This is a genomic window from Promicromonospora sukumoe 327MFSha3.1 (genome assembly GCF_000385135.1).
In the GTDB taxonomy this organism is placed as follows: domain Bacteria; phylum Actinomycetota; class Actinomycetes; order Actinomycetales; family Cellulomonadaceae; genus Promicromonospora; species Promicromonospora sukumoe_B.
Window position 1 is genome coordinate 173,014 of record NZ_ARQM01000013.1, and the last position, 112,277, is coordinate 285,290.

A 112,277-nucleotide genomic window follows, 5' to 3' on the forward strand; every position below is an offset into this window, starting at 1 on the left:
GTTCCGGGCAGAGCCTGCTGCGCTGCGGCGTGACGCGCTCCGGTGGCTTCAGGCTGCTGAGACACCGGGCCAGCATAGAGCGTGGGACAGTGTGGTTCATGACCGACTCGTCCCCGGCTCCTGGGCCCGCGCCCGAGGCCGGCACCCTCGTCCTGGCCGCCACCCCGATCGGCAACCCGGAGGACGCCTCACCCCGGCTGGTCCGCCTGCTGGCCGACGCCGACGTCGTGGCCGCCGAGGACACCCGCCGCCTGCACGCGCTCGCCGGGCGGCTCGGCGTCGAGGTGCGCGGCAAGGTGACGAGCTACCACGAGCACAACGAGACGGCCCGGGCGGACGAGCTGCTCGACGTCGTCGCCGACGGCGGCACCGTGGTCGTGGTGACCGACGCGGGCATGCCGTCCGTCTCCGACCCGGGGTACCGGGTGGTCGAGCGCGCCATCGAGCGCGACCTGCGGGTCACCGCCGCCCCCGGGCCGAGTGCCGTCCTGACGGCCCTGGCGCTGTCCGGGCTGCCGACCGACCGGTTCACGTTCGAGGGGTTCCTGCCGCGCAAGGCCGGCGACCGGTCCCGCACGCTCGCCGCCGTGTCCGCCGAGCCGCGGACCATGGTGTTCTTCGAGGCGCCGCACCGGATCGCGGAGACGCTGGGCGCCATGGCGGTCGCGTTCGGCGACACCCGCCCGGCCGCCGTCGCGCGCGAGCTCACCAAGACCTACGAGGAGGTGCTGCGCGGACCGCTCGCCGAGCTGGCCGAGCGTGCCACCGCCGAGCAGCTCCGCGGCGAGATCTGCGTGGTGGTCGGCGGGGCGCCCGCCGTCCAGGCCAGCGTGGACGACGTCGTGGGCGAGGTCCTGGAGCGGGTCGCCGCGGGCGAGCGGCTCAAGGCCGCGGTCGCCGAGGTGGCCGACGCCGCGGGCGTGGCCAAGCGCGACCTGTACGCGGCGGCGCTGGCGGCGCGCCCGGCGAGGTAAAGAGGTCTCGACAGGCTCGACCCGCGGGGCTTCCGCAGGTCGAGCCTGTCGAGACCCAGGCCTGTCGAGACTGCCGACTACCAGTCGATCTGCGGCGTCGGGTGGTACGAGGCGCCGTCGCGGCGCCAGGCGCCCGCCTCGACCGCGATGCGACCCCGGAACGACTCCCAGTCCTTGGCGCCCGGCTGCGACCAGGCGGCCTCGGCCACCGCGGCGAGCCGCGGCAGCAGCATCGAGAACAGGTGGTCCCGGTTGAGCAGGGTCTCGGTCCAGACGGCGGCCGACACGCCCTCGATCGCCGACTCGGGCAGCCCCTCGATGAGCGTCGCCGGGTCCCAGTCGTAGGAGTCGTGCAGCTCGACGAACGCGGCCCACTGCTGGCCCAGCGGGTGCTCGGGCGTGTACTTCATGTCCAGGTAGGCCTTGTCGGCCGGGGACATCACGAACCGCGCGCCGGCCTGGGCGGCGCGCAGGAACGGCTCCGGGTCGGGCCGCGTGTCCCAGTACTGCAGCACCGTGCCGGCCTCGACCAGGGCGGGCGCCTCGCCGGCGCCGTGCCCGGCATCGGCCCCGGTGGCCGCGCCGGCCTCGGCCTCGGCCCCGCCCGCCGGGGCGCCGCCGTCGGCCGCCAGCGCGGCCACGGCCGCCTGGTCGCCGTGCGCGGAGCCCGCGGCCTCCTGCCAGGCCACCGGCGTCTTGCCCGCGCCCGTGATGATCTCCTGGCACAGCACCACGAACCGGCCGAACTCCTCGGGCTGCATCACCAGCACCTCGTCGCCGCCGAAGTGCACCCACGGCCCCAGCGTCATCCGCGCGACGTCGGTGAACACGTCGCGCAGGAACGGCTCCGTGGTCGGCAGGTCGAAGTGCAGCTTGGAGAAGCCCACCTCGATCCCGTCGTACGCGTCGGTGGCCTCGCCCGACGGCATGAGCTCGCCATAGGCGTGCGTCGCCGCGTTGACGTGCCCGGGGACGTCGATCTCCGGGACGATCACGATCTCGCGCTCGGCCGCGTACTCCTGCAGCTCGCGGTACTCGTCGGCGGTGAGGAACCCGCCGGTCGCACCCGACACGGCGCCCTGCGACGACTTCTCGGTCAGCGCCGGCCGGGACGGGATCTCCAGCCGCCAGCCCTGGTCGTCGGACAGGTGCAGGTGCAGCCGGTTCATCTTGTAGGAGCCCACGAGGTCCACGACCGCCCGCAGGTCGGCCGGTCCGAACCAGTGCCGCACCACGTCGAACGACAGGCCCCGCCACGAGTACCGCGGCTCGTCGCGCACCGCGACGGCGCGCACCTCGAGCGGGGCCCCCGACCCTGCGTCCTGCGCGGACCGGCCCGCGTTGGCGAGCTGGCGCAGGGTGCGCACGCCGTGCAGCAGACCGGAGCGCTCGGGGGCCGCGACGGACACGCCCTCGGCGGTCACCGTGAGCGTGTAGCGCTCGGGGTTCGCGGAGCCCGCGGGGCCCGCGGCGGGGTCGGACGTGAGGGTGACGGGCACCCCGCCGTCCGGCGCGACGGCGGCGCCGGCGCTCGTGAGCAGCTCACCCGCGAGCCGCGCGGTCACGGCGTCGGGCGCGCCGATCGTAACGGTCCGGAGGTCCAGCACCCCCTCGCCCGGCTGGAGCTCGACAGGTACGGGGATGATGGCGTCGGCGACGACGGCCGCGCCGCTGCTCACGGTGGTCACGATTGTTAGGGCCCCTTCGCTCCGATGGATGCCCGCAGTTTGGCAGGTTCAGCTGGCGGAGACCAGGCCCAGGAGCGGTTCCGTGGGCAGGATGCTCGTCGCGTCGGCGGGCACCTCGCTCGGCGCGGACCAGCCGAGGATCGCGTGGGCGGGCAGCCCGGCGGCCACATCGGCCCAGACGCCGTCGGCCGTGGCCTGGCCCGCCGCGGGGCCCGCGGCGGTGAAGACCACCGCGACCTGCGACGGGATCCGCAGCTCGGCCCGGTCGACCACGGACGCCGCCGTCGACTGGTGCACCTCCAGCATGATCTGCGGCAGGCCCTTGTCGGTGGCCAGCGTCGCCAGCCGGTCCACGACCTCCTGCAGCTCCGCCACGGGGACGGTCCCGGCGGTCGCGCCGTTCCCGGCGAGCCGGAACTCCGGGTGCACCGAGAGGCCGACGCCCGGCTTGGCCAGCAGCGGCTCGAGGGCGTCGATCTGCGCGGCCAGGGGCTGGTCGCCCGGCGCGACGTCGAGCAGCACGACCTGCCCGGCCTTCCGGATGGTCTCGACCGCCGGGGTGAGCGCCTCCAGCGGCTGCTCGTCCACGTGGTCGCCGTCCTCGCCCGGCGCGCCGGACCGCACGCTCGCGGTCACGAGGACCAGCGGCGACCCGCCCAGCGTCGTACCGTTCGTGGCGGCGGCCTCCGTGGCGCGCAGCGCGTCCGCGGCCGGGTCGGCCACGCCGGCCGGCACCGTGTACGACGTCGACACGTAGCGCCCCGGGAAGAGCTGCAGCTCGCCGCCCGGCAGCGTCACGCCCGACGTCACCACCGACACCTGCCAGCCGAGCTCCTCGGCCCGGCCGAACTTCCCGCCGATCCCGACGACGCCGAGCGGGTTGAGCGCGCGGATGGTGTCGACGGTCCCGGCATCCCCCGCCACGTCGCCGCCCGGCACCTCGACCGGGACGGCGCCGGCGGCCAGTGCCGTACCGATGGCCGCCTCCTGCCCCGGCTCGGGGGCGACGACGACCATGGTCTCCTGCAGCAGCTCGGGATCGGTGACGTCGGGGATGTCCGCGCGCAGGTTGCTCAGCTCGGCCGCGGGCAGCCGCTCGGCGGTCGGCAGCTCGACCTTGGCCGCCCGCTTGCCGTCGCCCTTGTCCTCGGCGTCGGCGTCCGCGTCGCCGCTCTTACCGGCCGAGGCCGCGGCCTCGGCCGCCGCGTTCAGGGCACCCGGGTCGAAGCGGACCACCTCGGACTCCCCCGCGGCGGGGCCGACGGCGGCGACGGCCTGCTCGTCGCCGATGACCACGACGGTGTCCGCCCCGAGCCGCTCGAGCTCGGCCACGACGTTGGTGTCGGAGACACCGCCGTCGGTGAGCAGCACCGGCGCGGCGACGGCGACGCCGGTGGCCGCGGCGGTCGCGCGCGCGGCGGCGTCGTCGGCCGAGGCGATCACGGCGACCGGGCTCGCGTGGAAGAAGGCCTGGCTCGCGGTGAGCGCGAGCTCGGCGGGGTCTGTCGAGTCGAGTACCAGGGCGGGCCCGGAGGGCTCCCTGACCTGGAACTTCTCCCCGGTCTTGCCGTCGTCGCCCTCGGCCGTCGGCACCGTGCAGCCGGTGAGGACGAGGGCGGCGGCCGCGAGCAGTGCCGCGGCGGAGGCAGATCGGTGGTGTGGGACGAATCGGGCGTTCCGGATAACCACGGATGCCATTCTCCCCCACCGGGCGGCGATGTGGAAACCCCGGGCAGGTAGACGAACCCGTCAGTACACCACGAGTAGACTCATCTCTTTCAGATCCACGAACGAGTACGGAGGCAGGTGCGCACATGGGCACCACGACGGCCCCTTCCACCCGGGACCGCATCCTCGACGCGGCCACCGAGCTGTTCTACGCGCACGGGATCCGCGCGGTGAGCGCCGACAAGATCATCGACCGCGCCGGCATCACCAAGGTGACGTTCTACCGGCACTTCCGCACCAAGGACACCCTCGTGGTGGCCTACCTGGAGCGGCAGGCGGCCTGGGAACGCGGGGCGCTGGAAAGCCTGCGCGCGTCCGTCGGCGACGCCGAGGCGCTGCACCGGTTCGCGGCGAGCGTCGGCACCGAGGCCTGCAAGCCGGGCTTCCGCGGCTGCTCGTTCATCAACGCGGCCGCCGAGTACGCAGAGCCGGGCAGCCCGGTCCGCGCGGTGGTCGCCGAGCACCGCGCCTGGTACCGGCAGACCTTCGCCGAGATGGCGGAGCAGCTCGGCGTGGCCGACCCCGAGCAGGCGTCCTACGAGCTGATGATGCTGCGCGACGGCGCCATGCTGTCCGGCTACCTCGACGACCCCGCCCGCGTCGGCAGCGCCCTGGACCGCGCGATCTTCGCCGTCGTCGACGCCGGCCAGCCGGCCGGTTCACGGGGGTAGCAGCACCGCCCAGGTTCGCCCGAGCCCGTCGTCACGCACCGTGACGGCGGGCTCTCGCGTTGCCCGGCTTGTGCCCGCGCGTCCCGTGTGGCTAATGTAGACGTACTAGTTCGTCTACATCCGGACCGGTCAAGCACCGGCCTCGAGAAGGAGCGCATCCATGGCTGACAGCATCTACACCGCAGTCGCGACGTCCACCGGTGACGGCCGCGCCGGAGGCCGCACGGTGAGCGACGACGGCCTGCTGGACCTCAAGCTGGCGATCCCCACCGACATGGGCGGTCCGGGCGGCGCCACCAACCCCGAGCAGCTCTTCGCGGCGGGCTGGGCCTCGTGCTTCCACAGCGCGCTCAAGGCCGTCGCCGCGGCGAAGAAGGTCGCGGTCAGCGACTCCGCCGTGGTCGCCGAGGTGAGCATCCACCCGGCCGACGGCGGCGCGTTCACCCTGAGCGCGGCGCTGCACGTCGAGCTCTCCGGCGTGGACCAGGCCACCGCGGACGAGCTGGTCGAGGCCGCCCACGCGGTCTGCCCCTACTCCAACGCGACCCGCGGCAACATCGAGGTCACGGTCGACGCGACCGTCGCCTGAGCCGGAGGCGCAGCGGAGGGTGGGGGCCGAGGTACGAGGCACCTGCCCGGAGCGGAGCCGCAGGCTCAGGCGACAGAAAACGGAGCCTGAGTCGGTAACCCGCAGGAGCGTCAGAGGCTCAGGTCACCATGGTGACCTGAGCCTCTGACATCTGCCGGAAGAGAAGGAACCACATGCCGTTCGCCGACGAGCTCATCAGTGACCGCACCGCGCAGGCCCTGGCCCGCGCGATCGGTGCGGCGGCGCCCGACGCCGTGCCGCACGCGCTGCCCGCGGCCGCGGGCCGGCTCGGCGACCTGTCGCTGCGCGAGCGGGCGGACCTGCTGCGCGACGCCCTGCTCACCGACCTGCCCGGCGACTACGCGCGCCTCGCCCGGGTGGTGCGCGCCGCGCGTGACGGCGCGGAGCCGTTCGGGGGCTGGCTCGTCTGGCCGGTCACGAGCGCCGTTGCGACCCGCGCCGTCGAGGAGGGCACGGACGCGGCCTTCGACGACGCGATGGCACTGCTGGCCGAGCTGACCGGCCGGCTCACCGCGGAGTTCGCCGTCCGCACCCTGCTGCGGCACGACCTGGACCGCGCGCTCGCCACGGCGGCGACCTGGGCCGCGTCGGACGACGTCGACGTGCGCCGCCTGGCCAGCGAGGGCACCCGCCCGTACCTGCCCTGGTCGGTCCGGGTGCCGGAGATCCTGGCCCGCCCCGGGGTGACGGTGCCGGTGCTCGACGCCCTGTACCGGGACGAGAGCGAGTACGTGCGCCGGTCGGTGGCCAACCACCTCAACGACCTCAGCCGGGACCACCCGGAGCTGGTGGTCGCGACGGCGGCGCGCTGGCTCGCAGACCCCGCGCCGACGACGCCGGGCCTGGTCCGGCACGCCCTGCGCACGCTGATCAAGCGCGGTGACCCGGGCGCGCTCGCGCTGCTCGGGTTCGGCCCGGCGACCCTGGAGATCGACGGGCCGCTGCTCGACGTCGCCCGGGTTCCGTTCGGCGGGACGGTCCGGTTCACGGCCGCGGTGCGCAACGTCGGCGCCGACGAGGCGCGGCTGTCGATCGACTACGTGGTGCACCACCAGAAGGCCAACGGCTCGCAGACCACCAAGACCTTCAAGCTGACCACCCGGACGCTGGCCCCCGGCGAGCAGGTGGAGCTCAGCCGGGAGCACTCGTTCCGGCCCATCACCACGCGCCGCTACTACCCCGGGCCGCACGCCGTGACGTTGCAGGTCAACGGCGTCGTCACCGATCCGGCCGTCTTCGAGCTGGACGCGCCCTCGGTCGACTGAACCCGCTGGTCGAGCTCGTCGGGGCCTGGTTTCGACAAGCTCAACCAGCGGCGGCGGCTCAGCGCAGCGGCGGCGGCTCAGCGCAGCGACGTGCGGACGATCCCGGCGACCACGTCCGCGAGGTCACCGGGGATCGGCCGGCCGCCGCTCAGGTACCGCCGCACCGCGGCGTAGGGCAGGTCGACCACGACCAGCAGGAGCTCGGTCATCGACACGGACGTCTCGGCCCGGACCCGGCGCGTCAGCCCGCGGATCGCCTCGTTCCAACGCGCCCCCTCGGTCGCCTCGGCGTCCCGGGCGGCCTCCGGCCAGGCGTCGGGCTCGAACCGCGCGCGCCCGGCGAGCAGCGCGTGCGCGTGCGCGGGCTCCGCCTCGCACCACCGCACGGTGTACGCGGCGAGCGCCGCCGCGGCCTCGACCGGGTCCCCGTCGAACAGCGGGTACGCGTCGCGGTGGTAGCTCTCGATCGCGCGGTTCCACAGCGCGGCCAGCAGGGCGGGGCGGTCGGGGAACCGGTAGTAGAGGGAGCCGCTCGGCACGCCGGCCTCGCGGATGACGGCCGCCATCGTGACCTGCGCCGGCCCGCCGTCGCCGAGGATCCGGCCCGCGGCGTCGAGGATCGTCGAGGTGTCGTGGGTCGGGCGCGGCATGCGTTGACGGTACTCCAGCGCATCGTTAGAGTCCCGCCTCTAGAGAGAGATCTCTACAACTCGCGACCGAGAGGAACCATCCCATGACACTGACCGCCGACGACGTCTACGCGGCTGCACCGTTCGTCAGGACGCTCGGTGTCGAGCTCGACCGGATCGAGCCGGAGGCCGTCGTCGCGCGCCTGCCGTACTCGCAGCCGCTGTCGACGGTCGGCGGCGGCCTGCACGGCGGGGCGCTGATGGGGCTGGCGGACGGCACCGCCGCAGTCTGCGCCGCCGCGAACGGCGGGCCCGGCGCGCTGCCGGCGACGGTGGACTCGACCACCCATTTCCTGCGTCCCGTCGTGGGCCAGGCCACCGCCACGGCCGTGCCGCTCCGGGCGAGCAGCCGCCAGGTGCTCGTCGAGGTCCGCGTGACCGACGAGTCCGGCGAGCTGTGCGTGCACGTGCTCCAGACGGTGCGCCTGGTCCACCCGGCATGACAGCACCGGACCGGGCGAGCCCCCTGCGCTCTCCCGGTCCGGCAAGTCGGTCACGACGGCCCGGTCAGCCGAACGTCATCGTGAACACCTGCACGCCGGCCGGGACCTGGAGGCCGACGAGTCCCTCGGTCGGCTCGTCGCCCTCCAGGACCGGGTAGAGCCGGGGGTTCCCCGAGACGTCGATGCTCCGCGTCTCCTCCCGGCCGTCGATGCTGACCGTCGCCTCGACGGTTCCCTCACCCCCGAGCACCACGAAGACGTCGGTCGACCGGTAGGCGAGGCGCACGCGGGCGTCGTCGGACACCGCCTCCGCACCCTGGAAGTCGACCTCCCACGTGCCGCCCAGCGAGAACGTGTCCTGCTGCTGGTCGTCCGCGAGCGTGAACTCCTTGCGGCCCGCCGCGTACCGGGGCTCGCCGGCATAGTTGATGACGCGCTTGATGGAGAAGTACGTCTCGGGCGTGATCTCGTCGAGCGGCGTCGCGTCCTTGACGGTCGTGGCGCCGGGCAGGTCGACGCCGGGGTTGGCGTCGGCCAGCAGCTCGCGGATCAGGTTCTCGGTGTCCTGGTACCCGCCCTCGCCGAGCCGGATGTGTCGCACGGTGCCGTCCGCGTCGATCAGGTACTGCGCGGGCCAGTAGCGGTTCCGGTACGCCGTCCAGGTCGCGTACGAGTTGTCCTGGGCGATCGGGTACGTCACGCCGAGGTCCTTCGCGCCCTCGATCACGTTGCGCGTCTCGCGCTCGAACGCGAACTCCGGCGTGTGCACGCCGATCACCTCGAAGCCCTTGCCGACGTCGGCGTACCTGTCGTACCAGGCGCTGATGTGCGGGATGGACCGCTGGCAGTTGATGCAGGAGTACGTCCAGAAGTCGACGAGCACGACCTCGCCGCGCATCGCCTCGAGCTGGAGCGCCTTGCCGTCCGGCGTGTTCAGCCACTTGTCGACACCGCGGATCTCCGGCGCCGTTCCGCAGTCCTCCAGCACCGGGGCGCCGTTCGAGCAGTTGGACAGCTCGCGGTTCTCGTCGGTCACGAGACCGCCGAGGTCGAGTGCCTCGCGCACCGTCTCCGAGGAGTCGATGCGTTGCTGGAGCGCGCCGGTGTAGTCCGGGAGCAGCCGCTGGATGGCCGCGGGCACGTTGAACGCCAGCGCGACCGCCAGCAGGATGACGACGATGCCGCCACCGGTGCGGATCGCCTTGGTGTGCCGCTGGAACGCCTGCACGCGCTCCGCGATCCGGCGTCCGGCCAGGGCGAACAGGAGCAGCGGCAGCGCGGCGCCGACGGCGAACGACACGGTCAGCGCCACCGTCCCGACGCCGATGTTGCCCGTCGCGCCGGCGACGGTGATGGCCGCGAGCACCGGCCCGGCGCACGGCACGTACAGCACGCCCAGGCCGAGCCCGAGGATGAACGCGCCCCGGTCCTGCCGCGCCGCCCCACGCTTGGCCCCGAACGCGGCGATCCGCTGGAAGGGCCGCTCCAGGATCATCTCGAACCGGGGCACGATCATGCCGATGCCCAGGAGCACGAGCAGGGTGATCCCCGCCCAGCGCAGCAGGTCCTGCGGCAGCCCCAGCGCGGACAGGATCAGGGAGCCCAGCAGCGTGAAGAAGCTGAAGCTGAGCACCAGCCCGGCGATCACGATGTAGGGCCGCAGCGAGGTGCGCGTGCGGACGGCGGCGTCCGGCCTCGCGGTCGCGACCCCACCCCCGCCCGGTCCGCCGGACGTCGGCCGGGAGCCCGCGGTGCCGCGGTCGCGCGCCCCCTGGACGCCGCCGGCGAAGAAGATCGCCGGGAGCATCGGGAGGATGCACGGCGATATTCCGGTGATCAGGCCGCCGAGCAGGCCGATGACGACGAGGGTTCCCATGTGGCGGGTTCGGCGCCCCGGCCGATCCGGATGGGTGCAGGAGCCGTCGCCGCCCCGGTTTCCGGCGGCCGGGAGAACTGGATCACATCCACCCCCATCCGGGGAGCCGACGGCTCCGAACCCCGGTCAAGACGCCCCGTGAGACGCGGGGTGACGCCACACCGAGGAGAGACCGATGAACGCTCGAACCCGCACGTCCTACGCCGTCGCCGGTATCGCCACGCTGGCCATGCTCGGCCTCTCGGCCTGCAGCATGGACTCGTCGGGCGGAGACACCGGGTCCGAAGACACCGCGGCTTCCGAAGAGACCACCGAGCCCATGGACGAGGAGACGGCCACGGACGACGCCATGGCCGACCCGGCCGCGAACCTCGTGGGCCCGGGCTGTGCCGACTACGCCGAGCAGGTGCCGGACGGCCCCGGCTCGGTCACCGGCATGTCCACCGACCCGGTGGCCGTGGCGGCCTCCAACAACCCGCTGCTGAAGACGCTGGTGTCGGCCGTCAGTGGTGAGGTCAACCCCGACGTGAACCTCGTGGACACGCTGAACGGTGACGAGTTCACCGTGTTCGCCCCGGTGGACGACGCCTTCAAGGCGATCGACTCCAAGACCATGGACACCCTGTCCACGGACAGCGACCTGCTGACCTCGATCCTCACGTACCACGTGGTGCCCGGCCAGCTCACGCCCGACCAGGTGGTCGGCGAGCAGACCACCGTCGAGGGCGACACCATCGAGGTGTCCGGTAGCGGCGACGAGCTCAAGGTGAACGACGCGAACGTGATCTGCGGTGGCGTGATGACGCAGAACGCGACCGTCTACCTGATCGACTCGGTGCTCATGCCGCCGATGTGATCCACCAGCGGTAACGAGAGAGGGCGCCCGTCCAGCCGGACGGGCGCCCTCTCTCGTTCGTGCTCGTTGTACTTTGCTCGTCGTCCCGGCCGGGCCGGGTCAGGCGCCCAGCACCACGATCGGCGCGGTCGTGGGCTCCTCGGAACCCGACTCCGGCTCGACCGACACGGCCATGCCCACGCCGTGCTCCCCCTGGACGAGCGCGGTCGCCTGGTCACCCCGCAGCGCGAGCAGGCCAGCGGAAGAGACGCTGCCGTCGCCCTCCACCACCCAGAGCTGGTAGGCCTTGTCCGGATCGAGCTCCGGGAGCCCCTCGGCGTGGAAGAACATGTCGTCGCCCGAGACCAGCACCGACGCCTCGCCGCCGCCCTCGACGGAGGCCCGCAGCACCGCGCTGTCCGGGTCGGCCAGCATCTCGGAGACCACCTGCGCCTGCTCCTGCAGGCGGTCGCGCTCGGCGGTCACCTGCACGGCGATCGTCGACGGCACCGCGATGGCGGCCACCGCGGCGACCGCGGCCACGGCCGTGCCCCAGCGCCGACGACGCCGCCTGCGGGCGTCGAGGTCGACGACGTCGGCACCCGACGCCCGACCGGGCGCCGCCACCGACGACGCCGGACCGCTCGTCGCCGCCGTCGACCCACCGGCCGACGGCGAGCCGCCGCCGGGTGCGGATTCCGGGACCGGCGTGCCCGCCGTCCGGTCGTGGACTTGCGGCGTGCCCTGCACCTGGGCGAGCACGCTCGACCGCAGCGCGGCGGGCGGCTCGGCCTCGACCACGAACGCCGCGAGCACGTCGCGGTACTCGTCCAGCGCCCGGCGCGCGTCGGCGTCGGACGCCAGGAGCCGCTCGACCGCCTGACGCTCGACGTGGTCGAGCGCGTCCATGGCGTACCCGGGCAGCAGGTCCCACACGTCGTCGGGCACGCCGCCCGGGCCGGTCGCAGTTGTCTGGTCAGCCATGACGCACCCCCAGGCAGTCGCGGAGCCGGTTGAGGCCGTCGCGGATCCGACTCTTGACGGTGGGCAGGGCCTTGTCGAGCTGCTCGGCGACCTCGCGGTAGGTCAGGCCGCCGTAGTACGCGACCACAACCGCCTCACGCTGGGTCGGGGTCAGCCCCTCGATGCACCGGCGCACGGCCGAGCCCTCCAGGCGCCGCTCGACGTCCTCGACCACCACGTCCCGCGCGGACTCGTTGGTCCGCAGGTCGGTGTCGCGCTGGTCCCGGTCGCGGTGCGCCTGCTCCGAGCGGACGCGGTCCACCGCGCGCCGGCGCGCGAGCGTCGCAACCCAGGTGCGGGCGGAGCCGCGCGCGGCGTCGAACCGCGACGCCGTCTGCCACACCTCCACCATCACCTCCTGGGTCACCTCGGCCGCATGATCGGGGTCACGCAGGATCCCGAGCGATGCGCCGTAGGCTACCGGGCCCAGCGCGTCGTAGACGGGCGCGAAGGACGCGGGATCGCCGTCGGCGCACGCCACGAGGAGTGCGTCGACGGCATCGTGCGACGAGGTCCGGACAGGTGGTGAGGCCACCTTCTCAGTCTGCCCCACGAACACCCTTCGTCTGGTCGGCGACATGGCATTCGGCACGAATGGTTGGTTCAGCACGATGGTCATCCGGTCCTCACCACCCTCCGGAGCTCCGCACGCATGGTCCTGCGCAGCACCGGACGGCCCTGCTCAGGGGGTTCGGCGCCGAGCCGGTCCTGGATGGGGCGAGGCCGGGGTGACCCGCGTCACCAGTCGTGCACGGACCCGTCCTGCAGGCGGTTGACCGGCAGGTAGCCGGGCTCGTACGGGTGCGCGGCCGCCAGCTCCTCGTCCAGCTCGACCCCGATGCCCGGGGCCTCGCCCGGGTGCAGGTGGCCGTCCTCGAACGTGTACGCGTGCCGGAAGACCTCGTTGGTGAGGTCGGTGTGGCCCGAGTACTCCTGGATGCCGAAGTTGTGGATCGCCAGGTCGAGGTGGATCGCCGCGGCCATGCCCACCGGCGAGATGTCCTCCGGACCGTGGATCGCGCTCTTGATCCCGCGCTGCCCTGCGTAGTCGAACAGCTTCTTCATGGGGCTCACGCCGCCGAAGTGCGTGACGGCGGAGCGCACGTAGTCGATCAGTCGGTCGTCGATCAGGGTCTGGTAGTCGAACACGGTGTTGAACACCTCACCGATCGCCAGCGGGGTGGTCGTGTGCTGCCGCACCAGGCGCAGGGCCTCCTGGTCCTCGGCGGGCGTGCAGTCCTCCAGCCAGAACAGGTCGTAGGGCTCCAGGTCCTTGCCGAGCCGGGCCGCCTCGATCGGGGACAGCCGGTGGTGCGCGTCGTGCAGCAGCGGCAGGTCCGGGCCGAACTCGTTGCGCACGGCCTCGAAGACCTTCGGGATGTAGCGCAGGTAGGCGGCGGTGTCCCAGTCCTCGACGGCCGGCCGGGCCAGCACGTCGGGCGCCGAGCCGTCGTCCGACGTCGTGGTGTGCACGCCGTAGACCGACTTGAGGCCCGGCACGCCGCTCTGGATGCGGATGCTCTGGTAGCCGCGCTCCTGGAGCGCCCGCACCGAGTCGAAGATCTCGGGCAGGCTGGAGCCGTTCGCGTGCCCGTAGGCGCGGACCCGGTCGCGGCTCGCGCCGCCCAGGAGCTGGTACAGCGGCAGGCCGGCGACCTTGGCCTTGATGTCCCACAGCGCGACGTCGACGGCGGCGATCGCGGCCATCGTCACCGGGCCACGGCGCCAGTAGGCGCCCCGGTACAGGTACTGCCAGGTGTCCTCGATGCGGTGCGGGTCGCGCCCGATCAGGAGCGGCGCCACGTGGTCGCGCAGGTAGCTGACCACGGCCAGCTCGCGGCCGTTCAGGGTGGCGTCGCCCAGCCCGGTCACCCCGTCGTCGGTGGTGATCTGGAGCGTGACGAAGTTACGGCCGGGCGAGGTGACGACGACCTTCGCGTCGACGATCTTCATGCGGAAACCTTCTTGTCGGTGGTGCGGGGAAGAGTGGTGCGGGCGTCTGCCCTCGGCAGTGTCAGCCCTTGGTGGCGCCGGCGGTGAGACCCGCCACGAGGAAACGCTGCCCGAAGATCGCGGCCAGCAGCACCGGCACGGTCATCAGGGTCGCGGCGGCCATGAGCCCGCCCCAGTCGGTGCTGGCGTAGGACATGAAGTTGAACAGCAGCACGGGCATCGTCATGGTGCGCTCGTCCGCGAGGATCAGCGCGAAGATGAAGTTGTTCCAGCTGAAGATGAACGCCAGCACCGCGGCCGACGCCGTGCCGGGCGCCGCGAGCGGCAGCGCGATCCGCAGGAACGCCCCGAAGGCGGAGAGGCCGTCGGTCCGGGCGGCGTCCTCGAGCTCGACCGGCAGGCTCTCGAAGAAGCCGATCATGATCCACAGGATCAGCGGCACCGAGACGAACATGTGGCTCAGGATCAGCACGAGGTGGCTGCCCACCAGGCCGAGCTGCGCGAACATGTAGTACCAGGGCACGAGCAGCGAGATGGCCGGGATGATGCGGGCCACGAGCACGATCGAGCCGGTGCGCCGCATCCGGAACCGCCCGACCGCCCAGGCGGCCGGCACGGCGACAACCACGCTGAGCGCCGTCGAGACGACGCCGACCAGCATGGAGTTGCCGAACGAGTGCACGAGGGCGCCGTCGGCCAGGACGTTGCGGAAGTTGTCCCAGGTGGGCGAGAAGACCAGGCCGACCGTCGGGTCGGTGACCTGCACGTTCGTCTTGAAGGCGGCGGCGATCATCCAGATGATCGGCAGCGAGATCACGGCGCACACGACAGTGATCAGCACACCGCGCAGGACCTTGAAGCTGGTGGTGGCGCTCACGAGGCGCTCCTCTCGGTGCGGCGCCGCAGCACGACCACGATCGCGACGATGAACAGCGTGAACAGGACCAGCACCGCGGAGGCCAGGCCGTACTCCTGGTAGTCGAAGGTGAGGCCGTAGGCGTAGACGTTCAGCGTCTCGGCCTCGAAGTCCGATCCGCCGCCCGGCCCCTTGGTCGCGTAGATCAGGTCGAACGTCTTCAGGGCGTCGACGCCGCGGAGCACGAGCGCCGTCAGGATGGTGGTGCGGAGCATCGGCAGGATGATGTGCACGAACCGCTGCCAGGCGTTGGCGCCGTCGACGCGGGCAGCCTCCTCCGGCTCCTCGGGCAGGGTGGTCAGGCCCGCGAGCAGCAGCACCGTCATCATCGGGGTCCACTGCCACACGTCGATGAGCATGAGGGTGGGCAGCGACTGCGACACCGAGCCAAGAAACTCCTGCGGCGGGATGCCCACGAACCCGAGCAGGTGGTTGGCGATGCCGTTGGTCGGGTCGAGGATGAGCATCCACAGGATGCCGATGGCGACCGGGGTGGCCAGCAGCGGCACCATCAGGATGGTGCGGACGATCTCCATGCCGCGGAACGCCTTGCGCATGAGCATCGCCAGGGCCAGGCCGAGCACGGTCTCCAGCACGACGGCGCCGAGCGTGAACGTCACGGTGCGGCCGACCGCGGGCCAGAACCGGCGCGTGTCCGTCAGGGCGTCGGTGAAGTTCTGCAGGCCCACGTAGGAGCTGCCCGCGTTCACGGCGCCGAACGCGTCGGTGAGGCTGAGGTTGATCGTGAACACCAGCGGGAACGCGATCATCAGGCCCACGAAGCCGAGGGCCGGCGCGAGCAGGGCCCACTTGAGGCGGCGGTTGGCCTGCTCGAAGGTCACGAACGGCTTGCCGGACGGCGCCGCAGCGCGCGTGCTCTTCCCGGGGCCGGTGGCGGCGCGGGCGGTGGTCGTCGTCGTCATCAGAACTCCTGCTGACGGTTGTCGCGGACGAGGAAGTCGTTGAACTCGGCGTCGGCGTCCGCGGCCACGGAGGCCACGTCCTCGCCGACGATCCCGGAGACCAGGGGGCGGCCGACGATGTCGCGGGCGCGGCCCACCTGCATCACCTCGGGGCGGTCGTGGCCCACGCCGTTGGCGGCGTTGACGCGCATCGCCTCGGCGAGGTCGGCCGGGAACGACGCGAGGGTCGCCGGGTCGTCCCAGACGGACTGGCGCGCCCCGGGGATGCCCTCGGACTGCAGGCGCGCGACCATCTCCGGGCTGGAGGCCCAGCGGACGAACTCCCAGGAGTCGTCGCGCAGCAGCGAGAACTCGTTGACCGCCAGGCTCCACGACGGGATGTTGTGCGGCACGGAACCCGCCTGACCTGCGGGGAAGGGCGCGAAGCCCACGGTGTCGGTCACCGTGGAGATCGAGTCGTCGAGGAAGTTGCTGTAGATCGCGTCGGCGTCGACGTACATCGCCGCCTTGCCCTGCGCGAAGATCGGCATGGCCTGCTCCAGGCTCATGTTGGTGGCGCCGGGCGGGCCGGCGTCGTGGAGCAGGCGGCCGTAGTACTGGTACGCCGCGACCGCCTCGGGGCTGCCGATGCCCGACCGGCCGTCGACCGTGAAGTCGCCGCCGAACGAGTAGAGGAAGCTGGACCACTGGGTCACGGCACCGCTGCGCTGGCCGCGTCCGACGAACCCGAAGAAACCCTCGGTGCGCCGCTGGAGCTCCAGGGCGATGTCGAGCATGTCGTCCAGGGTCGCCGGCGCCCCGCCGAAGTCCTGGAGCAGGTCCTTGCGGTAGTACAGCGCCGGGCGCTCGGTGACGACGGGGACGCTGACCGCCGCGCCCGCGGTGATCGACCGCTCGCGTGGGGCGTCCTGGAAGTCGGTCCAGCGGTAGTCGGCGTCGTCCTCGACCCGGTCGGTGAGGTCGGCGATCCAGCCGTTGCGGGCGAACATCATCTGGTCCTGCAGCGGCCGGATCGTCATGACGTCGATGTCGGTGGCCGAGGCGTTGAGCTTGACGTTGAAGCTGGAGGTGAGCTGGTCGGCGGTGAGCATCCGCATGGTCACCCTGCGGCCGATGCGCTCCTCGAGCTCGGGCAGGTAGCGGCTGATCGCCTGCGTCCAGACGTGGTTGATCGCGAGCACGCGCAGCGGGGCGTTCGGGCTCGCCGTCTGCGGGCCGCGCGAGCAGGCGGCCAGCACGGACGCCGCGGCGAGCACGCCGAACGACCGCCGGCTCAGCTCGAGGGCGCGCCTGGGCCTGATGGCTTGAGTCATGGGATTCCGTCACACCTCCATGTGTGCACGAGCGAGATTTCGCAAGTGGTCCAACTGGTAGGACCAGTTGGACGCTAGCACGGTGCGCAGGGTGGTTCCAAAGGTGCCGGCCTATCGGGCCGACGCCGCGGCGTGGACCTCGTCGCGCGGCTCACTCATGCGCATCGAGGATCTGATCGACCTCGGCCTCGGTGAGGAATCCCCCGTCGAGCAGCGCCTCGACGTCCTCCTCGGACGACCCGGGCAGGACGCCGTCGACCGGGTCGACGACACGCGGCCGCCAGACGACGGCCGCACCGAGGGCGCGGAACATCTCGTCGGTCGAGATCCTCCCCGCATAGCGCTGCAGCACGACTTCCTCGACCGACCCACCGACCCCCAGCACCTTCGCCCTGGCCACCAGGCGATGCACGCTGGCCTGGGAGAGATGGACGGCGCGCGCGATGTCCCGCTGAGGCATCCCGCCTTCGGCCGCAAGGTAGATACGCCGAGTCCGCTCGATCTCGGCCAGCCGCGCCTCGACGTAGGCCATCCTCAGGTCCGACTCGCGGACGGCGGCAATGTGGTTCGACATGGACGACCTCCCAGGAGGCCACGCTACGGGTTGATTCAGTTTGAATCAACCGTATGCTGGCGCCGTCACCGCCCCAGCAAGGTCTCGATGTGGCGGGACGCCATCAGGTCCAGCCCCACGTCGAGGTCCGGGCCGTAGGTGCGCAGGCCGAGTGCCAGGTGCTCGCGCATACGCTCCCGCGCGCGCGCGACGTCGCGGGCCTGGATCGCCTCGACGATCTCCGGGTGGTGCGGCACACCGGGCTCCCCGATCCGCGGGTCGGAGTTGGAGCGCAGCATCATCTCGAACATCATGCCTCCGATGGACGCCAGCATGGTCCGCAGCACCGGGTTGCCGCAGGCGGCGGCGATCGTGTCGTGGAACCGGAGGTCCTCGCGCGCCTTGTCGACGACGTCGCCGGCCGACTCGACGCGGTCGAGCGCCTGGACTATCGCGTCGATCTGCTCGTCCGTGGCGCGCTCCGTCGCCAGGCCGGCGATCTCGACCTCGAGCGGGATGCGCGCCTCGATGAGCTGCCGGACGGTCGGGCGCTCGGTGCGGTAGAGCGCGTCGTAGCCGCGCGCCTGCGCGGAGGACTGTTCGGCGACGAACGAACCACGGCCCGGCGCCACCTCGATGAGGTCCGTGGCCTCCAGCCGGCGCAGCACCTCGCGGATCACGTTCCGGCTCGCCCCGAACTGCACCGCGAGCTCGCGCTCGGACGGCAGCTTGGCGCCGACGGGCCACTCCCCCGCACGGATCTGCTGCTCGAGCTGGCGGGCGATGTGCTCGGTGAGCAGGCCCTTGCGGCCGGTCGCGCCCGGGTCCCGGGTGTCCGACGGCGGCACGAAGGGGGAAGTCATGCGTCGAGGATAAGCACCGTCGCGGCAGGTCCGGACCCGGACGGCCTCAGCACTGTTCGTACGCGTACGCCTCGTCGTCGGGGCCCACGAGGTCGCGGTCGCGCAGGATGGTCAGCGGCGCTCGGTCGGGGTCGGCGCAGACGGCGTCGAACCCGTCGGGCAGGTTGTCGGTGTACTCGACCTGCAGCACGTGCTCGCCGTAGACGTCGGTGTACTCACCGCACTCGGTGTACGCGCCGCACTCCTCGGTGACGGCGAAGTCGAACCCGAGCTCGTGCCCGTCCGTCGTGGCCTCCGCGGCGTTCTTCTGTCCGATGGCGAGGCCCGCCCCGTGCGCGAGGTCGATGTACGCGCTCGCCAGCGCCAGCGCGGCCTCCTTCTCGATCAGCCCGGTGCCGGCGTCCGTGAACCGCGTCCACGTGTCCAGGTTGTCGATCTCGACGGCTGAGTACCCGGCGTCGGCGCACCCGGTGATCACGGGGCCGAGCAGGTCGAGGATGCGGTCGCGGTTGCCCTCGGTCGCCGGGTCCAGGATGTACTCGTCGGGCCAGTCGGGGTCCACGACGAGCTCGCCTGCGGCGTCGTGCAGCAGCAGGTCCTCGTTGTCGCCGAGCCAGAGGTCCGCCCGGTCGGGCTGGGTCTGGAACCCGTTGACGTAGCAGACGCCGTAGGCGCCGTCCGCGGGCTCCGCGGTGGCGTCCCGCACGACGACGTCGAGGCCGCCGTCCGGCTCGTAGGCCGTGCCGAGCTGGTAGTCGAACGTGCCCGACGTCGGCGGGAGGGTCACCTCGGCGTCCGACCCGGCTCCGGCGTCGGAACCGGCGTCCGGGCCGGGCTCCGGGTCCGCCGTCGCGCCGCCCTGGCAGGCCGAGAGCGTGAGGGCGAGGAGTGCGGCGACGATCAGCTGAGGCATCCGCCGATCGTAACCAGGCCACCCTCGGCGACGGATCGCCGGGAGCCGCCGGACGCCGTCCACCTCTTCTCCTTTGAAGCCTAAGTTTCTTCGCTCTGCGAGGCCGCAAAGCGAAGAAACTTAGGCCTCGAAGGAGAGGTCAGCCCCGCCGGGTCAGCCCGCGACCGCCTCCGCGATCGGCGTGTCGCCGTTGCCGAACTCGATGGTCCGGCCCACGGTGCTGCCGTCCAGCAGGACGGCGGCGATCACGCCCGCCACGTCGGCGCGCGCGACGCGCCCGTCGCCCGGGTCGGCCACCGCGATGAGCCCGGTGGGCTCGTCCATCGTGAGCGGCCCCGGCGCCAGGATCGTGTAGTCGAGCCCGGTGCCGCGCAGGTGCTCGTCGGCCGCCGTCTTGGACTCCGCGTACGCGAAGAACGAGTTGTCCTGGGGCACGCCGTGGCCGGGGCCCGCGCCCAGGTAGGACACCATCACGTAGCGGCGGACGCCGGCGGCCTCCGCGGCGTCCATCGACCGGATCGCGGCGTCCCGGTCGACGGCGTAGGTGCGCGCGGGGTTGCCGCCGCCCGCACCCGCGGACCAGACGACGGCGTCCTGCCCCTTCACGAGGTCGGCCAGGCCGGCCGTGTCGAGCTGCTCGACGTCGGCGACGACCGCCGTCGCACCGGTGGCCGCGACCTCCTGCTGGTGGTCGGGGTTGCGGAAGACGCTGGTGACCTCGTCACCCCGCTCGACGAGCAGGGGCGCGAGGCGCAGCGCGATCTTTCCGTGGCCGCCGATGATCAGAACGCGGGACATGGTGCTTCCTTCCGTCAGGTTCCGCACCAGGCTATGCCGCCGCGGCGGTCACGACAGCGTGTCCACAGGCGCGCACCTACGACAGGTGGGGCCGCACCGCGTCGAGGGCGTAGTCCATGAGTGCCCGACCGAGCCGCGCGTCCCGGGCCTGGGCGCTGGGCTCGACCAGGGCGCCGTCGTCGAAGTAGTCGCCGGGCCGGGCCGGGCCGGTGAGCGCGGCCAGCACGTTGTCCGCCCCGCGCCGGACCGACACCCCGCCGACGCTGAACATCGCGTGCAGCAGCGGGGTGCTGATGACGCCGGGGCTCAGGCTGACCGGCAGGACGCCGCGGTCGGCCCGGCTCGCCAGCCAGCGCGTGTACAGGATGATCGCGAGCTTGGACCTGGCGTAGGCCCGGACGGCGTCGTAGCCGCGCTCCAGCTCGATGTCCGCGAGGTCGAGGTCGGTCATCTCGTGCGTGGCCGACGCGAGATTGACCACCCGCGCGCCGTCCGCGAGCGCCGGCAGCAGCTCCTCGGTGATGAGCACCATCGCCAGGAAGTTCACCTGGAGCGTGCGTTCGTGCTTGTCCGGCGTGACCTGCCGGGTGGTCGTTCCCGGTACGCCGGCGTTGTTGATCAGGGCGTCGACCGGGCCGCCCGCGATCCCGGCCATGGAGCGGGCCGCCGCGGCGACGTCGTCGAGCCGCTCGAAGTCGCACGACACGTAGTCGACCTTGGCGGCACCCTCGGTGAGCAGGTGTAGGACCGGGTGCACCCGGTTGGCCGGCTCGGGCCCCTGGACGATCACGTGCCGTACCCGGCGCACCAGCTCACGGGCGGTCTGGAGCCCGATGCCGCCCGTCGCACCGGTGACGATCACGGTTGATTCGTCGGAGATCATGCCGCTCCTCATGGCTCACGTCCGTCGAGCGTAAGCAGGGCGCGGCCCGGTGGTAACCCCTGTCACATCGGTTTCACCCGGTGTGTCCCCGGTCGGTGGGGGCCGCTTCGGCGACGCCGGATCGGCCTTACGGCTTCCATACGGTGATCTCGAACGACATCGCGTCCGACGAAGCTCCGGTGACGTGGAGGCGAACGGGCCGTCCGGCGTCCGACGTCGCGCAGACGTACTTGTCGAGCAGGGTCTCGACGTCGCGGAGGCTGTCCGAGACCTGTGTCTGCGCCGTGCACGTCTCGACCGCCGGCTCGTCGTCGACCACCGACAGCGCGTCACCCATCAGGTAGTCGGAGTAGCAGAGGTCACCGTCGCTCTCGGACACGCTCCAGTTGCTCTCCTCGCTGTCGAGGTCGAGGCAGGTGTAGTTGTTGATCGTGATCGGCCCCTCGGTCGACCGCAGCACCCCGTGGGCGCCGGCACCGGAGCCGGTCTCCCCGGTGGAGAGCTCGTCGATCTGCTGACGGAGGGTCTCGTTCTCGGCCTCGAGGGTCTGGTTCGCCGTGGTGAGGTCGGCGACCTGCTGCAGCAGCTCCGCCGAGGCGGGCTTGCCGGAGAGCACCGGCACCTCCACCGTGCCGGTGAACAGTCCGATCACGGCGGCCAGCACGACGGCGCCCGCACCGATCCACGCGACCCGGAGGCTTACCGAAGAATCCGATGACACCGAAAGCCCCCAGGTCAGTTCGCACTAATTGTCGCGATCATTCTAGAAGCCACGAGCCGCCGTGGGGACCTCCAGGGCGCGATCCGCTCAGGCCCCCTTCCGCTCCGCCTGCTTCCTGAGCAGCTCCTCGACCGGGGTGGGCAGCGTCGTCTCGAAGTCGATGAGCTTGGCCCAGGTCGGCGTCACCACGATCCGATACATCGCGTCGTAGAGCGACCGCACCCCGGCTTCCCACTCGACCCGCTGCTCCGGGGTCATCTCGTAGGTGCTGTTCGCCTCCAGGTACTCGTCCGGGATGCCGTCGACCAGGTCGAGCTCCACCCGGCCCCTGATCAGCAGGATCGTCGGCGGGTGCACCTCCGTGTCGATCGTCAGGGCGACTGCCGGGTTCGCCCGCAGGGCGGCGAGCTTGGGCGCGTTGGTGGGCGTGCACATCACGATCTCGGTGCCGTTCCAGGAGAACCCGATCGGCACGTTGCGGGGCGTGCCGTCCGTGGACACGTAGGCCAGGCGCGTGATGTCACGGGCGAGCATCTGCTGACTGAGCGGGCGGTCCAGGACCTCGGCGATCTCGTGCGGTTCCATCGGTATCACTCCAAGCATTCGCGCGGCCCGGGTGGCTGCTGGTATCCCTGGGACGGAGCCGCGACCACGTTCTCGACATCGAGGGAAGACGATGACCGACCAGCGCCTGCCAGACGCCGAGACGATCGAGACCGTGCTCGCGTCCCAGGGGGGCGCGTGGGGCCGCGGGGTGCGGGTGCTCTCCGTACGCGACCTCTCCCAGGGGCTGAGCCGGGCGGTGGTCCTGCGGGTCTGCGTCGCGGTGCCGTACACGGAGCCCTCGGTGTGGATCGTCAAGGTTCCCGGCTGGGGCCAGCAGTCCCTGCTGGAGTCGCGCGACGAACAGCTCGACCACCGCGAGGCCCACTTCTTCCGGAGCGGCGTGGCGGGCCTGCTCCCCCGCGGGACGACGACGCCGCCGCACGTCACCGTGGTCGGCCACAACGGCCTCGACTGGATCATCATGCGCGACGTCGACGCCGTGCTGCAGCAGAGCTGGACCCCGGCGAACGCGATCACGGCCGCCGAGCGCGTCGCGCTGCTGCACCTGCCGGCGGACGGCGAGCCCGGCCTGCTCGACGCCCCCTGGCTGGAACGGGCCGGGTACGCCGCGTACGCCCACCACGTGCCGGACGGGCACGAGAACCTGGAGGCGCTGTCCGCCGACCCGCGCCTGCGCACGCTGTTCACGCCCGAGCAGGTCGACGCACTCCACGCCGGGCTGGACGCCGCACCGCACCTCGCGGCACGTGCCGCCGAGATCCCGGCGACGCTGGTCCACGGCGACCTCACGCCCCGCAACGCGGGCCTGGACGCCGACGGCGCGCTCGTGCTCATCGACTGGGAGCACGTCGGCGTGGGGCCTGTCGGCTACGACCTCGGCACGTTCGTCTCGATGTACCGGGCGTTCGGCGGCCACGGCGAGCTCGACGAGCCCGCCGTGCTGGAGGCCTACGCCGAGACCCTCAGCACCCTGGCCGGCACCAACCTGCGGGCCCCCGCGGCGCTCGGCTACGCCGTCGCCCATCTCACGTGGGGACTGCACCTGCGGCTGGGCCCCGGCCTGACCGCCGTCCGGCAGGGGTACAACAGCGACGCCCCGGCCAGGCTCGCCGCGCACCTCGACGACATCCGGACCGGCTGCCTGCGCGCGCTGTCCTGGGCGCCCGTGACCCATGCCGTGACCGCGGGGCGCTGAGCCGGCCTCGGGGCGGCGTGGGGCGACGACCGTGACGTAAGTTGACCGGGGGTTCAAGTTAGGCCTACTGTCCTTGACCATGAAGACGAGTGACACGGTCGCGGAGGCGACCCCGGTGGTCGAGACCCCGGCGAAGGTGACCCCCGGCGTCGTCGACGGCGCCCGCGTCGCCTCCTCCCCGTTCGAGATCCTGCCCGCGGGCGAGGCGTTCGGCGTCTGCTCCGTGGACGGGGTGTGCTCCTGATGGCCGGTGCGTTCGGCCGGGCGGCCGACAAGCTCGTGATCGACGTGTGGAGCGACGTGATGTGCCCGTTCTGCTACATGGGCGACGCACTCCTGGAGCAGGCGCTGGAGCAGTTCCCGCACTCCTCCCAGGTCGAGGTGCGCTACCACAGCTTCCTGCTGATGCCGCAGCTCACCGGCGACGAGCCGATCGACCTCATGGACCTGCTGGCGGCCGAGCGAGGCTTCCCGCGTGAGCAGGCGGCGGCCATGCACGAGCAGATCTCGGAGCGCGGCCGCCAGCTCGGGCTGGACTACCGGTTCGAGCAGGCGAAGGCCGTCGGCACGCGCACCGCGCACCAGCTCAGCCACTTCGCGGCCGGCCACGGCAAGCAGCACGAGCTGGTCCAGCGGCTGTTCAAGGCGTACTTCACCGACGGCCTGAACGTCGCGGACCACCAGGTGCTGGGCGATCTGGCCGCCGAGGTCGGCCTGGACCGCGACGCCGCTCTCGAGGCGCTCGCTTCTCAGGAGTTCGCCGACGCCGTCGAGGCCGACATCCAGCAGGCCCGGCAGTACGGCATCCAGGGCGTGCCGTTCTTCGTGTTCGCCGGCAAGTACGCGGTCTCCGGCGCGCAGCCGGTGGAGTCGTTCCTGCGGACGCTGGAGACGAGCTGGAACGAGACGGTCGGCGCCACCGCCGTCGTCGGGGCCGATCGGTGACCGCTGACCCGCCGCGGCTCCGCGCCGACGCGCAGCGCAACGTCGAGGGCATCCGGCTGGCCGCCCTGGACGTGTTCCGCGCGGGCGGGCTGAACAGCCCGCTCGACGAGGTGGCGCGGGCCGCGGGGGTCAGCAAGGGCACGATCTACCACCGCTTCGGGGGCCGGCAGGGCCTGATCGACGCGGTGGTCGAGGAGCTGTTCGCCGAGCGCATCGCGGGGATCATCAGCGAGGTCGCCGCCATCGAGGACCCCGTCGAGCGGTTCGAGGACTACCTGCGCCGCATCTGGCTGGTCGCGTTCGACGAGCCCGCCGCCAACGACGTGCTGCTGCGCACCCAGCCCGGCTCCGGGGCGCTGACCGCGCTGTGCGAGCGCGCCAGCGAGGTCGCGGGCGGGTTCCTCGCCGACGCCCAGGCGACCGGCGCGATCCGGGCCGACCTGAGCGCGGCCGACGTGTACGTGCTGATCTGGGAGCGCGGCATCATCGCCCGCGCCAGCGAGCCGCAGCACCGCGAGGGGTACATCCGCAGCTTCGAGCACACCCTGCGGGGGCTGCACGCCGACGCGTGAGGGCAGCAGCTGACCCTTTGAGCGGTCGGCCGGCGGCCCGGCGGTCGGCGGCCCGGCGGCTCCAAGGGTTCGGCGGCTCCAAGGGTTCGGCAGTTGGCATCGAGATCGGTCCAGGCCTGAGCCGATCTGGATGCCAACTGCCGATGCCAAGGGCAGCCTGCCGACGTCGGCAACTACGGTGGAGCCCATGCAGCCTGCGGAGATGCGGACAGCCCGGCCGACCGTCGTGTTCGACGTGCTCGGCACCCTCGTGGACCAGGCCGGGAGCCTGCGGCGCCGCGTCGCCGAGGCCACGGGGTCCGACGACGGCGTCGCGGCGGACGTCGTCACCCGCTGGCTCGGCCATCTCGCGGAGCAGGAACGGGCGGTCGTCGAGCAGCGGCGACCCTTCGCGCCCAGCCATGTCCTGGACCGCGAGGCCCTGGACGCGCTGGCCCGGGAGGGTGTGATGACGGCCGACGCCGTGGGCGCGCTGGCCGACGCCGGCGAGCGGCTGGAGCCTTGGCCGGACACGGTGGACGGCCTCGACCGGCTGTCGGCCGACGTCACGGTGATCGGCCTCTCCAACGCGAGCCGCCGCTCCCTCGCCGGTCTCAGCGCGAGCGCCGGGCTGCGGTGGCATCAGGTGCTCTCCGCCGAGGACGCCGGCACCTACAAGCCCGCCCGCGAGCTCTACGAGCTGGCGCTGCGCAGCGTGCCGACGACGTCGGGCCCGACGTTCATGGTCGCCGCGCACGCCTGGGACCTGCGCGGCGCAGCCGCCGCCGGCCTGCGGACGGCCTACGTTCCCCGGCCCGACGGCGACGCACCCGGCCCGGACGACACGTTCGACCTGTACGCCACGGACCTCGAGGACCTGCACGCCCAGCTCCTCGCCCTGCCCGAGGACACCGGCGCCTGACCTGCTCGTTCGGCAGCCGGCACCGACCTCGTCGGTCGAGCTGGTCGAGCTTGTCGAGACCTGGTGCGGGTCTCGACAGGCTCGACCACCGGGTGGCCGATGCCGGCTGCCGAGCTCAGTCCTCCCGCAGCCGCCCGATCGCGGCGCCCAGGTCGGTCTCGACGCCGTCGGGCCGCTGGAGGCCCTGCTCGAACAGTGTGGCGACGAACGGCCGGTGCTCCGGGCGGCCCGCGGTGGCGAAGTACGCCGCCAGCCCCCGGGCGAGCTCGTCGTCGGCGGGCAGGGTCGCCACGTCGACGAGCTGCTTGATGCCCGCCACCGCCACCTTGTCGAACGCCGCGATGCGGCGCGCGAAGGCATCGGTGACCTGCTCCAGGTCGGCGTCGGGCACGAGGCGGTTCACGTAGCCGTACTCGGCGGCCCGCGCGGCAGAGACGTCCTCGCCGCCGAGCAGGATCTCCAGCGCGCGGCCCCGGCCGACCAGCCGCCCGAGCCGCGCCATCGGCCCGCCGCCGGGGACGGCGCCGACGCCGACCTCGAACTGGCCGAGCACCGCCTGCTCGGACGCGAACCGGATGTCGGTGGCGAGGACGAACTCGCTGCCCGCGCCGCGGGTCCGGCCGCGGATCTCCGAGATGGTCGCCACGGGCACGCGGCTGAGCCGCACGAAGTTGTCCAGGTACGGGTGCAGGCCCGTGGGCCCGGGTCTCATCGCCACGACCCGGGCGGTGTCGGACAGGAAGTCCCAGTGCGCCATGAAGTAGCCGGGCGTCTCGCTGCGGAACACGACGACCGTGAGGTCGGCCGCCGTCTCGATCCGGTCGACCAGCGCCCCGAGCTGCTCGACGGTGTCGGGGTCCAGCAGGTTGACGGGCCCGTTGTCGAAGGTCACCCGCCAGTAGGACGGCGAGACCTCCTGGACGTGGAACTGCTCCTCGCTCATGGTCGTGCTCCTCACCGGGCAGGACAGGTCACCAGACGAACTGCTGACCGCCGTCGATGTCGTAGGTCGCGCCGGTCAGCGCGGTGTTGGTCATGAGGTGGACCGCGAGCGCCGCCACGTCCTCCGGGCCGACGACCCGCCCGATCGGCAGGGTGTCCCGCAGCTCGGCGCGGCGCTCGTCCAGCTTGTCGCCGAGCAGCGACGCGGACAGCGGTGTGTCGACGAAGCCCGCGGCGATCAGGTTGACCCGGACCGGCGCCAGCTCGAGCGCGAGGGCCGCCGTGAACGACGGCATGGCGGCGGTGGTCGCCGACGCGATCCCGAGGCCGTGGCCGACGCGCTTCGCCCCGGTGCCGCTCATGAGCAGGAGCGTCCCGCCGGGCCGCAGCCGCCCGGCGAGTTGGCGGGCCACCTCCAGGGCCACGACCATGTGGCCGCTGAGCGCGTCGCGCAGCTCTTCCGCGCCCATCTCCAGCAGGGGTCCGTAGTGGGGGCCGCCGGCCGTGATCAGCACGTGGTCGACCGGGTCGGGCAGCTCCGCGAAGAACCCCCCGAGGGCGGCGGTGTCGGTCGCGTCGAAGGCCGCGGTCTCCCGCGCGCCGACGTCGGCCGCGGCCCGCTCCAGGCGGGCCTGGTCCCGTCCGGTCAGGACGACGTCGGCGCCCTCGGCCCGGGCCCGGCGCGCGGTCTCCAGGCCGATGCCGGCGCTTCCCCCGATCACGACGACGGTCTGCCCGGCCAGCCCGGGTGCGCGCGGGGCGGGCGCGCCGGGGTCGCTCACGGTTCCTCCGCCGCGGACGTCGACGCCGACCCCGCCGCCGTAGCCGCCGTCGGCTGCCGGTCCGAAGCGACCTGGGCGAGCAGGTCCTTCAGGGCCGCGTTGTAGATCTCCGAGAAGGTCGGGAACGGCTGGATGGTGTCCCGCAGCACCCCCAGGGGGATCTTGGCGCGGATCGCGACCGTCGCCTGCTGCAGCCACTCCCCCGCCTCGGGCCCCAGGCCGTAGGCGCCGGTCAGCACCTCGCCGTCGCTGAGCAGCGTGAGGAACCCGTTGGCGTCCGCGTACTCACGCGTGTACGCGGCGGTCTTCGGCACCTCCGAGATCGGGGCCGTGCCGCTGAAGCGCGCCTCGGTCGCGCCGACGGCGGCCGCCTGCGGGTCGGTGAACACGACCCGCGGCACCGCGGTGTAGTCGGCGTCGCGCGGGATGCCGAGGATGTTGTCCGCGACGACGTCGCCCTGGTACTTGCCGACGTGGGTCAGCATCCAGAGGCCCGTCGCGTCGCCGACCACCCAGAGGTTCTCCGCGGCGCGCAGGCGCTCGTCGACCGGGATGCCGCGGGCCTCCGCCCGCACGCCGACCGTCTCCAGCCCGAAGTCCTGCACGCGCGGTCGCCGCCCGGTCGCGACGAGCAGCTTGTCGCCGCGCAGCTCCTGGCCGTCGTCGAGCGTCAGCACGTAGTCCGGGCCGTCCAGCCTGGCCTCGACGGCGCGCGGCCCGAGCACCAGCTCGATGCCGTCCCGGCGCAGCACCTCGCCGAGCGCCTCGCCCAGCGGCGCGGGCTCGCGCGGCAGCACGCGGTCGCCGGACCCGGTCAGGACCACCTCGCCGCCCAGCCGGCGCACGGCCTGGGCCATCTCGATGCCGACGGGTCCGCCGCCGAGCACCACCATGCGCCGCGGCACGGCCTTCATGCCGGTCACCTCGCGGTTGGTCCAGATCCCCGGCAGCTCCCGCAGGCCCGGGACCGGCGGGATCACCGGCGACGCCCCGTTGGCCACCACCACGTGGCGTGCCGTGTACGGGGTGCCGTCCACCTCCACGACACCGGGCCCGGCCAGCCGGCCCGTGCCCCGCAGCAGGTCGATGCCCTGGCTGGCGAGCCAGCGCACCTGCCCGGCGTCGGAGTAGTCCGAGACCATGAAGTCGCGCCAGGCCAGGGCCCGCTCGACGTCGACCTGGGCCGTGCCGGCCGCCTCTCGCACGCCCTGCACCGCCTCGCCCGGGCGGAGCAGCGTCTTGGACGGGATGCACGCGTAGTAGGAACACTCTCCGCCCACCAGCTCCCGCTCGACGAGCGCGACGCGCAGCCCGCCCTCGGCCAGCGCCCCGGCGCAGTGCTCCCCGGGCGACCCGCCGCCGATCACGATGACGTCGTAGGTGCTGCTCATCCGTTCGCTCCTTACGTTCGCGCGGAAGAGGTGCTCGACACTGAGGCGAAAACTCCGCGCTGCCGGGATCCGACGCTACGCCCGCCGACCGCGCACCGCCCCGCGGGAGGGGGTGAGTTCCAGGGGCCGGGACCACCGGTCCCGGCCGCCGGACGCGGGCGGGTCGCGGCCCTGGCCGAGGCGTGGCGGGCCGCGTTGTAATCTTCCGGCATGCCGGACAGCGTGAGCAGCCCAGACAACGGCCGGACCGCCCCCGCGGCCTACGGCGCACCCGTCTCGCCCCAGGGCGTGGACGCCCCGCTGCGCCGGTCCGCCGTCTTCCTCACGCTGGTCGTCGCCGACGGCGACGAGGCGCTGGCCACCGTCCGCGAGGTGCTCGCCGACCTGGGCGGGCTCGTCAAGACGGTCGGTTTCCGCGACCTGGCGAACCCGGTCTCGTGCACCGTCGGCATCGGCAGCCGCATCTGGACGGACCTGACCGGCCGGGCGCGGCCCGCCGAGCTGCACCCGTTCCGCGAGATCGCCGGTGCCACGCACACCGCCGTCTCCACCCCGGGTGACCTGCTGTTCCACATCTGGTCGGACCGCCAGGACCTGTGCTTCGAGCTGGAGCGCCTGCTGCTCGCCGCGCTCGGCACCGCCGTCACGACCGCCGACGAGGTCTCGGGGTTCCGCTACTTCGACACCCGCGACCTGCTCGGCTTCGTGGACGGCACGGCCAACCCGGTCGGCCCGGACCTCCCGGAGTCCACCCTCGTGGGCGACGAGGACCCCGAGTTCGCCGGGGGCAGCTACGTCGTCGTGCAGAAGTATTTGCATTCGCTGGCCGCCTGGCAGGCGCTGACGACCGAGCAGCAGGAGCAGATCATCGGCCGCACCAAGGCCGACGGCGTCGAGCTCGACGACGCGGACGAGGGGCAGAAGGCGCACAAGACGCTCGCCACGATCACCGACGAGGACGGCGAGCACGACATCCTGCGCGACAACATGCCGTTCGGCCGCCCCGGGCACGGCGAGTTCGGCACCTACTTCATCGGCTACTCGCGCCGCCTGTGGGTGATCGAGCGGATGCTGGAGCGCATGTTCGTCGGCGACCCGCCCGGTCTGCACGACCGGATCCTCGACTTCTCGACCCCGGCGACGGGCACCACGTTCTTCGTGCCGCCCACGACGGTCCTGGACGCGCTCGACGCCGGCTGAGACCGCAGGGCAACTCACCTCTTTTGTGGGATGTGGCCCCGTGTCACCGGTCTAGCGTGAGAGGGGCCCGACCTCCCCCGCGACGAAGCGGAGCCCCCATGCGTCCCGACACGCACGCCCGCACGATGCTCCCCATCCCGGACCGGCCGGCGTCGGGCCTGACGACGTACGACGCGAAGGACCCCGCCACCTCGTACCCGCCGATCGAGCCGCTGCTGCCCCCGCCGGGCGCGCCCAACGTGCTGATCGTGCTGCTCGACGACGTCGGCTTCGGCGCGGCCAGCGCGTTCGGCGGCCCCTGCTGGACGCCGACGGCGGAGCGGCTGGCCGCGGGCGGCCTGCGGTTCAACCGGTTCCACACCACCGCGCTGTGCGCGCCGACGCGCCAGGCGCTGCTGACGGGCCGCAACCACCACTCCGTGGGCATGGGCAGCATCACCGAGACGGCGACGTCAGCCCCTGGGAACAGCTCCGTGCGCCCGAACACCAAGGCTCCGCTGGCCGAGACGCTGCGGCTGAACGGGTACTCGACGGCGCAGTTCGGCAAGTGCCACGAGGTGCCGGTGTGGCAGTCGTCGCCCATGGGCCCCTTCGACGCGTGGCCGACCGGCGGCGGGGGTTTCGAGACGTTCTACGGGTTCATCGGCGGCGAGAACAACCAGTGGGCACCCGCCCTGTACAGCGGGACCACGCCGGTCGAGCCCCCGGCGACGGCCGAGGAGGGCTACCACCTCACCGAGGACCTGGTGGACCACGCGTGCTCCTGGGTGCGGCAGCAGAAGGCGCTGATGCCCGACAAGCCGTTCTTCGTCTACCTCGCCCCCGGCGCGACGCACGCCCCGCACCACGTGCCGCGGGAGTGGATCGAGAAGTACCGCGGCAAGTTCGACGACGGGTGGGACGTGCAGCGCGAGCGCACGTTCGCCCGGCAGAAGGAGCTCGGCGTGGTGCCGTCCGAGGCCGACCTGACCGAGCGGCACGACGAGATCCCCGCCTGGGACGAGATGCCCGACGAGCTCAAGCCCGTGCTCGCGCGCCAGATGGAGGCGTACGCGGGCTTCCTGGAGCACACGGACGTGCAGGTCGGGCGGCTGATCGACACCCTGGAGGACCTCGATGTCCTCGACGAGACGATCGTCTACTACATCATCGGCGACAACGGGGCATCGGCCGAGGGCACGCTCAACGGCGCGTTCAACGAGATGGCGAACTTCAACGGCATGGCCGCCCTGGAGACGCCCGAGTTCCTGCGCTCCAAGCTGGACGAGCTCGGCTCCCCCAGCTCGTACAACCACTACGCCGTGGGCTGGGCGTGGGCCATGGACACCCCGTACCAGTGGACCAAGCAGGTCGCCTCGCACTGGGGCGGCACCCGCAACGGCACGATCGTGCACTGGCCGGACCGCATCGCCGAGCACGGCGGCCTCCGCTCGCAGTTCACGCACGTCATCGACGTGGCCCCCACGATCCTGGAGGCCGCCGGGCTGCCCGAGCCGGCCACCGTGAACGGCGTGCTGCAGGCACCCATCGAGGGCACCTCGATGCTCTACACGTTCGACGACGCCTCGATGCCGGAGCGGCACGACCTGCAGTACTTCGAGATGTTCGCCAACCGCGGGATCTACGACCGCGGGTGGAGCGCGGTCACCAAGCACCGCACCCCGTGGGCGCTCACCGGCGCGGAGCCGCCCGCGTTCGACGACGACGTCTGGGAGCTGTACGACGGCCGGACCGACTTCAGCCAGGCGCACGACCTGGCCGCCGAGCGCCCGGAGGTGCTGGCCCGGCTCCAGCGCCTGTGGCTCATCGAGGCCACGAAGTACAACGTGCTGCCCATGGACGACCGCACCGCCGAACGCCTCGTGCCCGAGCTCGCGGGGCGGCCGACCCTCATCCACGGCGGCTCGCAGCTCTTCTTCCCCGGCATGGGACGCCTGTCCGAGAACAGCATCGTCAGCGTGAAGAACCGGTCGTTCTCCGTGACTGCCGAGGTCGACGTCCCGCCGGGCACCGCCTCCGGCGTGCTCATCGCGCAGGGCGGCCGGTTCGGCGGCTGGTGCGTGCACGTCGTCGACGGCCGGCTGACGTTCACGTACAACGTGCTCGGCATCAGGCGGTTCGACGTCGCGGCCGAGGAGCCGGTGCCCGGCGGCAAGCACCAGCTCCGCGCCGAGCTCGCCTACGACGGCGGCGGGCTGGGCAAGGGCGGCACGGTCACCCTCTTCCACGACGGGTCCCCCGTGGGCAGCGGCCGGGTGGAAGCGACCCAGCCGCTGGTGTTCTCCGCCGACGAGACCACCGACATCGGCTACGAGTCCGGGACCAGCGTGTCCGGCGCCTACACCCCGGCCTCCAGCCGGTTCGCCGGCCGGATCAGCTGGGTGCAGCTCGACGTCGGCACCGACGACCACGACCACTACATCAGCCCCGAAGAGCGGCTCCGGGTCGCCATGGCCCGGCAGTAGGCAGGCCCGCCGTGCGCGACGAGGAGCCGCGACCACGCCACGCCGCCGCGGCCCCCGCGCCGGGCGAGCGGGGCGAGTCGCTCAAGGAGCGGGCGTCGTACCTGTACGGGCTGGTCATCACCGGGTCCGTGCTCGCGTCAGCGCCTCCCGAGCTCGGGCTCGTCCGGGTCGCGATCCTGCTGGGCGGCACGCTGCTGGTCTACTGGTGCGCCGAGTCGTACGCCCACCTGATCGCCGCGCGCTCCGTGGCCCGCCGACCCCTGCACCCCGACGAGCGCCGGCACGTGCTCGGCGAGGGCCTGCCGCTCGTCGCGGCGTGCACCGCGCCCGTCGTCGTGCTGCTGATCGAGGCGGTGCTGCGGGTGCCGCCGAACCTCGCCGTCGACATCGCGCTCCTGGTCAACCTCGCGCTGCTGCTGCTCGTGGGCTGGCGCATGAGCACGGACGGCGGGCTGACGGGCACCCGGCGCCTGGGCTCGACCCTGGTCGCGGGCCTGCTGGGCGTCGCGATGATCGGGCTCAAGCTGGCCCTGCACTAGCCGGCGCGGCCGCCCGGCCCGGCGTCGGACGGCGCGGCGTCGCTCCCGCCGTCGTCGGACGGGGTGGCGGACCCGGTGACCGGGCCCGTGTGCAGCACGTCGCGGGCCTGCTCGGCGGCGCGCACGATGGTCTCGCTCATGAAGTCGAGGAACCGGGCGATGTTCTCCAGGCGTGCGGCGGCGGGCGTGCTCGCCCCGAGCACGACGACGCCCTGCCGGGCCGTCTCGGCGAGCTGGTCGTTGGCCCGCGCGCTGGCGATCGTCGACTGGTACCAGACGTCGTTGTCGGCCACGTACCGCTCGCGGCGGCCGCCCTCGTCGCGCTCGCGGCGCACGAGGCCCTGGCCCTCGAGGAAAGTGATCGCCTTGGAGACGGACGCCGGGCTGACCTCGAGGCGCCGGACGAGGTCCGCGGCGGTGACGCTGCCCTCGTCGGTGGTGAACATGCAGGTCAGCACCCGGGCGGTCATCCTGGTCAGGCCCGAGGCGATGAGCACGCCGGTCAGCGCCTCCTCGAACTCGGCCACTGCGGCGGCGTCGCGCCCATGGGCTTGCGGGGCCGGTCGCGCGTCCCGGGGCGCGGCCTGCCGGCTGCGGTGGGCGCGGCGCTCCGTGGCGCGGTGCGCCGTCTCGGCGCGGTAGCCGGTGGGGCCGCCGTTGCGCAGCACCTCACGCGTGACCGTGGAGGTCGGGCGGTCCAGCCGCCGGGCGATCTCGGCGTAGGACAGGTCGTCGGCGAGGCCCAGCGCGATCTGCTGGCGCTCCTGCCTGGTGAGTCGGCCTCCCGGCATGACGGTCTCCTCGGGTGTCGGTGCGGTCCCTGCCTGCCCACCATAGCGTTCACTTCCCACTCATTGCAATGCAACCTGACGTTGCGTTGCTTTACTTTCACGATCGTTGCAACAGTTTTGTGGTTCTGACCTGCACAAACGCGGATACAACGCAACAAGTATGTTGCCTGGTTCTGGAAAGCAACGTAGCGTTTGCGATGTCAGAAACACAGGGAAGCCACCAGCACAGGAGTCGATCACCATGCAGAACTTCGCCACCACCGCCCCGATCTCCGCCGTCGTCGAGATCCCCGCCGGCCGGGTCCAGCTCATCGCCGCCGACCGCGCCGACACCACCGTCGAGGTCCGGCCCACCAACCCCGCCAAGAGCCGCGACGTCCAGACCGCCGAGCAGACCACCGTCACCTTCGCCGACGGCGTGCTGCAGGTCCGGACCGCGGAGCCGCACAACAAGCTCGTCGGCCACGCGGGTTCCGTGGAGGTCACGGTCCAGCTCCCCGCCGGGTCGAGCCTCGAGGGCAAGTCGGACGCCGCCGAGCTGCGCGCCGTCGGCCGCCTCGGTGACGTCGTCTTCGACGGCGCATACCAGCAGATCAAGGTCGACGAGGCGGCGACGCTCCGCCTCACCGCGATCGACGGCGACGTCGAGGTGGGCCGGCTCACCGGTGCCGCGGAGATCACCACCGCCCGTGGTGACATCCGCATCGCCGAGGCCGCGAGCGGCTCGGTCGTGCTCAGCACCCAGTCCGGTGACATCACGGTCGCCGCGAGCGCCGGCGTCTCGGCCACCCTCGACGCCGGTACGACCCTCGGCCGTGTCAGCAACACCCTCAAGAACGACGGCGCCGCCGTGCTCGACATCCGCGCGACGACCACCCACGGCGACATCTCGGCTCGCAGCCTCTGAGCCGACCGGTCCGGGCCGCGAGGCCCGGACCAGGCACCACCCCGCACGACGCACCGACGCGGCGACGCGCCAACGCAGTGACGCACCGCGCACCGACCAGCACCACTTCCCGCACCACGAACCGACAGGTGGAGAACATGACGAACCACAGCGCTTCCTCGACCAGCACCGCGTGGTCCGGCCTGGTGCCGGTCGACGACACGACCCTGGCCGTGACCGACACCGGCGGCCCGGGTCTCCCGGTCGTCTTCCTGAACGGCCAGTTCGCCACGCAGGGCTACTGGCGCAAGACCCTCGCCGACCTGGGCAGCGGCTACCGTCGCATCACCTTCGACGAGCGGGCCCGCGGCAAGAAGTCCGGCACCTCGGCCGACTACTCCTTCGAGGCCGCCGTCCGCGACGTCGACGCCGTGCTCGCCGCGCGCGGCGTGGAGAAGGCCCTGGTGGTCGGCTGGTCGTACGGGGCCGTGGTCGCGGCCCACTGGGCGCAGCGCAACCCGGAGCGCACCCTGGGTGCGGTCCTGGTCGACGGCGCCTTCCCGCACGACTGGCTCGACGACGCGATGGAGGTGCGCATCCGCAAGCTGTTCCGCCGGATGAGCTGGTTCACGGTCCCGCTGCGGATCACGGGCATCACGCCGCGGATGTCCGCGGCACAGCAGGCCGAGAGCAACATCGAGCTCGGCAAGCTGTCCAGGGAGAGCGCCCTGGCGCCGGTGCTGAACGACATCCGCGTCCCGGTCCGGTACGTCGTGGCCTCGGGCACGTCCCTGGGCAGCAAGGGCGACGAGCAGGAGCAGATCCGGGCCGGGCTGGAGGCGGCGACCGCCGACAACCCGAACATCAGGATCAGCGCCAAGGTCCCCAGCAACCACGGCGCGATCCTCAGCAAGGACTTCCACGCGATCGGCGACGCCATCCGGGAGGTCGCGGACCTGAGCACCGCGCAGCGGTAAACACCACCAAGAGGCAGGCGGCACGGGACGACGAGGGCCGGGGCAGCGCGCGAGCGACGCCCCGGCCCCGTCGTGTCACAGAGGTCAGGCGATGGGCCGCAGGTGGGCCTCGTCGGGCACCGGGATACCGAAGCCGGGCGCGTCGCCCAGCCGCAGCACGCCGTCGACCGGGCCGAGCAGCGCCGGGTCGACGCCGGCCACGGTGCCGGGCACGCCCTCGACGATCTCGACGTTGCCGAGCCCGGCTGCCAGGTGCGCGGCGTACCGCGTCTTGAGCGGCCGGCCCCAGGCGTGCGGGGAACCGTGCACGCCGTCCGCCACGAGCTCGGGCATCAGGCGGCGCCACGCGGTGAGGCCGTACGACATGACGTCCATGAGCAGCACGTCGATCGACCCGGCGGCGGCGACGGGGCGCAGCGCGGCGACGTCGGGCGAGGTCTCGCCCTCCGCGATCCGGGTGTCCGGCGAGTGCGCGTCGAGCCAGGAACGGAGCGCCTTGAGGTCGTCGGCGTCGTCGAGGAACGGCTCCTCGACCCAGAACAGGCCGACGTCGGCGACGGCCTCCAGGTAGGTGATGAACCCGTGGCGGTCGTAGCCGTCGTTGGCGTCCACCAGGATGCGGGCGTCGGGGAAGGCGTCTCGGACGGCGCGGGTCACCTCGATGTCGCGGGCGTCGCCGGCCTCCCGCGGCAGCCACTTGTTGCCGCGGCCGATCTTGAGCTTGAAGTCCCGGAAGCCCAGGGCGGCGTCGGCCCGGCACTCCTCGATCAGCACGCCGACGCCGCGCGGCGCGTCGTCCGGGTCGAGGTCGTCGAAGTAGATGGCGCCGTCGTAGACGCCGACGTCGAGCGAGCCGTGCCCGCCGAGCAGCGCGTGCACCGGCGCGTCGAGCACCACGCCGAGGAGGTCGTGCAGGGCGATGTCGAGCCAGCGCTCCGCGTCGTCGCGGATGCCGGTGGCGGGGTCGATCAGCTCCGAGAGGAGGCGGCCCTCGACCCGGGTGACGTCGCCCGGCGGCCCCTCGAACAGTCCCCAGCCGGTCCGGCCGTCCTCGGTGACCAGCACCGCGACGTCGGAGTCGGGGCCGGAGCCGTGGCTGCCGAGCCGGGCGTTGCGGCCCACGGTCCGGGGGTAGCGGGTCTCCAGCGAGGCGAGCCGGACGGAGCTGATGCGGGGGTCTGCGGAGGCCATGGGATCCAATCAGGGCAGGTCGGGTGGGGGTGCCGCGCCGAGCGCGACGGACAGGCGGGCGGCGGTGCGGCGCACCGCCGTCACGATGGCGGGCTGGGCCGCGACGATGCGGTCGCGCGGGCCGGCCACGCTGATCGCCGCGACGGGCAGGTCGCCCGCGCCGCGGATCGGCGCGGCCACGCAGCGCACGCCGGGCTCACGCTCGGCGTCGTCGAGGGCCCAGCCGAGCTCGCGGATGCGGGCGAGCTCGGCGTGCAGCGCGGGCGGGGTGGTGAAGGTGGTGTCGGTGTAGCCCGGGAGCGGGATGCGGCCGACGACCGCCTCCGCCTCGGCGGCGGGCAGCGCGGACAGGTAGGCCTTGCCCAGGCCCGACGCGTGCAGCGGGGCGCGGCTGCCGAGCTTGGACACCACCTTCACCACCTGCGGGCCCTCCTCCTGCATCACGTAGCACATCTGGTCGTCGTCGAAGATGGCGATGAACGCCGTCTCCTCCGTCTCGGCGACCAGCTCCCGCAGGTGCTCGGGCCCGACGGCGTGGATGTCGAGGCCGTCCAGCGCCTGCAGGCCGAGCCGCATGACGACGGGGCCGAGGCGCAGCTCGGTCTCGCCCACCACGTAGCCGCGCTCCCGCAGCGTGCCGACGATGCGGTAGGCGGCGCTGCGGCTGAGGTCGAGGTCGGTGGCCAGGCGCTGAACGGTCGCGCCCGGCGTCGCCGCGAGCCGTTCGATGATGTCCAGGCCGCGTGCGAGGGTGCCGGTGGAGTCATTCACGCTGCCATTCTCCACGGGGCCGGCTCATCCCTTGAGACCCGAACGGGCCACGCCGGCGATCACGAAGCGCTGCACGAACGCGAACAGGATCAGCACCGGGATGCTCGCGATCGCCGCGCCCGCCATGACCGCCGGGTAGTCGGTGGCGTAGGCCCCGCGCAGGGTCGCCAGGCCGGCGGGGAGCGTGAGCTGCTCCGGGTTGAACAGCACGTACAGCGGCCAGAGGAAGTCGTTCCAGCTCCCCAGGAACGACAGGAGACCCAGCGTCGCGAGCGGCGCCCGGGACAGGGGCAGCACCACCCGGACGAAGATCTGCCAGCGGTTGGCGCCGTCGATCAGCGCCGCCTCCTCCAGCTCCGCCGGGATGCTCTGGAAGAACTGGACCAGGAAGAAGACGCCGAACGCGCTCGCGGCGCCGGGGATGACGAGCGCCCACATGGTGTCGAGCCAGCCGAGCCCGTCGACGATCAGGTAGTTCGGCATGAGGAACACGAACCCCGGCACGAACAGGGTGCCGATGATCAGCGCGAACACGATGCGCCGCCCCGGGAACCGCATCCGGGCCAGCGGGTAGGCGGCCGCCGAGGCGGTGGCCAGCACCAGCACCGTGTGCAGCACGCCCACGAGCACCGAGTTGCCGAGCCAGCGCAGCAGCGGGGCCTGGGCGTCGGCGAAGAGCTTGGTGTAACCCTCCATGGTCGGGGTGGGCGGGATCCACGCGGGCGGCAGCGCGGTGGCGTCGCCCGTGGTCTTGAACGACGTCGAGAGCATCCACAGCAGCGGGGCCAGGATGATCACCGACAGGATCAGCAGCGCCGCGTACAGCAGCAGGGTGCCGACGACACCGCGGCCGGTCGCCTCGTCGCGCCGCGCTCTAGCTACGGGCCGCCGCGGGGACGCGGGCGGGGTGGTGCTGCCGGGGGGAACGACGGTGGTCGCCACGTCAGCTCTCCTTCTGTCGCAGGAACAGGAAGTTCAGGGCGCTCACGACGATCAGCAGCAGCGCGAGCAGGTAGCTCATGGCGGCGGCCAGGCCCATGCGGAACTGCTCCAGGCCCACCTCGGCGATGAACATGATGGCGGTGCGCGTCTCGTTGGACGGGTTGCCCGCCGTGAGCAGGTAGGACTGGCCGAACATGTTGGCCGAGGCCAGCACGGTCATGGTCAGCACGAAGAGGAGCACGGGGCGCAGCTGCGGGATCGTCACGTGCACGAACTGCTGCCAGCGGTTCGCGCCGTCCACCTTGGCGGCGTCGTAGAGCGCGTCGTCCACGTTCTGCAGGCCCGCGAGGTAGACCACGGAGTTGAAGCCCATGGTCCACCAGACCGTCACGCCCACCAGGGAGACCCAGACCCAGGGGGTCGCCGTCAGCCACGGCACGGCCTCGGTCACGCCGAGCTCCGCGAGGTACCCGTTGATCAGGCCCGTGTTGCCGTTCAGCAGGTACTGCCACAGCAGGCCGATCACGCTGACGCCCAGCACGTACGGCGCGAAGAAGACGGCGCGGAAGAAGGTGCGCCCGCGGAACCGCTGGTTGAGCAGGAGCGCCAGGCCCAGCGGGATCGCCATGAGCAGCGGCACCGAGAGCACCACGAACAGGCCCGTGGCCCGCATGCTCTCCCAGAACTGCTGCGCCACCAGCGCGTCCGGGGTGAACAGGTCGATGTAGTTCTGCAGGCCGACGAACGGTCGGTCGGGCAGGAAGAAGTCCCAGTTGTGCAGGCTCATCCAGAGCCCGGACACGGCCGGGACCAGCACGAACGTGCCGAAGATCAGCAGGAACGGCGCGAGGAACACGTACGGCGTCCAGGGCCGGGGCCGGTGCGGCGGGCCCGGGCTGCGGCGGGGCGGCTCGGCGGGGCGGCGCGCGACGTCGTCGGCGGGGCGGCCCGGCAGGGTGGTGGCGGTCATCTCAGGCCCTCCCGTACTTCTCGGCGTTCTCCTGCAGCAGGAAGGACGCCTGCGTCGTCGCGGTCTCCAGCGCCGCGCCCGGGTCGCCGAGCGAGAGCAGGGCGTCCCCGATCGCGGGGTACAGGATGGTGGTCTGCACCTCGGCGATGCCCGGCACCAGCGGGTAGAAGCGGATGTGCTCCACGCCCTCGGCGACGTGTGACTGCGCTGTCAGCTCAGCCAGCTCGGGCGAGTCGAGGATCGGCAGGCGCGCGGGGACGGGCCCCGCGGTGGCCCAGCCGATCGAGTTGGCCAGGATCCAGCCCAGGAACGTCACGACGGCGGCCAGCCGGTCGGCGTCGAACCGCGGCTGGCGGGCGACGACGAACTGGTGCGAGCCCGAGAACGCGGCACGCCGCTCGCCGATCTGCGGCAGCGGGGCCACGTCCCAGTCGAGGCCGTCGACGGAGCCGAGGTCGTTGATCAGGGCCCCGGGCCCGCCCCACAGGAAGGCGTTCTGGTCGTTCTTGAACGCCGTCGAGGCGTCCGAGCCGCTGACGTTCCGCGGGCTCCAGCCCTCGCGGATCAGGGTCTGCTGCCAGGTCAGCGCGTCGACCCCGGCCCGGCTCCCGAACGTGGCGGCGGTGCCGGCGTCGTCGTAGTGCTCGCCCCCGAACTGCCAGAGCAGGGAGTCGAACCCGCGTCCCACGCCCTGCGGGTCGACGGCGGGCAGCCAGTGGCCGCTGATCCCGGCCGAGGCCAGTGTGTCGAGCGCGTGCTCGTAGGCGGCCCGGTCCGTCGGCGGCGCGTCCGGGTCCAGCCCGGCCTGCTCCAGCACCCGGCGGTTGTAGAACAGCGAGTCTGGCCACATGTCCAGGGGCAGCGACCAGCGCTGGTCCCGGTAGACGCCGGAGCCCCAGACCACAGGGAGGTAGTCGGCCTCGGCGAGCCCCACGGTGTCGAGGATCTCGTCGACCGGCATGATCACCCGGCGCGCGGCATTGGTCGCCACCTGGAAGTTGTGCATGAGCGCGAAGTCGGGCGCCAGGCCGCTCGTGACCGCCGCCGGGAACTTCTGGTAGAAGTCGCCCCACGGCAGGGCGTACATGTCGATGGCGATGTTCGGGTGCTCACGGGTGAACTCCTCGATCAGCGTCCGCATGACCGGGCCGTCGCCGCCCGTCAGCCCGTTCCAGAACTTCAGCGTGACCGGCGGGCCGTCGTAGGCCGCGGGCACCCGCGGCATCCGCGCGGTGCCGATCGTCGGCGCGCAGCCGGCGACGGCCGCCGCGACGCCGGCGAGCCCTGCCGCGCCGATCGCCCGCAGGACCGTGCGGCGCGTGAGCGTACTCATCTCCACGTCTCCACCTCGTTGTGTGCCGTCCCACTGATCGGGACTGCTGTGTCGATGAACGGGACACTAGCGAAGGCGGTGGAGCGCGCGCAAGAGTCCGCGCCAAGAATGTGTGTGCGCATGCTTTCGAGATCGAAAGCATGCGCACTCACGTTCCGGGTGCGGACCTTCTGCCGGTCAGCGGGCGGCAGAATTCGCGTAGAGCTGGAGGAAGCGGGCCGTGGCGTGGGCCATCGACTCGATCTCGCGGGGGTCCACGCTCTCGTTCGGGGCGTGGATGGCGGCGAGCGGCTCCTCGACGCCGACCAGGATGATCTCGGCCCCGGGGTAGGTGTCGGCGAAGACGTTGCAGAGCGGGATCGACCCGCCCTGGCCGAGCTTGGCCATCGGCTTGCCGTAGGCCTCCTCGAGGGCAGTGCCGAGCGCGTGGAACGCGGGCCCGTCGACCCGGGCGAGGAACGGCTCGCCCTCCGCCTCGACCGTGATCTGGACGCCGACGCCCCACGGGGCCGCGGCCCGCAGGTGGCTCTCGAGCGCCGCCCGGGCCTTGTCCGCCGTGGTGCCGGGCGGGATCCGGAGGTTCAGCCGGGCGGACGCGCGGGGCGTGATCGCCGACGCCGAGCCCACCACGGGCGGGCAGTCAATGCCCAGGATCGTCAGGGCCGGCCGCGCCCAGAGCTGGTCCGCGACGCTGCCGTCGCCGAGCAGGGAGACGCCCTCCAGCACGGTCGCGTCCCAGCGGAACCGGTCGGCCGGGTACGGCTCGCCGGGCCAGGTCCCGTGGTGGTCGAGCCCGGCGACCGTGGTGCCCCCGTCGCTGTCGCGCAGGGTCCCGAGCACCGCGACGAGCGCGGCCAGCGCGTCGGGGGCGGCGCCGCCGAACATGCCGGAGTGGACCTCCGCGCCGAGCGCCTGGAGGGTCAGCACCACGTTGACCATCCCGCGCAGGCTGACGGTCGCCGCGGGGTGCCCGACGGCGGCGTTGCCGGTGTCGCACACCAGCACGGCGTCGGCGCGCAGCAGGTCGGCGTGCCCGGGCACGAACGCCTCCAAGCCGCCGGTGCCCTGCTCCTCGGAGCCCTCGACGACGAGCTTGAGGTTCACCGGCACCTCGTCCAGGGCACGGAGCGCGGCCAGCAGCATGACGATGTTGCCCTTGCAGTCGGCACTGCCGCGGCCGTACCAGCGGCCGTCGGCCTCGGTGAGCTCGAAGGGCGGCGTCCGCCAGGCCGACTCGTCCAGCGGCGGCTGCACGTCGTAGTGCGCGTAGAGCAGCACCGTGGGCCCGGACGCGTCGGGGCCGGGCCGGGAGCCGACGACGGCCATGCTGCCGTCCGCCGTCCGCTCCAGGTGGGCGTCGCCGAAGCCGACCTCGGCGAACCTCGTGAGCACCCAGCGCGCGGCGCGCTCGCACTCCTCGGGCGGGAACTGCCGGGGGTCCGCGACCGACCGGATGGCGACGAGCTCGGCGAGCTCGTCGCGGACGCGCGGCATCTCGGCGCCGACCCTGCTCCGGATGTCCATGGTCAGGCTCCCGTCACGTTGTCGGTCTGGAGGCTGTCCACGTACTGCTGGAACTCCTCGAGCTCGTCGGGGCAGTAGATCTGGATGATCAGGAGCTGCCCGTGCAGGATCTTGCGGTCCGAGATCACGGGCCGTGCCCCCGGTCCCGACGCCCCGTTGGCGAGCTGCGCCTGCAGCGTCGCCCGGGTCAGCGGGTCGTTCGGGTCGGCGCAGGTCGCTCCGCCGTCGTCCCCGAGCACGCGGACGATCTGGTCCTTCGACGGCGTGACCGTGGCGCCGGCGGCGTCGAGCGCCTGGATCAGCTCGTCAGCCTTGGCCTCGGCGTCGCGGCTGCGGTCCGCCGCGCGGAAGAAGACCAGGCCCAGGACCACGAGCGCGACGATCACGACGCCGAACACGACGTAGAGGACCGCGCGCTCGCGCCCGGACTGGGTCTCGTCGGGGGTGCTCATTCCGGACTCGCCTCCTCGGTCACGTCGGCCTGCTTCCACGAGGGCTTGCGCGCCCGGTAGAAGAGGTACGGGACCAGCAGCCCGAGGCCCAGCGCACCGACGACGACGATGACGACGTACACGAACGGGTTGCCCCCGCCGAACTGGGACGGCGGCACGAACCCGACGAGCAGGGCCGCGAGCGACGCCCCGAAGCCGATGCCGCAGAGCGACTTGAGCATGGGGCTGCGGAACCCGCGCGGATGGTCGGGATACTTGCGCCGCAGTCCGATGGCCGCGACGAACATGAGCAGGTACATGATCAGGTACACCTGCGTCGTGATCACCGAGAAGATCCAGTAGGCGCTGGAGACGTTGGGGATCAGCGCGTACATCAGGCCGATCGCCGTGGTGACGATGCCCTGGACCACCAGGATGTTCTGCTGCACGCCGTTCTTGTTGAGCCGCTGCAGGAACGGTGGCAGGTAGCCCTCCTGCCGGGAGATCAGCAGCAGGCCCTTGGACGGGCCGGCCAGCCAGGTGAGCATGCCGCCGAGCGACGCCGTCACGAGCATGATCCCGACGATCGGCGTGAGCCACTGCGTCCCGAAGTTGGCGAAGACCGCGTCGAAGGCCTGCATGACGCCCGCGGTGAGCGACAGCTGGTCGGCGGGCACCACCCAGCTGATCGCGAGGGCCGGGAGGATGAAGATCAGCAGCACCAGCGTCATCGCCAGGAACATCGACCGCGGGAACTCCTTGGCCGGGTTCCGCAGCGACGACACGTGCACCGCGTTCATCTCCATGCCCGAGTAGGACAGGAAGTTGTTCACGATCAGCACGAGGCTGGACAGCCCGGCCCACGCAGGCAGCAGGTTGTCCGCCGTCATCGGCGCGGCCGACTCGTTGCCCTGGCCGAGGAACACCATGCCGAGCACCACGAGCACCACGCCGGGGATCAGCGTGCCGATGATCAGGCCGCCGCTGGCCAGCCCCGCGACACCCTTGGTGCCGCGCGAGGAGACCCACACGCCGCTCCAGTAGACGACGATGATGACGCACGCCGTCCAGACGCCGCTGCTCGCGAGCGACGGGTTGAAGACGTAGGCCAGCGTGCTCGCGACGAACCCCAGCAGGCTCGGGTAGTAGAAGATCGTCATCGCGAACTGGCACCACACCGCCAGGAACCCCATCGGCTTGGAGATGCCGCGCGCCACCCAGTTGTACACACCGCCCTTCCAGCCCGACGCGAGCTCGGCGGAGACGAGCGACGTCGGCAGCAGGAAGACCACGGCGGGCACCAGGTACAGGAACACGCACGCCAGCCCGTAGACCGCCATGGTCGGGGCGGCCCGCAGGCTCGCCACCGAGCTCGTGGTCATCATCGCGAGCGCGACCCACGAGATCCACGCCGTCGCGGGCACCTTCTTGCGGGCGGCCGCCTCGGCCGCGGGTCGGGCCGCGGGTTCTGTCGCGGGTCGGGCCGTGGGTTCGTTCGGAACGTCCATGGCGCTCATGAGTCGTCTCCGTCCCTGGCGGTACGTGGGTGCCCGCGGACGGCGCCGCCGGCGGGAACAGCTCAGCCGGCGAGCAGCCTGGCCTTCTGCGCGCTGAACTCGGCATCGGTCAGGACACCCTCGTCCCGCAGCTTGCCGAGCCGTTCGAGCTGGGCGATCACGTCCTCCGACCCGGACGCCGCGGGCTGCGGCGGCGGGGGTGCCACATAGACCTGCTGCGGGGCCTGCTGCTGCGGCTCGGCGTAGCTCTCCTGCGCCGCCCAGCGGTTCGCCTGCCGCCGCGAGACCCGGTTGGACACCGCCGTCGCGGTACCGGCCACGACCGCCGTACGTGCCACACCTCTGAGGAGTCCCATCACACTTCCCCTTCCCGGGTCTGCGCCGGCGTCGTGCTCGGCGAGGTCTGCTCCGCCTCCAGGGCGTCCAGCGCGGCGACGACGTCCTCGACCGGGATCCGGCCGCTGGCGATCACCTCCGCGCCGGCGGCGCGCATGGCTGTCACGAACGGGCCGGCCCACGTGTTCTCGTACACGATCAGGCCGACGGCGTTGCCGGGGGCGATCAGCTCGACGCTCTGGCTCAGGTCGTCGTCGTCGAGCAGGCCGGAGCCCACGCCCTCGAACACGGCCAGGTCCAGCTCGCCGTCGTTGTCGAGGTCGCGCAGCTCGATCGCGACGACGTCGCCCTCCTCGGTCCGGCGGGCGACCCGGAGGTCGAGGATCCGGATGATCCCGCGCTCGACCAGGTCGAGCAGGGCGGCCATGCCCTGGCCGTTCAGCCTGCTCTCCGGGAACTCCAGCGCAAGGTAGTCGATGGGTCCGACGTCCAGCTCGGTCATCTCCGGGCCTCCTGTGGTGGCGGGCGGGTACAGCGCTTCCGCCACGACACTGACATCACCCCGGGTGGTCGCGGCCCACCCGGACCAGGGTGGACCTGCGCCACCCGGGTGGGCGCCATGATCACGGGACAGACCCCCGGAGGCCGCCATGTCCGAGATCCCCACCTACGACGCCGAGCAGCTCGCCGGCATGCTCGTGCTCCTGCCCGACGTCGACTCGGTGGAGCTCAAGCTCACCGTCCCCGACGACTTCCAGCGCTCCGCCGTGCGGATCCTGGGCATCGACCCGCTCGACGCCGTGCTGCGCCAGGTCGCGTTCGTCGACACCCCCGACCTGCGGCTCTCGGACGCCGGCGTGGTGCTGCGGGCCCGGCGGACCCAGCGCAAGCCCGGCGACCTGACGGTCAAGCTACGGCCGGCGGTGCCGCACGACGTGCCCGAGGGCTACCGCGGGCACGACGGGTTCAAGGTCGAGCTGGACGCGTCGCCGGCCGGCTTCACCTGCTCGTGCTCGCTCACCGTCGAGGCCCCCGACCGGCGCGTCCGCAAGATGATGACCGGCGACCGCGGCATCCACGGCATGCTCGACGACGACCAGCGGGCCCTGCTGCGCGAACGCATGCCCGAGGGCGTCTCGCCCGACGACCTCGTGGTGCTCGGGCCGATCAACCTGATCAAGTGCCGGTTCCGCGCCAAGGGGTACCCGCGGCGCATGGTCGCCGAGCTGTGGGGCCTGCCCGACGGCTCACGGATCCTGGAGCTGTCCACCAAGGCCCCGCCCGCCGAGGCGTTCCAGGCCGCCGCCGAGACCAAGGCCATCCTCGCGGGCAAGGGGATCGACCTGAGCGCCCCGCAGGAGACCAAGACCAAGGCGGCGCTCGCCGCGCTCACGGCGCCCGGGGCGGGGTGACCCGCGTCGGCACCGGCAGGCTCAGCGCCGCCAGGCCCCCGCGGGCTGGCCGCGCCGGTGGCGATTCATCAGCGCCCGGGCGAGGTCGGCCGCCTCGGCGCGGGACCCGCAGCCGAGCTTCCGGTAGATCACCTTGAGATGGAACTTGAGGGTGTTCACCGAGATGAACAGCTCGTCGGCGATCTCGCGCAGGCTCAGCCGGCTCGGCAGCATCCGCAGGATGCCGAGCTGCCGGTCGGTCAGGGCCTCGACGAGCTCGACGACGGCGGTCCCGGGCGGGGAGGCGCCCGACAGCGGCACCCGGCGGAGCCGGTCCAGCCAGGGTTGCGGCACCCGCCAGGCCAGCCGCTCGATCGACTCGACGACGCCGGCGCCCTCCGAGGCGAGGGTCTGCACCAGGCCGTGCGCGGCTCCCAGCCGCACCGCCCGCGTGAGGGCCGCCTCGGCCTCGTCGGCGTCCCGGGTGGTGCGGCTCAGCAGCAGGTCGACGAGCACGTGGTGGCGCACGCAGCGGGGCACGGTCCCGCGCAGCGCCGTGTCCGCCGCGCCGACGTCGCCGGTCGCGATGAGCACGCGCGCGGTCTCGACCCCGCCCCAGAACGGGTCGTCCACCTCGGCGGCCCAGCGCCGGGCCTCGTCCGGCCGGTCCTCGGCCAGGGCCAGGAGGGTGCCCGTGCGGGCCAGCAGCGTGCGGCTGCCGGGGCCCGGGAGCTGGGTGTCCACCATCTCGGTGGCCTCGCCGAACGCCCGCTCGGCCGCGGCGGCGTCCCCGGAGTCGACGGCGGCCCGCGCGAGCTCCAGGCAGGCCAGCAGCCGGCAGTGCGGCACCGGGTCGCACGCCGTGTCGACCAGGTGCGCCAGCACGGGCAGGGCCGCCGACTGCTCGCCGATCTCCCGGTTGGCCAGCGCCTCGGCGATCATCAGCTCGGTGCGCGCCGTCGTCTGGCTGGCCGCCTCCGAGACCTGCCGCGTGCCGTAGACCAGGCGCAGCGCCTCGACCGGGCGGCCGGCGAGGGCGGCGCCCAGGGCCCGGGTGGCCTCGAACGCGATCCGCCGCTCGGGCGCCGTGCTGAGGGTCCGGGCCACCTGGTGCACCTCGGGCGCGGCGTCGTCCCAGCGTTCGGTGAGGGCCACCTCGCGGGCGAGCAGGTTCCAGCCGAACCGGCACAGCGGGTCAGCCTGCCACCCGTCACCGATCGCCGCCAGCGACCACCGGGCCGAGCGGGCTCCGGCGGTCCAGTCGCCCGAGACCGCCGCCGACGCCGCGCGCAGCATCTCCAGCCGCGCGAGCAGCCACGGCTCCAGCCCGCCGTCCTTGTCCGCCTGGGTCACGACGGCGTGCACGGTCTGCACGAACGCGCTCCGGTCGGCGAAGAGCTGGCACCACGCGAGGTCGATGGCCGCGGCCGTGTCGGACGCCGCCGCGCCGGCCGGGATCGCGGCGAGCATGCGCCGCACCGTGGCCTCGCGGCCGCTGTCGTAGAGCTGCGGCACGCACGAGGCGAGCAACCGCAGGGCCTCGCGCCCCTGCTCGGCGCGCAGCAGGTGCTCGAGCGCGGCCACCGGCTGCCCGGCGTCCTCGAACCAGCGCGCGGCGCGCCGGTGCAGCTCGGCCAGGCGCTCCGGGTCGCGCCGCCGCAGCTCGACCAGGAGCGCGTCCCGGACCAGCGCGTGGGTCTCGTACGCCCCGGACGGCTCGATGCGGGCGGCGAACAGCCCCCGCTCCTCGGCCCGCTCCAGCAGGCGGGGCGCGTCGAACCGGCCCGCGAGCGCCCGCGCGAGGCCGGGCTCGACCCGGTCCACGACGGACACGGCGACCAGCACGTCGACGACGTCGGCGGGCTCGCCGCTGAGCACCTCGTGCCAGACGTAGTCGCCGAGGTAGCGGCCGACGTCGTCCTGCCGTGGCGCGTCGGCGGGCGCCCGGGCGTCGGCGGCGCGGGCGGCCAGGGCGGCGAGCTGGATGCTGGCTGCCCAGCCGCCCGCGTGCCGGGCGGCCCTGGCGACGCGGTTCGGCGGAAGCGTCGGCGCGAGCCGGGCGAGCATCTCGGTCGCCTCGTCGAACGAGAACCGGAGCTCGGGGAACCGCACCTCGCCGAGCATGCCGCGGGCGCGCAGCCGGTCCACGGGCAGGTGCGGGGCGTGCCGGCTGACCAGGACCACGCGCAGCCAGCGCGGCAGGTGCTGCACGAACATCGTCAGCGCCCCGGAGGCCACCGCCTCGTCGACCACCTCGAGGTCGTCGATCACCAGCACGCGCGGGCCGTAGCTGCGCGACTCCAGGTCGTCGAGCAGGGTCCCGACGGCGTCGACCAGCGCCCGCCGGCGGCGGACCAGGTCGGCGGCCGGCTCGGCGCAGCCGGGGGCGATCCCGTCGAGCGCGGCGAGGATGCTCAGCCAGAGCTGGGCGGGGTCGCGGTCCGACTCGTCCACGGACAGCCAGGCGTGCGGCAGGTCGGTCCAGCCCACCCAGTCCCGCAGGAGGGAGGTCTTGCCCGAGCCGGCCGGCGCGACCACGAGCGTGAGCGGCGACTCGACCGCGGTGTCGAGCAGCTCGATGAGCCGGGGCCGGCGCACGATGTGCTCGGGGTTGACCGCGGGCCGCAGCTTGGCCTGGTAGACGGTCGCCAGGTCGTGGGGGCGGCCCGGCAGCCGGACCTCCGGTGCGCTACCACCGGACGGGTCGGTCGTGTGCTCTTCCACAGGGACACCTGGCTGCAGACGGTCCCGCTCCGACGCGAGGTGAGTTCCGGTCCGCGAGCGGGCACGACCGGGACCCGACCTCCAGCAGTCGATCACGGCGGTGGCCGGGGGCGTTCACCCGGTTCGGGCGAGTTCGCCGGGTCACTACCTCCCGCGCTTGGCCTCCTTGACGGCCTCGTAGCGGTCCAGCGCCACGGCCCGTTCGTCCTTGTGGTCGACGACGCGCTCGGGGTACCCGGCCGGCACCCCGCCCGGCAGCTTCCAGGGCTGGTGAGCGGCCTTGCCCGGCACGTCCGCGAGCTCGGGCACGTACTTGCGCACGTAGGCGCCGTCCGGGTCGAACCGCTCGCCCTGCAGCACCGGGTTGAACACCCGGAAGTACGGCGCGGCGTCGGTGCCGCTGCCCGCCACCCACTGCCAGCCGTGCTGGTTGGACGCTAGGTCGCCGTCGACCAGCCGGCCCATGAAGTGCCTCGCTCCCCACCACCACGGCAGGTGCAGATCCTTGACCAGGAACGACGCCGTGATCATCCGCACGCGGTTGTGCATCCAGCCCTCGGCCAGGAGCTGGCGCATGCCGGCGTCGACGACGGGGTAGCCGGTGCGGCCCTCGCGCCACGCGTCGAACAGCCGGTCGGCCTCCGGGCCGCTGTCGGTGGCGAGCGCGTCGAAGGCGCGGTCGTAGTTGCCGCGGGCCGAGTCGGGGCGCTGGTCGAGCACGTCGGCGTAGAAGTCGCGCCAGGCGAGCTCGTTGCGGAACGACTGGGCGCCGTTCGAGCGCCTGGCCGAGATGTCGGCGAGCAGGCTGCGCGGGTGCACGCAGCCGTACTTCAGGTACACCGACATGCGGGAGGTGCCGGGCTGGTCGGGCCGGTCCCGGCCGTCCGCGTACTCCTGCAGGTGGTCGCGCACGAACTCGTCCCACCGCCGGTGCGCCGCCGCCTCCCCGGGCTCGGGCAGGTCGGCGTCGACGGCGGGCTGGTCGGGGATCTTCGTGGCCCGGACGTGGACCGTCGCGGGGTCGATCCAGTCCAGGTAGCCGGCGTCGGTGTCCGCGGGGGCGCGCCAGCCGTGGTCGGCCCAGGCCCGGCTGAACGGCGTGAACACGCGGTAGCGGCCGCCGTCCCCCGACAGCACCCGCCCCGGCGCGACGGCGTAGGGCGAGCCGGTGCGCACCAGCTCGCGGTCCGCCTTCGCGAGCGCCTGCTCGACGTCGTTGTCGCGGGCCTGGCCGTAGGGGCCGAAGTCGGCGGCGACGTGCACCGTCCCCGCCCCGATCTTCTCCGCGACGCGGGGCACGACCTCGACCGGGTCGCCCTTGACGACCAGGAGCCGGCCGCCGAGGCTCTCGTCCAGGTCGCGCAGGCACCCGTACAGGAACCACAGGCGCGCGTCCCCGGCCGGCCCGAGCAGGCGCGGGTCGAGCACGAACAGGGCGAGCGCGGGGGTGTCCTGGCCTGCGGCGAGGAAGGTCGGCTGGTCGGCGACGCGCAGGTCGCGCCGGAACCAGATCAGCGACGGGGCTTGGGTCATGGCAGCCCAACGTAGGCCCTCGGGTGACCGGCCGCATCCGCCCCGACCGGTCCGGGCACCGGGACCCGCTCAGGCGGGCGCCGGGCCGTCCCACTCGACCCGCAGCACGCAGGCGTCGTCGAACTCGTTGAGGTCACCGCCGAGGAGCGACGAGACGAGCTCCCCGTCCCCGGCGGTGCCCGGCGTGCCCGCGGCGGCCTGGGCGAACACCTCCAGGCCCCGGTGCAGGCTGCGGTCCCGCCGCTCGACCAGCCCGTCGGTGTAGAGCCACAGCGTGTCGCCGGGCGCCAGGTCGACGGCGCCCGGCTCGGGCTCCGCCACGCCCACGCCGAGGGGCATCCGGCGCCCCTCCCAGAGGAGCTCGGCGTCGCCGCCGGGCCGCGTCACCAGCGGTGGGAGGTGGCCCGCGCACGCGTAGGTGAACCGCGCCGTCGGCACGTCGAGCTCCCCGTAGACGAGCGTGGAGCCGAACCCGACCCCGCTGCGCCGGACGAAGCGGTCCACCCGGCCGAGCACACCCGCCGGGCCGACGCCGCCCTCGGCGCAGCTGCGCACGGCGGTCCGCAGCTGTCCCATGGCGGTCGCCGACCGCAGCCCGTGCCCGACCACGTCGCCCACGGTGAGCGCGAGCGTCGTGTCGTCGACCCAGAAGGCGTCGTACCAGTCGCCGCCGACCTGGAGCGAGCGCTCCGCGGGCCGGTAGTCCGTGCTGATCCGGGCGTGGTCGAGCTGCGGCAGCCGCTCGGTGAGCATCGCGCGCTGCAGCTCGTGCGCCACCGAGACGCTCTGCTCGTGCAGCACCGCGCGGTCGAGCGCGACGCCGCCCTGCTGGCCGGTGGCGACCAGGGCGCCGTGGTCGAGCGCGTCGTCCCCCGGGTGCGCCCGCGGGACGATGACGAGCACCCCGTGCAGCGCGGCCGAGCCCCGTAGCGGCACCACGACGTGGCCGTCGGGCGCGACCACCACCTGTTCGACGCGCTCGGTGCCGTCCGCGTCCACGGCCCCCGCCGCCTGGGACACCAGCTCCGCGGACGGCCGCTCCGGCACGCCGTCGCCCAGCCGGGCGCGCAGCGTGAGCGCGCCGACGTCGTCGACGAGCCACACCGACGCCGAACCGGCCCGGTACACCTCGACCACAGCGTGCACGAGCGCCGCGCAGACGCCCTCGACGCCCGCGGCCCGGGCGAGGGCCGTGGTCGTGACGAGCAGCGTACGGAGGCTCGCCGCGGACCGCTCCGCCTCCGCGCGGGCCGCGACGAGCTCGCGCTCGAACCGCGACCGCTCCCGCGCGTCGAACAGGGCGACGTTGACGACGACGTCGTCGGGGTCGGTCTCGTCCTCCACGGTGTGCAGCTCCGCGGAGAGCAGGACCGGCCGGGGCGTCCCACCGGCGCGCAGCTCGACCGCGATCTCCTCGACCCGGCCCTCGATACGTAACAGGGGCGCGAGATGCGTCTCCCAGTAGATGCGTCCGCCCACGGAGAGCAGCGCGCTCAGCCGGATGCCGCGCACGTCACGCGACGAGAGGTCGTCGCCGAGCCACCCGCGGAACGTGTCGTTGGCGTCGAGGATCGCGCCGCTGCCGTCGAGACGGAGCAGTGCCACGGGAGCGGAGTCCCAGGAGCGGGCGCGACCCAGCGGTGTCACGGGTCGAGGTACTCGCGCATCACGCCGATCAGCACGTCCGGCGCGCTGAGGTTCGGGCAGTGGCCGACGGCGTCGATCAGGGCGAACTCGCTGTCGGCGAGGTTCTCGTGGATGTACCGGCCCACCTCGACGGGGGCGATGAAGTCGTCGCGGCACTGGACCACGAGGCTCGGTGTGCGGATTCCCGCGAGGTCGGCGCGGTTGTCGGAGAGGAACGTGGTGCGGGCGAAGCGCCGGGCGATGGTCGGGTCCATGCGGCAGAACGAGCTGGTCAGCTCCTCGCCGAGCTGGGGCCGGTCGGGGTTGCCCATGATCACCGGGGCCACGGACGCCGACCAGCCCAGGTAGTTGGCGTCCATGGTCTCGAGCAGCTCGTCGATCTCGTGGGCCGCGAACCCGCCGCGGTACCCGTCGTCGTCGATGTAGCGCGGGCTGGGGCCGACCAGCACGAGGCGGTCGAACAGCTCGGGCCGTCGCGCGGCGGCGAGCAGGCCGATCGTCGCGCTGACCGAGTGGCCCACGAACACGACCGGCCCGAGGTCGAGCTCGTCGAGCAGCTCGACGACGTCGTCCGCGTAGCCGGCGAGCGAGGAGTGCCGGCCGGGGTCGTACGCGGCGGGGTCCGATCCGCCCGCACCGACGTGGTCGAAGAGGACCACCCGGTGGCTGGCCTCGAACGCCGGGGCGACGAAGCGCCACATGGACTGGTCGCAGCCGAAGCCGTGGGCGAAGACCATGGTGGGGGCGCCCTCCGGGGCACCTACGACCTGGGCGCTGTGGCGGGTGGCTGCTGTCACCGTGCCAGTCTAGGTGCGCCGTTCGTCCCGATCCTCCGTCTGCCCTGGAGCCGCCCGTGCACAACCACGAACCCGCCGGCTACGACTGCCCGTTCTGCGACTTCACCGTCGAGCGCGAGGCCGAGGTGGTCTACCGCGACGACCGGGTCTTCGCGACGATCGCGCCCCGTTGGTGGCCGCGGAACCCGGGCCACGTGCTGATCATCCCCCTGGCCCACCACGAGAACCTCTACGACCTGCCCGCCGCGGACGGTCACGCCGTCTTCGACGCGACCCGGCTGCTCGCCCGGGCGATGCGCGCCGCCTACGACTGCGCGGGCGTCTCGACCCGGCAGCACAACGAGCCCGCCGGCAACCAGGACGTCTGGCACTTCCACCAGCACCTCTTCCCCCGCTACCCCGGCGACGACCTCTACGGCACGCTCCCGGAGCCGGACTGGCTCCCGGCCGAGCGGCGCCGGGCCTACGCCGAGCGGCTGCGGGACGCGCTGGGCTGAGGTGGCGCGGGCGCAGGCCGCCGGATGGTCGGCAGAATGTCAGGTGGTCGGCAACCCGGGTTGCCGACCACCTGACATTCTGCCGACCACCCGTGAGCAACCCTGCACCCGCGCCCGCGCGGTCCGTAGGGTGGGGCGATGCCCGTCTCGCCCTACATCCTCGGCCTCCGCCGGCACATCGGCACCGACCTCCTGTGGCTCCCCGGCGTGACCGCCGTGGTGCGGGACGACGACGGCCGCGTGCTCCTCGGCCAGCGTTCCGACAACGGCCGCTGGGCGCTGGTGAGCGGCATCCTCGAACCGGGCGAGGAGCCCGGCCCGGGGATCGCCCGTGAGGTGCTCGAGGAGACCGGCGTGGAGATCCGGGTCGAGGCCCTGGCGGCGATCACCGTCACCGAGCGCGCCGCCTACCCGAACGGCGACCAGGCCCAGTACCTGGACCTGTGCTTCGTCTGCCGCCCGGTCTCGCCGGAGGCCGCGGCCGCCGCACGGGTGAACGACGACGAGTCGCTCGCGGTCGGCTGGTTCGCGCCCGACGCCCTGCCCGACGGCCTGCACCGCGACACGGTGCGGCGGCTGGAGCTCACGCTCGCCTACCTGTCCGACCCGAGCACGGGGCCGCACTTCGCGCGGTGAGCGCCTGGGCGCAGCGCCTCACTGCCCCTTCTGCGCCACCGCGGCGGTGAACTCCCAGTGCCACGGCTCGTACGGGCCGACGCCGCCCGACTGCGCCCAGCCCGGGTTGTCCCAGCCGAACTCCGGGGCGTTGGCCTTGAGCCAGTCCCAGCGGTCGCCGGCGTAGCCGTCGGCGCAGATGTCGATCGCGAGGCCCCAGCCGTGGTTGGAGGTGCCCGGGGTCGCCGTCAGCGTGGGCTTGGCAGCCTTGGCGGTCACCTGCGCCGCGTAGCTGCGATAGCCGTCGGTGATGCAGATCGCCTCGCCGAACCGCTCGGTGTACGCCTGGTTCAGGCGCGCCAGGGCCACGGCCGCGTCCGCGCGGATGGCGGGGTAGCCGTCCCAGAGGTCGCACAGCTCGCTGGCCGGAATCTGGCCGTTCGTGCCCGCGCCCGTGGCCACGCCGTCGCAGCCGGGCAGCACCGGCGGGGCGTCGACCGCCACCGCGGAGGCCTCCTCCGCCGGGAGCACCGCGTCCCGGGGAACGGTCACGCCGGCGGACGCCCCGAGCGACGAGCGCTCCTGGCTGCGCGAGGCGCCGCTCTGCCGGTCGGCCAGCGCGGCCGCCGCCGCACCCTGCGCGGCCTGCGCGCCCTGCCCGTCGGCCGCCGCGGCGGCGTCGCCCCCGAGAGCGATCTCGCCCGTGGTCGGCGCCCCGAACGAGACGGCGGTGAACGACGTCGTCGAGGCCAGCGCGAGGCCGACACCGATCTTCAGGGGCAGCCGGCCCAGGACCGACGGGCGCGGGTGCCGCACGGGAGCGGCGGCGTGCCGACCCTTGCTGTGGCGCCCGCCGGCCCGTCGTGCCGCACGCCCCGTGGGCTCCGGCAGGGACCGCTCGCGCCCGTGCCTCATCGCGTTCCCCGAGACCGGGTGCGGGACGGCAGGACTGGCTGACCGGGGACGCGTACGCGCCCGGGGAAAGTCGATGGCATGGAGCATCTCCCGGCGCCTGCGAGGTTAGCTGTCGGGTTCGGGTCGGAGACTGACCCGGCCGGCGGCCGAAACCGCACGACTCCACCCCGAGGACACCTAGGTGTCCAAAAGTGGGTCCCCCGTCCCTGTCATGTGGTTCGTCGGTACCCCCGGCGGTGACAGGGCTCGGCGCCCGCCGGGACGTCCCGCAGTGCTGCGGGCCGTAACGAATGTACCCCGCCCTGGCAAAGATGTCACGAAATAGTAACGAAGGCCGGATCTAGCCGGTCAGACGGCGGGCGGCGGGACCACCACGACCTTGCCGTGCACCCGTCCCGCATCAGCCTGCTCGTGGATCGAGGGCAGCTCGCTCAGCGGCACGCGCCGGGCGATCTCGACGTGCAGGTCGCCGCTGTCGACCAGGGCGACCAGGCCCGAGAGCACGTCGCCGTCAGGATGGACGAAGACCGTCGCCGCGCGCACGCCGCGCTCCTCGTCGCCGGGCGTCTGCACCCTCGGCGTGGTGGAGACGACGACGCCGCCGTCGCGGACCCGGGCCGCCAGGGCGGCGAACCCCTCGGGGGTGATCGGGGCCAGGTTGAGCAGCACGTCGACGGGCTCGGTGACGGCGTCGAGCACCGGACCGGCCGTGTGGTCGACGATCTCGTCAGCACCGGCCGCCTTGACGGTCTCGGCACTGCGCGGGCTCGCCGTCGCGATGACATACGCGCCGGCACGCTTGGCGAGCTGCACGGCGTAGCCGCCCACCGGGCCGCCGGCGCCGTTGATCAGCACGCGCTGACCGGCCTGGAGCCCGCCGGCCTCGAACAGCGCCTGCGAGGCGGTGAGCCCCACCGACGGCAGCCCGGCGGCGTCGGCCAACGGGATGCGCTTCGGGGCCGTGACCAGGGCGTCCGCCGGGGCGACGACGTACTGGGCCGCCGCACCGTCGGCCGCCATGGGGAGGAACCCGACGACGTCCTGCCCCACGGCGAGGCCGTCCACCCCGTCGCCGAGCACGTCGACCGTGCCGGAGACGTCGTAGCCCGGGACATGCGGCAGCGTGATCGGGATCGGCAGGAAGCCGCCGCGCATGCCGCCGTCGGCCGGGTTGAACGCCGAACCGGCGACGCGGACGAGCACCTCGCCGGCGCCGGGAACCGGCCGGTCGACGTCCTCGTAGCGCAGAACCTCGGAGCCGCCCGTCTCGTGGAACCGAACTGCCTTCATGATGCCGTTCCCTCCGGTCATGTGCTTCGGATTCGAAGCAACTGCCGAGCATGCTAGCACTGCTTCAAATTGGAAGCAAGTACTTCGAGTTGGAAGCATCAGACGCGCTGGCTAGGCTGGCGACGTGACCTCGACACCACCGCCCCTCGATGCGACGCAGCTGGGCGCGTACTTCGCGCTGATCGAGGCGAGCAGCCTGCTGAAGCACTCCGTCGAGCAGCAGCTGCGGGACGCCGGGGACCTCAGCTACGTGCAGTTCCAGCTCCTGGCGACCCTCGGGGACGCCCCGACGGGCAGCCGGCGGATGACCGACCTGGCCGACGGCGTCGTCTACAGCCGCAGCGGGCTGACCTACCAGGCCCAGACGCTGGAGAAGCGGGGCCTCGTGACCCGCTCGCAGTCCGCGGACGACGAGCGCGGCGTCACCGTCACCATCACCGACGAGGGGCGCGCCGTGCTCGCGGAGGTCTTCCCCGGCCACGTCGGCCTGCTCGACGACCTGCTGTTCGCCCCGCTGTCCCGCGCCGACGTCGAGACGCTCGCCGACATCCTCGGCCGGGCGCGCGACCACATGCGGCAGACGCCGCCGAGGTCGGCGGGGGCGCGGCGGCGCAAGAAGGCGGGCGCGGAGAACTAGGCCCGGAGAGGGCTGGCCTTCGCCTGGTCGATCCCCGACCAGGTCCTGCGGATCCCGGGTGCCACCGACGGGACCTCGCTCAACGGCACGAGTTCGACCGGTAGCGGCTCGGGCGCCGTCGCCACCGGCGCGGGCGGTATGCCGTCGAGGAGGTCGTGCAGGCGTCCCGTCTGCAGCCAGCTCAGGAGCCGGGCGAGGCCGCGCTCGGCGGCCCGCGCCTCGGCCGCCGAGATGAGTCCGGTGGAGGCCGCCTGCGCGAACTCGTCCTCGTCGACCACCCTGTGGCCGCCGTCCAGGGAGACGAGCACGTCGAGGAAGAGATCAACTGCCGAGACGTCCCTTCCGACCCGGACCATCGGGGTCGAGATGTCGCAGTTGAGCGCGAACGGCGCCCCGTCCGGCGGTCGCGTCTCGATCAGGTTGCCCGACAGGTCGTACGTCGCGTTGATCTTGAACCACTCGGCCGAGAAGGCGAGGTGCCGAAGAACGAGCTGTTCGCCGACGCCCTCGCCCCATGCGGGTTCCCTGCTCTGCCGCACGTACATGTCCGCGTCGTTCACGAGAACGCCGGGGTCGGGCACGCGATAGCACCGGACGTGGCCCTCGTCGGGATGGAAGTCGAGATCTCGGATGACCGTTGCGCGCCGCACGACCGACAGTTGTACCGCCCTGACGCATGGTCAGGCCCGCGCCAGCGCCGAACGTCCCGCGAACCGGGCCGACTCCCCCAGCTCCTCCTCGATCCGGATCAGCTGGTTGTACTTCGCCGTGCGGTCCGACCGTGACAGCGAGCCGGTCTTGATCTGACCGCAGCCGGTCGCCACCGCCAGGTCCGCGATGGTCGTGTCCTCGGTCTCGCCCGACCGGTGCGACATGACGACCGTCCAGCCGGCCTCGAGCGCCGTGGTCACCGTCGCGAGCGCCTCGGTCAGCGTGCCGATCTGGTTCACCTTGACCAGGACCGAGTTGGCGACGCCGGTCCGGATGCCCTCGCGGACCAGCGCCTCGTTCGTGCAGAAGACGTCGTCGCCGGTGAGCTGGCAGCGGTCCCCGACGCGGGCCGTGAGCGCGCGCCAGCCGTCCAGGTCGTTCTCGGCCATGGGGTCCTCGATCGAGACCACCGGGTAGGCGTCGATGAGCCCGGCCAGGTAGTCGGCGTGCTCGGCGGACGTGCGGCGCACGCCCTCGCCCGCGTAGTCGTACACCCCGTCGCGGAAGAACTCCGACGACGCGGGGTCCATGACCAGTCCGACGTCGACGCCGGGCCGGTAGCCGGTGCGCTCGATCGCGGCCACCACGAAGTCGAGGGCCTCCTCGGCGGTCCGCAGCGCGGGGGCGAACCCGCCCTCGTCGCCGACGCCGGTGGAGTGGCCGGCCGCCAGCAGGTCGCGGCGCAGGGTGTGGAAGACCTCGCTGCCCATGCGGACCGCCTCGGCGAAGGTGTCCGCGCCCAGCGGCGCGATCATGAACTCCTGGAAGTCCAGCGGGTTGTCGGCGTGGGCGCCGCCGTTGACGATGTTCATCAGCGGCAGCGGCAGCAGGTGTGCGGCGTCCCCGCCGAGGTACCGGTAGAGCGGCTGGCCGTGGGCCGCCGCGGCGGCCTTGGCGGTGGCCAGCGAGACGCCGAGGATCGCGTTGGCGCCGAGCCGGGACTTCGTGGCCGTGCCGTCGAGCTCGATCAGGACGGCGTCGAGGCCGGCCTGGTCCGCCGCGTCCCGGCCCCGCACCGCCGCGGCGATCTCGCGATCGACGTGGCCGACGGCGCGGTCCACGCCCTTCCCGTGCCAGCGCGCGGGGTCGCCGTCGCGCAGCTCCACGGCCTCCCGGGCGCCGGTCGAGGCGCCCGAGGGAACCATTGCGCGCCCCAGGGATCCATCCGTGAGCACGACGTCGACCTCGACCGTCGGGTTGCCCCGGCTGTCGAGGACGCGGCGGGCTCGCACCGTCTCGATCGCGGCGCTGACGGTTCCGGCTGCTGTTGCGGACATGGGAGTCCTTCCCGTTGTCGTGTGCCGGGCACGGCTGCGACGACGCTGGCGCTGAGCCCGACAGCGCCAAACCATACAGCAAGACTGTGCAGTTTAGGTGTACAGGTTAGGTGCACAGTTCCCCTGGGGACCGAAAAGGTAGACTGACCTGTGCCCACCCCGGAGTCAGCCGCCACCGCCGCCGAGCTGCGTACCGCGATGGGCAAGCTCACCCGGCGCGTCAAGCATGAGGACCGCATCCCGCTCGGCCAGATCGCGGTGCTCGGCGCCCTGGACCGCGACGGCGCCATGACGACGAGCGACCTCGCCGCCGACCAACGCGTGCGCCCGCAGTCGATGGCCCGCGTCGTCGGCCTGCTGATGGAGCAGGACCTGATCACCCGCCGGGCGCACCCGACGGACGGCCGCAAGTCGCTGGTCGAGCTGACCGACGACGGCCGCGCCGCACTCGAGGCGGAGCGCGGCCGCAGGGCGGGCTGGCTGGCTCAGGCCATCGAGGCCGAGCTCACGGACGAGGAGCAGGCGGTACTGGCCCGGAGCGCGGCTCTGCTGGAGCGGCTGGCGACGCACTAGGCGTCGGTGACCACCTTGTCGTCGACCGCGGGACCACGGATGGTCAGGCCCCGGGCCGGGTACTGAACGGCGACGAGGGCATGGGGAACGCCCGCGCCGACGGTGACCGCCTCCCCGGCCGCCACCGTGACCCGTGATCCGTCGACCTCCAGCTCGATGGCACCCTCGATCACGACGTAGACCTCGTCGCTCGTCCGATGAAGGTGGGTCCCTTCGTCACTGAAGGGTTCGTCGACACGCCAGTGCAGGACCTGGATCCGGTCGGAGCGGAAGCCGTCGTCCGACGGCGGCTGCGGGCCGGCGATCACCGTGAGGCGGCCGTCGAGGGAGATCCTGCTGAACGACATCCGGGCAGTCTGGCAGGGTGCCGTGCCGACCACCTCAGTTCTGGAACACCCCGGCCCACCTCATTGCACGAAAGGCCCGGGCAAGCGCGTGAGCACCTGCCGCGCCAGCTCTCCGGGCTCCTGGCCTTCGACGTGCAGGCGCAGATCGCTCGGCATCTGCGGCAGATGCAGCGCAAACGTGTCGTGGGCGGCACGAAGGAAGGTCGGGTCCTTGCTGATCCCGCGCCCCGAGTCCGCTCGCGCTCGTGCCAGCGAGGCGTCGAAGTCGGCGGTGAGCACCACGTGGAGCACGTCGACGCCCTCGGGCACCTGGTCGAGCACCTGTTGCACCTCGCCCGTGGTCGAGGTGCCTTCGTCGACGACGACGTCGATGCCGGTCCGGAGCCAGGCGCCGACCAGCTGCGCATGAATTCCATGAGCCCAGTCCCAGGTGGGGAGCGTCGGCAGCGCCATCTCCGCGACGGTGTCGAGGTCGGTGAGCGCGACCGAGAAGCCCTCCAGGCGCAACATCCGGACCAGCTCGGCGGCCAGCGTGCTCTTACCCGCCGCGATCGGACCGCTGATCATCACCAGCCGCGGCCGCGCGACGTCCTGCGCTCTGTCGATCACGTCGCGATCGTGTCACGGCCGTCGTCACGGGAGCGATGCATTACTCCGAGCACCGATGAAGCCTCATCACAGGGTCGACATTCGCGGCTGACCGGGTAGGTTGCGGCCATGGCGAGCGGGATGCTGCGGCGTATCGGTGTCACCGTCGTGGAGGTGGTCGCGCTCGCGCTGTTGGCACCCGACGATCAGAGCCAGTGACCTCCGGCGACCTGGACGACCTGGCCACTGATCCACCGCGCCTGGTGGGAAGCAAGGAACACGGCCGCGTCCGCGATGTCGCTCGGGTCACCGACCCGGCCGAGAGGGATATCGGGCACCACAGCGTGCACCAGCTCGTCGCTCATCCAGCCGGTCTGGATCGGGCCGGGGGCGACGGCATTGACGCGCACCCTGGGGCCGAGGTCGAGCGCGGCACCTCGGGTGAGTGACTCGAGTGCCGCCTTCGACGCACCGTAGGCGACCTGGCCCGGGAAGCCACGTGCGGCATCGGTCGAGATGTTGACGACCGCCACAGCGCCGGGCGCGGCATCGGTCGGCAACCTCCGGGCCACCTCGGCGATCAGCATCGCGGGTGTGACGGTGTTGACGCGAAAGGTGCGTTCCAGACCCGTCTCGTTGACGAGATCGAAGGTGTCGGACTCGTCGGCGTGCGCGGCGTTGTTGACCAGGACGTCGATCGGTCCAAGACGTTCGACGACCTGGTCCACGAGGTGCTCGGCCGCACCTGGCTCGAGGAAGTCGGCCTCGACGGCGACAGCGCCGGGCAGCGAACTGACGAACGCGCCGACCTGGTCGGCACTGGCGGGCTCGTGCTCAAGGGAACCCGCAGTCGCAACAGGCACATAGTGCACCGCGACCCGGGCACCTTGAGCCGCGAACGCCCGGGAGATGGCCGCGCCGATGTTTGTGCCACCGCCGGTGACCAGGACAGTCTTTCCACTCAGCTTCGGATCGATCACACCGCGATCGTGCCACCGCTGGTGCCGGCGTCGCATGATCCGACTTGAGAACGCTTTGAATTTCGCCAGATGACGGCGTGCGTGCTCAGCCGAGGCGCCGCAGCGCCTGCTCCACGGCGATCTCGACCCGAGCCGTCATCCCCGACATGTCGACCGGAAGGCGCCCGGCAACCTGGCGGGAGATCGACTGCGGTCCGTTGTCGTCGTGGTGCAGGAGGCTGTACAAGTCCCACCACGGGTCGAGCGGGACACCCGCGATCGATTCGTAGCGCGAGCGGAGCTCCTCTGCCCGGTCGGGTGAGTAGAGCGACGCCAGGTACCGCCGACACTGTCCGACATCGATGGCGCGAGACCCCCGGTGGATGCTGTTCCAGTCGGTGAGTCCAGTGATCTTCCCGCGCGACCACAGCAGGTTGACGGGCAGGTAGTCGCAGTGCAGGAAGACGGCATCGCCCGCGGGCGGTGGTAACTCCATCGCATCGAAAGCTGCTTTCCAGATCGCAGGTCTCTGCGCGCCGGCCGGAACCTGAAACTGGCCACGAGGTGTGATCCAGGAGTCTGCCCAGGCCCGGAATGCCGGGGCTGGGAGGTCGACGGAATGGAGCCGGGCGGCGAACTCGGCGATCCGCTCGATCCACGGTCCGGACGCCGCTGGGTCGAGGTGAACATGCCCGGGCAGCCGTGTCATCAGCAGCGACGGCGCTCCACCGGTAGCAGCGCCTGCGACGTCGGCGGCCACGATCGTCGGGACCGGAAGCCCGCTGCCCGCCACCACCTCGAGGTTGGCGATCTCCTCCTCCATCGCGGTCCGAAGCGCGATGCTTCCCGCCGGGTACTGCCGTAACACCACGAACCTTCGCGTCTCATGGCGCTCAACGGTCAGCCGATGAACAGCAGCGTTGACGCCGCCCGTCAGCCGCCGGTGGCCGACGGCGCGCCACCCTCGGCCCATGGAAGCAGCCACCCAGTCCAGGGTCTCGGTGGACGGCCGACGGCGGAAGAACGCGTCCTCCCGCCAGTCGCCGTCGACCGTCAGGTCCTGTTCGGCAGCGCCGTCACTGGTCATGCACGCAAACCTACTGAGGCTGCCGAGGCCGAGCAGCGGTTCAGGAATCTGAAGACGGTCTCGGTGATGCTCACCGGCCGAGCACCGCCTCGACGGCTCCGACCAGGTCGGCGGGGCTCTGCGTGTCCAGCTTCTCGCCGTCCAGGAAGAACGTGGGCGTACCGCTCACACCCAGGACCTGGCCCTCCTCGAAGTCGCTCTGCACGCGCTCGGTGGTGGCGGGGTCGGCGACAGCGGCGTCGAACTCGTCCATGTCGAGGCCGAGCTCCTCGGCGAAGCCGCGGAAGAGCTCCGCCTTGGAGTCCTGGGACTCGCCCCACTCGGCCTGCGTCTCGTACATGCGCTGGTACATGGGCTCGAGCTGCCCCTGCGCGGCGGCGGCCTCGACGGCGACCGCGGCGTTGGTGGAGTTGGCGTGCGACGGGATCGGGAAGTAGCGGATCACCAGGGTCAGGTCGTCGCGGTACTGCTCCTTGAGTTGCTCGACCGTCGGGTAGTAGGCGCGGCAGACCTCGCACTCGAAGTCGAGGAACTCGACCAGGACGGCCTTCTCGTCGGACGCCTCGTTCAGGACGTGACTGTTCTCACGGACCACCTGGGCCCCGTCGGCCGGGACCTCGGGGCGCGAATTGAGGATGAAGACGACCAGCAGCGCGATCAGGCCGACCACTCCGGCAAGGAGCACGAGCTGGAGCAGCTGCCGCGGCGTCGGACGGCGGGACGGGCGCTTGGCGGACGGACCTTGGGCCGACGGGCGCGGGGTGTTCGGGCGGTGGGTGTTCGGGCGCTGGGCAGCAGGGCGCTTGGTGTTCACGGTTTTCCTCGCGGGGCAACGGACGCACCGGTCACGAGGACGGCACGTCGACAGGGGTGGGCAGGGCACGGACAGGCAGACTCGGATGGCGGACGACGACGTCCGCCGATCGGTGGGCCTACGTGCGGCTGATCCCCCGCAGCACCGGGTCGTGCCCGGCCGTGTGCGCGAGCGCGCGAGTGCGCAACCACTGGTTTCCCCCGGCGGCGAGCGCCGCCGGCTCGACGCGATACGTCCATGCGTCGGGTACAACCGTCGCGACTCCGCCGGCCATGGACGCGCTCAGGCACAGCACGCCGAGCGCCTGCGTCTCGTGCTGCGCCCCGTGAGCGGGGCAGTCGTCCGTGACCGGGACGACGCGCTCGACGGCCGACGACGCGACATGCTGCTGCGCGGTGGCCGCCGACGGCGCGGGACCGGCCGGGGTCGCCGCTCCGGATTCGGCCGCGGTCGCGACGCCCAGCGGCCCGGCCAGCACGAACAGCAGCGCGACCAGCGCCGACCAGACGACGGTCGCGCGCGTTCCGGGACGGGGCATGGTGGTCATGTCGAGCTGATCGTAGACGACCACTCCGGGCTGACCGCGGGATGAGCCGCCCCGTCAGAGATTCCGGAATGGTCATCGCTCACTGTATGGTCAGCGCATGCTGACCATAGCCTCGCGGCTGGACGTACTGAACCGGCTGGGCCGTGCGATGGCCGACCCGACCCGCTCCCGCATCCTGCTCTCCCTCCTGGACGCGCCCGGGTACCCGGCACAGCTCTCCCGCGACCTGGACCTGACCCGCTCGAACGTGTCGAACCACCTGGCGTGCCTGCGCGGGTGCGGCATCGTCGTCGCCACGCCGGAGGGCCGCCAGACCCGGTACGAGATCGCCGACCCGCACCTGACCCGCGCGATCGGCGAGCTGGTCAATACCGTCCTCGCGGTCGACGACGGCGCCCCGTGCGTGGACGAGAACTGCGACGTCCCGCTGTGCTGCGGGCCGGGTGCGGAGGCCGTGCCCGAAACCGCAGCCGAGGCCGAGGTCGTGCGGGAGGCACAGGAGGCGCTGCGGTGAACGACATCTGCTGCGGCCCCGGCCAGGGCGACGAGCACGACGACGGCCACGACGACGGGCACGGCGACGAGGACGCGACCCCCTGGTGGCGCGACCCGGGCATGCTGCTCCCGATCGCCTCCGGCGTGCTTCTAGCGGTGGGCTACACCCTGGAGTGGACCGGCGTCGCGACCGCCTCCGTCGTCGTGCTCACGCTGTCCCTGCTGGCCGGAGCCTGGACCTTCGTCCCCGGAGCGGTCCGCCGCCTGGTGCGCGGGCGCCTCGGCGTCAGCCTGCTGATGACGATCGCCGCCGTCGGCGCGGTGCTGCTCGGGCATGTCGGTGAGGCCGCCGCACTGGCCTTCCTGTTCTCCATCGCCGAGGCCCTGGAGGACCGGGCGATGGACCGCGCCCGCGACGGGCTGCGGGCGCTGCTGTCCCTGATGCCGCAGACGGCGACCGTCTCCCGGCTGTCCGGCGAGCAGACCATCCCTGCCGCCGGCCTGCAGGAGCTGGACATCCTGGTGGTGCGGCCCGGCGAGCGGGTAGCGACCGACGGCGTCGTCGTGTCCGGCACGAGCAGCATCGACACCTCCGCGATCACCGGCGAGTCCATCCCGGTCGAGGTCGGCCCGGGGGACGCCGTCCCCGCCGGTTCGATCAACGGCGGCGGCGTGCTGCAGATCGAGGCCACGGCGGCCGGCCGGGACAACTCGCTGACCACGATCGTCCACCTGGTCGAGCAGGCCCACGCCCGCAAGGGCGAGCGCGCCCGCCTGGCCGACCGGATCGCCAGGCCGCTCGTCCCGGCCGTCCTCGTGCTCGCGGCCCTGGTCGTCATCTTCGGGTTCATCGTGGGCGACCCCGCGCTGTGGACCGAGCGCGCGCTCGTCGTGCTCGTGGCCGCCTCGCCGTGCGCGCTGGCCATCGCGGTGCCGGTGACCGTGATCTCGGCGATCGGGTCGGCCAGCCGGTTCGGCGTGGTGATCAAGTCCGGGCAGGCCTTCGAGCAGCTCGGCACGGTCCGGACCGTCGCGTTCGACAAGACCGGCACCCTCACGCGGGGCCGACCCGAGGTGGTCGCCGTCGAGACCACCGGGAAGCACGACCGGGACCAGGTGCTCGCCGTGGCCGCGGGGCTGGAGGCGCACAGCACCCACCCCCTGGCCGCCGCGATCGTCGCCGCCGCGCCCGAGGCCGCCCGGCTCACCGAGGTCACCGAGCACCCCGGTCAGGGAATCACCGGGCTTCTGGGTGACGACGCGGCCACGCCCGCGGACGCCGGAGCGCCCTGTGCCCGTCCCGTCCGGGTCGGCTCGCCCCGCTGGGTCTCGCCCGGCCCCCTGGACGAGGCGGCACGGGACCTGGAGACCCAGGGCATGACCGTCGCGGTCGTCGAGATCGACGGCGCGGCCGCCGGCGTCATCGGCATCCGGGACGAGCTCAAGCCCGAGGCGGCCGACGCCGTCCGCGAGCTCGCCGCCGCGGGCTTCGAGACCGTCATGCTCACCGGCGACAACGAGCGCACGGCCCGGGCCCTGGCCGCCCAGGCCGGCATCAGGGACGTGCGGGCCGAGCTGCTGCCCGCCGACAAGGCGAGCGCGATCGAGACCTACAGCGCACGCCGCGCCACCGCGATGATCGGCGACGGCATCAACGACGCCCCCGCCCTGGCCGCGGCCGACGTCGGCATCGCCATGGGCGTGACCGGGTCCGACGCCGCCATCGAGTCCGCCTCGGTCGCGTTCACCGGCACGGACCTGCGCCTCATCCCCCGGGCCATGCTCCACGCCCGCGGGGGCCGGGCGATCATGACCGGCAACATCGGCCTGTCGCTCGCGATCATCGTCGTGCTGCTGCCGCTGGCACTGTTCGGCGTGCTCGGCCTGGCCGGCGTCGTGCTGGTGCACGAGCTCGCCGAGGTCGTCGTCATCCTGAACGGCATCCGCGCGGCCCGGCGGCCCCGCACCGCGACTCCGGTCGTCGACGACACCGGCCGGGCACGGTCGCGAACGATCGAGAGGACCCCCGAAGCCGCTCGGTAGGCACCGGCGCTGCCGGCAGGCCCTTGGGCAGCAAGGCCTGCGGCTCTGATCGACCTGCCGAGTGTCGGTGGTCTATATTGACGGATATCAACATAGACAGACGTCAATACAGCAGGAGGTCGGGGATGGGCGCTCTCACGCCGTCGAGCACGCGCGGGCTGGAGTCGCACGCCATCGGCATGGACGCGGCGACCGCCGTGGCCGCGACGCTCAAGGCTCTCGCCGACCCGCTGCGGCTGCGGATGTTGTCGGCCATCGCGACCAGCCCGACGGCGGAGGTGACCGTCGGCGAGCTGGCGACGCTGACCAAGGTGTCCCAGCCCACGGTGTCCCATCACCTCCGGGTGCTGCGCGAGAGCGGCCTGCTGGCTGCCGATCGGCGCGGGACCTCGGTCTGGTACCGCATCGAGCCGAGCTGTCGCGGCGCGCTGAACACGTTGCTGGACCGGTTCGCCCCGGCCGCAGTCGGTGCGGTGGAGCCGCCGCACCTGACCAGGCTGACGAACGTCGAGCCCGCCCTGGACCACGTAGCCGCCTCGCTGGTCGAACGGTTCCCGGCCGCACCTCGCAGCGAGTGCGTGCGGGTGGTCCGCGAGTCATACACGGCCCTGGCCCGTCGCGGTGGCGAGCCCACCCACCTGGTTCCGCTCACCGAGCACTTCGCCCGCCAGCGGATCATGGACGTCGAGCGCGCCCGGACGCTGGAGGCCGACCGGCCTCGGCCGCAGGTGCTGTTCGTGTGCGTGGCCAACGCCGGGCGGTCACAGCTCGCCTCGGCCCTTATGCGGCACCACGCGGGAGACCGCGTCGTGGTCCGCTCGGCGGGTTCGGCACCGGCGTCCGACGTGCACGCGAACGTCCGCCGCCTCCTGGAGGAGATGGGCGATGCCGCCGCTGCCGACGAGGTGGACGACGTGACGCGGTTCTACCCCAAGCCCCTGACCGACGACGCGGTCCGCGCGGCCGACGTCGTGGTGACGATGGGCTGCGGCGACGTCTGCCCGGTGCTGCCCGGCACGCGGTACGAGGACTGGCCGGTGGGCGATCCCGCGCTCGCCTCCCCGGCGGGCGTGGCCGCGATCCGCGACGAGCTGGACGAACGCGTGCGCGCCCTGCTGGCCGAGCTCCTCCCCGAAGCAGCCTGACCAGGCCGACCCGACCACGCACCGCACGAAGAACTGGAGCGCCCCATGACCACCACCGAACCCAGGCCGTCCGCCCTGTTCGTCTGCGTGCACAACGCGGGCCGTTCCCAGATGGCCGCCGGGTTCCTGCGGGAACTGTCCGGCGGGGCCGTCGAGGTCCGCTCGGCCGGGTCCATGCCGGCCGAGATGATCAATCCCACCGCCGTCGAGGCCATGCTGGAGAAGGGCATCGACATCCGCGCCGAGCAGCCCAAGATCCTGACCAACGAGGCCGTCGAGGCGTCGGACGCGGTCATCACCATGGGATGCGGCGACGCGTGCCCGTACTACCCGGGCAAGAACTACCAGGACTGGGAGCTGGAGGACCCGGCCGGACAGGGCATCGAGGCGGTGCGCCCCATCCGCGACGAGATCGAGCGGCGCGTGCGTGTCCTGCTGACCGAGCTCGGCGTGGAACCGGTCGCGTAGTCGCACGGGCGCGAGCCGGGTTCGCACCCGGCTCGCGCCCCCTGGTCACCCGGGTGTCACGCGTCGCCGGAGCGGCCGTGCTCGACGCCGGTCGCGAACCCGACCTTCACCGGCTCCGGATCGACGGTCCCGCATCCGGCGGGCGCTCCCAGACCGAGCGTGACCGGCTGCGGGCCCGACGGCGCCGCGCAGCATCCGCCGCCGGACGCGCCCGCCAGGGCGAGAGTGTCCGGGGAGACCACGCCGTCCTCGTCGGCGGCGAACGCCAGGTCGGACGAGCACACGCCCGTGGCGGGCAGGTTCAGCTCGACGGCGTCGGCCGCGACCCGGTCGCCGGCCAGCGCCGCGACCACGGACCGGACCTGCTCGTAGCCGGTGGCCAGCAGGAACGTGGGCGCCCGGCCGTAGGACTTCATGCCGACCAGGTAGAACTCGTCGTCCGGGTGGGCCAGGTCGATCTCGCCGTGCGCGGGCACCGTGCCGCAGGAGTGGTGGTTCGGGTCGATCAGCGGCGCGATCGCCCGGGGCGCCTCGACCACGGGGTCCAGGTCGAGGCGGATCTCGCGCAGCATGTCCAGGTCGGGCCGGAAGCCGGTGGCGTTGACGATCGTGTCCACCGTCAGGTCGAGGTCGACGTCCGCGCCGTCCCGCCGCGCGGTGCCGAGCACCCGGACGCCGTCCGACGACGTCGCGGGTTCCAGCCGGTCGATCTCGACCCGGGTCAGCAGCTCGACCTGCCCGGCCTCGACGGCGTCGCGCAGGCGCGTGCCGAGCAGCCCACGGGCCGGGAGCTGGTCGTCGGAACCGCCGCCGTACAGACGGCGCGGGGAGCCGCCGCGGATGGCCCAGACGATCCGCGTGCCCGCTTCGTCGCGGGCCAGCTCGACCAGGCTGAGCAGCGTGTTCGCCGCGGAGTGGCCCATGCCGACCACCAGAGCGGTGCGACCCGCGAAACGCTCGCGGGCGGCGCCGAGGACGTCGGGCAGTGCGCCCGCCAGGTGCCCGGCCGCCGCGTCCTCGCCGATGACCGGCAGCCCGGACAGCCCGAGCGGGTTCGGGGTGCCGAACGTGCCGGAAGCGTCGATAACCGCCCTCGCCCGCACCTCGCGCACCTGCTCGCCTGCGGTGTAGCGCACCAGGTACGGGCGACGCTCACGCCCGAGCGACCGCGACCGGTCCGCACCGTCCCGGGTGACGTCGGTGACGCGGACCCCGTACCGGACACGGTCCCCGAGGACGCCGGCCAGCGGCGTCAGGTAGTTCTCGACCAGGTCGCGGCCGGTGGGCAGGGCGTCCGGGTTCGGCTCGACCCAGCCCGTAGCGGTCAGCAGGCGGCGGGCTGCGGCGTCGACGTCGTACTGCCACGGAGAGAACAGGCGTACGTGGCCCCAGGACGCGACCGCTGCTGCCGGGCCACCGCCCGCTTCCAGCACCAGCGGTTGCAGCCCCCGTTCGACCAGGTGCGCCGCGGCGGCGAGGCCGACCGGCCCGGCGCCGATGACGACGACCGGGAGTCCCTCGCGTGGCGTCTCTGACATGGCAGCTCTCCTCAGATCGAAGATTTTCGATGCGTGAACACGAGCAACATATCCATATTCTTCGATGCGTGGCAAGATGGGCGCATGGCCACCGCTCTCGCACTGACAGACGTCTCGCTCACCAAGCCGGCCGACGCGTCGGGCGCGTGCTGCGCTCCCCTGGTGCGCGAGGCGGCGGACCTCGAGTCCGCGGCCGAGATCGCGCGCGTGTTCAAGGCGTTGAGCGACCCGACGCGGGTGCGCCTGCTGTCGGTCATCGCTGCGCACGACGGCGGCGAGGCGTGCGTCTGCGACCTGACCGAGCCGGTCGGGCTGTCGCAGCCCACGGTGAGCCACCACCTCAAGCTGATGGTCGACGCGGGTCTGCTCACCCGGGACCAGCGCGGCAAGTGGGCGTACTACTCGGTGGTGCCGGGCGCCCTGAATCGGCTCGGGGCGCTGCTCACGGAGGCGACAAGCTGACGGCCGATTGGCCTGGGACGCCTACCACGTTGCCACGACCGAACCGAAATGTCGGTTGGTCCGGCGGTGGGCGTACGCGTTTCGTCGTGGCGGTGAGGCGAGAAACAAGAAAGCCGCTGACCTGGTGCGATACCAGTTCAGCGGCCCTCTGTCGGTGGAGCTAGGGGGATTCGAACCCCCGACCTTCTCTGGGAGCCTCGAGTCCTCGCACCACATCCGGACCGGCTGGTAAGTGCTGTCTTGGCGAGCCCGCAACCTGCAGAATCGTTGGAATCTAGCGGATCGCGGGGCTCATCAAGGAGTCTGGCATCGGTGCGCGTTGGTGCGCAACCGGGCCCGCTCAGGCTCGTTCGATGCGTGGCATGCGCGTGGCACGGGGCTGATGCGTGGCACATCCGTGGCACGAACTCGTCCGCAAAGGGGCGCTCGAAACAACCTGTCACGATGTGCCACCCAACACAGGCGCCCAAGTACGGACCTCTCCGGGATGAAGTGGTCGGTACCCGGGGCACCCGTGCGTCCTGACTACTCGATGCGCGACACGTGGTAATGCGCGATCTGCCACTCCTGTTCGTGATGTTCGAGCAGGGTGGTGAGGTGCACGTTGACGGTGGGCCGGTCAGGGAACGCGAAGGCCAGCTGAACATAGCCGAGGATCGTTCCCGGGCTGGGTGTGCGCGTGTGTAGGACCCGGAAGGACGCCGTCATGCCGAGAGGCTGTGCAGCGTAGTACTCCGCCACACCCGTGCGCCCGATGGTGTGGCTCGGTCGCAGTCCTTGGAAGAGGGCATCGGTCGTGAATACGGCGGCGACGCCCTCGGGGTCGTGTGCGTCGACCCGGTCCTTCCATCGGTCCAGGACCGTAGTGACGACAGCGTTGGCCTCGTCGAGTGGTGTGGTCGTGCGCATGGCGCCATCTCCGTTCTCAGGACAGTCCGCCGTCGATGTCGACGACGGCTCCGGACATGAAGGGGTTCTCGGCGAGGAACAGTGCGGCCTCGGCCGTCTCCCGTGCGGTGCCAGCACGCCCGACGGGCGCGGCGCCGGCCGCGAACTTCAGGTACTGGTCGTGCTCGGCGGGCGGGGTGCGGTCAGCGCGGGTGTCGATCCAGCCGGGTGAGAGCGCGTTGATGCGCACGGGCGCGATCTCCAGGGCGAGGGCCTTGGTCAGTGCCTCGACTGCCCCGTTGGCCACGGCGTACGGGGTGTAGCCGGCGGTGGGCTTGCGGTAGAGGTAGCCGGACATGAGGGTGATCGAGCCGTCGGGCGGGAGCAGGGGCAGTGCGGCCTTGACCGCGTGGTACTGGCCCCAGAACTTGCTCTCGACGAAGGTGCGCATGCGTTCCTCGCTGATGTCGGTGAAGCGTCCGCCCTCGGTGATCGCGGCGAAGGCGAAGAGGTGGTCGAAGGGTCCGATCTCCGCGAACACCTGCCGGACTGCCTGGGCGTCGGTGACGTCCAGGACGCGGTAGGAGGCGGAGTCACCGAGGTTCTTCTGCGCGGTGCGCAACGTCTCCTCGGTGCGGCCCAGGATGACCACGCGGGCGCCGCGTTCGATGGCGAGCTGCGCGGTTGCGTAGCCGATGCCGGTGGCGCCGCCGGTGATGACGACGGTCTTGGTGTCCCAGTTCATGATGGCCTTTCGTGATGGTGCGGTGGTGCGGTGGTGCGGCGCGGTCAGATGCCGACACGGGCGAGGAACCCGCGGATGTAGCCGGTGATCGCGTCGAGGTGGCTCTCCAGGGCGAAGTGGCCGCTGGGCAGCAGGTGGATCTCCGTGTCGGGCAGGTCCGCGGCGAAGGCGGTGGCGCCGTCGGCGGCGAAGATGCCGTCACGTGCGCCCCAGACGGCCAGCAGCGGGACCTGCGAGCTGCGGAAGTACTCGTGGACGGCGGGGTAGAGCGCGACGTTGCTGGGGTAGTCGCGGAACAGGGCCAGCTGCACCAGGTCGTTGCCCGGCCGGTCCAGCAGTGCCTGGTCGTGGGTCCAGGTGTCGGGGCTGACCACCGACGGGTCCTCGACGCCGTTGAGGTACTGCCACTTCGTGGACTCCAGCGACAGGGCGGCCCGCACACCCGGTTCGGTCTCGGCGTCCGGGGTGGTGGCGTAGGCGAACAGGCCGTCCCAGAAGGCGCGGACGAAGCCTGCCTCGTAGGCGTTGCCGTTCTGCGTGATGATCGCGGTGACGGCTTCGGGGTGGCGCAGTGCGAGCCGCCAGCCGATGGGGGCGCCGTAGTCCTGGACGTAGAGGGCGTAGCGGTCCAGCCCGAGCTGGTTCAGCAGCGCGTCGGTGGTGTCGGTCAGGTGCTCGAAGGTGTACTCGTAGTCGTCGACCGACGGTGCGTCGCTGAGGCCGAACCCGAGGTGGTCCGGGGCGATGACGTAGTAGCTGTCGGCCAGCGCCGGGATGAGGTGGCGGAACATGAACGAGCTGGTCGGGAAGCCGTGCAGCAGCACGATCACGGGGTTGCTGGGGTTTCCGGCCTCGCGGTAGAAGACGGTCCGACCGTCGATGGTCGTGGTGCGGTGGTGGACGGTGATCATGATTCCTCCTGGTTTTTCGGGTGGTTGGGCCGCTGGCCCGGGTGGTGGGCCGACGGGGGGTCTGTGGGTGGTTCAGTGGCGGGCGTGTCGCCGGGCGGCGGCCGTGATGCTGCCCAGGGCGATCGCGCCGATGAGTGCGGTGGCGGCGGCCACGGCGGCCCAGGCCCAGACCTGCCAGGCCGCTGGTTGGGTCGCGGTGAGCCAGCGGACGGCGTAGGTGGCGCTGGCGGCGGCGGTGAAGGTCAGTGCCCAGAAGCTGGGGCCGAACCGGAGGCGGCGGTAGCGGCCGACGAGCGCGAGCTGGAGCGCGACGAAGACGACGAAGGTGCCCAGCAGTGCGTCCTGCACGCCGTCGGGGGCGCTGCCTGTCATCGCGAACCAGGCGTTGCCGGCGACTGCGGGCGGAGCGCTGACGATGGCGAGGGTGGGCACGAGGGTGTCAGGCAGGGTGGGTCCCAAGGCGAGACGGGTCAGGACGATCGCGGTGATCAGTGCCCAGAACAGGACACCGACGGCGAACGCGGCCAGGGCGGCACGGTGCAGACCCACCTGGGCCAGGGCCTGCGCGGACAGCAGCCCGGTAGCGACGGTCGGCAGGAGGTAGCCGCCGTGGATCACCGCCACGTCGCGAGGCCGGGCGACCAGGGAGGCCAGGAACACCGCGGCGTAGAGCAGCCCGGCTGCCACGGCCACCAGGACGACGGCGGTTCCCGGGACGGGTGCCTCGGACGCGAGCCGGCCTCCGAGCAGGAGGGCGACGGCGGGTGCCAGTGCAGCGAACGGGCCGGTGACGGGGTCGACCAGGTCGGCTCGCAGTGCTCCGGCGCGGTGGGCGCCGATCGCCCAGCGAGTCAGGGTAGCGGCCCACAGGAGCAGCGCGGTGGCCCACAGGGCGAGCTCGATCACGGTCGGTGCGTCGAGGAAGGACTCGGCGGCGGTCCAGGTCCCGGCCAGGCCGGAGATCCCGAAGGCGGGCGCCAACGCGTTGGGCCGGGTCCGCGGCGTCGTGGGGTGCTCGATCTGCCCCGCCGGGCGGGGCGCTGCCTGCTGGGTCATCTCAGCTCCTGGTGGGTGCGAGTAGCTCGATGGTGGGCTGGGCCGTGGTGAGTTGTGCGGTGGTGGGCTGGGCGCTGCCGCCGTACGAGGGCCGCGGCCAGGACTGCGACGCCGATGGCGGCGGGTGCGGCAAGGTGGGGCCCGGCGGGCACGAGCAGGGTGGCGACCGCGCCGGTGGCGAGCAGCGCCGTCCACCAGGCACGGGTGCCACGGGCCAGCAGGCGCAGTCCTGCGGCCAGGCCGAGGACGTACACGGGGACCTGCGACCCGGCGGTCAGCGCGACCAGGAAGGCGACGTCGACCGGAGTGGTCGCGGCCGCGGTGAGCGCGGCCGCCATGATCAAGGCCGGGACGGCCAGGGCGCGGGCCCGTATGGCCGGCCGTGCCGGATCGCCGCCGGACTGCGCGGCACCGGTCTCCACGAGGCTGCCTGCGTAGGCGGTCGCGTTGCCCGTGGCCACGGCGGCCGCGACCACGGCCGCCACCGTGACGCCAGGGCTGCCCAGCGCGAGGTCGAGCATCGCGGCCACCGGTGCCTCGGTCCCACCTGCGCGGGGTCCTAGTACGAGGATCTGCGGCACCGCGACCAGGCCGTACAGCGTCGCGACGACCACGAGGGTCAGGGCGGTGACCCGGGGCAGGGTCCGTTCCGGGTCGCGGAGCGTTCGCGGGAAGGCCGCGGCGGCCTCCCACCCGGTCAGGACCCAGGTCAGCACCAGTGCGGCCTGCAGCACCCCGGTCCAGCCGTCGGGTGCGAGCGGGGTCAGGGCGGTGGTGTCGGCATGCGGTGCGGTCAGGGCAGCGGTGACCACCACGAGGGCGACCACGAGCCCGGTCAGCACCGGGACGAACGCACCGGTACCGGCGCGCCGTCCGATCGCAGCCACGACCGCGATACCCGTGATCCCGGTGGCGACCAGCAGCGTGGTCGTGCGCCCGCCACCAACGGCCTGGGCAAGGTAGGCGCCGCCGATCAGGCCGAGCGCGGGGATCCCGACGGGCACGCCGTACCGGAACCACGCCCCGGCTACCCGACCGGCCAGCGGCCCGAACGCCGTGGTGACGTACCCGACGATCCCTCCGGTCGCCCCGGTCCGCTCGATGGCCACGAAGGTGTGGGCGATCGGTACCGAGGCGACCAGCAGTGCGGCGAGCACGAGCAGGGAGGCCGGTCCGGCCGCCTGGGCCGCCAGGCCCGGGAGAGTGAGGATCCCGGGCCCGACGACGGCGGCGGTGTACAGCGCGGTACCGCGCAGCACACCCGCACCCCGGCGGGCCCCCGTGGGGGTCCCGGCCGGTCGGGCTGCCACCGGTGTCCTGGTCATGGTCCGCTCCCCTGCCCCTGGCCCGGTCAGCGGGACTCGGACGCGGTGGTGGTGCGGACGCCGCGCGCGGCGAGCCAGTCCAGGGTGTGGTCAGCGACCTGACGCCAGCCGGAGTCGATGGTCAGCGAGTGGCCACGGTCGGCGTACTGCTTCAGGTCGGTCCTGGCGGTCGAGTCGCCGTAGAGCTTGAACGCGGCGCGGGTGACGACGTCGGGCACGGTGTGGTCCTCCTGGCCGGAGACCAGCAGGAGCGGTCCCCGCTCGGTGTTGGCGGTGTTCACCTGGGCGGGCGAGTTCTTGGTGAAGTTCGCGAAGGCGGCCTCGAACAGCGGGCGGGCCGGCGACGGGATGGTGTAGCGGTCGAAGAGGTCGTCGGACTCCTGGCGGGAGACGGCGTTGCCGAACCCGTACCGGAACTGGTCCGCGGTCAGGGACACCGCCCGGCGCTTGTTGGCCGGGTTGCCCAGGGCCGGGAGGCCAGAGCGCAGCTGGGCGAACGGCAGGGGCTTGACGCCCTTGATCTGGGCCGGGTCGATGGCGATACCGGCGATGCCGTATCCCTGGCCGAGGAGCTTCTGGGTGATCAGGCCGCCGAAGGAGTGGCCGATGATCACGGGCGCTGTGTCCAGGCCGTCGATGATCGCGGCGTAGTGGTCGACGATCTGGTCGATGCCGATGTCGGCGACGGCCTGCGGGTTGTTCCGGGCGGCCTGGATGGTCGTGGCCTCGTTCGGCCAGCCCGGGGCGACCGGTGCGAAGCCCTCGCGCTCGTACAGGTCGACCCACGGCTGCCACGAGGATGCGTGGAGCCAGAGGCCGTGGATGAAGACGATGGGGGTGCGGGTGGTGGTCATCGGACTTTCCCTTCGGTGAGGGCCGCCGTTCGCGGCCCGGTTGTTTCTGACACCTGAAGGTTCGTCCGACAGTCGGGTCGTGAGGATCTGTCGAACGACCTAATGCGCGCCGGTGCAGTCAGGGCAGTCGTCCGACGCCGAGCCGGGGTCGTATGCGGTTGCGCCCGTCCCCGACCTCGCGGTCATCACCCGCAGAAGCGCTGCCGCTCGGGCCGTGCGCCTGGGAGAATCACGGCGTGGAAGAGCACCTTGTCGGGCGGGACGACGAACTTGCGCGTCTGGACGATCTGCTGGCGGGCCCAGGTGGGGCGCTGGTCCTACGGGGCGGTCCGGGGGTCGGCAAGAGCACGCTCCTGGACCGGGTCGTTCGCGGCGCGGCCGAGCGTGAGGTGCGCACGGTGCAGGCGATCGGCGCCGAGGCCGAGACCGGGCTGCCCTACGCCGGGCTGCACCAGGTGCTGTACCCGCTGGCACGGGCACTGGACGGCATGGACCCAGAGCACACGCGGGTGCTGCGCAGCGTGCTGGACGGTCGCCAGGAGGACCGGCCCACCGGCGCGCTCCAGCTCGCCGTGGCGGTCCTCGACCTGCTGACGGTCTCCGCCGGCAACGGCGGGCTGCTGGTGGCCGCGGACGACGCGCAGTGGTTCGACGCACCGAGCGCGGACGTGCTGGCGATCGTGGCCCGGCGCCTGCCCGGCTCACCGGTCCACCTGGTCCTCGCCGCCCGTGACGACGCCGCGTCCGCGTTCGACACCGCTGGACTGCCCGAGTTGGTCGTGGGTCCCCTCGGCCCCGGTGCAGCCGCGGCCCTGCTCGACGAGACGCATCCCGCGCTGGACGCCGCCCTGCGCCAGCAGGTCCTCGACGAGGCCGACGGCAACGCCCTCGCCCTGGTCGAGCTGCCCCGTGGTGCCGGTTCGGTGGCCGGGACGGCGTCTGGCACGACGCTGGCGCTACCGCGCCGCCTGGAGCGTCTCTACGCCGAGCGGCTCGATCGGGTGCCCGCACCGGAGCGCGAGGAACTGCTGCGTGCGGCTCTGGACGGCGTGACCGCGGGCCGCGGGGCGGCGCGCGGCGGGGGTCGGTACACCGTCGACGAGTCCCCGGCCGCGGCACGTGAGGCGCTGGTCCGCCTCGATCCCGCCTCCGGGGCCTGGGCGTTCGCGCACCCGCTGGTGCGGTCCGCGGTGGTGTCGGCGGCGACCGCCAGGGAACGGCACGCGGCCCATCTCTACCTGGCCCGCTGGCACGTGCACGACGTGCAGCGCCGTGCGCTGCACCTCGCCGCGGGCACAGTCGATCCCGACGAGGACGCCGCGGCGGTGATCGAGGCCGCTGCGCGCCTGGCCACCGCCCAGGGCGCGGCCGCGACCGCCGTCGGGCTGCTCCAGCGCGCCGCTGAGCTGAGCGAACGCGCACCGGAACGGGCACGGCGCCTGGCGGACGCCTCGTTCCTGGCAGGCCAGGCCGGCCTGCTGCGACAGGCCGAACAGCTCGTGGACCGCTCGACCACGGACTCCCCGGCGTCCCTGATCACCGGCGCGTACGTCTCCCTGTACCAGGACGGCGACGTCACCACGACCTCCCGGCTGGTCCTGGCCGCCCTCGACGAGGCCGATCAGACCGACGACGCGACCCTGGACCGCATGGTCAACCTGCAGCTCGCGATCGGCCAGTTCTCGCTCGACCCGGAGCTGTGGCGGCGTACGGACGCGATCGTGGACCGGCACTCTGCCCGGCTGCCCGAGACCACCCGGATCTACCGCGACACCTGGGGCGACGTCGCCCGCCGTGGCCAGGGCGCACGCGCTCGGCTCGACACAGCCTTCGCCACGCTCGGACAGGGCGAGCCATGGGACGTCATGCGCCTGGGCGTGGCGGCGTTCTACGTCGATGCCCTGCCCGAGTACCGGCCGTTCGTACGCCGAATGGTCGAGCGCGAGGAGGAGTCCGGCGCGGCAGGCAACGTCATGACGCTGCTCCAGCTGGTCATGCTCGACCAGATCGACTCCGGGAGCTGGGACGAGGCCGAGACCACCGGGCAGCGCGGGCTGGCGCTGACCCGCGAGCACGGTTACGGCCTGTTCGGACAGCAGTTCCGTGCCTTCCTCGCCTACGTCGCCGCCGCACGCGGACGCGACGAGGAAGCACAGCGCTACCTGGCCGAGGTCGAGCGGTGGGCCCGGCCGCGCCGGGTCGGGTTCCTGGTCGAATGGGTCGAGACGGTCAACGCCGTCCTCGCCGCAGGCCGGGGCGACTTCGAGTCCGCCTGGGTGTACGCCACCGGCGTTTCCTCCCCCGGTGAGCTGCGCCCCTACTCCCACCAGGCCCCGCGCATGCTGTGGGCGCTCGTCGAAGCCGCAGTGCACACCGGCCGCACCGCCGACGCCGTCCGCCACGCCCAGGCCGCGACCGAGATGGGGCTGGCAGACCTCTCACCTCGCACCGCCATGCTCACCGACGCCGCTACGGCCGCAACGACCGACGACGAGAGCCTCGTCCGCGAGCTCTACGAGCGGGCAGTGTCCTGCTCTGCGGCATCCGAGTTCCCGTTCGACGGCGCACGCATCCAGCTCGCCTACGGCATGTGGCTGCGCCGCGTACGGAGTACCACAACTGCCCGGGAGATGCTGACTCGGGCACTGGACACCTTCACAGCGCTCGGTGCCGAGCCCTGGGCCGAACGAACCCGCCAGGAGCTGCGCGCCGCCGGCACCGTCATCCGCCAGGCCGACGCGAGCGCGGGCCTGACCGCACAGGAACGCCAGGTCGCCGAGCTCGCCGCCCGCGGACTGAGCAATAAGGAGATCGGCGCCCAGCTGTTCCTCTCGCCCCGTACCGTGGGCGCGCACCTCTACCGCATCTATCCCAAGCTGGGCATCACCTCTCGCGCCTCGCTGCGCGACGCGCTGTCTACCGGCGCTGACGCCTGAGTCCCCTTCACGACGACCGTCCAGAGGGGCGGGTACTGCAAGGAGAGCCGGGTCGGCCCCGCACCACGTGGGGCCGACCCGGCTCCTCCGGGAGGAGGGCTCAGCGCGTCGCGCGGTCCGCCCGCAGGATGGTCGAGGTCACGACGTCCGGTCGGGCGATCATCGACAGGTGACCGGCGTCCACCGTCGTGACCTTGGCCCCGGCACGCTCGGCCATGAACCGCTGCAGGTCCGGCGAGACGATCCGGTCCTGAGTACCCAGGACGTACCAGGACGGCAGCGTCTTCCACGCCGGTTCAGCGGACGGCTCGGCCAGCGCGGCCGCCGCCAGGGGACGCTGCGAGGCCAGCAGCTGCGCCTGGGTCAGCCGGGGCAGACCATTGGCGAACACCTGCGGGAACACGGCGTCCTTCAGGTAGAGGTCGACGTTCCCCTCCGGAGCACCAGGGTTGGCAACCACGTCGAACAACTGAGTCGGGTCGACCGGGCCCTGACGCCCCAGCAGGTCCGTCAGGCTCTCGCCCGCGTCGGGCACGAACGCATCGATGTAGACCAGGGCCTTCACGTCCGGGTCGCTCAGGGCCGCGTCCGTGATGACCGCACCACCGTAGGAGTGACCGACCAGGATCACCGGACCGTCAGTGCGCTCCTGCAGGTACGCGTCCAGTGCGGCCGAGTCCGAGCTCAGCGAGCGAAGCGGGTTGGCGAACTCCAGCACCGGGTAGCCCGCCACGTGCAGAGCGGTACCGACCGCGGCGAAGCCGCCCGCGTCGGCCCACGCACCGTGCACCAGCACGACCGTCGGCTTGGCCGCCGTGTCACGCGCCTGCGAGGTCTCGGCGGTCGCGGTCGCCAGACCCCCACCACCGAGCAGGAGCAGGAAGGCCGTCAGGATCGCCAGCGCGCTCGTACGCCACCGCGATCCACGGGACATCTTGTTCATCGTCTTCTCCGAACTCTCAGGAACTATCGGCACCGGATGTGCCAGAACCAGAGTCGTTCGAACGTCATGTACCGAGGATCTGCCAGATGACTGCATCGGCGTAGGTACTTCGCATGGCGCTGATGCCCCGCCGGGCTCCCGCCCAGTTCGTCCCGGGCGATTTCGTCCCCAGTACACCGGGATGGAGCCAGCGGTTAGGGCCTCGATAGGTGACTCGGCACCGTCAGCGGGATCACACCTGAGCAGCTCTCCGAAGCGGAATGAGCGGTCCCCACGAGTGTTGTACCGGACGACAGAACAGCACTAGAGCCCGGAGGAAATCCATGAGTACGGTGGACACCATTCCGACGACGGCGAGCGACCCCACGGCCGCCGCCGCGGTCGCCCAGTTCCTGTCGCCCGTCGTTCTGCGGCTGCAGGCGCTCACGGTCAACGGCAAGCAGGCCCATTGGCACGTCCGGGGCAGCAACTTCGTCGGGGTGCACGAGCTTCTCGACGACATCGTGACGCATGCGGGCGACTTCGCGGACGCCGCCGCGGAGCGGATCGTCGCGCTCGGGCTGCCCATCGACGCACGCCTCAGTACGGTCGCGCGGACAGTCCCCACTACTGCCGTGCCGGCCGGCTTCACTCAGTCGACGAAGATCATCGCCGACGTGGTCGCCGAGATCGACGTGGTCCTGGCCGACGTGCGTGCTGCGATCGACGGCCTGGACGCAATCGACTCCGCCAGTCAGGATGTCGCGATCGAGATAATGCGCGGCCTTGAGAAGGACCGCTGGTTCCTGCTGGCGCACAACACGACCGACTGATCATGCCGCATGCCGAAGCGTACGGGGCACTGCCAGCCCGGTGCCCCGTACACGTCGGCCTAGCCGCGCCCGCAGGCTCTGAATTCTGGCTGCGTGGATCCTGAGGCCTCAGCACTGAGCCTGATTGCGTGTCGCCCGAATCCAGGAGCAACCTCCCTGGACATCGCACCAAGATCGGGACTTCTCGTGGTTGGGCATTCGCTCACGGTCCTGACCGAAGACCGCGTCCGTGCGAGAGCGGCGGTCGCACTACGCCGCGCCGTCAACCGCAGACCTTCCGTGACCTGTAATTCAGTGACACTGCCAAAGCCCTCACCCGGCGCCGCGAGCCGCGAGCCGCGGAAGGCTACTGCTTCGTGATGGCCGCAGCCACCTTCTCTATGGCAACACGCACCTTGTGCAGGCTCCCGTCCGGACTGTCGAGGGACTCACGATAGGCGTGAACGTCCACGTCATACGTCAACGCAGTAACGGGGCCAAACGGGCCATCGGGACTGCTGCACCGATAGGTGACAGGGTTTCTCAGGCGGCGAGTGCGACCTGAGTGGTCATGATTGCTTCGTACTCGATCGGGGTCAATCGTCCCAGGCGGGTCTGGCGGCGGCGTCGGTGATAGGTCCGCTCGATCCAGGTGATGATCGCGATCCGGAGGTCTTCCCGGGTGGCCCATCGTTTGCGGTCCAGGACGTTCTTCTGCAGCAGCGCGAAGAAGGACTCCATGGCGGCGTTGTCCCCGGCGGAGGCGACCTGGCCCATCGATCCGACGAGGTCATGGGTGCGCAGCGCGGCCAGGAATTTCCGGGACCTGAACTGCGATCCGCGGTCGGTGTGGACCACGCACCCGGCCACGTGTGAGCCCTCGATCCGACGTCTGGCGACCGCGGAGTTCAGGGCGTTAACGGCCAGCGAGGACTTCATGCGGTCGCTGATCGAGTAGCCCACGATCCGGTTGGAGTAGACGTCCTTGATCGCGCAGAGGTAGAGCTTGCCCTCGCTCGTGGCGTGCTCGGTGATGTCCGACAACCACAAGGTATTCGACTGGGCAGCGGTGAAGTCCCGGTTGACAAGGTCGTCGTGCGCCGGCGGTCCTGGGCGCTTGCCGTTCTTGCCACGTTTCTTGCCGAACACGCTCCACCACCCGTTTCTGGTGCAGATCCGCCACGCGGTCCGGTCCGCCATGCTCTGGCCGGCCTGGCGTGCTTCGTCGACCAGCAGACGGTGACCGAACTCGGGGTCGTCGCGGTGGGCGTCGAACAACGCGTTCGCGCGATACGCCCCCGCGACCTCGGCACTGGTGATCGGGTGGCGTAGCCACCGGCAGTAGGGCTGTCTGGCGAGCTTGAGGACCCGGCACGTCACCGTCACGGGGATCCCCACGCCGGCGAGCTCTGTCACGAGCGGGTAGAGCCTTTTCCCGGCAGCTGCGCCTGGGAGAGGTAGGCGGCCGCGCGGCGCAGGACCTCGTTCTCCTGTTCCAGCAGCCGGTTGCGCCGCCGCAGCTCACGCAGCTCGGCCGACTCGGAAGAGGTCACACCAGGCCGGGTGCCTTCTTCGACATCGGCGGCGTGCAGCCAGTTGCGCAGGCAGGACTCCGAGATGCCGAAGTCCTTCGCGACCTGCCGGATCGGAGCCTGTCCACGGCGGGCGACGGCCACGACGTCCTCGCGGAACTCTTTGGGGTGGGGTCTGGGCACGGTGAACATCCTTCCAGCAGTGCCTGTCGGCACCACAAGTCAGTTGTCACCTATTGGTGCAGCAGTCCCGTCGTTCTCAGCGTGGTCGTCCATGGGCGTCAGGTGTGCGTGGCACACCTGCCGTCCAAGCGCGCTCGTACGCGCACGTCGCCACCTAATGCGTGGCACGATCCGTGGCATTTTCATGGGCCGCCCTTCGTCGTGGCGGTCCGGCAAGAAACAAGAAAGCCGCTGACCTGGTGTGATACCAGTTCAGCGGCCCTCTGTCGGTGGAGCTAGGGGGATTCGAACCCCCGACCTTCTCATTGCGAACGAGACGCGCTACCAACTGCGCCATAGCCCCTCGGACTGCAGAAGACTAGCACTTCACCGCCCCGACTCCGCAACTCGATCGGGTGTCGCGCGGGTCACGAACGCGTGACCCGCGCGACACCGACCAGCAGGATCAGCTGGCAGGTCACCCCGCCGCCCTACGTCGGGCCAGGATCTCCTCGAGCGGCTGGCCCAGCGTCTCGGACTTCATGCGCGGCGGCTCGCCGCGCAGCAGCTCGTCCTCGGCCACGTCGGCGGCCTTCGCGGCAGATCCAGCACCGGCAGCAGCGCCGGAGGCACCCGCACCGGCCCCAGCAGCACCGCCCGCCGTCGTCGTCCCCGGAACGACCGCAGATGACGCCCCAGCGCCCCCAGGACGCCCCGAACCACCCGCGGACCCCTTGCCGGACGACGAACCCGCCGGCAGGGCCGCAGGCTGCCGCTGGGGCGCCTTGGGCTTGGTCACGTACGTGGGCAGCGGCACGGGCACCGGGTCCCAGGCACGCCCGCTCGGCGGCTCGGCGCCGGCCGCAGGCTCGCCCGGGGCAGCGGCGCCGGCAGGCACCTCGTCCACGACCTCCGCCGTGACCTCGATGACCTTGGGCTTCTCCGGGCCGTCGAGGATCTCGTCGAGCACGTTCTTGCCGCCCACGCGCGGGATCGCCTGCGTCTGCGTGTCCGAGCCGCGGGCGGCCAGGCCGACCACCTGCGCGCGGTTGCGCGGGGCGTACGGGCCGCCGTTGGCGAGGGCACGGGCCTGCGTGGCGCGCTGCCGGGCGGCGCGCACGGTCGCGTGCCAGCGGGCGTCCGCCCTGCGGGCCGCACGGGCCGCGCGGCGCCCCAGGAACAGGACGAACAGCAGCATGGCCGACGTCGTGACGGCGGCACCCCAGTGCAGCTGGTTCAGCCCGACGAGCGCCCACGCGACGATGCTGGCCACCAGCAGGAAGATCGACACGATGAAACGACGGCGCGCCCGGGCGGCCCGCCGCGCACGGCGCTCCACCCGGCGGATGCGCTCCGCCGTCAGCGGGCGGCCGCGCACCATGATCTGCAGCGGGAGGCCCTGGCGCGGGGTCGGGTGGGCGACGCGCGGCACGCCCTGGCCGCTACCTCGCCGGTTGCCGTCGTTGACCATCGCCCCTCCTCTCCTACCCGAGCCGCTCATCGCGACGACGCGCAGCCCTCCTGAAAACCGGTCCGGCACCCGCGCGTCGGCGAGCTCCGCCCGGCGACGCACCATGCTCGGCATCCAGTAGCCCAGCCACAGGACGAACAGCGCTACGGCTGTGAGTCCCGCGGTCGATTCCACGACACGACGGTAGGCGAGCATCGGCACGCCCGGCCGCAGCGCGTACGGCGTGTCCCACCGTTACAACGCCTCACGCGTGCGCTGCCAGCGCGCCAGCAGGCCCTCCGGGACCTCCTCGCGGGTCACCGCGAAGGTGCGGTGGTCGCGCCACTGCCCCTGGATGTGCAGGAACCGCTCGCGCACGCCCTCGTCCCGCAGCCCGAGCTTCTCGACCACGCGCAGGCTCGGCTTGTTCTCGGGCCGGATGTTGATCTCGATGCGGTGCAGACCGAGGAAGAAGGCGTAGTCCGTGGCCATCGCGACGCCCGTGGGGATGACGCCGCGGCCGGCCACGCTCTGGCTCACCCAGTAGCCGATGCTCGCGGAGCACATGGAACCCCAGGTGATCGAGGCGACGGTCAGCTGCCCCACGAGGGCGCCGTCGAGCTCCACGCCGAACGGGAGGGACGTCCCCGCGCGGGCCTGCGCCGAGAGTGACCGCACGTACTCGCCGAACGTCGAGGCGATGTACCGGTTCGCACCGGGCGACGTCGCCTCCCAGCGCTCGAGCCAAGCCGCGTTCTCGGCCCGCAGGCGCGACCAGTCGGTCGCGTCCCGGCGCCGGAGCGGGCGCAGCACGACAGTCCCTGACGGCGTGTCCTCACGCAGCGTCACCGGCCATGGCTTGGCCACCGTCCACCCCTTCACAAACTTACCTGTGGTGCCTTCCGGCACGTCCGACTTACTCGACGGCAACATCGTTCGCCCCCTGCCACGTCCCATGACGATTCCCCCGCTGGAGGAGGGTCTACCACGCTCGGTGGCCTGGGACCCGTCGAGCAGCCGCTCGGTCATGTTCTCGCCTTCTTCGTACGCTGTTCGTAACAATCCAGTCTCGGAGTCTTGGCACAATAGCGGTCATGAGCGGCATCTCTGTTCCGACGCCACAGCCCTACCCCGTCCAACCCGGGATGGAGACAGGCGACGCCAAGGAGGAGCTGCGTCGCGCGATCCGCGCCCAGCGCGGTCTCCGGTCCGTCCGACGCCGTGCGGAGGCCGCCGAGCTGCTCGCCGACGTCATCGAGTCCATCCCCGAGGTGCGCGACGCCGGATGCGTCGCGGCGTACGCGGCCCGCAGCGCGGAACCCGGCATGCTGCCCCTCCTGGACCGTCTCGCGGACCGTGGCGTCCGCGCGCTGCTCCCCGTGCTCGGGGCCGGCCTGGCCCGCGACTGGGCGGACTACACCGGCCCGGACGACCTGCTGGAGCGGGCCCCCGGACGGCCGCCCGAGCCGGGCGGCCCCGCCCTGGGCACCGACGCCGTCAAGCTGGCCGACGTCGTCCTGGCACCGGCTCTCGCCGTCGACACCCGCGGGGTGCGGCTCGGCCAGGGCGGCGGCTGGTACGACCGCGCGCTGACCCACCTGCGGCCGGGTGCGAAGGTCGTCGCCGTCGTCTTCCCCGAGGAGGTGTACGACGCCGCGGACCACCCGCTGCCCCGCGAGGAGCACGACATCCTGGTCCACGCCGTCGCCACCACGACCGACTGGCGCTGGCTGGGCTGACCGGAAGCGCCGCCGCCCCGCCGGTCGAGCTATTCCGGCTCGGTGGTCGAGCTTGTCGAGACCTGGTGGGGTCTCGACAAGCTCGACCACCGGGGCGGGGCGGCTCGGCCAACGGGGCGGGGCGGGGCCGCGACCTACGGCGTCAGGATCTGCTCGTCCTCGGCGGCTCCCTCGACGGCGTCCGCGGTGAACGGCCAAGGGAACGTCTCCCCCGCCGCCCAGGCGCTGAGCTGGTCGTCGTAGTGCGGTGATCCCGGGTGCGCCGACGCGCCGGTCACGACCACCCAGGTGGAGGCGTCCAGGTCGGCGAGGTCCACGACCATGCGCATCGACGGGCCGCTGGTCACGTCGAAGCTGCCGCTGGCGGCGTCGAAGGCGGTGGCGTTCACGATCGACGACCCACCGCCGACCTTGACCGGCGCCGGGTTCATGTAGGCCGAGATCGGGGCCGGGATGCCGGAGCCGCCGAGCACCAGGTGCTCCAGCCGGAGCTGGTGCAGCGTGCCCCACTCCCAGTCGCTGGTGTCCTTGCCGATCTCGACCGTGAGGTCCTGGCGGGCGCTGACCAGCGCCTGCGTCAGCACCTCGTCCCGGCTCTCGACGACCGACACCGTGGACTGGTCGTCCCAGAAGGGGTTCTCCGGGTCGCCGAGCATGCCCTGGATGACGGCGAGCCAGCGGCTGCCGCCGTCGGGCCACATGCCCTCGGGCAGCTCGTCGTGGAAGGTGATCCGCAGCAGGTTGCGCCACACGGCCGCGAAGTAGGCGGCGGCCGCGGAGTCGGCGTCCATCGACCTGTCCCAGTCGGCCAGGAGCTCCTGGCCGTCAGAGTCGTAGCCGGCGGGGAGGTCCACCTCGACCAGCACGGGCACCAGGACGTCGGCGAACCTGCTCCACTGGTCCATCTGGAACTCGGACATGTCAGCGGCCGTCAGCTTGCGGCCCTCCGCGATGCGGTCGCTGATCAGGGTCCGGATGCGCTCCGACCGGTAGCCGTAGTCCCAGTCGCGGCTGAGGAACGGCCCGTCGCCACCTGGCAGCACGGCCTGGTTCGCGGCGACGATGAAGCCCTCCTTCGGGTCCACCACGCCGGGCATCTGCGCCGGGTCCACGTAGCCGGTCCAGTCGTAGCGGGCGTCCCAGCCGGGGCGCGGCCAGGTGCCGTCCGACTCGACCGCACCCGGCACGTTCGCGCGCACCGGGATCTTGCCCGGCGCCTGGTAGCCGATGTGACCGTCCGTCGTCGCGTACACGATGTTCTGCGCCGGGACCTCGAACTTCGCGGCCGCCGCCTTCATGTCGGCGGGCGTCTTGGCGCGGTTCATCTCGAACACGGCATCGGCGGTGCGGCCCGGCTGGAGCGCGGTCCACTGGAGCGAGATCTCGTACTGGGGGCGTTGTTCGGGGCCGATCTCGGTGGGCGCGTTGCGCACGGCCTCCATCTGCGTCTCGTCCATGACGGAGGAGATGATCGGGCCGTGCACGGTCCGCCGGACCTCCAGGTCGATGGAGCTTCCGCCGTCGACCCGGATCACCTCGGTCTCCGTCTCCATCGGGACCCACTTGTTCGTGCCCCGCATGTACGTGTCGTTGCGGACCCGCTCGATGAAGAAGTCGGTGACGTCGGCGCCCATGTTGGTCAGGCCCCAGGAGATGTCGGCGTTGTGGCCGATGATCACGCCGGGGAAGCCGGAGAACGAGAACCCGGCCACGTCGTACGGGCACTCCGGGCCCACCTGGTTGCAGTGCAGACCGACCTGCGCCCAGATACCGGGGGCCGCGAGGGCGAGGTGCGGGTCGTTGGCCAGCAGCGGCTTGCCCGACTTCGTGTACTGCCCCGAGACCACCCACGAGTTGGAGCCGGTGCCCTCACCGCGCGCGATCTGCACGGGCACGGCATCGAGCGCCTTCTGCGCCGACTCGAGGGCGTCGGCGAGGTGCGGGCTCTGGTAGACCTCCTCGGTGGCCGACGCCGTCTCGGTACCCGACGGAGCGGTTGCCTGCGCACCCGCCTCGGCGGCGTCGAGGATCGGCGCGTTGCCCGTGCCGGAGTAGGCCGGGAACAGCTCGGCCACGCGCGACGCGTCGCCCAGCGTGCTGTAGGCCTGGGCGCGGTCGAGCTCGTCGTCGTAGTTGCTGCGCAGGTCCCAGGCCATGGCCTTGAGCCACGCCAGCGAGTCGATCGGGCCCCACGGCTCGGGGTCGTTCACCTCGACGCTGACGTCGAGCACCGTGTACTCCACGGCGGTCTCGCCGGGGCTGCGGTCGGCGAGGTAGGCGTTGACGCCGTCCGCGTAGGCCTGGAGGTACTGCCGGGTCGTGTCGTCGAGGATGTTGAACTCCTCCTCCGCGACGTGCCGCCAGCCGAAGGTGCGCGTGACCATGTCGGCCTTGATCGCGTCCTCGTTGTTGCCGACGAGCTCGGCCAGGCGGCCCGCCGTCACGTGGCGGCGGTAGTCCATCTCGAAGAAGCGGTCCTGCGCGTGCACGTAGCCCTGCGCGCGGAACAGGTCCTCGGCGGTGTCGGCGTAGATCTGCGGCACGCCCTGGGCGTCGCGGCTCACGCGCACGTCCGAGCCCAGGCCCTCGACCTGGACAGACCCGGAGTAGTCCGGCAGCGGACGGCGTCCGGTGAGCCATCCGAAGGTCGTCACGGCGACCAGCGCCAGCACGACGACGACGGCTGTACCGACCAGGAACTGGCGGACGCGGGTGGTGCGAGTCCGACGGCGCTTGGCGGGCCGTGCACCGGCGGAGGGGACTTTTTCGACGGGCTCTACTGGCTCGGCGGGAGTGGTCGCGGACACGCAGTGGAGACTACCGTCCGCCCCAGGGCTTGGGTGAACGCGCAGGCGTGAACAGCCTCGGGAGATCCTGGGACTATCACCCGCCGCTCGACCGTTACTATTGGCACTCGGAAACCCCGAGTGCCAGGCCCCGGCCCTGTGAGCGTGCGACGCCCCGGCCGTCCTGACGTCCCAGAGGAGTGCACGTGCCCACCTATGCGTACCGGTGTGCCGACTGCGGCCACGCGTTCGACATCCACCAGGAGTTCACCGACGAGTCGCTGACGATCTGCCCGGAGTGCCAGGGCAAGCTGCGCAAGGTGTTCAGCTCGGTGGGTGTGACGTTCAAGGGGTCGGGCTTCTACCGCACCGACTCGCGCAGCACCTCGACGAGCAGCACGGTGAAGGCCGGGAAGTCGGAGTCGTCGTCCTCGTCGTCTTCGAGCGACTCCGGGTCGTCCTCGTCGAGCTCCTCCAGTTCCTCGAGCTCCAGCTCCTCGGGGTCGTCGTCCAGCGGGTCCGGCTCGTCGAAGGCCGCCTCGTCCTGACCTGATCCGCCGGTAAGGCCGGCGGGATCGGCAGTCTGCTGGGGAGCCCCTCCGGGGCTCGGCACTTTGCATCGAGGTCGGCACAGGCCTGGACCGATCTCGGTGCCAACTGCCGAGCACTCGGGCAAGGTGCCGCGCTCACACCGGCGGCCCAGCAGCAGCGCTGCTGCCGGGTTGAGCGCGACCTGTCGCATCCGGCCCAACCGGAAGTCGTGCCTCGTGTGGACCGGCACGACTCACGTGACCGCAGGCATTCGAGCGCGACCACAGGCGGCGTTTTCCCTCCCCTGTGCACAGGCCGCCCGACGGCGGCCCCGCGCCCCCACATCTGCTGCCTAGCGTCGGGGGCATGGGACTTCTCGACACGCTCGTCGCGCCGGCCGCGCGCCACGAGGCACCACGCGGCACGGGTTCGCGCACGCCGTGGAGCCGGCCGGATCCGTCCGGCCGGCAGGCATCACCCGGTCGGACGCCGCGGGCACCGCTCGCCGGACTGCTGCCCTGGCCGGGCCGGCCTCGGTCACCGGGGCTCCGGCGCGTGCGACGCGTCCTGTGGCGCTGGCGCTTCGCCCTGGCCGCCGCGCTGCTCGGCCTCGCCGCCGCGATGGCGACACACCTCCTGCGCCCGCCGCCACCCCCGACCGTCGACGTCGCCGTCACGGCCCGCCCCGTCGTGGCCGGAACCCCGCTGACCAGGGAAGACATCTCGGTACGCGCCGTCGCCGCCGGTCTGGCCCCGCCCGGCGCCCTGCACACGGCGCGTGCACTCCTGGGCCGCGCCGCCGTCGTCGGGCTGCCCGCAGGCGCGCTGCTGCACACCACGCTCGTGTCCGACGACGGGGTCTCCGCCGCCGCCCCGCGCGGCACCGTGGTGGTCCCGGTCCGCCTGGCCGACGACGCCGTCGCCGCGCTGCTGCGCCCCGGGGACCGGATCGACCTGCTGGCCGGGACGACGTCGGGCAGCGAACCGAGCGCCGAGCCCCGATACCTCGCCCACGCCGCGCTGGTGCTGCCCGTCCCCGCCGGCCGCGCGCCAACGGAGTCCGGCGGGCTGCTCGGGCCGGTCTCGGAGGGCGATGGCCCCGTCACCCTGGTCGCGGTGCGACCCGAGGACGCCCCGGACCTGTCGGCGGTCAGCGGCTGGGGCTCGGTAACGGCGGTGCTGGTGCCGTCGTCCGCCCCGCCGAAAAGAACGGTCGATCATTGACGCGGCTCATTCGGAGGAATGCCGGGTCCGACATGCGCTGAACGGGATTTTCCACCACAATCTCGGTCGAGGTTCCGGCCAACGCCGACCCACACCAACTTGAGAGTCCCAGGGGGATCCATGCGCGACCTGTTCAACGGCTTCAAAGAATTCATCACGCGCGGCAACGTGCTCGACCTCGCGGTCGCCGTCGTCATCGGCGCCGCCTTCTCCGGGGTCATCAGCGGCCTCGTCGACGGCTTCATCATGCCGCTCATCGGGTGGCTCGTGGGCGCTCCGGACTTCACCGAGATCGCGTTCTACGTGCCGAACTGGCAGGGCGAGGAGACCAAGTTCCAGATCGGCCTGTTCATCCAGGGCCTGATCATGTTCGTGCTGATCTCCGCGGCGATCTACTTCTTCGTGATCATCCCGGTCAAGAAGCTGAGCGAGCTGCGCAAGAAGCCCGCCGAGGAAGAGGTCGTCGAGGAGGCCCTCGACGAGCAGACCGTCCTGCTGACCGAGATCCGCGACCTGCTGCGCGTCCAGTCCGGCTCGCAGTCGAGCTCCTCGAACAACTGAGCCCTGCGGCCGACGGGTGCGCTCGAGCGGATCGTGATCGGTAGCAGGTCAGGTGGTCGGTAGAACGTCAGGTGGTCGGCAACCCGGGTTGCCGACCACCTGACGTTCTACCGACCACCCGCCTTGGTGCCGACCACGTGATCGGCGGGGCGCCAGTGCGCGGGTCAGCCCCAGTGCGGCGGGACGTCGCGGCGGAGCTGGTCGTCGTTCGAGCCGTGGCCGGCCTCGGCGGCGCTGCCGTCGGAACCCTCGCCCCAGCCTGCCGGGCGCTCGTCCGCGCTGACGCCGAGCACGACCTCACGCTCGGTCCCCCGCCGCACGGCACGCCGCGGGCCTCGCCGCCGGGGCGTGGTGCCTGAGGGCGCAGGATCGGGGTCGGCCGGTCGGTTCTCGGTCTCGCTCACCGCACCATTGTCGCCCCGGCCCGCGATCAGCCCCCGCCAGGCCCGCTCAGTCGTCCAGGACCTGCGGCACCACCAGCTCCGCCGCCGGCGCCACACCGCCGGACAGCCCCACGCGGGCGTCGCGCACGGACAGCACCACGCGGCGCACGCGCTCGGCCTCGGCGTCCGGGTCCAGGAACGCGGCCGCGGACCACACCTGCGCCACCACCCAGCCGAGGCGCTCCAGCCGCTCGGCGAGCTGCCGGTCCCGCACCCGGATCGAGGGCTCGGCCACGTACGCGGCGTCGTCGGTCAGCACGGCCACCAGCAGCTCGCCGGGCAGGTCGGGGTGACCCACCGCGAGCGGGATGCGGTCGCCGCCGGGCAGGCCGTAGTCGGTCTCGACCACGAGGCCGGACCGCCACAGCCGCTCCCCCAGGTCCACGACCAGCCGGTCGACCGACCGCGCGACGTCCACGCCGTTGCCGATCTCGACCTGGTCCGCGAGCCCAGAGCGCTCCTCCGCGAAGGACAGCACCCGCGCCAGCATCTGCGGCCCGGGGCCGCGCAGCCGCTCAGGGTCCAGGTCGGAGGCCGGGAAGCACGACACGACGTGCAGCCGCTTGCGTGCCGCGCCGAGCGAGCCGAGCAGCATCGCGTCGCCGCCGCCGTCGCCCAGCACGCCGAACCGGTGCAGCACGCGACCGTGCGGCGTCCGCCCGAAGCCCAGGGTGAGCACGATCGTGTCCCGCGCCAGGCCGGCCACGCCGGTCACGTCGGCGACCACGACGGGCTCGGGCCGGGAGCCCGCGAAGAACGGCGCCAGCGCCGGGTTGGCCCGCACCTCGGCGAGCAGCCGCTCGCGGATGCGGTCCGCGTGGGCGGCCGTCACGGTGACGATGCCGAAGGTCTCCTCGGGCCGGGTCATCGCGTGCTCGATCGCCAGGTCGACCACGCGTTCCACCTCGGCGCTCGTCGACTCGACGGTGCCGGATACCGGGTCGGGCATGCCGGTGCCGTCCACGAGCGAGAAGTGCACCAGCGCCTCGGTCCGCGGGAGCGGCGCGGGCCGCATGATGCCCTCGTACCCGTGCTCGGCGAGCAGGCCCGTGAGCCGCGGGTCGCGCCGCGCGGGCTCCGGCTGGAGCGTCACGCGCGGCAGCAGCCGCGCGAGGTCGCGCACCGCGGTGCCCGACGCCGACCGCGGGTCACCGACCACGACGATCTGCCGGCCCCGGGCCAGGGCGGGCACGACCACCTCGACCGGCACGTGCTGCACGGCGTCGAGGATCACCAGGTCGGCACTCTTCTCGGCGGGCAGCAGGTGCGGCACCATCGTCGGCGTCGACACCCAGGTGGGGCGCAGCCGGCGCACGGTCGAGCCGTGCTCCTTGACCAGGTCGCGCAGCGAGCTCAGCCCGCCGCCGACCAGCGCCGCGTAGAGCGCCTCGGCGTCCTCCCGCTCGTCGCGCATCGCCGCGCCGAGGTGCGCGCGCACCGCGGCCCGGACGGGCGCGGACAGCGAGTCCACGTGCCGCCGGTCGAGCTCGCGGAACCGGCTCGCGAGCGCGTCCAGCCCGGCGCCGTCCTGCCCGGCGAGGTCCGGCTCGAGGGCCAGGATCTGCTCGAACACCGACGACCACCACGACAGCTCCAGCTCCGGGCCCACGAGGTCCGCCTCGACGCGGCGCTCCCCCAGGTCGTCGACCAGCTCGTCGAGCCCGGACGTGCGCAGGCGCCGCAGCAGCCCCGTCCGCTCGGGGAGCGGGGCCAGCGCGTCCTGGGTCTCGGACAGCGCGGCGAGGCGCTGGACCAGGGCGAACAGGTCGAGGTCGAGCAGCTCGCCGCCCGCCTGCGACGAGCGCAGCACGGGTTCGAGCGCCTCGAGGTCGATGCGCACCGCCTCGTAGGTCTCCTCCACGCCCGCGAGCCCCTCGGGGAGCGTGGGCCAGCCGCCACGCGGGCACTGCGCCTGCCAGACCTCGCGCTGCCGCTGCACCTCGACGAGGGCGGCGTGCATGTCCGGCACCCGCACGCCGGGGCGCACCATCTCGCGGGCGCGCCGCTTGAGCCGACGCCGTTCCAGCCAGCCCATCTCGGCGCCCTGGTCGGCCCGCTGCTTGCGCGACGCGGTGGCCTGCACCATGTCGGCCGCGGTGCGCTCGAAGACCATCGGCTGGAACACGTCGAGCGTGCCCCGCATGCCGCCCAGCATCCTGAGCTGCTCGCCCCACTGCCGCGCCGTCGACGCCTCGACCAGGCCCGTCACCTTCGAGACGTACTCGATCTGCTTGCGCAGCTCCGGCAGCGTGTGCTCGCCCAGGCGGGTCACGCGCGCGAGGGCGGAGCGGGCGTCGTCGTCCGTGAGGATGTGCGCGCCGAACCACGGGCTCGACGAGGACTTGAGCGTGAACGCCCCCAGCTCGGCCGCACGCTGCAGGTCGGCCGCGAGCTCGGCCCGGCGCTCCGTGCCGAGGGCCAGCACCGACTCCGGGTCGAGCCGCACGCGCGTGGCCGGCGCCGGCCGCTCGGACGTGAGCCGCGCCAGCGCCTGCAGGGCGTCGTACGCCGAGACCCGCCACGGCTCGCGCACCCGGTGCAGCGCCTCGATGTACCCGGCGAGCTGTGCGCGCGACCCGATCAGCGCGTCCCGCACGCGCGCCACCTCGTCGGCGTCGATGTGCTCCTGCGCGGGCGCCATCGCCTCCAGCAGGCGCCGCGACGTCGACGTGCGCCAGGTCGGCACGGGCGCGATGTCGAGCAGCAGCCCGCCCAGGCCCAGCGCGTCGAGGCGCGCGGCCAGGGCGTCCGCGGCGCGGCGGTGACCCGGTACGTACAGGACCGAGCGGCCGCTCGCGTTCGCCTCGGCGACGACGGCGGACAGCGTGCCCGCGACGTCGGACCCGACCGGCGCGTCGACGAACAGGTGACTGCCCGTCGCGAGGGCGTCGACCACGTGCCGCTGGTGCGGGTCCAGGTCGCCGACGCCGCGCTCGTGCGCCGGGTCGGCGTCGCCCACGCGCGGCGCGGGCAGCTCCATCTTCCCCAGCTTCGTCACCGACGCGTCGACGCCGCCGAGCGCCGCGACGACCTCGTGGTCCCGCAGGCTCGACCCGAGCTCGTCGAGGTCGTCCACGAGCACCTGGCCCGGGTGCACGAACGTGCCCACCAGCATCCGCCGGTCCAGCCGGAACTCCCCGAGCACCGCGGAGCCGAGGCTCGCGACGCGGTCCAACACGTCCGTCGGGTTGAAGCCGGCGAGCGTGAACGTCGCCTTGGCCAGCGCGTTCGGGTCCAGCAGGGCGCCGTGCGCGCGCAGCGTCCGCGCCACCACCGGGTTGATCTCGGCGGTGGGGTCGAGCGTGATGTCGTAGTCGCCCTCGCCGTCGCTGCGCGGCGTCAGCATGACCGGCCGCAGCAGCACGGGCGCGCGCACCACGCGGGGCTCCTGGTCGTCGTCGGACGCCGGGGCGGCGCCGTTCGCGGGCATCGCCAGCGTCACGATCGGCACGGACCCGGTCAGCGCGGGCGCGTCGGCGGGGCTGTCGGCGGAGTCGCCGCCGGGCTCGGTCGCGGACGCCGAGGAACTCGACGAGAACGCCGGTCCCAGCACCCGCGTGATCGCCTCCATGTCGTTGGCGTCGCCGTTCGCGCCGCCCGGAGCGGGGCGCTCGGTCCAGGTCGCCACCCCGATCGCGAGGTACGTGGGCGAGACCCCGTAGCGCTGCGCGTGCTCCGCGGAGCGCGCGGCCACGGCCCGTGCCCGACGGCGGGCGGTGGGCAGCGCGCCGGCCTCGCGGATCAGGCTGGACAAGCGGGTGGGCCGGCCCGCGAAGAGCTGGGCGACCCCTGACGGGTGCGCGGCCGACAGGTCGATCACTGCCTCACCGAGCAGTCCGACGTCGGCCAGGGAGGACCCTCCCGCGAGGCGGACGAGCCCGGCGCGCCACTGCGCGACCGACTCGGCCATGGGGTCCCGGGCAGTGTCCGGCGTGGACCCCTGGGCCTCCGACGCGGCAAGCTCGGTGGCCTGGTCCACGTTCTCGTCCTTCAGCGCGGCCGAGAGCTCCTCGGACAGGTCGACCGAGATCTCGGGAGCGGCTGCGGTCTGGCGGCGTGCAGCGTTCACCCCAGCAAACTAACCGCGTGGTGTCCGCTAGGTCCGGACGCCACGCCGCGCGACACACCGCACCCCGCACGGCCGCGGCTCCGCCGGGCGCGGAAGTCACCCGGGTGACATGTGCCCGGGAGGCGCTCCGCGGGGGTGAAACCGGGCCTGGAGCAGTGTCGCCCGGGGCAACCGGAGCAGCGTCCCGGGACACCCCGCGCGGTCGCTCAGGACATGCAAAAGCCCCTCCGGCAGGGGGTCCGAAGGGGCTCAGCAGGTGGACCGAGGTCCACCGGGGTAATGACGGTGCGCACCGCGCAGGGGGCGGGCGATGCGCACCGTCTTGTGAGAGTGTGCACCTGTTCCAGGCGGACGTCAACACCGACTCGGACGATCGTCCAGGTTGCGGCAAACACGTCTCAAAACCGTTGTCGAGGTGCAAGTTTTCGCCTCGCGAGGGGCCCCGATAAGGGCGACATCTCGCCCTTCCGGAGCACCGGACGCGGACCCGGAAAAAAGCCTGGACGGCGACTCCTAGACTCGAACGTTTGTGAGCGCACTCGTCGAGGCAGTCCTCCCCAGCCGGCTCGGCCGGTCGTTCCGCTGGCTCGTCGCGTCGTCGTGGACGAGCAACATCGGGGACGGCATCGCACTCGCCGCGGGCCCCCTGCTGGTCGCCTCGCAGACCGACAGCGCGTTCCTCGTCGCCCTCGCCGCGATGCTGCAGCGGCTGCCCTGGCTCCTGTTCGGCCTCTGGGCCGGCGCACTGGCCGACCGGCTCGACCGGCGCCTCGTCGTCATCGTCGCCAACGCGATCCGCGCACTGGTGATCGCGGTCCTGTGCGTCTTCATCGGGACGGGCACGGTGAGCATCGCCATGGTGCTCGCCGCGATGTTCCTCTACGGCACCGCGGAGGTCTTCGCGGACACCACGCAGCAGACCCTCCTGCCCACCCTCGTGGCCCCCGCCGACCTCGGCGCGGGCAACCAGCGCATGCAGGCCGGGTTCCTCGCCGCGAACCAGCTCGTCGGACCGCCGGTCGGCGCGTTCCTCTTCGCCGTCGGCATGGTCTGGCCGTTCGCGATCCAGGTGGTCTGCGCGGCGCTGGCGATCGTGCTCGTCTCCCGCATCACCGCTCCGGCCGGCGCGTCCTTCACCACGGTGCGCGACGGCGACTCCCACGTCCGCAAGGACATCGCCGAGGGCCTGCGCTGGGTGTGGCACCACCCGCCCGTACGCACGCTGTGCGTCGTCATCCTCGTCTTCAACGTCACCTGGGCGGCCCCGTGGGGCGTGCTCGTGAAGTACTCGCTCGACCACCTGCACATGAGCGAGGTGGGCTACGGCCTGCTCACGACGGCGAGCGCCCTCGGCGGCATCGTGGGCATCCTGATCTACGGCTGGCTGGAGCGGCACGTGAACCTGGCGACGCTCATCCGCGTCTGCCTCACGCTGGAGGTGCTCACCCACGGCGCGTTCGCGCTGACCACCAACGGCTGGGTGGCGATCGCCATCATGTTCGAGTTCGGCGTCTACGCGTTCGTCTGGGGCACCCTGTCGACGACGGTGCGGCAGCGCGCCGTACCCAAGGCGTTCCAGGGCCGCGTCGCGTCGATCAACATGATCTGCGTGTTCGGCGGGCTCGTGGTGGGGCAGGCCATCGGCGGCGTCGTCGCGGAGCACTGGGGCCTGGTGGCCCCGTGGTGGTTCGCCTTCGCGGGCTCGGGGATCACGCTGCTGCTGGTGTGGCGGTCCCTGGCGAACGTCGCCCACGCCAAGGCGACGGACTGACCGCCGTCTTCTCCTTTGAGGCCTAAGTTTCTTCGCTTTGCGCCGGCGCAAAGCGAAGAAACTCAGGCCTCAAAGGAGAGGTCCAGGGGCAGCTGCCGAACGGGACGCAGCCCAGCGCGCCCGGCGAGCCCAGCAAGCCCGGCGGCCCCGGCGGCCCCGGCGAAGGTCAGCGCGCCTTGACGATCGGGATCGAGCCCGTCTCCGTGAACTCGCGCATGCGCTTGCCGACCGTGGACCGGCTGACGCCGACCTCCTCCGCGATCTCCCGGTAGGTCCGGCCCTTGGTCCGCAGGTCGATCATCCGCTCGGCGTCCTGCGTGCCGAGCTGGGTGTTCCGGCGCGGCGTACGACGGCGCGGGATCGCGTCCCGGACGTTCGCCGTGGCCTGCGCCGCGGCCTCGGCCGGCGCGGCGACCGGCCCCTCGGCGACTGCCCCCTCCGCGACCGCGGCCTCGGCGGCAGGCGCCGCGGCGGGCTCCGGCTCGGCCTGGTCGAACACGGCGTCGGGCTGCGGGGCGCGCTCGCTCACGGACTCCCGGCGCGAGTCGAGGGCCGCGGTGCGCGCTACTGGCCGGCCCTCGCCGACGCCGTACGGCCCGCCCTCACGCGGCCGCTCGTCGACGCCGTCGTACGGACGCCCGTCGGCGTACAGCCGCTCCCCCACGCCGCCCCGCTCCCCGAACTCCGCGGCGACGGCGTCGGCCGCCCACCGCTCGTAGTCGGGCGCGCCGACCTCGAGCCGCGAGTCGATCGACCGGCCGTCCATCGGCTCGTCCACGAGGATGCCGGTCAGCCGCTGCCGGTCGGCGGCGTGCAGCCGGGCGACGTCGGCGGTGCCGTCGCCGACGGCGGCGAGCGCCTCGCACCAGGCCGCGACCTGGGCGCGCATCTCGGTGGGCGGCACGGTGCGCAGCGCCACGGAGCGGGCCCGACGGCGGCCGGCCTCGGCGCGCGCGAGCCGCCGGCGGGCGGCGCGCGACCCGTCGTTCAGGCTCTGGGCCCGGAAGAGGTCCTCGGTGGTGAGGAACAGGGCGTGCATGCGCGCGGACTGCCGCAGCGCGGACCAGGACGTGCCGGTGGCCAGGTGCCGGTCGCCGATCAGGGCGAGGTGCCACATGAGCGCGGCGAGCAGCGGCACGATGAACCGGAAGAGAACGGCGCCCACGGGGTGGCCGATGTACGCCTCGTGCCAGGCGGCGAAGACGCCGGACGCCGACGACAGCAGCCAGGTCAGGGCGAGCAGCGTGCCGCCGGGCCGGTTGTCCCGCGCGGCTTCCCGGGCCAGGAGCGCCACGGTCACCAGCGACAGCTCGAAGACGCCGGCGGTCGCGTACGCGGTGCCCTGGCTCATGGCGAGCACGTCGATGCCGAACTGGACCATCGCCAGGTAGGCGGACCCGGTGGAGATCAGCGCGACGGAGATCGCGCCGGTGAGCACCAGGTTGCGGGAACGGCGCGTCGGGACGTTCGTCACGGGGTACGCCCGGTCGGCGGTGGCCACGGTGATCTCTCCTTCGTCGGGTGCCTGTCGGTCGTTGCCCGGGCGCCGGGACCGAACAACAGTTCGGATCGACAACCGGGCGGGCACGAAGATATCGGACAACTGTGACAACCCGGTATCGTCGCTGGCTGCTGCGCGCAGCACCCGCGCAGGGCACGATGGACCCGACGTCGGACCGGGGCGCGGGCAGCGCAGTCGCACAGGGGAGAACGAGCAGATGTCGCAGAGGCGCAAGGCCTGGATCTGGGTGGCGGCCGTGGCGCTGGTCGCGGTCGTCGGGACGGCCGTGTGGCTGGGCCTGCGCGGCCCGGCGGAGACGGCGGACGCCGCGCCGTCGGCGAGCCCGACGGCGTCCGCCGGCCCGACGCCGGCCAAGGCCGAGCCGCAGGCCGCCGGCTACTCGCTGGCCGCCCTGCCCACGCCCGACATCGACGGGCTGCTCCCCGCCGAGCTGCCGCACACCGATCTCGACTCGCTCAAGGGCCTGCCCGGAACGGTGGCCGAGCCGAAGAAGGGCAAGATCCCGGTCTGGGCCGAGCCGGACGCGACCGAGCCGCCGGTGCTCGCCCTCGAGGCCGACTACTACGAGGCCGACGCCCGCTGGCTCGTGCTCGAACGCGAGACCGACTGGGTCGAGGTGCTGGTCCCGTACGGCCGCGGCGCGCTGCCGTCGGACGACCCGGAGAAGGTCAACGGCGTCTCCGGCTGGCTGCGCGCGAGCGACGTCGTCGAGGAGCAGGAGCAGCGCTCGGTGGTGGTCGACCTGTCGGACCGCACCGTGACCGTCACCCACGCCGACGGCACCCAGGACGAGCTCCCTGCCGGGATCGGCGCGGCCGAGACGCCGACGCCGCTCGGCCTCACCCAGGTGTTCACCGTCACGGAGGCCGTGAACACCGGGATGTCGGTGTTCCTGTCGATGCAGAGCGAGTCGCTGGACGGCTTCTACGGCACCGACTACGCGGCGACCGCGCTGCACGTGGGCAAGGGCCAGGGCCAGGCCGTGAGCAACGGGTGCGTCCGCCTGACGAGCGCCGACTTCGAGCGTCTCACGGACCTCGAACCGGGCGTGCCGGTGCTGATCAAGGCCTGAGCGGGCCGGGACCAGCACCGGCATGACCGGTTCACGGCTGGTTCACATCCCCGCGGGGCACTCCTCGTCCGCCGCCTTGCGGAAGCACCCCACGAAGTGCCCGGGGGCGTGCTCGACCAGCCCGACGTCGTCGGCCGGGCCGCTCGCCGAACCGACGGACGCCTCGTCGCCGAGCGAGCGCCCCTGGGCCGCGAGCGCCTCGTGGTAGAGGCACCGCCCGGCCAGCCGCGCGGACCGCTGCGACTCCTCGGCCTCGACCTCCTCCCAGGTCCGGTCGAGGTGCGGCACCGACGCGAGCAGGTCGCGCGTGTAGGGGTGCAGCGGGTCGTCGAAGACGGCGGCGGTGGCGCCGCGCTCCACGACGCGTCCCTTGTAGAGGATGACCACGCGGTCCGACACGTAGTTGCCCAGCGAGAGGTCGTGGGTGACGAACAGGATGCCGAGGCCGCGCCCCTTGAGCTCGCCCAGCAGGTTGAGCACGTCGATGCGGGTCGAGGCGTCGAGCATGGAGATGATCTCGTCGGCCACGAGGAGCTCGATGTCGAGCAGCAGGGCGCGTGCGATGAGCAGCCGCTGGAGCTGCCCGCCGGAGAGCTGGTGCGGGAACTTGCCGAGGATGTCGCCGGGTTCGAGGCTGACCGCCCCCAGCGCCTCCTCCAGCTTCTCCCGCCAGGCGGCGCCGGAGACCCTCGGGAAGTAGGACCGCCGCAGCGTCTCGAACGTCCGGTCCACCTTGAAGATCGGGTTGAACGAGCTGAACGGGTCCTGGAATACGCCCTGGACCTTGCGGTAGTAGTCGCGTCGCGCCCGGAACCCCAGCTTGGTGACGTCGCGGCCGTCGAACGTGATGCTGCCGCCCGTGGAGTCGAGCAGGTGGAGCACCATCTTGCCGATGGTCGACTTGCCGCTGCCGGACTCCCCGATGAGCGAGACCACCTCGCCGCGCTGCACGTCGAGGCTGACCTGCCGCACGGCGTGCAGGTCGGAGGTGCCGAAGGTACCGGTCTTGTAGACCTTGTCGAGGGCCTCGATCGTCAGCATCAGCTCACCGCCCAGCACGCGACCTGGTGGCCCTCGGCCACCTCGCGGAAGGGCGGCGCCTCGGCGCACTTGTCGTGCGCCAGGGGGCAGCGGGCGCGGAACCGGCAGCCCGCGGGCGGGTCGAGCAGCGACGGCGGCCGCCCCTCGATCCCCTCGAGCTGCTGCTCCTCGTACCGGTCGCCCACCTTGGGCAGCGCCCCGATGAGCATCTTGGTGTACGGGTGCAGGGGCTCGTCGATGATCGTCCGGGCGGGCGCCTTCTCGGCGAGGTGCCCGGCGTACATGACCAGGATGGTGTCGGCCACCTGGAAGAGCACGGAGATGTCGTGCGTGATGACGATCATCGACCGCACGAACCCGTGGTCGCGGAACTCGACGAGCGCGCGGGCCACGGCCTTCTGCGAGGAGACGTCGAGCGCGGACGTCACCTCGTCGCCGATCAGGAGTGACGGGTTCAGCAGCGTGGAGAGCACCAGCACCACGCGCTGCTTCATGCCGCCGGACAGCTCGATCGGGTACCGCTTCAGCACCTCGGCGTCGAGCCCGACGAGCTCCAGCCGCCGCTCCAGCTCGGGCAGCACGTCGGTGTACCGGACGTTGTGCGCGGCGAGCAGGTCGCGGATCATCCGGCCGATCTTGCGGGTCGGGTTCATCGCGGACATCGCGTACTGCGGGATGAGGGACACCTCGCGGTAGCGGTGGCGCCGCATGGCGCCGTCGTCGGCGATGGGCAGCTTCTCGCCGTCGAGGGCGACGGTGCCGCCCGCGTGCTTCATGCGGGTGTCGAGGCGGATGAGGGCCTTGCCGAGCGTCGTCTTGCCGCAGCCGGACTCGCCGGCGATGCCCATGATCTCGCCGTCCGCCACCTCGAAGGTGACGCCGTCGAGCGCCTTCACGTCGCCACGCAGGGTGCGGTAGTGGACCCGGAGGTCGGTCACGGAAAGGGACATCACATCTCCCGCAGCTTGGGGTTGAAGACCTCGTCGAGACCGACGTTCATGATGTACAGCGAGCCCACGATGAGCGTGATCCCCAGCCCCGGCGGGATGAACCACCACCACAGCCCCAGATGGAGCGCGCTCCACTGCACGGCCTGGTTCATCATCAGGCCGAGCGACATGGCATTCGTGGGCCCGAGCCCGATGAAGTCGAGCGACGCCGCCGTCAGGATGGACCCGCCGAACAGCAGCACGAACGTCATGAAGAGGTAGGAGTACATGTTGGGCGCCACCTCGCGCCGCAGGATGGTGCCCACCCCCACCCCGGACAGTCGCGCCAGGTCGATGAAGTCCCGCGAGCGCAGCGACAGGGTCTGCGCGCGCACCGCGCGCGCCACCCACGGCCAGCTGAACACGCCGATGTACAGCGCCTGCATCGGCACGCTGCGCACGCCCAGGTAGGCGTTGATGATGATGAGCACCACGAAGCCGGGGATGACCAGGACCACGTTGGTGAGCATGTTGAGCAGCTCGTCGATCAGGCCGCCGCGGTAGCCCGCGACGAACCCGATGGCCATGCCGATGACGGCGGCCACGCCGCCGCCCAGCAGGCCCACCAGGAACGTGGACCGCAGGCCCGCGACGAACTGCGCGAAGACGTCCTGCCCGAACGTCGTCGTGCCGAACGGGAAGTCCGCGGACGGCGGCGCCATGGGCGGCCCCGCGTAGTCCATCGGCGCGAACTTCAGGAACAGCGGCCCGAGCAGCCCCAGCAGCAGGAACGCGAGCACCACCACCGAGCCGATCACGACCTTGGGGTTGCGCAGCGCGAAGTACAGCGTCTCGCGTACGTCTCCCCCGGGCTTCCGGCTGCCCGACGGCGCCGGGGTCGCCCCGGGCGGCTCGGTCGCCTCGGTGGCTGCACCCCGCTGGTCGAGCTTGTCGAGACCCAGTCCCTGGCTCATGCGGTAGCCCCCGTCAGTCCGGTCCGCGTGCGGGGGTCCACCAGCACGTAGACGATGTCGATCACGAAGTTGGCCAGGAGCACGCCGATCACCACGAACAGCAGGGTGCCCTGCAGCAGGAAGAAGTCCTGGTTCTGGATAGCGGACAGCACGAGCTTGCCCAGGCCCGGGTACGCGAACACGATCTCGGTCACCAGGGCGCCGCCCAGGATGGTGCCGAGCTGCAGCGCCAGGCCCGTGATCTGCGGCAGCATCGCGTTGCGGAACGCGTACTGCCGCACGAGCCGCTTGGGCGCGCCGAGCGCGGACAGGTAGTTCGCGTAGTCGGACTCGAGCTCGTAGATGATCAGGTTGCGCATGCCGATCGCCCAGCCGCCCAGCGAGACCAGGAACAGCGAGAGGAACGGCAGCACCCAGTGCTGCAGCAGGTCGCCCGCGAACGCCCACGACCACTGCGGCACCATGCCGAAGTCGTAGCCGCCCGCCACGGGGAACCACCCGAGCGCCACGCCGAAGCCCCACGCGAGCAGGATCGCGAGCCACATGTACGGCATGGCCGTGATGAGGTACCCGACGGGCAGGGCCACGTTGTCGAGCCAGCGGCTGCGCGCCGCCATGGCCCCCACGCTGTTGCCGACCACGAAGCTCAGCAGGATCGCGGGGATCATGATGCCGAGCGTGTACGGCACGGCGTCGAGCACGACCTGGGCCACGGGCGCGGGGAACAGCCACACGCTCGTGCCCAGGTCGCCGCGGAACAGCGCGGCCCAGTAGTTCAGGTACTGCTGCCACAGCGGCAGGTCGAGCCCGAACGTCTGCTCGTAGTACGCGGTCATGGCCGCGATCGTCTCGGGGTGCTGGACGGCGGCGCGCGCCACCATCCGCTGGACCGGATCCCCCGGCATGAGCCGGGGGATCAGCCAGTTCAGTGTGACCGCGACGACGAACGTCAGCCCGTAGATCACGGTCTTACGAGCGAGATAGCCGCGCATACGTCAGGAGGCCGGCTCGAGGGCGAGCAGCGTGTTGATGCCGCCCATCTGCACGTACCCGTTCCACATCACCGGGAAGTACGCGTCCTCGCGGCCCTCCTTGGGCCAGTTGGTCCACTGCGACTCGTTGTACTGCGCCCACGCGCCGTTGTACCAGAGCGGGATGGCGGGCAGGTCGGTCATGAACTTCTCCTGCACCTTCGACAGCGTCTCGGAGAACTCCGGCGTGCCGCTCTCGGTGCGCGACAGGTCCTCGACCAGCTCCCAGGCCTCCTCGTCCTCGTAGCGGCCGAAGTTGCCCGCCAGCATCTGCTCCTGGATCGGCTGGTAGAACGCGTAGTTGTAGTAGGTCCACGGCGTGTTGCTCACGCCCGCGTTGCCGTTGATCACCAGGTCGAAGTCGCCGGTGGCCCGGGCGTCGTCGACGGCGCCCGCGTCGGGGAAGTCGGCGGTGACCTTGATGCCGACGGCGGAGGCGTCCTCGGCGATGACGCGCGCGGCCTCCATCCAGTCGGTCCAGCCCGCGGGGACGATCAGCTTCAGGTCGATCGCCTCGCCGTCGGGCGACTCGACGAACCCGTCGCCGTCGGTGTCCTCGTAGCCGGCGTCGGCCAGGATCGACTTGGCCTCCTCGGCGTCGAACGTGAAGCCGTGCTCGGCCACGACGTCCTCGTCGTAGTACTCCTCGAACGCCGGGACCAGGCCCGACGGGTGCGCCTTGGCCACGAGGCCGCCGTACGCGTTCGTCACGATCTTGTCGACGTCGATGGACCGCGCGAGCGCCTGCCGGAAGTCGACGTCGTCCATCGGGGGCCGCGTCTGGTTCGGGATCAGGTTCGCCGACGCCGCCGCCAGCATGTACGGCTCACCGTCGTAGTAGGTGCTCACCTGGCCGGAGTCGGCGAGCTGGTTGACGCCGGGCAGGAAGTTGTTGCTCAGGTCGAGGCCGCCGGACAGCATCATGCCGAGCGCCACCTCGTTGGAGGTGTTCACGACGTCGACGATGTACTTCATCGGCATCTCGTAGCCGAGCTCGGCGCGCGCCCACCAGTCGTCGTTGCGCTCCCAGACCATGCGGTCCTGGCCGACGGCGGAGAACTTGAAGGCGCCGGACCCGATCGGGTCCTCGTTCGGGTTGGACAGGAGCTCCTCGTCCGACCAGTCGCCCATGATGTGCTCCGGCACCACCATCGTGCTGTAGAGCCAGTTGTCCCACTCCTGGTAGCGGGGGTCGGAGAAGGTGAACTTCACGGTCGTCGCGTCGGTCGCCTCGACCTTGTCGAGCCAGGTCCACAGGTTGCTGTACGGCACGGCGTCGACCTTGCCGAGCTCGGTGGTGAAGACGACGTCGTCGGCGTCGAGCGTCTCGCCGTCCTGCCAGGTCAGGCCCTCGCGGAGCGTGAGCTCGTAAGTCTTGTCGTCCGTCCACTCGCCGCCCTCGGCGAGCCAGGGCGTCAGCTCGAGGGTGATCGGGTCGAACTGGAACAACGGCTCGTAGACCAGGCCGCGCGCGCCCGTGGCGTGCCCCGAGCTCGGGATCGGGTTCCACGACGTGGGCGGGCCCCACTGGGTGCCGCTCGTGAAGAGCGTCTCCTCGCGCGGGTACTCGGCCACGAGCTCGTTGGCCGAGTCCATGCCCTCCGCCGAGGCGTAGGGGTTGGACGTCGTGGGTGCGCTCCCACCGCCACCGGAACAACCGGCGAGCAGCACGCCGGCCACGGAGGCCGCCGCCAGGGCGAGCACGCCCCGGGACCTGGTCTGTCGAAGGAACATCGTCGATCCTCTCCGCCCGCACGGCCGTCGTGCGGACCAGGCGCCTCGTCGCGCCGGGTTGCTGAGCATCGTTGTGCCTCGGCGAGGTATTGGTCAAGGTTTGTCACCTATGTTGCGCAATTGACACCTACGCCCGACCCGGGCGCTTAGCGCGCCGGGCCGGGCGGACGTTAGGCTGTGTGCGCCGGTCGGGCCCAGCCCGGCCGCCGCACGCGGTTCTCCCACCGGGAGAGGCGCGAGCGCCTGTAGCTCAGTGGATAGAGCACCGCTCTCCTAAAGCGGGTGTCGGCAGTTCGAGTCTGCCCAGGCGCACCTACCGGTCGACGAGCTGCCCGGCGGGCACCGCCGGGCGCTCGGGCTCCTGATGTGCCGGCTCCAGTCGCGCGGCGCGCGCCTCGGCCCGCTCCCCGCCCCGCACGAGCGCGGCCACCACCATGACGACGAGCCCGGCCAGGGTCACGGCGGCGCCGGCCCACAGCGGCGACGTGTACCCGAGGCCGGCGGCGAGCGTCAGCCCGCCCACCCAGGCGCCGAACGCGTTGCCGATGTTGAACGCCGCGATGTTCGCGCCGGAGGCGAGCGTGGGCGCCGCCGACGCGTGCCGCATGACCCGCATCTGCAGCCCCGGCACGGTCGCGAAGCCGACGGCGCCCATCAGCACCAGGCTGATCATGGTCGCGACCTGGCTGGTCGCGGTGAGCGCGAAGACGGCCAGCACCACGGTGAGCAGCACCAGCAGGGTGAGCAGGGTGGCCCCGAGGTTCTTGTCCGCGGCCTTGCCGCCCACCAGGTTGCCCGCGAACAGGCCCGCCCCGAACAGGATCAGCAGCCAGGGCACGGTCGAGCTCGCGAACCCGCTGACCTCGGTGAGCGTGAACGCGATGTACGTGAAGGCGCCGAACATGCCGCCGTAGCCCAGCACGGTCACGGCGATGGACAGCCAGACCTGCGGCGCGCGGAACGCCGCGAGCTCGCCGCGCAGGCCCGGACCGGCCTGCCCGCTCGGCCCCGCGACGTCGTCGGGCACGCCTACCCGGGCCGGGACCAGCAGCGCGATGCCGATGAATGCGAGCACGCCGATGCCGGTGATGGCCCAGAAGGTGGAACGCCAGCCGGCCGCCTGGCCGAGCAGGGTGCCGAACGGCACGCCCAGCACGTTGGCGACGGTCAGGCCCGCGAACATGATCGAGATGGCGGCGGCGCGCCGGTCGCGGGCGACCAGGTCGGCCGCGACGACCGCGCCGATGCCGAAGAACGCGCCGTGGCACAGGGCCGCGACGACCCGGCCGAGCATCATCAGCTCGTACGTCGGTGCCACGGCGGACACCAGGTTGCCCGCGATGAACAGGATCATCAGGCCGAGCAGGGCCTTCTTGCGGTCCACCCGGGTCAGCGCGGCGGTGAGACCGACCGCACCGACCGCGACGGACAGCGCGTAGCCGGAGATGAGGTATCCGGCGACGGTCTCGGTGACGCCGAAGTCCGTGGCCACCTCGGGCAGCAGGCCCATGATGACGAACTCGGTGAGGCCGATCCCGAAGCCCCCGATGGCGAGGGCCCACAGGGCGACAGGCATGACAGTGCTCCTTGAGGTGCTGGGGGTGCTGGTGTCTGGACGGCGGTGCCGGCGGGGCCCGTCAGCCGTCGAAGCGGTCCGGGTGCGGGCCGGTGCGGCCGTCCCGGTCGAGGGCGTCGATCGCGGCGACCTCCTGCGCGGTGAGCTCGAACCCGAGCACGTCGAGGTTCGAGGCGATGCGCGCGGGCGTGACCGACTTGGGGATCACGACGTTCCCGTGCTGCAGGTGCCAGCGCAGCACCACCTGCGCGGCGGAGACCCCGTGCGCCTCGGCGGCGCCGGCCACGGCAGCCTCGTCGAGCACCGCGCCCTGCGCGAGCGGGCTCCACGCCTCGGTGACGATGCCCAGGCCCGCGTGGTGGGCGCGCAGCTCGCGCTGCTGCAGGGCGGGGTGCAGCTCCACCTGGTTGACGACGGGGCGCACGCCGGTCGCGGCGACGATCGCGTCGAGGTGTGCCGGCTGGAAGTTCGAGACGCCGATCTCCCGGACCAGGCCGGCCTCGCGGGCCTCGACGAGCCCCTCCCAGGCGGCGACGTACTGCCCGCGGGCCGCGGCCGGCCAGTGGATCAGGTACAGGTCGAGGGCGTCGAGGCCCAGCAGCTCCAGGCTGCGCTCGAGGGCCGGGCGCACGGCGTCGCGCGCCATGGAGTCGGTCCACAGCTTGCTCGTGACGAACAGGTCGTCGCGGGCCAGGCCGGACTCCGCCAGTGCGCGGCCCACGCCCGCCTCGTTGCCGTAGACGGCGGCGGTGTCGACGCTGCGGTACCCGGCCTCCAGCGCGTGGCCGACGGCGCGGGTGGTCTCGGCGTCGGGCACCTGGAAGACGCCGAACCCGATCTGCGGCATGGTCGCGCCCGGGCGGGCGGCGTTGGGGAGGGCGACGGCGGGGGTCAGGGCAGAGGTCGAGGCGGGGGAAGACATGAGGGCTCCTTGCTGTTCTCCGAACGGTGCCTGCTGCGCGTACGCGGACACCAGGCGGACGCGTTTAGTTGCACGCGCCTCCTAGATAGTTGCACGCGCGCACTAGTTGCACAAGCGCTATAGTTGGAGACCGGAATCACGCCCGCGAAGGAGGGCCCATGGGAATCGCCGACGACGCCGTCGAGATCCGTGCCCAGGGCTGGCGAACGCTCGCCGCGCTGCACGGCATGATCGACACCGCGCTCGAGCGCGCGCTGCAGGCCGAGCACGGCCTGTCCGTCGTGGAGTACACCGTGCTGGACGCGCTGTCCCGGCAGGACGGCTGGCACATGCGCATGCAGCAGCTCGGCCGCGCGACGGCGCTCTCGCCGAGTGCCACGACGCGCCTGGTCAACCGCCTGGAGGACCGCGCGCTGCTCACGCGCGTGCTGTGCCAGGACGACCGGCGCGGCATCTACACCGAGCTCACGAAGGCCGGTGAGAAGCTGCTGGTGGCCGCGCGCCCGACGCACGACCGCGCGCTGCACGAGGCTCTGCAGGAGGCGGAACAGGTGCCGGAGCTGGCCTCGCTCGTCGGCACGCTGGGCGGGGTGGGCGCGGCGGTCTGACCCGGCCTGCCCGGAAGCGCGCGAATGCGACGGCGGGATCCCGCCAGCATCACGGTGTCCGGCCGTCGAGGCTTGGGCCATGACGAACGCGTACGACGACAACACCCCGATCGCCCTGGTCACCGGAGCGAACAGAGGACTCGGTCTCGCCGTGGCCCGCCGACTGGCAGAGGCCGGCGCCACCGTGCTGGTGGGCGGGCGTGACACCGCCCGGGCGGCGGACGCGGCGACGACCCTGCGCGAGGCGGGGCTGGCCGCCCGGCCGGTGACGCTCGACGTGACCGACCAGGCCCAGGTGACGGCCGCCGCGGAGCACATCGGGCTCGGCTACGGCCGCCTGGACATCCTGGTCAACAACGCGGGCATCCTGCCGGAGGCCACCGCGCCCGACCAGGAGCATCCGCTGGACCTGACCATGTTCCGCTCGACGTTCGAGACCAACCTGTTCGGCGCCGCAGCGGTCACGCAGGCGATGCTGCCGCTGCTGCGGCGGTCCGCCGCCGGCCGCATCGTGAACGTCTCGACCGCCATGGGCTCGCTGACCGAGCAGCTCGACCCGCGGTCGCCGTACTTCGGCCTGGTCCTGCCCGCCTACCAGGGCTCGAAGGCCGCGCTCAACGCGCTGACCGTGGCCCTGTCCAAGTCGCTCGCGGACACGCCGATCCTCGTGAACTCGGTCTGCCCGGGCTGGGTCCGGACCGACCTGGGCGGTCCGGACAACCGGGCCGCGGCGCCGACGTCGCCCGAGGAGGCGGCACCGGTCGTGGCGCGCATGGCCCTGCTCGGGCCGGACGGTGCGAGCGGGACGTTCGTCGACCAGGCCGGTCCCCTCGCCTGGTGACCCGACCGGGCGGGCACGCACGCGGCGCGCCCGTCCGCAGGGACGGACGCGCCGCGGGGCCAGGGGCGGTCAGAGGACCGCGCGGAGGAACTCCTGGGTCCGCTCGTTCTCCGGCGACGTGAAGATCGTCTCCGGGTGCGCCTCCTCGATGATCTTGCCGCCGTCGAACATCAGCACCCGGTTGGAGACCTCCCGGGCGAACTGCATCTCGTGCGTGACGATCAGCATGGTGATGTCGGTGGTCTCGGCGATGTTGCGGAGCACGCCGAGCACGTCGGCCACCAGCTCGGGGTCGAGCGCAGAGGTCACCTCGTCCAGGAGCAGGATCTCCGGCTCCATGGCCAGGGCGCGCGCGATGGCGACGCGCTGCTGCTGCCCGCCGGACAGCTGGGTGCAGCGGGCGTCGCGCTTGTCGGCCAGGCCCACCTTCTCCAGCAGGTCCTCGGCCCGGGCGACCGCCTGCGCCTTGGGGATCCCGAGCACGTGGATCGGGGCCTCGATGATGTTCTCCAGCACCGACATGTTCGGGAACAGGTTGAACTGCTGGAACACCATCCCGACCCGGCGCCGCACGAGGCTGCGCCGCTTCTCCGGGATCGCGACGCGCTTGCCGCCGCGGATCTCGTGCGTGTACGGCTTCCCGTCCACGAGGATCAGGCCGTCGTTCGCCTCCTCCAGCGTCATGAGCAGACGCAGGATGGTCGTCTTGCCGGAGCCGGACGGTCCGATCAGCGTGACGCGGTCACCCTTGGCGACCGTGAAGTTCAGGCCGTCGAGCACGACGTTGTCGCCGAAGCGCTTGCCGACGCCCTGGAACTCGATGGCAGGGGTGGTGTCGTTGTCAGGCAAGACGGTTCTCCATTCGGCGGACGAGCAGCGAGGTCGGGTAGCTCACCAGGAGGAAGAGCAGGCCGGCGAGGGTGATCGCCTCGATGTAGCGGAAGTTCGCACCGCCGTACGCCTGCGCGGCGGCATACATCTCGACCACGTAGATGAAGGCCAGGAACGGCGTCTCCTTGAACATGGAGATCGCGTAGTTTCCCAGACCGGGCAGCGTGTTCCGGATCGCCTGCGGCAGGATCACCGCGCGCCAGGTCCGGCTGCGCGGCAGGTCGAGCGCGACGGCGGCCTCCCACTGCCCGCCCGGCACCGCGTCGATGCCGGCCCGGTAGACCTCCGACATGTAGGTCGCGTAATGGATGCCGAGCACCACGCAGCCGACGGCGAGCGACGGGAACTGCGTGAACATCAGGTTGGCGAACACGAGCTGCACCAGCAGCGGCGTGGACCGGATGAACTCGACCAGGAAGCCGACCGGCATGGTGACGACCCGCACGCGGGACCGCCGCACGATCGCGACGACGAGCCCCAGCACCGCGGCGATGATCATGCCCACCACGGTCGCCAGGACAGTGATGCCCAGGCCCTTGATCAGATCGGGGAACACCGCGGCGGCGTGGTCCCAGCTCCAGAAGTCGTTCATGAGCGCACCTCCGTCCCGGCGGTTCTAGCGGGTGTCAGGCGCAGGACCTCGCGCAGCGACGGCCCCTGGCCGACCTTGTGCTTGGCGCGCGCCTCGAGCGCGTTCATCAGCAGCGTGAGCGCGTAGGCGAACACGAAGTAGAGCAGCAGGCCCACCGTGTAGGCGAACACCGTGTCGGTCGTGCCCTTGCGCAGCTCCCCGATGAAGAAGTTGAGGTCGTGCAGCGTGATGTAGGCCGCCAGGGCGGAACCCTTGACGAGCTGGATCAGCAGGTTCGTGAACATGGGCATCATCAGCGGCCAGGCCTGCGGCAGGATCACGCGGCGCAGGCGGTGCACACCACCCAGGTCGAGCGCCGTGGCCGCCTCCCACTGTCCGGTGGGCACGGAGTTGATCGAACCACGCACCACCTCGGCGGCATAGGCGCCGTAGTTGAGCCCGAGCGCGATGATGCCGCAGGCCAGCGGGTCGAGCTCGACGTAGAACGGCGGCAGCGGCAGCACGTAGTACAGCCAGAAGATCTGCACCACGAGCGACGTGCCGCGGAAGAACTCCACGACCACCCGGGACGGCACCCGCGCCCACCGGGTCCGGGCTCGGGAGCCCAGGCCCAGGCCGAACGCGATGATCAGCGCGAGTACCGCACCGGCGATCGTGAGCTGGAGAGTGACGAGAATTCCTTCGCCGAGCTGCGGCAGCAGATCGACGAGCTTTTGCACGTTGTCGGACACGTGCGGGGTCAGCTGTCGAGGCCGAGCTCCGGGGCCAGGTCCTTGGCCAGCGACTCCAGGTCGCCCTCACAGAGCTTCTCGGTGGTCAGGCCCTCGACGGGGCGCTCGGCGGCGGTGAAGCCGAACGGGCCTGCGATCTCCATCCAGCGGTCCTCGTCGGAGACGATCTCGGCGAGCTTCTCGTTGTACGCGTCGCGAAGCTCCTCCTCGCCCTTCGGGAAGACCGTGGCGCCGGCGCCGATCTGCGGCACGCCGTCGATCACAGCCACGAAGGAGTCGGTGACCTCGACGTCGGCGTTCGAGCGCGCCACCAGCGCGTTGAGCGAGATGGCGGTCAGCGCCGACGCGTCGGCCCGGCCCGAGGTGACGGCGTCGAGCGCGTCCTGCGGCGAGCCGACCTTGACGGTCTCGATCCCGAGGGACTTGGTGTAGCCCTCCTCGATGGCGCCGCTGAGCACGGCGAGCTTCACGCCGGCGTCCTTGGCGGACTGCATGTCCGTCAGGTTGTCAGGGTTGCCCGTCGGCGTCAGGAACGCCGTCGTGTACATGATCTCGGGCTCGGAGAAGATCGCCTCCGAGCAGCGCTCGGGAAGGATCGACATCCCGGCGCTCACGGCGTCGTACCGGCCGGCGGTCAGGCCGGGGATGAGCGAGTTCCACTCCGTCTGCACGCCCTCGACGGTGTCGATGCCGAGCTCGCTGAAGATCGCCTCGTTCAGCTTGATGGTGGCTCCGGTGAGCTCGCCGCCGTCCTCGTAGGAGTAGGGCTCCTCACCGTTGAAGGCGACGGTGATGGTGCCGTCGTCCTGGAGCTGCTGGAGCGCGCCACCGGCCTGGTCCGGGGCCGTCGACGAGCACGCGGCCAGCGCGGCCAGGGTCAGTACGGACCCTGCGGCGAGGACGGCTCGGCGCAGCGGGCGGACGCTTGATCTAGACATGGTTCCCTTCACGCCACCCCGGCAGAAAAGCAAAGCCCGGGTGGGCTGGAGTTCACGGACGGCTCGCCACCGTAGCGGAATGACGACGTTCAGACAATCTAGCGTTCGACATTATGATTGTCTACAATCTGCTAGTTCACCCGGCCGGAACCGCCCCGGAGACCGCCGTGGCCGCACAGAAGCCTGCGCACCGGGGATGATGTCGTCATCGACGTTGCGCTCACGGAAGGAGCACCGATGTACCACCCGCCA

Annotated in this window: 109 protein-coding genes, 2 tRNA genes, 1 pseudogene and 1 riboswitch (2 of these 113 only partly in view); of the genes and pseudogenes, 38 read left to right on the forward strand and 74 right to left on the reverse strand. The window is 72.3% G+C overall.

What is annotated here, in order from left to right:
* A protein-coding gene (locus H291_RS0121655) for a dolichyl-phosphate-mannose--protein mannosyltransferase (RefSeq protein ID WP_232216139.1) crosses the window boundary here: on the reverse strand, positions 1-65 show its beginning. It extends 1,708 nt beyond the left edge of the window; only the first 65 of its 1,773 coding nucleotides appear in the window; its start codon is at positions 63-65; its stop codon lies beyond the left edge, outside the window.
* 33 nt (positions 66-98) lie between these two features.
* Between H291_RS0121655 and rsmI the strand changes: the two genes are divergently transcribed.
* Positions 99-974 (forward strand): 16S rRNA (cytidine(1402)-2'-O)-methyltransferase, encoded by an 876-nt coding sequence (gene rsmI, locus H291_RS0121660; protein ID WP_033327687.1) that lies wholly within the window; start codon positions 99-101, stop codon positions 972-974.
* 77 nt (positions 975-1,051) lie between these two features.
* On the opposite strand, the gene H291_RS0121665 is transcribed toward rsmI, so the two are convergent.
* Positions 1,052-2,662, reverse strand: coding sequence for a family 20 glycosylhydrolase (locus H291_RS0121665; RefSeq protein ID WP_020017126.1), 1,611 nt, complete (start codon positions 2,660-2,662; stop codon positions 1,052-1,054).
* A gap of 48 nt (positions 2,663-2,710) precedes the next feature.
* A complete protein-coding gene (locus H291_RS0121670; protein ID WP_157237238.1) occupies positions 2,711-4,351 on the reverse strand; it encodes a hypothetical protein in 1,641 nt (546 codons plus the stop codon).
* A 125-nt stretch (positions 4,352-4,476) separates the two neighbouring features.
* On the opposite strand from H291_RS0121670, the gene H291_RS0121675 reads away from it, so the two are divergent.
* The 3 genes from H291_RS0121675 (at position 4,477) to H291_RS0121685 (ending at position 6,936) form a co-directional block, all read left to right on the forward strand.
* Positions 4,477-5,061 (forward strand): TetR/AcrR family transcriptional regulator, encoded by a 585-nt coding sequence (locus H291_RS0121675; RefSeq protein ID WP_020017128.1) that lies wholly within the window; start codon positions 4,477-4,479, stop codon positions 5,059-5,061.
* A gap of 160 nt (positions 5,062-5,221) precedes the next feature.
* Entirely contained in the window at positions 5,222-5,650 is a 429-nt protein-coding gene (locus H291_RS0121680; RefSeq protein ID WP_020017129.1) for an organic hydroperoxide resistance protein, read from the forward strand.
* A 173-nt stretch (positions 5,651-5,823) separates the two neighbouring features.
* Positions 5,824-6,936: a hypothetical protein gene (locus H291_RS0121685; protein ID WP_020017130.1), complete on the forward strand. Its 1,113-nt coding sequence runs from the start codon at positions 5,824-5,826 to the stop codon at positions 6,934-6,936.
* Between the two features lie 77 nt (positions 6,937-7,013).
* On the opposite strand, the gene H291_RS0121690 is transcribed toward H291_RS0121685, so the two are convergent.
* Complete coding sequence (locus H291_RS0121690) at positions 7,014-7,586, reverse strand: TetR/AcrR family transcriptional regulator (protein ID WP_020017131.1); 573 nt, start codon at positions 7,584-7,586, stop codon at positions 7,014-7,016.
* An 83-nt stretch (positions 7,587-7,669) separates the two neighbouring features.
* Here H291_RS0121690 and H291_RS0121695 point away from each other — a divergent pair, with 83 nt between their 5' ends.
* On the forward strand, positions 7,670-8,068 hold the full coding sequence (locus tag H291_RS0121695) for a PaaI family thioesterase (RefSeq protein WP_020017132.1): 399 nt from the start codon (positions 7,670-7,672) through the stop codon (positions 8,066-8,068).
* A 64-nt stretch (positions 8,069-8,132) separates the two neighbouring features.
* On the opposite strand, the gene H291_RS0121700 is transcribed toward H291_RS0121695, so the two are convergent.
* A complete protein-coding gene (locus H291_RS0121700) occupies positions 8,133-9,944 on the reverse strand; it encodes a cytochrome c biogenesis protein CcdA (protein ID WP_020017133.1) in 1,812 nt (603 codons plus the stop codon).
* Between the two features lie 175 nt (positions 9,945-10,119).
* Here H291_RS0121700 and H291_RS0121705 point away from each other — a divergent pair, with 175 nt between their 5' ends.
* Positions 10,120-10,800, forward strand: coding sequence for a fasciclin domain-containing protein (locus tag H291_RS0121705; RefSeq protein WP_020017134.1), 681 nt, complete (start codon positions 10,120-10,122; stop codon positions 10,798-10,800).
* A 99-nt stretch (positions 10,801-10,899) separates the two neighbouring features.
* Here H291_RS0121705 and H291_RS0121710 read toward each other — a convergent pair whose 3' ends face one another.
* The 13 genes from H291_RS0121710 to H291_RS0121770 all read right to left on the reverse strand — a co-directional run bounded on the left by H291_RS0121710 (position 10,900) and on the right by H291_RS0121770 (position 22,223).
* Positions 10,900-11,763 carry an anti-sigma factor domain-containing protein gene (locus tag H291_RS0121710; protein WP_157237239.1) on the reverse strand — a complete coding sequence of 288 codons (864 nt, stop codon included), beginning with the start codon at positions 11,761-11,763 and terminating at the stop codon, positions 10,900-10,902.
* Positions 11,756-12,337 carry an ECF RNA polymerase sigma factor SigK gene (gene sigK / locus H291_RS0121715; protein WP_026365993.1) on the reverse strand — a complete coding sequence of 194 codons (582 nt, stop codon included), beginning with the start codon at positions 12,335-12,337 and terminating at the stop codon, positions 11,756-11,758. The genes H291_RS0121710 and sigK overlap by 8 nt, the downstream gene beginning before the upstream one ends.
* Before the next feature lie 203 nt (positions 12,338-12,540).
* Positions 12,541-13,755 (reverse strand): D-mannonate dehydratase ManD, encoded by a 1,215-nt coding sequence (gene manD / locus H291_RS0121720; RefSeq protein ID WP_020017137.1) that lies wholly within the window; start codon positions 13,753-13,755, stop codon positions 12,541-12,543.
* A 61-nt stretch (positions 13,756-13,816) separates the two neighbouring features.
* Positions 13,817-14,632, reverse strand: coding sequence for a carbohydrate ABC transporter permease (locus tag H291_RS0121725; RefSeq protein ID WP_020017138.1), 816 nt, complete (start codon positions 14,630-14,632; stop codon positions 13,817-13,819).
* Entirely contained in the window at positions 14,629-15,594 is a 966-nt protein-coding gene (locus H291_RS0121730) for a carbohydrate ABC transporter permease (protein ID WP_020017139.1), read from the reverse strand. The genes H291_RS0121725 and H291_RS0121730 overlap by 4 nt, the downstream gene beginning before the upstream one ends.
* On the reverse strand, positions 15,594-16,907 hold the full coding sequence (locus H291_RS0121735; RefSeq protein WP_026365994.1) for an extracellular solute-binding protein: 1,314 nt from the start codon (positions 16,905-16,907) through the stop codon (positions 15,594-15,596). Before H291_RS0121735 ends, H291_RS0121730 begins: the two co-directional genes overlap by 1 nt.
* Positions 16,908-17,058: 151 nt before the next feature.
* Positions 17,059-17,481 (reverse strand): winged helix-turn-helix domain-containing protein, encoded by a 423-nt coding sequence (locus H291_RS0121740; protein WP_020017141.1) that lies wholly within the window; start codon positions 17,479-17,481, stop codon positions 17,059-17,061.
* A 65-nt stretch (positions 17,482-17,546) separates the two neighbouring features.
* Complete coding sequence (locus H291_RS0121745; protein ID WP_033327604.1) at positions 17,547-18,323, reverse strand: FadR/GntR family transcriptional regulator; 777 nt, start codon at positions 18,321-18,323, stop codon at positions 17,547-17,549.
* 46 nt (positions 18,324-18,369) lie between these two features.
* Positions 18,370-19,236, reverse strand: coding sequence for an endo alpha-1,4 polygalactosaminidase (locus tag H291_RS0121750; RefSeq protein WP_020017143.1), 867 nt, complete (start codon positions 19,234-19,236; stop codon positions 18,370-18,372).
* Positions 19,237-19,389: 153 nt separating this feature from the next.
* Positions 19,390-20,034, reverse strand: coding sequence for an SDR family oxidoreductase (locus H291_RS0121755; protein WP_020017144.1), 645 nt, complete (start codon positions 20,032-20,034; stop codon positions 19,390-19,392).
* Positions 20,035-20,110: 76 nt separating this feature from the next.
* Positions 20,111-20,917, reverse strand: coding sequence for an SDR family NAD(P)-dependent oxidoreductase (locus H291_RS31145; RefSeq protein WP_020017145.1), 807 nt, complete (start codon positions 20,915-20,917; stop codon positions 20,111-20,113).
* Between the two features lie 127 nt (positions 20,918-21,044).
* Positions 21,045-21,638, reverse strand: coding sequence for an FtsB family cell division protein (locus tag H291_RS0121765; protein WP_157237240.1), 594 nt, complete (start codon positions 21,636-21,638; stop codon positions 21,045-21,047).
* Between the two features lie 87 nt (positions 21,639-21,725).
* Positions 21,726-22,223, reverse strand: coding sequence for a pyridoxamine 5'-phosphate oxidase family protein (locus H291_RS0121770; protein ID WP_020017147.1), 498 nt, complete (start codon positions 22,221-22,223; stop codon positions 21,726-21,728).
* Positions 22,224-22,314: 91 nt separating this feature from the next.
* Between H291_RS0121770 and H291_RS32835 the strand changes: the two genes are divergently transcribed.
* From H291_RS32835 to H291_RS0121795, 5 genes are all read left to right on the forward strand, one after another.
* Positions 22,315-23,400 carry a phosphotransferase gene (locus tag H291_RS32835; RefSeq protein ID WP_020017148.1) on the forward strand — a complete coding sequence of 362 codons (1,086 nt, stop codon included), beginning with the start codon at positions 22,315-22,317 and terminating at the stop codon, positions 23,398-23,400.
* Between the two features lie 79 nt (positions 23,401-23,479).
* Positions 23,480-23,644: a hypothetical protein gene (locus tag H291_RS33885; protein ID WP_020017149.1), complete on the forward strand. Its 165-nt coding sequence runs from the start codon at positions 23,480-23,482 to the stop codon at positions 23,642-23,644.
* Positions 23,644-24,345: a DsbA family oxidoreductase gene (locus H291_RS0121785; protein WP_033327695.1), complete on the forward strand. Its 702-nt coding sequence runs from the start codon at positions 23,644-23,646 to the stop codon at positions 24,343-24,345. The genes H291_RS33885 and H291_RS0121785 overlap by 1 nt, the downstream gene beginning before the upstream one ends.
* Positions 24,342-24,917, forward strand: a complete 576-nt coding sequence (locus H291_RS31155; protein ID WP_020017151.1) for a TetR/AcrR family transcriptional regulator — start codon at positions 24,342-24,344, stop codon at positions 24,915-24,917. The genes H291_RS0121785 and H291_RS31155 overlap by 4 nt, the downstream gene beginning before the upstream one ends.
* Positions 24,918-25,104: 187 nt before the next feature.
* Positions 25,105-25,818 (forward strand): haloacid dehalogenase type II, encoded by a 714-nt coding sequence (locus H291_RS0121795; RefSeq protein WP_020017152.1) that lies wholly within the window; start codon positions 25,105-25,107, stop codon positions 25,816-25,818.
* 115 nt (positions 25,819-25,933) lie between these two features.
* On the opposite strand, the gene H291_RS0121800 is transcribed toward H291_RS0121795, so the two are convergent.
* Genes H291_RS0121800 through H291_RS0121810 form a run of 3 tightly spaced genes read right to left on the reverse strand, consistent with a single transcriptional unit; the run spans position 25,934 to position 28,933 of the window.
* On the reverse strand, positions 25,934-26,761 hold the full coding sequence (locus H291_RS0121800) for an enoyl-CoA hydratase/isomerase family protein (RefSeq protein ID WP_020017153.1): 828 nt from the start codon (positions 26,759-26,761) through the stop codon (positions 25,934-25,936).
* 28 nt (positions 26,762-26,789) lie between these two features.
* Positions 26,790-27,542: an SDR family oxidoreductase gene (locus H291_RS0121805; protein WP_020017154.1), complete on the reverse strand. Its 753-nt coding sequence runs from the start codon at positions 27,540-27,542 to the stop codon at positions 26,790-26,792.
* Positions 27,539-28,933, reverse strand: coding sequence for a dihydrolipoyl dehydrogenase family protein (locus H291_RS0121810; protein WP_020017155.1), 1,395 nt, complete (start codon positions 28,931-28,933; stop codon positions 27,539-27,541). The genes H291_RS0121805 and H291_RS0121810 overlap by 4 nt, the downstream gene beginning before the upstream one ends.
* 210 nt (positions 28,934-29,143) lie before the next feature.
* On the opposite strand from H291_RS0121810, the gene H291_RS0121815 reads away from it, so the two are divergent.
* From H291_RS0121815 to H291_RS0121825, 3 genes are all read left to right on the forward strand, one after another.
* Complete coding sequence (locus H291_RS0121815) at positions 29,144-30,133, forward strand: Dyp-type peroxidase (protein WP_020017156.1); 990 nt, start codon at positions 29,144-29,146, stop codon at positions 30,131-30,133.
* A gap of 98 nt (positions 30,134-30,231) precedes the next feature.
* Complete coding sequence (locus H291_RS0121820) at positions 30,232-32,598, forward strand: arylsulfatase (RefSeq protein ID WP_020017157.1); 2,367 nt, start codon at positions 30,232-30,234, stop codon at positions 32,596-32,598.
* A gap of 11 nt (positions 32,599-32,609) precedes the next feature.
* The gene (locus tag H291_RS0121825; protein ID WP_020017158.1) at positions 32,610-33,137 is read left to right on the forward strand and encodes a hypothetical protein; all 528 of its coding nucleotides are present in this window, start codon (positions 32,610-32,612) and stop codon (positions 33,135-33,137) included.
* On the opposite strand, the gene H291_RS0121830 is transcribed toward H291_RS0121825, so the two are convergent.
* A complete protein-coding gene (locus H291_RS0121830) occupies positions 33,134-33,928 on the reverse strand; it encodes a GbsR/MarR family transcriptional regulator (RefSeq protein ID WP_020017159.1) in 795 nt (264 codons plus the stop codon). The two genes, H291_RS0121825 and H291_RS0121830, sit on opposite strands and share 4 nt — an antisense overlap.
* A gap of 241 nt (positions 33,929-34,169) precedes the next feature.
* Here H291_RS0121830 and H291_RS0121835 point away from each other — a divergent pair, with 241 nt between their 5' ends.
* On the forward strand, positions 34,170-34,835 hold the full coding sequence (locus H291_RS0121835) for a DUF4097 family beta strand repeat-containing protein (RefSeq protein ID WP_020017160.1): 666 nt from the start codon (positions 34,170-34,172) through the stop codon (positions 34,833-34,835).
* Positions 34,836-34,972: 137 nt separating this feature from the next.
* Positions 34,973-35,791 (forward strand): alpha/beta fold hydrolase, encoded by an 819-nt coding sequence (locus H291_RS0121840; protein WP_033327706.1) that lies wholly within the window; start codon positions 34,973-34,975, stop codon positions 35,789-35,791.
* Positions 35,792-35,875: 84 nt separating this feature from the next.
* On the opposite strand, the gene H291_RS0121845 is transcribed toward H291_RS0121840, so the two are convergent.
* From H291_RS0121845 to H291_RS0121890, 10 genes are all read right to left on the reverse strand, one after another.
* The gene (locus H291_RS0121845) at positions 35,876-36,982 is read right to left on the reverse strand and encodes an enolase C-terminal domain-like protein (RefSeq protein WP_020017162.1); all 1,107 of its coding nucleotides are present in this window, start codon (positions 36,980-36,982) and stop codon (positions 35,876-35,878) included.
* A 9-nt stretch (positions 36,983-36,991) separates the two neighbouring features.
* Positions 36,992-37,753, reverse strand: coding sequence for an IclR family transcriptional regulator (locus H291_RS0121850; protein WP_020017163.1), 762 nt, complete (start codon positions 37,751-37,753; stop codon positions 36,992-36,994).
* A gap of 24 nt (positions 37,754-37,777) precedes the next feature.
* A complete protein-coding gene (locus H291_RS0121855) occupies positions 37,778-38,695 on the reverse strand; it encodes a carbohydrate ABC transporter permease (RefSeq protein ID WP_020017164.1) in 918 nt (305 codons plus the stop codon).
* 1 nt (position 38,696) lies between these two features.
* Positions 38,697-39,665 (reverse strand): carbohydrate ABC transporter permease, encoded by a 969-nt coding sequence (locus H291_RS0121860; RefSeq protein ID WP_020017165.1) that lies wholly within the window; start codon positions 39,663-39,665, stop codon positions 38,697-38,699.
* Between the two features lies 1 nt (position 39,666).
* Positions 39,667-40,998, reverse strand: a complete 1,332-nt coding sequence (locus H291_RS0121865; RefSeq protein WP_033327709.1) for an ABC transporter substrate-binding protein — start codon at positions 40,996-40,998, stop codon at positions 39,667-39,669.
* Positions 40,999-41,175: 177 nt separating this feature from the next.
* Positions 41,176-42,522, reverse strand: coding sequence for a dipeptidase (locus H291_RS0121870; RefSeq protein WP_020017167.1), 1,347 nt, complete (start codon positions 42,520-42,522; stop codon positions 41,176-41,178).
* A 2-nt stretch (positions 42,523-42,524) separates the two neighbouring features.
* A complete protein-coding gene (locus H291_RS0121875) occupies positions 42,525-42,974 on the reverse strand; it encodes a hypothetical protein (protein ID WP_020017168.1) in 450 nt (149 codons plus the stop codon).
* Positions 42,971-44,470, reverse strand: coding sequence for an APC family permease (locus tag H291_RS0121880; RefSeq protein ID WP_232216140.1), 1,500 nt, complete (start codon positions 44,468-44,470; stop codon positions 42,971-42,973). The genes H291_RS0121875 and H291_RS0121880 overlap by 4 nt, the downstream gene beginning before the upstream one ends.
* A gap of 62 nt (positions 44,471-44,532) precedes the next feature.
* On the reverse strand, positions 44,533-44,826 hold the full coding sequence (locus H291_RS0121885; protein ID WP_198012565.1) for an SHOCT domain-containing protein: 294 nt from the start codon (positions 44,824-44,826) through the stop codon (positions 44,533-44,535).
* A complete protein-coding gene (locus H291_RS0121890) occupies positions 44,826-45,308 on the reverse strand; it encodes a DUF6325 family protein (protein ID WP_020017171.1) in 483 nt (160 codons plus the stop codon). The genes H291_RS0121885 and H291_RS0121890 overlap by 1 nt, the downstream gene beginning before the upstream one ends.
* A gap of 148 nt (positions 45,309-45,456) precedes the next feature.
* On the opposite strand from H291_RS0121890, the gene H291_RS31160 reads away from it, so the two are divergent.
* Positions 45,457-46,218, forward strand: coding sequence for a hypothetical protein (locus H291_RS31160; RefSeq protein WP_020017172.1), 762 nt, complete (start codon positions 45,457-45,459; stop codon positions 46,216-46,218).
* A gap of 21 nt (positions 46,219-46,239) precedes the next feature.
* Here the strand turns inward: H291_RS31160 and H291_RS0121900 are convergent, their stop codons facing one another.
* The 4 genes from H291_RS0121900 to H291_RS0121915 form a co-directional block, all read right to left on the reverse strand.
* Positions 46,240-48,921 (reverse strand): LuxR C-terminal-related transcriptional regulator, encoded by a 2,682-nt coding sequence (locus tag H291_RS0121900; RefSeq protein ID WP_020017173.1) that lies wholly within the window; start codon positions 48,919-48,921, stop codon positions 46,240-46,242.
* Positions 48,922-49,065: 144 nt separating this feature from the next.
* Positions 49,066-50,454, reverse strand: coding sequence for a cryptochrome/photolyase family protein (locus H291_RS0121905; RefSeq protein WP_020017174.1), 1,389 nt, complete (start codon positions 50,452-50,454; stop codon positions 49,066-49,068).
* 69 nt (positions 50,455-50,523) lie between these two features.
* Entirely contained in the window at positions 50,524-52,059 is a 1,536-nt protein-coding gene (locus H291_RS32840; protein WP_157237242.1) for a SpoIIE family protein phosphatase, read from the reverse strand.
* Positions 52,060-52,097: 38 nt separating this feature from the next.
* Positions 52,098-52,838 (reverse strand): alpha/beta fold hydrolase, encoded by a 741-nt coding sequence (locus H291_RS0121915; RefSeq protein ID WP_020017175.1) that lies wholly within the window; start codon positions 52,836-52,838, stop codon positions 52,098-52,100.
* A 116-nt stretch (positions 52,839-52,954) separates the two neighbouring features.
* Between H291_RS0121915 and H291_RS0121920 the strand changes: the two genes are divergently transcribed.
* Together H291_RS0121920 and H291_RS0121925 are read left to right on the forward strand one after the other, a co-directional pair.
* On the forward strand, positions 52,955-53,395 hold the full coding sequence (locus tag H291_RS0121920; RefSeq protein WP_020017176.1) for an HIT family protein: 441 nt from the start codon (positions 52,955-52,957) through the stop codon (positions 53,393-53,395).
* A 138-nt stretch (positions 53,396-53,533) separates the two neighbouring features.
* Positions 53,534-54,031 (forward strand): NUDIX hydrolase, encoded by a 498-nt coding sequence (locus H291_RS0121925; RefSeq protein WP_020017177.1) that lies wholly within the window; start codon positions 53,534-53,536, stop codon positions 54,029-54,031.
* A gap of 18 nt (positions 54,032-54,049) precedes the next feature.
* Here H291_RS0121925 and H291_RS32845 read toward each other — a convergent pair whose 3' ends face one another.
* Positions 54,050-54,925 carry a M15 family metallopeptidase gene (locus H291_RS32845; protein ID WP_157237243.1) on the reverse strand — a complete coding sequence of 292 codons (876 nt, stop codon included), beginning with the start codon at positions 54,923-54,925 and terminating at the stop codon, positions 54,050-54,052.
* Between the two features lie 82 nt (positions 54,926-55,007).
* Positions 55,008-55,159, reverse strand: a riboswitch (cyclic di-AMP (ydaO/yuaA leader).
* 114 nt (positions 55,160-55,273) lie between these two features.
* Positions 55,274-56,215: an NADP-dependent oxidoreductase gene (locus H291_RS0121935; RefSeq protein ID WP_026366000.1), complete on the reverse strand. Its 942-nt coding sequence runs from the start codon at positions 56,213-56,215 to the stop codon at positions 55,274-55,276.
* Between the two features lie 124 nt (positions 56,216-56,339).
* Between H291_RS0121935 and H291_RS0121940 the strand changes: the two genes are divergently transcribed.
* On the forward strand, positions 56,340-56,852 hold the full coding sequence (locus H291_RS0121940; protein WP_020017180.1) for a MarR family winged helix-turn-helix transcriptional regulator: 513 nt from the start codon (positions 56,340-56,342) through the stop codon (positions 56,850-56,852).
* Here H291_RS0121940 and H291_RS0121945 read toward each other — a convergent pair.
* Together H291_RS0121945 and eno are read right to left on the reverse strand one after the other, a co-directional pair.
* The gene (locus tag H291_RS0121945) at positions 56,849-57,502 is read right to left on the reverse strand and encodes a DUF402 domain-containing protein (protein ID WP_157237244.1); all 654 of its coding nucleotides are present in this window, start codon (positions 57,500-57,502) and stop codon (positions 56,849-56,851) included. The two genes, H291_RS0121940 and H291_RS0121945, sit on opposite strands and share 4 nt — an antisense overlap.
* A gap of 30 nt (positions 57,503-57,532) precedes the next feature.
* Positions 57,533-58,840, reverse strand: a complete 1,308-nt coding sequence (eno, locus tag H291_RS0121950; protein ID WP_020017182.1) for a phosphopyruvate hydratase — start codon at positions 58,838-58,840, stop codon at positions 57,533-57,535.
* A gap of 150 nt (positions 58,841-58,990) precedes the next feature.
* On the opposite strand from eno, the gene H291_RS0121955 reads away from it, so the two are divergent.
* Positions 58,991-59,413, forward strand: coding sequence for a MarR family winged helix-turn-helix transcriptional regulator (locus H291_RS0121955; RefSeq protein WP_020017183.1), 423 nt, complete (start codon positions 58,991-58,993; stop codon positions 59,411-59,413).
* On the opposite strand, the gene H291_RS31175 is transcribed toward H291_RS0121955, so the two are convergent.
* The 6 genes from H291_RS31175 to H291_RS0121990 all read right to left on the reverse strand — a co-directional run bounded on the left by H291_RS31175 (position 59,410) and on the right by H291_RS0121990 (position 63,755).
* The gene (locus tag H291_RS31175; RefSeq protein WP_020017184.1) at positions 59,410-59,760 is read right to left on the reverse strand and encodes a cupin domain-containing protein; all 351 of its coding nucleotides are present in this window, start codon (positions 59,758-59,760) and stop codon (positions 59,410-59,412) included. The two genes, H291_RS0121955 and H291_RS31175, sit on opposite strands and share 4 nt — an antisense overlap.
* Positions 59,761-59,820: 60 nt before the next feature.
* Positions 59,821-60,369: an AAA family ATPase gene (locus H291_RS0121965; protein ID WP_020017185.1), complete on the reverse strand. Its 549-nt coding sequence runs from the start codon at positions 60,367-60,369 to the stop codon at positions 59,821-59,823.
* 185 nt (positions 60,370-60,554) lie between these two features.
* A complete protein-coding gene (locus H291_RS0121975; RefSeq protein ID WP_020017187.1) occupies positions 60,555-61,328 on the reverse strand; it encodes an SDR family NAD(P)-dependent oxidoreductase in 774 nt (257 codons plus the stop codon).
* A gap of 85 nt (positions 61,329-61,413) precedes the next feature.
* A complete protein-coding gene (locus H291_RS0121980) occupies positions 61,414-62,394 on the reverse strand; it encodes a phosphotransferase family protein (protein WP_020017188.1) in 981 nt (326 codons plus the stop codon).
* Between the two features lie 70 nt (positions 62,395-62,464).
* A complete protein-coding gene (locus H291_RS0121985) occupies positions 62,465-63,064 on the reverse strand; it encodes a DsbA family protein (RefSeq protein ID WP_020017189.1) in 600 nt (199 codons plus the stop codon).
* Positions 63,065-63,326: 262 nt separating this feature from the next.
* Positions 63,327-63,755: a hypothetical protein gene (locus tag H291_RS0121990; RefSeq protein ID WP_157237245.1), complete on the reverse strand. Its 429-nt coding sequence runs from the start codon at positions 63,753-63,755 to the stop codon at positions 63,327-63,329.
* Positions 63,756-63,852: 97 nt separating this feature from the next.
* Here H291_RS0121990 and cmtR point away from each other — a divergent pair, with 97 nt between their 5' ends.
* From cmtR to H291_RS0122010, 4 genes are all read left to right on the forward strand, one after another.
* Entirely contained in the window at positions 63,853-64,269 is a 417-nt protein-coding gene (gene cmtR / locus H291_RS0121995) for a Cd(II)/Pb(II)-sensing metalloregulatory transcriptional regulator CmtR (protein WP_020017191.1), read from the forward strand.
* Positions 64,266-66,293, forward strand: a complete 2,028-nt coding sequence (locus tag H291_RS0122000) for a heavy metal translocating P-type ATPase (protein ID WP_020017192.1) — start codon at positions 64,266-64,268, stop codon at positions 66,291-66,293. Before cmtR ends, H291_RS0122000 begins: the two co-directional genes overlap by 4 nt.
* Positions 66,294-66,418: 125 nt before the next feature.
* Positions 66,419-67,438 carry a metalloregulator ArsR/SmtB family transcription factor gene (locus H291_RS0122005; protein WP_020017193.1) on the forward strand — a complete coding sequence of 340 codons (1,020 nt, stop codon included), beginning with the start codon at positions 66,419-66,421 and terminating at the stop codon, positions 67,436-67,438.
* A gap of 45 nt (positions 67,439-67,483) precedes the next feature.
* Positions 67,484-67,906 (forward strand): arsenate reductase ArsC, encoded by a 423-nt coding sequence (locus H291_RS0122010; protein WP_020017194.1) that lies wholly within the window; start codon positions 67,484-67,486, stop codon positions 67,904-67,906.
* Positions 67,907-67,962: 56 nt separating this feature from the next.
* Here H291_RS0122010 and H291_RS0122015 read toward each other — a convergent pair whose 3' ends face one another.
* Positions 67,963-69,444, reverse strand: coding sequence for an FAD-dependent oxidoreductase (locus H291_RS0122015; protein WP_020017195.1), 1,482 nt, complete (start codon positions 69,442-69,444; stop codon positions 67,963-67,965).
* A gap of 84 nt (positions 69,445-69,528) precedes the next feature.
* Here H291_RS0122015 and H291_RS0122020 point away from each other — a divergent pair, with 84 nt between their 5' ends.
* On the forward strand, positions 69,529-69,906 hold the full coding sequence (locus H291_RS0122020) for an ArsR/SmtB family transcription factor (RefSeq protein ID WP_020017196.1): 378 nt from the start codon (positions 69,529-69,531) through the stop codon (positions 69,904-69,906).
* Between the two features lie 525 nt (positions 69,907-70,431).
* Here the strand turns inward: H291_RS0122020 and H291_RS0122025 are convergent.
* The 6 genes from H291_RS0122025 to H291_RS0122050 form a co-directional block, all read right to left on the reverse strand.
* Positions 70,432-70,815, reverse strand: a complete 384-nt coding sequence (locus H291_RS0122025; RefSeq protein ID WP_020017197.1) for an SgcJ/EcaC family oxidoreductase — start codon at positions 70,813-70,815, stop codon at positions 70,432-70,434.
* Between the two features lie 16 nt (positions 70,816-70,831).
* Positions 70,832-71,539 (reverse strand): SDR family oxidoreductase, encoded by a 708-nt coding sequence (locus tag H291_RS0122030; protein ID WP_020017198.1) that lies wholly within the window; start codon positions 71,537-71,539, stop codon positions 70,832-70,834.
* 44 nt (positions 71,540-71,583) lie between these two features.
* On the reverse strand, positions 71,584-72,450 hold the full coding sequence (locus tag H291_RS0122035; protein ID WP_020017199.1) for an alpha/beta fold hydrolase: 867 nt from the start codon (positions 72,448-72,450) through the stop codon (positions 71,584-71,586).
* 72 nt (positions 72,451-72,522) lie between these two features.
* Positions 72,523-73,506, reverse strand: a complete 984-nt coding sequence (locus H291_RS0122040; RefSeq protein WP_020017200.1) for a hypothetical protein — start codon at positions 73,504-73,506, stop codon at positions 72,523-72,525.
* Positions 73,503-74,831 (reverse strand): amino acid permease, encoded by a 1,329-nt coding sequence (locus tag H291_RS31180; RefSeq protein ID WP_084468347.1) that lies wholly within the window; start codon positions 74,829-74,831, stop codon positions 73,503-73,505. The genes H291_RS0122040 and H291_RS31180 overlap by 4 nt, the downstream gene beginning before the upstream one ends.
* A 26-nt stretch (positions 74,832-74,857) precedes the next feature.
* Positions 74,858-75,685 carry an alpha/beta hydrolase gene (locus H291_RS0122050; protein ID WP_020017202.1) on the reverse strand — a complete coding sequence of 276 codons (828 nt, stop codon included), beginning with the start codon at positions 75,683-75,685 and terminating at the stop codon, positions 74,858-74,860.
* A 236-nt stretch (positions 75,686-75,921) separates the two neighbouring features.
* Between H291_RS0122050 and H291_RS0122055 the strand changes: the two genes are divergently transcribed.
* Positions 75,922-78,621, forward strand: coding sequence for an ATP-binding protein (locus H291_RS0122055; RefSeq protein ID WP_026366005.1), 2,700 nt, complete (start codon positions 75,922-75,924; stop codon positions 78,619-78,621).
* 100 nt (positions 78,622-78,721) lie between these two features.
* Here H291_RS0122055 and H291_RS0122060 read toward each other — a convergent pair whose 3' ends face one another.
* Positions 78,722-79,564, reverse strand: coding sequence for an alpha/beta fold hydrolase (locus tag H291_RS0122060; protein WP_232216141.1), 843 nt, complete (start codon positions 79,562-79,564; stop codon positions 78,722-78,724).
* Positions 79,565-79,887: 323 nt separating this feature from the next.
* Here H291_RS0122060 and H291_RS0122065 point away from each other — a divergent pair, with 323 nt between their 5' ends.
* Positions 79,888-80,376: a Dps family protein gene (locus H291_RS0122065; RefSeq protein WP_020017206.1), complete on the forward strand. Its 489-nt coding sequence runs from the start codon at positions 79,888-79,890 to the stop codon at positions 80,374-80,376.
* A gap of 522 nt (positions 80,377-80,898) precedes the next feature.
* Here the strand turns inward: H291_RS0122065 and H291_RS0122070 are convergent.
* The 4 genes from H291_RS0122070 to H291_RS0122090 form a co-directional block, all read right to left on the reverse strand.
* Positions 80,899-82,070, reverse strand: a protein-coding gene (locus H291_RS0122070; protein ID WP_198012566.1) for an IS3 family transposase whose coding sequence is annotated in 2 segments (ribosomal slippage) — positions 80,899-81,789 and positions 81,792-82,070 — 1,170 coding nt in all. Because the reading frame shifts where the segments join, the coding sequence is not laid out codon by codon here.
* Positions 82,071-82,340: 270 nt separating this feature from the next.
* Positions 82,341-82,413, reverse strand: a tRNA-Ala gene (locus H291_RS0122080).
* Between the two features lie 114 nt (positions 82,414-82,527).
* Positions 82,528-83,694 carry a hypothetical protein gene (locus H291_RS31185; protein ID WP_157237247.1) on the reverse strand — a complete coding sequence of 389 codons (1,167 nt, stop codon included), beginning with the start codon at positions 83,692-83,694 and terminating at the stop codon, positions 82,528-82,530.
* 60 nt (positions 83,695-83,754) lie between these two features.
* A complete protein-coding gene (locus tag H291_RS0122090) occupies positions 83,755-84,366 on the reverse strand; it encodes a GNAT family N-acetyltransferase (RefSeq protein WP_026366007.1) in 612 nt (203 codons plus the stop codon).
* 227 nt (positions 84,367-84,593) lie between these two features.
* On the opposite strand from H291_RS0122090, the gene H291_RS0122095 reads away from it, so the two are divergent.
* Complete coding sequence (locus tag H291_RS0122095; protein ID WP_026366008.1) at positions 84,594-85,238, forward strand: 5-formyltetrahydrofolate cyclo-ligase; 645 nt, start codon at positions 84,594-84,596, stop codon at positions 85,236-85,238.
* A gap of 134 nt (positions 85,239-85,372) precedes the next feature.
* Here the strand turns inward: H291_RS0122095 and H291_RS0122100 are convergent, their stop codons facing one another.
* Positions 85,373-87,910, reverse strand: coding sequence for a penicillin acylase family protein (locus H291_RS0122100; RefSeq protein ID WP_020017211.1), 2,538 nt, complete (start codon positions 87,908-87,910; stop codon positions 85,373-85,375).
* Positions 87,911-88,230: 320 nt separating this feature from the next.
* Between H291_RS0122100 and H291_RS34905 the strand changes: the two are divergent.
* Positions 88,231-88,371, forward strand: a pseudogene (locus H291_RS34905) (FmdB family zinc ribbon protein); the annotation flags it as partial.
* Positions 88,372-88,385: 14 nt separating this feature from the next.
* Here the strand turns inward: H291_RS34905 and H291_RS34910 are convergent.
* Positions 88,386-88,637: a hypothetical protein gene (locus H291_RS34910; protein WP_020017212.1), complete on the reverse strand. Its 252-nt coding sequence runs from the start codon at positions 88,635-88,637 to the stop codon at positions 88,386-88,388.
* Positions 88,638-89,110: 473 nt separating this feature from the next.
* On the opposite strand from H291_RS34910, the gene H291_RS31190 reads away from it, so the two are divergent.
* Positions 89,111-89,779: an SAF domain-containing protein gene (locus H291_RS31190; RefSeq protein ID WP_020017213.1), complete on the forward strand. Its 669-nt coding sequence runs from the start codon at positions 89,111-89,113 to the stop codon at positions 89,777-89,779.
* 120 nt (positions 89,780-89,899) lie between these two features.
* Entirely contained in the window at positions 89,900-90,340 is a 441-nt protein-coding gene (mscL, locus tag H291_RS0122115; RefSeq protein ID WP_020017214.1) for a large conductance mechanosensitive channel protein MscL, read from the forward strand.
* Between the two features lie 164 nt (positions 90,341-90,504).
* Here the strand turns inward: mscL and H291_RS33890 are convergent, their stop codons facing one another.
* Positions 90,505-90,744: a hypothetical protein gene (locus tag H291_RS33890; RefSeq protein WP_157237249.1), complete on the reverse strand. Its 240-nt coding sequence runs from the start codon at positions 90,742-90,744 to the stop codon at positions 90,505-90,507.
* Positions 90,745-90,790: 46 nt separating this feature from the next.
* Entirely contained in the window at positions 90,791-94,852 is a 4,062-nt protein-coding gene (locus H291_RS0122125; protein ID WP_020017216.1) for a hypothetical protein, read from the reverse strand.
* A gap of 529 nt (positions 94,853-95,381) precedes the next feature.
* On the opposite strand from H291_RS0122125, the gene H291_RS0122130 reads away from it, so the two are divergent.
* Complete coding sequence (locus H291_RS0122130) at positions 95,382-96,623, forward strand: MFS transporter (RefSeq protein ID WP_020017217.1); 1,242 nt, start codon at positions 95,382-95,384, stop codon at positions 96,621-96,623.
* A gap of 166 nt (positions 96,624-96,789) precedes the next feature.
* Here H291_RS0122130 and H291_RS0122135 read toward each other — a convergent pair whose 3' ends face one another.
* Entirely contained in the window at positions 96,790-98,124 is a 1,335-nt protein-coding gene (locus tag H291_RS0122135) for a winged helix-turn-helix domain-containing protein (protein ID WP_026366011.1), read from the reverse strand.
* Between the two features lie 217 nt (positions 98,125-98,341).
* Here H291_RS0122135 and H291_RS32850 point away from each other — a divergent pair, with 217 nt between their 5' ends.
* Positions 98,342-99,217: a L,D-transpeptidase gene (locus H291_RS32850; protein WP_020017218.1), complete on the forward strand. Its 876-nt coding sequence runs from the start codon at positions 98,342-98,344 to the stop codon at positions 99,215-99,217.
* Positions 99,218-99,259: 42 nt separating this feature from the next.
* Here H291_RS32850 and H291_RS0122145 read toward each other — a convergent pair whose 3' ends face one another.
* From H291_RS0122145 to H291_RS0122165, 5 genes are read right to left on the reverse strand one after another with little or no spacing between them, the layout of a single operon-like run.
* Entirely contained in the window at positions 99,260-100,258 is a 999-nt protein-coding gene (locus H291_RS0122145; RefSeq protein WP_033327726.1) for an ABC transporter ATP-binding protein, read from the reverse strand.
* Positions 100,258-101,208, reverse strand: coding sequence for an ABC transporter ATP-binding protein (locus H291_RS0122150; RefSeq protein ID WP_020017220.1), 951 nt, complete (start codon positions 101,206-101,208; stop codon positions 100,258-100,260). Before H291_RS0122150 ends, H291_RS0122145 begins: the two co-directional genes overlap by 1 nt.
* Positions 101,208-102,161, reverse strand: a complete 954-nt coding sequence (locus H291_RS0122155; RefSeq protein ID WP_020017221.1) for an ABC transporter permease — start codon at positions 102,159-102,161, stop codon at positions 101,208-101,210. The genes H291_RS0122150 and H291_RS0122155 overlap by 1 nt, the downstream gene beginning before the upstream one ends.
* Positions 102,158-103,153, reverse strand: coding sequence for an ABC transporter permease (locus H291_RS0122160; protein ID WP_026366012.1), 996 nt, complete (start codon positions 103,151-103,153; stop codon positions 102,158-102,160). Before H291_RS0122160 ends, H291_RS0122155 begins: the two co-directional genes overlap by 4 nt.
* Before the next feature lie 3 nt (positions 103,154-103,156).
* Positions 103,157-104,926 carry an ABC transporter substrate-binding protein gene (locus H291_RS0122165; RefSeq protein WP_198012567.1) on the reverse strand — a complete coding sequence of 590 codons (1,770 nt, stop codon included), beginning with the start codon at positions 104,924-104,926 and terminating at the stop codon, positions 103,157-103,159.
* Between the two features lie 239 nt (positions 104,927-105,165).
* Between H291_RS0122165 and H291_RS0122170 the strand changes: the two genes are divergently transcribed.
* Positions 105,166-105,238: transfer RNA gene (locus H291_RS0122170), tRNA-Arg, on the forward strand.
* Between the two features lies 1 nt (position 105,239).
* On the opposite strand, the gene H291_RS31200 is transcribed toward H291_RS0122170, so the two are convergent.
* Both H291_RS31200 and H291_RS0122180 read right to left on the reverse strand, forming a co-directional pair.
* Positions 105,240-106,502 (reverse strand): MFS transporter, encoded by a 1,263-nt coding sequence (locus tag H291_RS31200; protein ID WP_051109587.1) that lies wholly within the window; start codon positions 106,500-106,502, stop codon positions 105,240-105,242.
* Between the two features lie 61 nt (positions 106,503-106,563).
* The gene (locus H291_RS0122180; RefSeq protein ID WP_020017224.1) at positions 106,564-107,424 is read right to left on the reverse strand and encodes an aldo/keto reductase; all 861 of its coding nucleotides are present in this window, start codon (positions 107,422-107,424) and stop codon (positions 106,564-106,566) included.
* A gap of 158 nt (positions 107,425-107,582) precedes the next feature.
* Here H291_RS0122180 and H291_RS0122185 point away from each other — a divergent pair, with 158 nt between their 5' ends.
* Both H291_RS0122185 and H291_RS0122190 read left to right on the forward strand, forming a co-directional pair.
* Positions 107,583-108,032 carry a MarR family winged helix-turn-helix transcriptional regulator gene (locus H291_RS0122185; protein WP_020017225.1) on the forward strand — a complete coding sequence of 150 codons (450 nt, stop codon included), beginning with the start codon at positions 107,583-107,585 and terminating at the stop codon, positions 108,030-108,032.
* A gap of 79 nt (positions 108,033-108,111) precedes the next feature.
* Entirely contained in the window at positions 108,112-108,873 is a 762-nt protein-coding gene (locus H291_RS0122190) for an SDR family oxidoreductase (protein ID WP_020017226.1), read from the forward strand.
* 69 nt (positions 108,874-108,942) lie between these two features.
* On the opposite strand, the gene ehuA is transcribed toward H291_RS0122190, so the two are convergent.
* The 4 genes from ehuA to H291_RS0122210 are packed head-to-tail and all read right to left on the reverse strand — an operon-like array spanning position 108,943 to position 112,025.
* Positions 108,943-109,722 carry an ectoine/hydroxyectoine ABC transporter ATP-binding protein EhuA gene (gene ehuA / locus H291_RS0122195; protein ID WP_020017227.1) on the reverse strand — a complete coding sequence of 260 codons (780 nt, stop codon included), beginning with the start codon at positions 109,720-109,722 and terminating at the stop codon, positions 108,943-108,945.
* Positions 109,715-110,356, reverse strand: coding sequence for an ectoine/hydroxyectoine ABC transporter permease subunit EhuD (ehuD, locus tag H291_RS0122200; RefSeq protein ID WP_020017228.1), 642 nt, complete (start codon positions 110,354-110,356; stop codon positions 109,715-109,717). The genes ehuA and ehuD overlap by 8 nt, the downstream gene beginning before the upstream one ends.
* Positions 110,353-111,087, reverse strand: a complete 735-nt coding sequence (ehuC, locus tag H291_RS0122205) for an ectoine/hydroxyectoine ABC transporter permease subunit EhuC (protein WP_020017229.1) — start codon at positions 111,085-111,087, stop codon at positions 110,353-110,355. Before ehuC ends, ehuD begins: the two co-directional genes overlap by 4 nt.
* An 8-nt stretch (positions 111,088-111,095) precedes the next feature.
* Complete coding sequence (locus tag H291_RS0122210) at positions 111,096-112,025, reverse strand: transporter substrate-binding domain-containing protein (RefSeq protein ID WP_020017230.1); 930 nt, start codon at positions 112,023-112,025, stop codon at positions 111,096-111,098.
* A 237-nt stretch (positions 112,026-112,262) separates the two neighbouring features.
* Between H291_RS0122210 and H291_RS31205 the strand changes: the two genes are divergently transcribed.
* Positions 112,263-112,277, forward strand: partial view of a GntR family transcriptional regulator gene (locus tag H291_RS31205; protein ID WP_020017231.1) — the beginning only. 753 nt of this gene lie beyond the right edge of the window; the window shows 15 of its 768 coding nt (coding positions 1-15); its start codon is at positions 112,263-112,265; its stop codon lies beyond the right edge, outside the window.

Coding starts and splice junctions, on each gene's coding strand:
- H291_RS0122025 (WP_020017197.1), bottom strand. CDS start 70,815: ATGCGCACGACCACACCACTCGACGAGGCCAACGCTGTCGTCACTACG.
- H291_RS32835 (WP_020017148.1), top strand. CDS start 22,315: ATGACCGACCAGCGCCTGCCAGACGCCGAGACGATCGAGACCGTGCTC.
- H291_RS0121845 (WP_020017162.1), bottom strand. CDS start 36,982: ATGGCCTCCGCAGACCCCCGCATCAGCTCCGTCCGGCTCGCCTCGCTG.
- cmtR (WP_020017191.1), top strand. CDS start 63,853: ATGCTGACCATAGCCTCGCGGCTGGACGTACTGAACCGGCTGGGCCGT.
- H291_RS0121745 (WP_033327604.1), bottom strand. CDS start 18,323: ATGACTTCCCCCTTCGTGCCGCCGTCGGACACCCGGGACCCGGGCGCG.
- H291_RS0122005 (WP_020017193.1), top strand. CDS start 66,419: ATGGGCGCTCTCACGCCGTCGAGCACGCGCGGGCTGGAGTCGCACGCC.
- H291_RS0122165 (WP_198012567.1), bottom strand. CDS start 104,926: ATGTTCCTTCGACAGACCAGGTCCCGGGGCGTGCTCGCCCTGGCGGCG.
- H291_RS0122015 (WP_020017195.1), bottom strand. CDS start 69,444: ATGTCAGAGACGCCACGCGAGGGACTCCCGGTCGTCGTCATCGGCGCC.
- H291_RS0122185 (WP_020017225.1), top strand. CDS start 107,583: ATGGGAATCGCCGACGACGCCGTCGAGATCCGTGCCCAGGGCTGGCGA.
- H291_RS0121860 (WP_020017165.1), bottom strand. CDS start 39,665: ATGACCGCCACCACCCTGCCGGGCCGCCCCGCCGACGACGTCGCGCGC.
- H291_RS0121880 (WP_232216140.1), bottom strand. CDS start 44,470: ATGAGCGCCATGGACGTTCCGAACGAACCCACGGCCCGACCCGCGACA.
- H291_RS0121840 (WP_033327706.1), top strand. CDS start 34,973: ATGACGAACCACAGCGCTTCCTCGACCAGCACCGCGTGGTCCGGCCTG.
- H291_RS0122060 (WP_232216141.1), bottom strand. CDS start 79,564: ATGAACAAGATGTCCCGTGGATCGCGGTGGCGTACGAGCGCGCTGGCG.
- H291_RS0121915 (WP_020017175.1), bottom strand. CDS start 52,838: ATGGTCTTCGCCCACGGCTTCGGCTGCGACCAGTCCATGTGGCGCTTC.
- manD (WP_020017137.1), bottom strand. CDS start 13,755: ATGAAGATCGTCGACGCGAAGGTCGTCGTCACCTCGCCCGGCCGTAAC.
- H291_RS0122095 (WP_026366008.1), top strand. CDS start 84,594: ATGAGCGGCATCTCTGTTCCGACGCCACAGCCCTACCCCGTCCAACCC.
- H291_RS0121885 (WP_198012565.1), bottom strand. CDS start 44,826: ATGGGACTCCTCAGAGGTGTGGCACGTACGGCGGTCGTGGCCGGTACC.
- H291_RS0122180 (WP_020017224.1), bottom strand. CDS start 107,424: ATGTCTTCCCCCGCCTCGACCTCTGCCCTGACCCCCGCCGTCGCCCTC.
- H291_RS0122145 (WP_033327726.1), bottom strand. CDS start 100,258: ATGCTGACGATCGAGGCCCTCGACAAGGTCTACAAGACCGGTACCTTC.
- H291_RS0122150 (WP_020017220.1), bottom strand. CDS start 101,208: ATGTCCCTTTCCGTGACCGACCTCCGGGTCCACTACCGCACCCTGCGT.
- H291_RS0122155 (WP_020017221.1), bottom strand. CDS start 102,161: ATGAGCCAGGGACTGGGTCTCGACAAGCTCGACCAGCGGGGTGCAGCC.
- H291_RS0121750 (WP_020017143.1), bottom strand. CDS start 19,236: ATGCCTCAGCTGATCGTCGCCGCACTCCTCGCCCTCACGCTCTCGGCC.
- H291_RS0121830 (WP_020017159.1), bottom strand. CDS start 33,928: ATGCCGGGAGGCCGACTCACCAGGCAGGAGCGCCAGCAGATCGCGCTG.
- H291_RS0121770 (WP_020017147.1), bottom strand. CDS start 22,223: ATGGAACCGCACGAGATCGCCGAGGTCCTGGACCGCCCGCTCAGTCAG.
- H291_RS31160 (WP_020017172.1), top strand. CDS start 45,457: ATGTCCGAGATCCCCACCTACGACGCCGAGCAGCTCGCCGGCATGCTC.
- H291_RS0122030 (WP_020017198.1), bottom strand. CDS start 71,539: ATGAACTGGGACACCAAGACCGTCGTCATCACCGGCGGCGCCACCGGC.
- H291_RS0121935 (WP_026366000.1), bottom strand. CDS start 56,215: ATGAAGGCAGTTCGGTTCCACGAGACGGGCGGCTCCGAGGTTCTGCGC.
- H291_RS0121905 (WP_020017174.1), bottom strand. CDS start 50,454: ATGACCCAAGCCCCGTCGCTGATCTGGTTCCGGCGCGACCTGCGCGTC.
- H291_RS0121980 (WP_020017188.1), bottom strand. CDS start 62,394: ATGACCAGTGACGGCGCTGCCGAACAGGACCTGACGGTCGACGGCGAC.
- H291_RS31145 (WP_020017145.1), bottom strand. CDS start 20,917: ATGATCTCCGACGAATCAACCGTGATCGTCACCGGTGCGACGGGCGGC.
- H291_RS0121810 (WP_020017155.1), bottom strand. CDS start 28,933: ATGAGCAGCACCTACGACGTCATCGTGATCGGCGGCGGGTCGCCCGGG.
- mscL (WP_020017214.1), top strand. CDS start 89,900: ATGCGCGACCTGTTCAACGGCTTCAAAGAATTCATCACGCGCGGCAAC.
- H291_RS0122020 (WP_020017196.1), top strand. CDS start 69,529: ATGGCCACCGCTCTCGCACTGACAGACGTCTCGCTCACCAAGCCGGCC.
- H291_RS0122040 (WP_020017200.1), bottom strand. CDS start 73,506: ATGACCCAGCAGGCAGCGCCCCGCCCGGCGGGGCAGATCGAGCACCCC.
- rsmI (WP_033327687.1), top strand. CDS start 99: ATGACCGACTCGTCCCCGGCTCCTGGGCCCGCGCCCGAGGCCGGCACC.
- H291_RS0122010 (WP_020017194.1), top strand. CDS start 67,484: ATGACCACCACCGAACCCAGGCCGTCCGCCCTGTTCGTCTGCGTGCAC.
- H291_RS32850 (WP_020017218.1), top strand. CDS start 98,342: ATGTCGCAGAGGCGCAAGGCCTGGATCTGGGTGGCGGCCGTGGCGCTG.
- H291_RS31180 (WP_084468347.1), bottom strand. CDS start 74,831: ATGACCAGGACACCGGTGGCAGCCCGACCGGCCGGGACCCCCACGGGG.
- H291_RS0122210 (WP_020017230.1), bottom strand. CDS start 112,025: ATGTCTAGATCAAGCGTCCGCCCGCTGCGCCGAGCCGTCCTCGCCGCA.
- H291_RS0122190 (WP_020017226.1), top strand. CDS start 108,112: ATGACGAACGCGTACGACGACAACACCCCGATCGCCCTGGTCACCGGA.
- H291_RS0121730 (WP_020017139.1), bottom strand. CDS start 15,594: ATGACGACGACGACCACCGCCCGCGCCGCCACCGGCCCCGGGAAGAGC.
- eno (WP_020017182.1), bottom strand. CDS start 58,840: ATGTCCGCAACAGCAGCCGGAACCGTCAGCGCCGCGATCGAGACGGTG.
- H291_RS0121990 (WP_157237245.1), bottom strand. CDS start 63,755: ATGACCACCATGCCCCGTCCCGGAACGCGCGCGACCGTCGTCTGGTCG.
- H291_RS0122050 (WP_020017202.1), bottom strand. CDS start 75,685: ATGACCACCACCCGCACCCCCATCGTCTTCATCCACGGCCTCTGGCTC.
- H291_RS0121680 (WP_020017129.1), top strand. CDS start 5,222: ATGGCTGACAGCATCTACACCGCAGTCGCGACGTCCACCGGTGACGGC.
- H291_RS0121710 (WP_157237239.1), bottom strand. CDS start 11,763: ATGGCTGACCAGACAACTGCGACCGGCCCGGGCGGCGTGCCCGACGAC.
- H291_RS0121925 (WP_020017177.1), top strand. CDS start 53,534: ATGCCCGTCTCGCCCTACATCCTCGGCCTCCGCCGGCACATCGGCACC.
- H291_RS0121875 (WP_020017168.1), bottom strand. CDS start 42,974: ATGAGCACCCCCGACGAGACCCAGTCCGGGCGCGAGCGCGCGGTCCTC.
- H291_RS0122160 (WP_026366012.1), bottom strand. CDS start 103,153: ATGCGCGGCTATCTCGCTCGTAAGACCGTGATCTACGGGCTGACGTTC.
- H291_RS0122065 (WP_020017206.1), top strand. CDS start 79,888: ATGAGTACGGTGGACACCATTCCGACGACGGCGAGCGACCCCACGGCC.
- H291_RS0121815 (WP_020017156.1), top strand. CDS start 29,144: ATGCCGGACAGCGTGAGCAGCCCAGACAACGGCCGGACCGCCCCCGCG.
- H291_RS0121675 (WP_020017128.1), top strand. CDS start 4,477: ATGGGCACCACGACGGCCCCTTCCACCCGGGACCGCATCCTCGACGCG.
- H291_RS0121820 (WP_020017157.1), top strand. CDS start 30,232: ATGCGTCCCGACACGCACGCCCGCACGATGCTCCCCATCCCGGACCGG.
- H291_RS0121755 (WP_020017144.1), bottom strand. CDS start 20,034: ATGTCCCGCGTTCTGATCATCGGCGGCCACGGAAAGATCGCGCTGCGC.
- H291_RS0121740 (WP_020017141.1), bottom strand. CDS start 17,481: ATGTCGAACCACATTGCCGCCGTCCGCGAGTCGGACCTGAGGATGGCC.
- H291_RS0121835 (WP_020017160.1), top strand. CDS start 34,170: ATGCAGAACTTCGCCACCACCGCCCCGATCTCCGCCGTCGTCGAGATC.
- H291_RS31200 (WP_051109587.1), bottom strand. CDS start 106,502: ATGCCTGTCGCCCTGTGGGCCCTCGCCATCGGGGGCTTCGGGATCGGC.
- H291_RS0121890 (WP_020017171.1), bottom strand. CDS start 45,308: ATGACCGAGCTGGACGTCGGACCCATCGACTACCTTGCGCTGGAGTTC.
- H291_RS0121700 (WP_020017133.1), bottom strand. CDS start 9,944: ATGGGAACCCTCGTCGTCATCGGCCTGCTCGGCGGCCTGATCACCGGA.
- H291_RS0121705 (WP_020017134.1), top strand. CDS start 10,120: ATGAACGCTCGAACCCGCACGTCCTACGCCGTCGCCGGTATCGCCACG.
- H291_RS0121685 (WP_020017130.1), top strand. CDS start 5,824: ATGCCGTTCGCCGACGAGCTCATCAGTGACCGCACCGCGCAGGCCCTG.
- H291_RS0121735 (WP_026365994.1), bottom strand. CDS start 16,907: ATGACTCAAGCCATCAGGCCCAGGCGCGCCCTCGAGCTGAGCCGGCGG.
- H291_RS0121800 (WP_020017153.1), bottom strand. CDS start 26,761: ATGAGCGAGGAGCAGTTCCACGTCCAGGAGGTCTCGCCGTCCTACTGG.
- H291_RS0121795 (WP_020017152.1), top strand. CDS start 25,105: ATGCAGCCTGCGGAGATGCGGACAGCCCGGCCGACCGTCGTGTTCGAC.
- H291_RS0121870 (WP_020017167.1), bottom strand. CDS start 42,522: ATGGACATCCGGAGCAGGGTCGGCGCCGAGATGCCGCGCGTCCGCGAC.
- H291_RS31175 (WP_020017184.1), bottom strand. CDS start 59,760: ATGTCGTTCAGCAGGATCTCCCTCGACGGCCGCCTCACGGTGATCGCC.
- H291_RS33885 (WP_020017149.1), top strand. CDS start 23,480: ATGAAGACGAGTGACACGGTCGCGGAGGCGACCCCGGTGGTCGAGACC.
- ehuD (WP_020017228.1), bottom strand. CDS start 110,356: ATGAACGACTTCTGGAGCTGGGACCACGCCGCCGCGGTGTTCCCCGAT.
- H291_RS0121690 (WP_020017131.1), bottom strand. CDS start 7,586: ATGCCGCGCCCGACCCACGACACCTCGACGATCCTCGACGCCGCGGGC.
- H291_RS32845 (WP_157237243.1), bottom strand. CDS start 54,925: ATGAGGCACGGGCGCGAGCGGTCCCTGCCGGAGCCCACGGGGCGTGCG.
- H291_RS0121785 (WP_033327695.1), top strand. CDS start 23,644: ATGGCCGGTGCGTTCGGCCGGGCGGCCGACAAGCTCGTGATCGACGTG.
- H291_RS0121865 (WP_033327709.1), bottom strand. CDS start 40,998: ATGAGTACGCTCACGCGCCGCACGGTCCTGCGGGCGATCGGCGCGGCA.
- H291_RS0122035 (WP_020017199.1), bottom strand. CDS start 72,450: ATGATCACCGTCCACCACCGCACCACGACCATCGACGGTCGGACCGTC.
- H291_RS0121695 (WP_020017132.1), top strand. CDS start 7,670: ATGACACTGACCGCCGACGACGTCTACGCGGCTGCACCGTTCGTCAGG.